This is a genomic window from Flavobacterium sp. (genome assembly GCF_036759525.1).
GTDB lineage: Bacteria > Bacteroidota > Bacteroidia > Flavobacteriales > Flavobacteriaceae > Flavobacterium.
Map to the genome: position 1 here is coordinate 86,708 of NZ_DAIOUN010000003.1, position 115,343 is coordinate 202,050.

87 protein-coding genes, 3 tRNA genes and 1 pseudogene (1 of these 91 cut by a window edge) are annotated in these 115,343 nt (G+C 37.2%); 52 read left to right on the plus strand and 39 right to left on the minus strand.

The annotated features are described in order from the left end of the window. Positions 1–18: 18 nt before the first annotated feature. Positions 19–411, minus strand: coding sequence for a 30S ribosome-binding factor RbfA (gene rbfA, locus V7M80_RS03570; protein WP_333694087.1), 393 nt, complete (start codon positions 409–411; stop codon positions 19–21). A gap of 134 nt (positions 412–545) precedes the next feature. On the opposite strand from rbfA, the gene V7M80_RS03575 reads away from it, so the two are divergent. Further along, positions 546–1,691 carry a cystathionine gamma-synthase gene (locus V7M80_RS03575; RefSeq protein ID WP_333694088.1) on the plus strand — a complete coding sequence of 382 codons (1,146 nt, stop codon included), beginning with the start codon at positions 546–548 and terminating at the stop codon, positions 1,689–1,691. Positions 1,692–1,751: 60 nt separating this feature from the next. On the opposite strand, the gene V7M80_RS03580 is transcribed toward V7M80_RS03575, so the two are convergent. Next, a complete protein-coding gene (locus V7M80_RS03580; RefSeq protein ID WP_333694341.1) occupies positions 1,752–2,546 on the minus strand; it encodes a THC0290_0291 family protein in 795 nt (264 codons plus the stop codon). A 258-nt stretch (positions 2,547–2,804) separates the two neighbouring features. Here V7M80_RS03580 and gdhA point away from each other — a divergent pair, with 258 nt between their 5' ends. Then, complete coding sequence (gene gdhA / locus V7M80_RS03585; RefSeq protein ID WP_333694089.1) at positions 2,805–4,148, plus strand: NADP-specific glutamate dehydrogenase; 1,344 nt, start codon at positions 2,805–2,807, stop codon at positions 4,146–4,148. Between the two features lie 116 nt (positions 4,149–4,264). Further along, a complete protein-coding gene (porZ, locus tag V7M80_RS03590; protein WP_333694090.1) occupies positions 4,265–6,565 on the plus strand; it encodes a type IX secretion system anionic LPS delivery protein PorZ in 2,301 nt (766 codons plus the stop codon). Between the two features lie 137 nt (positions 6,566–6,702). On the opposite strand, the gene V7M80_RS03595 is transcribed toward porZ, so the two are convergent. From V7M80_RS03595 to V7M80_RS03605, 3 genes are all read right to left on the minus strand, one after another. Then, a tRNA-Asn gene (locus V7M80_RS03595) sits at positions 6,703–6,776 on the minus strand. Positions 6,777–6,864: 88 nt separating this feature from the next. Further along, a complete protein-coding gene (rseP, locus tag V7M80_RS03600) occupies positions 6,865–8,187 on the minus strand; it encodes an RIP metalloprotease RseP (protein WP_333694091.1) in 1,323 nt (440 codons plus the stop codon). 77 nt (positions 8,188–8,264) lie between these two features. Then, positions 8,265–10,214, minus strand: coding sequence for a M1 family aminopeptidase (locus V7M80_RS03605; RefSeq protein WP_333694092.1), 1,950 nt, complete (start codon positions 10,212–10,214; stop codon positions 8,265–8,267). A 154-nt stretch (positions 10,215–10,368) separates the two neighbouring features. Between V7M80_RS03605 and serS the strand changes: the two genes are divergently transcribed. The 9 genes and pseudogenes from serS to V7M80_RS03650 all read left to right on the plus strand — a co-directional run bounded on the left by serS (position 10,369) and on the right by V7M80_RS03650 (position 18,739). After that, positions 10,369–11,640 (plus strand): serine--tRNA ligase, encoded by a 1,272-nt coding sequence (gene serS, locus V7M80_RS03610; protein ID WP_333694093.1) that lies wholly within the window; start codon positions 10,369–10,371, stop codon positions 11,638–11,640. 78 nt (positions 11,641–11,718) lie between these two features. After that, positions 11,719–13,497 carry a tetratricopeptide repeat protein gene (locus V7M80_RS03615; RefSeq protein WP_333694094.1) on the plus strand — a complete coding sequence of 593 codons (1,779 nt, stop codon included), beginning with the start codon at positions 11,719–11,721 and terminating at the stop codon, positions 13,495–13,497. 18 nt (positions 13,498–13,515) lie between these two features. Next, complete coding sequence (locus tag V7M80_RS03620) at positions 13,516–13,845, plus strand: DUF4286 family protein (protein WP_333694095.1); 330 nt, start codon at positions 13,516–13,518, stop codon at positions 13,843–13,845. A 39-nt stretch (positions 13,846–13,884) separates the two neighbouring features. Continuing rightward, positions 13,885–14,664: a 16S rRNA (adenine(1518)-N(6)/adenine(1519)-N(6))-dimethyltransferase RsmA gene (gene rsmA / locus V7M80_RS03625; RefSeq protein WP_333694096.1), complete on the plus strand. Its 780-nt coding sequence runs from the start codon at positions 13,885–13,887 to the stop codon at positions 14,662–14,664. Beyond that, the gene (mgtE, locus tag V7M80_RS03630; protein ID WP_333694097.1) at positions 14,654–16,006 is read left to right on the plus strand and encodes a magnesium transporter; all 1,353 of its coding nucleotides are present in this window, start codon (positions 14,654–14,656) and stop codon (positions 16,004–16,006) included. Before rsmA ends, mgtE begins: the two co-directional genes overlap by 11 nt. 213 nt (positions 16,007–16,219) lie before the next feature. Beyond that, positions 16,220–16,996: a pyrroline-5-carboxylate reductase gene (gene proC / locus V7M80_RS03635; RefSeq protein WP_333694098.1), complete on the plus strand. Its 777-nt coding sequence runs from the start codon at positions 16,220–16,222 to the stop codon at positions 16,994–16,996. Positions 16,997–17,011: 15 nt separating this feature from the next. Then, a pseudogene (locus tag V7M80_RS03640) lies at positions 17,012–17,956 on the plus strand (2-hydroxyacid dehydrogenase); the annotation flags it as partial. Positions 17,957–17,998: 42 nt separating this feature from the next. Next, positions 17,999–18,364 carry a VOC family protein gene (locus tag V7M80_RS03645; protein ID WP_333694343.1) on the plus strand — a complete coding sequence of 122 codons (366 nt, stop codon included), beginning with the start codon at positions 17,999–18,001 and terminating at the stop codon, positions 18,362–18,364. A 45-nt stretch (positions 18,365–18,409) separates the two neighbouring features. After that, positions 18,410–18,739: a TM2 domain-containing protein gene (locus V7M80_RS03650; RefSeq protein ID WP_333694099.1), complete on the plus strand. Its 330-nt coding sequence runs from the start codon at positions 18,410–18,412 to the stop codon at positions 18,737–18,739. A gap of 29 nt (positions 18,740–18,768) precedes the next feature. Here the strand turns inward: V7M80_RS03650 and V7M80_RS03655 are convergent, their stop codons facing one another. Then, positions 18,769–20,562 carry a GNAT family N-acyltransferase gene (locus V7M80_RS03655; RefSeq protein ID WP_333694100.1) on the minus strand — a complete coding sequence of 598 codons (1,794 nt, stop codon included), beginning with the start codon at positions 20,560–20,562 and terminating at the stop codon, positions 18,769–18,771. Positions 20,563–20,732: 170 nt separating this feature from the next. Here V7M80_RS03655 and V7M80_RS03660 point away from each other — a divergent pair, with 170 nt between their 5' ends. The 3 genes from V7M80_RS03660 (at position 20,733) to V7M80_RS03670 (ending at position 23,620) form a co-directional block, all read left to right on the plus strand. Then, positions 20,733–21,509: an exodeoxyribonuclease III gene (locus tag V7M80_RS03660; RefSeq protein ID WP_333694101.1), complete on the plus strand. Its 777-nt coding sequence runs from the start codon at positions 20,733–20,735 to the stop codon at positions 21,507–21,509. 19 nt (positions 21,510–21,528) lie between these two features. Continuing rightward, positions 21,529–22,494: an OmpA family protein gene (locus tag V7M80_RS03665; RefSeq protein ID WP_333694102.1), complete on the plus strand. Its 966-nt coding sequence runs from the start codon at positions 21,529–21,531 to the stop codon at positions 22,492–22,494. A 91-nt stretch (positions 22,495–22,585) separates the two neighbouring features. Continuing rightward, a complete protein-coding gene (locus V7M80_RS03670; RefSeq protein WP_333694103.1) occupies positions 22,586–23,620 on the plus strand; it encodes an NADP(H)-dependent aldo-keto reductase in 1,035 nt (344 codons plus the stop codon). A gap of 203 nt (positions 23,621–23,823) precedes the next feature. On the opposite strand, the gene V7M80_RS03675 is transcribed toward V7M80_RS03670, so the two are convergent. Then, positions 23,824–25,197, minus strand: coding sequence for a PQQ-dependent sugar dehydrogenase (locus tag V7M80_RS03675; protein ID WP_333694104.1), 1,374 nt, complete (start codon positions 25,195–25,197; stop codon positions 23,824–23,826). A 335-nt stretch (positions 25,198–25,532) separates the two neighbouring features. Here V7M80_RS03675 and V7M80_RS03680 point away from each other — a divergent pair, with 335 nt between their 5' ends. After that, a complete protein-coding gene (locus V7M80_RS03680; RefSeq protein ID WP_333694105.1) occupies positions 25,533–28,163 on the plus strand; it encodes a T9SS type A sorting domain-containing protein in 2,631 nt (876 codons plus the stop codon). Positions 28,164–28,269: 106 nt separating this feature from the next. Here the strand turns inward: V7M80_RS03680 and V7M80_RS03685 are convergent, their stop codons facing one another. Then, positions 28,270–29,445, minus strand: coding sequence for a vWA domain-containing protein (locus V7M80_RS03685; RefSeq protein ID WP_333694106.1), 1,176 nt, complete (start codon positions 29,443–29,445; stop codon positions 28,270–28,272). A 177-nt stretch (positions 29,446–29,622) separates the two neighbouring features. Between V7M80_RS03685 and V7M80_RS03690 the strand changes: the two genes are divergently transcribed. Together V7M80_RS03690 and V7M80_RS03695 are read left to right on the plus strand one after the other, a co-directional pair. After that, positions 29,623–31,389 (plus strand): tetratricopeptide repeat-containing sensor histidine kinase, encoded by a 1,767-nt coding sequence (locus tag V7M80_RS03690; RefSeq protein WP_333694107.1) that lies wholly within the window; start codon positions 29,623–29,625, stop codon positions 31,387–31,389. Further along, positions 31,386–32,141: a LytR/AlgR family response regulator transcription factor gene (locus V7M80_RS03695; protein ID WP_333694108.1), complete on the plus strand. Its 756-nt coding sequence runs from the start codon at positions 31,386–31,388 to the stop codon at positions 32,139–32,141. The genes V7M80_RS03690 and V7M80_RS03695 overlap by 4 nt, the downstream gene beginning before the upstream one ends. A gap of 1 nt (position 32,142) precedes the next feature. Here V7M80_RS03695 and radA read toward each other — a convergent pair whose 3' ends face one another. Genes radA through panC form a run of 5 tightly spaced genes read right to left on the minus strand, consistent with a single transcriptional unit; the run spans position 32,143 to position 36,895 of the window. Further along, complete coding sequence (gene radA, locus V7M80_RS03700; protein ID WP_333694109.1) at positions 32,143–33,501, minus strand: DNA repair protein RadA; 1,359 nt, start codon at positions 33,499–33,501, stop codon at positions 32,143–32,145. Beyond that, positions 33,501–34,652 carry an alpha/beta hydrolase gene (locus V7M80_RS03705; protein ID WP_333694110.1) on the minus strand — a complete coding sequence of 384 codons (1,152 nt, stop codon included), beginning with the start codon at positions 34,650–34,652 and terminating at the stop codon, positions 33,501–33,503. Before V7M80_RS03705 ends, radA begins: the two co-directional genes overlap by 1 nt. Positions 34,653–34,711: 59 nt before the next feature. Then, positions 34,712–35,674, minus strand: coding sequence for a lysylphosphatidylglycerol synthase transmembrane domain-containing protein (locus V7M80_RS03710; protein ID WP_333694111.1), 963 nt, complete (start codon positions 35,672–35,674; stop codon positions 34,712–34,714). 8 nt (positions 35,675–35,682) lie between these two features. Further along, positions 35,683–36,033 (minus strand): aspartate 1-decarboxylase, encoded by a 351-nt coding sequence (gene panD / locus V7M80_RS03715; protein ID WP_333694112.1) that lies wholly within the window; start codon positions 36,031–36,033, stop codon positions 35,683–35,685. 13 nt (positions 36,034–36,046) lie between these two features. After that, positions 36,047–36,895 (minus strand): pantoate--beta-alanine ligase, encoded by an 849-nt coding sequence (gene panC, locus V7M80_RS03720; RefSeq protein ID WP_333694113.1) that lies wholly within the window; start codon positions 36,893–36,895, stop codon positions 36,047–36,049. Between the two features lie 108 nt (positions 36,896–37,003). On the opposite strand from panC, the gene V7M80_RS03725 reads away from it, so the two are divergent. From V7M80_RS03725 to V7M80_RS03775, 11 genes are all read left to right on the plus strand, one after another. After that, entirely contained in the window at positions 37,004–37,810 is an 807-nt protein-coding gene (locus V7M80_RS03725; protein ID WP_333694114.1) for a glycogen/starch synthase, read from the plus strand. Positions 37,811–37,823: 13 nt separating this feature from the next. Then, on the plus strand, positions 37,824–39,458 hold the full coding sequence (locus tag V7M80_RS03730; protein WP_333694115.1) for a DUF4270 domain-containing protein: 1,635 nt from the start codon (positions 37,824–37,826) through the stop codon (positions 39,456–39,458). Between the two features lie 12 nt (positions 39,459–39,470). Beyond that, the gene (gene glmS / locus V7M80_RS03735) at positions 39,471–41,318 is read left to right on the plus strand and encodes a glutamine--fructose-6-phosphate transaminase (isomerizing) (RefSeq protein ID WP_333694116.1); all 1,848 of its coding nucleotides are present in this window, start codon (positions 39,471–39,473) and stop codon (positions 41,316–41,318) included. A 292-nt stretch (positions 41,319–41,610) separates the two neighbouring features. Further along, positions 41,611–44,439, plus strand: a complete 2,829-nt coding sequence (locus tag V7M80_RS03740) for a carboxypeptidase-like regulatory domain-containing protein (RefSeq protein WP_333694117.1) — start codon at positions 41,611–41,613, stop codon at positions 44,437–44,439. Between the two features lie 24 nt (positions 44,440–44,463). Continuing rightward, entirely contained in the window at positions 44,464–45,960 is a 1,497-nt protein-coding gene (locus tag V7M80_RS03745; RefSeq protein WP_333694118.1) for a G-D-S-L family lipolytic protein, read from the plus strand. A gap of 223 nt (positions 45,961–46,183) precedes the next feature. Further along, positions 46,184–47,695, plus strand: a complete 1,512-nt coding sequence (gene atpD, locus V7M80_RS03750) for a F0F1 ATP synthase subunit beta (protein ID WP_333694120.1) — start codon at positions 46,184–46,186, stop codon at positions 47,693–47,695. Between the two features lie 74 nt (positions 47,696–47,769). After that, complete coding sequence (locus tag V7M80_RS03755) at positions 47,770–48,051, plus strand: F0F1 ATP synthase subunit epsilon (RefSeq protein WP_333694122.1); 282 nt, start codon at positions 47,770–47,772, stop codon at positions 48,049–48,051. A gap of 167 nt (positions 48,052–48,218) precedes the next feature. After that, on the plus strand, positions 48,219–49,349 hold the full coding sequence (locus V7M80_RS03760; RefSeq protein WP_333694124.1) for an aminotransferase class I/II-fold pyridoxal phosphate-dependent enzyme: 1,131 nt from the start codon (positions 48,219–48,221) through the stop codon (positions 49,347–49,349). Between the two features lie 74 nt (positions 49,350–49,423). Further along, positions 49,424–50,044, plus strand: a complete 621-nt coding sequence (gene bioD / locus V7M80_RS03765) for a dethiobiotin synthase (RefSeq protein ID WP_333694125.1) — start codon at positions 49,424–49,426, stop codon at positions 50,042–50,044. Between the two features lie 7 nt (positions 50,045–50,051). Continuing rightward, positions 50,052–51,317, plus strand: a complete 1,266-nt coding sequence (gene bioA / locus V7M80_RS03770) for an adenosylmethionine--8-amino-7-oxononanoate transaminase (protein WP_333694127.1) — start codon at positions 50,052–50,054, stop codon at positions 51,315–51,317. Positions 51,318–51,344: 27 nt separating this feature from the next. After that, complete coding sequence (locus V7M80_RS03775) at positions 51,345–52,511, plus strand: beta-ketoacyl synthase N-terminal-like domain-containing protein (protein ID WP_333694129.1); 1,167 nt, start codon at positions 51,345–51,347, stop codon at positions 52,509–52,511. A gap of 64 nt (positions 52,512–52,575) precedes the next feature. Here the strand turns inward: V7M80_RS03775 and V7M80_RS03780 are convergent, their stop codons facing one another. Further along, positions 52,576–55,005: a T9SS sorting signal type C domain-containing protein gene (locus tag V7M80_RS03780; protein WP_333694131.1), complete on the minus strand. Its 2,430-nt coding sequence runs from the start codon at positions 55,003–55,005 to the stop codon at positions 52,576–52,578. Positions 55,006–55,765: 760 nt separating this feature from the next. Then, complete coding sequence (locus V7M80_RS03785) at positions 55,766–56,233, minus strand: regulatory protein RecX (RefSeq protein ID WP_333694133.1); 468 nt, start codon at positions 56,231–56,233, stop codon at positions 55,766–55,768. Positions 56,234–56,380: 147 nt separating this feature from the next. Between V7M80_RS03785 and V7M80_RS03790 the strand changes: the two genes are divergently transcribed. Continuing rightward, positions 56,381–61,099: a choice-of-anchor D domain-containing protein gene (locus V7M80_RS03790; protein ID WP_333694134.1), complete on the plus strand. Its 4,719-nt coding sequence runs from the start codon at positions 56,381–56,383 to the stop codon at positions 61,097–61,099. A gap of 77 nt (positions 61,100–61,176) precedes the next feature. Here the strand turns inward: V7M80_RS03790 and V7M80_RS03795 are convergent, their stop codons facing one another. From V7M80_RS03795 to V7M80_RS03810, 4 genes are all read right to left on the minus strand, one after another. Beyond that, positions 61,177–62,046: a cupin-like domain-containing protein gene (locus tag V7M80_RS03795; RefSeq protein ID WP_333694135.1), complete on the minus strand. Its 870-nt coding sequence runs from the start codon at positions 62,044–62,046 to the stop codon at positions 61,177–61,179. Positions 62,047–62,228: 182 nt separating this feature from the next. Then, on the minus strand, positions 62,229–63,311 hold the full coding sequence (bioB, locus tag V7M80_RS03800; protein WP_333694137.1) for a biotin synthase BioB: 1,083 nt from the start codon (positions 63,309–63,311) through the stop codon (positions 62,229–62,231). Positions 63,312–63,400: 89 nt separating this feature from the next. Further along, the gene (locus V7M80_RS03805) at positions 63,401–64,735 is read right to left on the minus strand and encodes an HTTM domain-containing protein (protein WP_333694139.1); all 1,335 of its coding nucleotides are present in this window, start codon (positions 64,733–64,735) and stop codon (positions 63,401–63,403) included. Continuing rightward, positions 64,735–65,667, minus strand: a complete 933-nt coding sequence (locus tag V7M80_RS03810) for a bifunctional riboflavin kinase/FAD synthetase (RefSeq protein ID WP_333694140.1) — start codon at positions 65,665–65,667, stop codon at positions 64,735–64,737. Before V7M80_RS03810 ends, V7M80_RS03805 begins: the two co-directional genes overlap by 1 nt. Positions 65,668–65,831: 164 nt before the next feature. On the opposite strand from V7M80_RS03810, the gene V7M80_RS03815 reads away from it, so the two are divergent. Further along, entirely contained in the window at positions 65,832–68,537 is a 2,706-nt protein-coding gene (locus V7M80_RS03815; RefSeq protein ID WP_333694141.1) for a reprolysin-like metallopeptidase, read from the plus strand. A gap of 172 nt (positions 68,538–68,709) precedes the next feature. Then, the gene (locus V7M80_RS03820; RefSeq protein WP_333694142.1) at positions 68,710–71,976 is read left to right on the plus strand and encodes a zinc-dependent metalloprotease; all 3,267 of its coding nucleotides are present in this window, start codon (positions 68,710–68,712) and stop codon (positions 71,974–71,976) included. Between the two features lie 49 nt (positions 71,977–72,025). Here the strand turns inward: V7M80_RS03820 and pth are convergent, their stop codons facing one another. The 3 genes from pth to V7M80_RS03835 form a co-directional block, all read right to left on the minus strand. Next, the gene (gene pth, locus V7M80_RS03825) at positions 72,026–72,649 is read right to left on the minus strand and encodes an aminoacyl-tRNA hydrolase (RefSeq protein ID WP_333694143.1); all 624 of its coding nucleotides are present in this window, start codon (positions 72,647–72,649) and stop codon (positions 72,026–72,028) included. A gap of 365 nt (positions 72,650–73,014) precedes the next feature. Further along, positions 73,015–73,620: a 50S ribosomal protein L25/general stress protein Ctc gene (locus tag V7M80_RS03830; protein ID WP_333694144.1), complete on the minus strand. Its 606-nt coding sequence runs from the start codon at positions 73,618–73,620 to the stop codon at positions 73,015–73,017. A 140-nt stretch (positions 73,621–73,760) separates the two neighbouring features. Continuing rightward, positions 73,761–74,702 carry a ribose-phosphate pyrophosphokinase gene (locus V7M80_RS03835; protein WP_333694146.1) on the minus strand — a complete coding sequence of 314 codons (942 nt, stop codon included), beginning with the start codon at positions 74,700–74,702 and terminating at the stop codon, positions 73,761–73,763. A gap of 224 nt (positions 74,703–74,926) precedes the next feature. Here V7M80_RS03835 and V7M80_RS03840 point away from each other — a divergent pair. Then, a tRNA-Leu gene (locus V7M80_RS03840) sits at positions 74,927–75,006 on the plus strand. Positions 75,007–75,170: 164 nt separating this feature from the next. Here the strand turns inward: V7M80_RS03840 and V7M80_RS03845 are convergent. The 6 genes from V7M80_RS03845 to aspS all read right to left on the minus strand — a co-directional run bounded on the left by V7M80_RS03845 (position 75,171) and on the right by aspS (position 80,331). Beyond that, positions 75,171–75,605: a LexA family protein gene (locus tag V7M80_RS03845; protein ID WP_333694147.1), complete on the minus strand. Its 435-nt coding sequence runs from the start codon at positions 75,603–75,605 to the stop codon at positions 75,171–75,173. A gap of 71 nt (positions 75,606–75,676) precedes the next feature. After that, positions 75,677–76,942, minus strand: a complete 1,266-nt coding sequence (locus V7M80_RS03850; RefSeq protein ID WP_333694148.1) for a Y-family DNA polymerase — start codon at positions 76,940–76,942, stop codon at positions 75,677–75,679. A gap of 145 nt (positions 76,943–77,087) precedes the next feature. After that, a complete protein-coding gene (locus V7M80_RS03855) occupies positions 77,088–77,591 on the minus strand; it encodes a GNAT family N-acetyltransferase (protein ID WP_333694149.1) in 504 nt (167 codons plus the stop codon). Positions 77,592–77,891: 300 nt separating this feature from the next. Continuing rightward, entirely contained in the window at positions 77,892–78,089 is a 198-nt protein-coding gene (locus tag V7M80_RS03860) for a cold-shock protein (RefSeq protein ID WP_333694150.1), read from the minus strand. An 86-nt stretch (positions 78,090–78,175) separates the two neighbouring features. Beyond that, positions 78,176–78,409: a hypothetical protein gene (locus tag V7M80_RS03865; protein ID WP_333694152.1), complete on the minus strand. Its 234-nt coding sequence runs from the start codon at positions 78,407–78,409 to the stop codon at positions 78,176–78,178. A gap of 170 nt (positions 78,410–78,579) precedes the next feature. Then, positions 78,580–80,331, minus strand: a complete 1,752-nt coding sequence (aspS, locus tag V7M80_RS03870; RefSeq protein WP_333694154.1) for an aspartate--tRNA ligase — start codon at positions 80,329–80,331, stop codon at positions 78,580–78,582. Between the two features lie 399 nt (positions 80,332–80,730). Between aspS and V7M80_RS03875 the strand changes: the two genes are divergently transcribed. Continuing rightward, positions 80,731–81,729 (plus strand): TlpA family protein disulfide reductase, encoded by a 999-nt coding sequence (locus V7M80_RS03875; RefSeq protein WP_333694156.1) that lies wholly within the window; start codon positions 80,731–80,733, stop codon positions 81,727–81,729. A gap of 178 nt (positions 81,730–81,907) precedes the next feature. Continuing rightward, positions 81,908–82,255, plus strand: coding sequence for a toxin-antitoxin system YwqK family antitoxin (locus V7M80_RS03880; protein WP_333694158.1), 348 nt, complete (start codon positions 81,908–81,910; stop codon positions 82,253–82,255). Between the two features lie 46 nt (positions 82,256–82,301). Here V7M80_RS03880 and V7M80_RS03885 read toward each other — a convergent pair whose 3' ends face one another. Genes V7M80_RS03885 through V7M80_RS03905 form a run of 5 tightly spaced genes read right to left on the minus strand, consistent with a single transcriptional unit; the run spans position 82,302 to position 89,691 of the window. Then, entirely contained in the window at positions 82,302–82,868 is a 567-nt protein-coding gene (locus tag V7M80_RS03885; RefSeq protein WP_333694159.1) for a hypothetical protein, read from the minus strand. Positions 82,869–82,919: 51 nt separating this feature from the next. After that, positions 82,920–86,393 carry an efflux RND transporter permease subunit gene (locus V7M80_RS03890; RefSeq protein WP_333694161.1) on the minus strand — a complete coding sequence of 1,158 codons (3,474 nt, stop codon included), beginning with the start codon at positions 86,391–86,393 and terminating at the stop codon, positions 82,920–82,922. Between the two features lie 23 nt (positions 86,394–86,416). After that, positions 86,417–87,583, minus strand: a complete 1,167-nt coding sequence (locus V7M80_RS03895) for an efflux RND transporter periplasmic adaptor subunit (protein WP_333694163.1) — start codon at positions 87,581–87,583, stop codon at positions 86,417–86,419. Positions 87,584–87,608: 25 nt separating this feature from the next. Then, on the minus strand, positions 87,609–88,949 hold the full coding sequence (locus tag V7M80_RS03900; protein WP_333694164.1) for a TolC family protein: 1,341 nt from the start codon (positions 88,947–88,949) through the stop codon (positions 87,609–87,611). A 4-nt stretch (positions 88,950–88,953) separates the two neighbouring features. Beyond that, the gene (locus V7M80_RS03905) at positions 88,954–89,691 is read right to left on the minus strand and encodes a TetR/AcrR family transcriptional regulator (protein ID WP_333694166.1); all 738 of its coding nucleotides are present in this window, start codon (positions 89,689–89,691) and stop codon (positions 88,954–88,956) included. A 67-nt stretch (positions 89,692–89,758) separates the two neighbouring features. Here V7M80_RS03905 and V7M80_RS03910 point away from each other — a divergent pair, with 67 nt between their 5' ends. Then, positions 89,759–90,733 (plus strand): polyprenyl synthetase family protein, encoded by a 975-nt coding sequence (locus V7M80_RS03910; protein WP_333694168.1) that lies wholly within the window; start codon positions 89,759–89,761, stop codon positions 90,731–90,733. Positions 90,734–90,970: 237 nt separating this feature from the next. Next, complete coding sequence (locus V7M80_RS03915; RefSeq protein WP_333694169.1) at positions 90,971–91,321, plus strand: hypothetical protein; 351 nt, start codon at positions 90,971–90,973, stop codon at positions 91,319–91,321. On the opposite strand, the gene V7M80_RS03920 is transcribed toward V7M80_RS03915, so the two are convergent. Continuing rightward, positions 91,305–91,844 (minus strand): hypothetical protein, encoded by a 540-nt coding sequence (locus tag V7M80_RS03920; RefSeq protein ID WP_333694171.1) that lies wholly within the window; start codon positions 91,842–91,844, stop codon positions 91,305–91,307. The two genes, V7M80_RS03915 and V7M80_RS03920, sit on opposite strands and share 17 nt — an antisense overlap. A gap of 118 nt (positions 91,845–91,962) precedes the next feature. On the opposite strand from V7M80_RS03920, the gene V7M80_RS03925 reads away from it, so the two are divergent. The 6 genes from V7M80_RS03925 (at position 91,963) to V7M80_RS03950 (ending at position 104,348) form a co-directional block, all read left to right on the plus strand. Further along, positions 91,963–94,734, plus strand: coding sequence for a 2-oxoglutarate dehydrogenase E1 component (locus V7M80_RS03925; protein WP_333694172.1), 2,772 nt, complete (start codon positions 91,963–91,965; stop codon positions 94,732–94,734). A gap of 80 nt (positions 94,735–94,814) precedes the next feature. Then, positions 94,815–96,038 carry a 2-oxoglutarate dehydrogenase complex dihydrolipoyllysine-residue succinyltransferase gene (odhB, locus tag V7M80_RS03930; RefSeq protein ID WP_333694345.1) on the plus strand — a complete coding sequence of 408 codons (1,224 nt, stop codon included), beginning with the start codon at positions 94,815–94,817 and terminating at the stop codon, positions 96,036–96,038. A gap of 181 nt (positions 96,039–96,219) precedes the next feature. Continuing rightward, positions 96,220–97,923, plus strand: a complete 1,704-nt coding sequence (locus V7M80_RS03935; protein ID WP_333694173.1) for a helix-turn-helix domain-containing protein — start codon at positions 96,220–96,222, stop codon at positions 97,921–97,923. A gap of 127 nt (positions 97,924–98,050) precedes the next feature. Next, positions 98,051–99,241 (plus strand): hypothetical protein, encoded by a 1,191-nt coding sequence (locus V7M80_RS03940; RefSeq protein ID WP_333694174.1) that lies wholly within the window; start codon positions 98,051–98,053, stop codon positions 99,239–99,241. Positions 99,242–99,260: 19 nt separating this feature from the next. Continuing rightward, positions 99,261–100,274 carry a T9SS type A sorting domain-containing protein gene (locus tag V7M80_RS03945; protein WP_333694175.1) on the plus strand — a complete coding sequence of 338 codons (1,014 nt, stop codon included), beginning with the start codon at positions 99,261–99,263 and terminating at the stop codon, positions 100,272–100,274. Between the two features lie 105 nt (positions 100,275–100,379). After that, positions 100,380–104,348: a fibronectin type III domain-containing protein gene (locus tag V7M80_RS03950; protein WP_333694176.1), complete on the plus strand. Its 3,969-nt coding sequence runs from the start codon at positions 100,380–100,382 to the stop codon at positions 104,346–104,348. A gap of 72 nt (positions 104,349–104,420) precedes the next feature. On the opposite strand, the gene V7M80_RS03955 is transcribed toward V7M80_RS03950, so the two are convergent. Beyond that, positions 104,421–105,392 carry a DUF4476 domain-containing protein gene (locus V7M80_RS03955; RefSeq protein ID WP_333694177.1) on the minus strand — a complete coding sequence of 324 codons (972 nt, stop codon included), beginning with the start codon at positions 105,390–105,392 and terminating at the stop codon, positions 104,421–104,423. Positions 105,393–105,481: 89 nt separating this feature from the next. After that, positions 105,482–105,922 (minus strand): retropepsin-like aspartic protease, encoded by a 441-nt coding sequence (locus V7M80_RS03960; RefSeq protein ID WP_333694178.1) that lies wholly within the window; start codon positions 105,920–105,922, stop codon positions 105,482–105,484. 84 nt (positions 105,923–106,006) lie between these two features. Between V7M80_RS03960 and V7M80_RS03965 the strand changes: the two genes are divergently transcribed. From V7M80_RS03965 to V7M80_RS04005, 9 genes are all read left to right on the plus strand, one after another. Further along, positions 106,007–106,774 carry a TatD family hydrolase gene (locus V7M80_RS03965; protein WP_333694180.1) on the plus strand — a complete coding sequence of 256 codons (768 nt, stop codon included), beginning with the start codon at positions 106,007–106,009 and terminating at the stop codon, positions 106,772–106,774. A 63-nt stretch (positions 106,775–106,837) separates the two neighbouring features. After that, on the plus strand, positions 106,838–107,971 hold the full coding sequence (locus V7M80_RS03970) for a 1-acyl-sn-glycerol-3-phosphate acyltransferase (protein WP_333694182.1): 1,134 nt from the start codon (positions 106,838–106,840) through the stop codon (positions 107,969–107,971). Next, positions 107,964–108,992, plus strand: coding sequence for an asparaginase (locus tag V7M80_RS03975; protein WP_333694184.1), 1,029 nt, complete (start codon positions 107,964–107,966; stop codon positions 108,990–108,992). Before V7M80_RS03970 ends, V7M80_RS03975 begins: the two co-directional genes overlap by 8 nt. Positions 108,993–109,068: 76 nt before the next feature. Continuing rightward, positions 109,069–109,156: transfer RNA gene (locus V7M80_RS03980), tRNA-Ser, on the plus strand. Between the two features lie 80 nt (positions 109,157–109,236). After that, the gene (locus V7M80_RS03985) at positions 109,237–110,040 is read left to right on the plus strand and encodes a MotA/TolQ/ExbB proton channel family protein (protein WP_333694185.1); all 804 of its coding nucleotides are present in this window, start codon (positions 109,237–109,239) and stop codon (positions 110,038–110,040) included. Positions 110,041–110,058: 18 nt separating this feature from the next. Continuing rightward, positions 110,059–110,472, plus strand: a complete 414-nt coding sequence (locus V7M80_RS03990) for a hypothetical protein (protein ID WP_333694186.1) — start codon at positions 110,059–110,061, stop codon at positions 110,470–110,472. Positions 110,473–110,475: 3 nt separating this feature from the next. Continuing rightward, entirely contained in the window at positions 110,476–111,090 is a 615-nt protein-coding gene (locus tag V7M80_RS03995; RefSeq protein WP_333694188.1) for an ExbD/TolR family protein, read from the plus strand. Positions 111,091–111,107: 17 nt separating this feature from the next. After that, positions 111,108–111,581, plus strand: a complete 474-nt coding sequence (locus V7M80_RS04000) for an ExbD/TolR family protein (RefSeq protein ID WP_333694190.1) — start codon at positions 111,108–111,110, stop codon at positions 111,579–111,581. A gap of 73 nt (positions 111,582–111,654) precedes the next feature. Continuing rightward, a complete protein-coding gene (locus tag V7M80_RS04005) occupies positions 111,655–112,341 on the plus strand; it encodes a porin family protein (RefSeq protein ID WP_333694191.1) in 687 nt (228 codons plus the stop codon). Here the strand turns inward: V7M80_RS04005 and V7M80_RS04010 are convergent. The 3 genes from V7M80_RS04010 to asnS all read right to left on the minus strand — a co-directional run. After that, complete coding sequence (locus V7M80_RS04010; RefSeq protein ID WP_333694193.1) at positions 112,336–112,941, minus strand: hypothetical protein; 606 nt, start codon at positions 112,939–112,941, stop codon at positions 112,336–112,338. The two genes, V7M80_RS04005 and V7M80_RS04010, sit on opposite strands and share 6 nt — an antisense overlap. Before the next feature lie 38 nt (positions 112,942–112,979). After that, complete coding sequence (rpoN, locus tag V7M80_RS04015) at positions 112,980–114,443, minus strand: RNA polymerase factor sigma-54 (protein ID WP_333694194.1); 1,464 nt, start codon at positions 114,441–114,443, stop codon at positions 112,980–112,982. Between the two features lie 85 nt (positions 114,444–114,528). Beyond that, on the minus strand, positions 114,529–115,343 hold part of the coding region annotated (asnS, locus tag V7M80_RS04020) for an asparagine--tRNA ligase (RefSeq protein WP_333694195.1) (this coding region is incomplete at its 5' end). 475 nt of the annotated region lie beyond the right edge of the window; 815 of 1,290 annotated nt are visible.

Here is a 115,343-nt window from a genome sequence, read left to right on the forward strand (position 1 = left end):
AAAAACGGAAATTTCACGCTAGGATTTTTTTCTTTTATCCAGAAGTTCGGGTCTTGCTATTGGATTTTCTTCTCCGGAAAGAGCTTTGTCAATTTTTTCGATATATTCTAAAGAATCATCTATGTAAAAGGATAAGTTGGGCACTTTTCGGAGTTGAAGTTTTACACGTTGCGATAAATCATGTTTGATTAAAGGCGTATTTGATTTGATAGCCGTCAAAATTTCCGGACCTTTTTCGGGTGGGAAAATACTCAAGTACACTTTTGCAATAGATAAATCGGTGGTTACAGATACTTTTGAAACGGAAATAATCAAGTTGGTAATTCCGTTTTTACGCACTTCTCCTTGCAAAATATCAACCAAGTCATTTTGCAAAACGGTTCCTATTTTCTTTTGTCTATTTGTTTCCATGTTGCAAAAGTACAGTTTTTTGTGCGAATTTGAATTGTAAATGATTTGCAAACAACTATTTTATCGAATCTTTAGGATTGCGTTCGAAAATTTATAAATGGTAACTTCTTATCTTTGCACAAATATTTTTAGTTATGAAATTCAACACCAAAGTGATACATGGTAATCAACACCATGACCCAAGTACGGGTGCGGTAATGCCTCCGGTTTACAATACCTCAACTTTTGCTCAAAAAAGTCCGGGCGTTCCTATCAATCATTACGAATACAGTAGAGCTGCCAATCCAACTCGTCAAGCATTAGAAGATGCCTTGGCCAGTATTGAAAATGGCGTTCGTGGATTAGCTTTTGCTTCCGGTTTGGCAGCTACAGATTCTGTTTTAAAATTATTAAAACCCGGCGATGAAGTGATTGCCATGGATGATTTGTATGGAGGAACATACAGAATGTTTTCGCGCATTTATCAGGATTTTGGCATCAAATTCCATTTTGTGGATATGAATAATTTGGATAAATTCCAATCTTTAATCAATGCCAATACCAAATTGGTTTGGGTAGAAACACCTACTAATCCGTTAATGAAATTGGCAGATATTGCTGCAATTGCCAAAATTACCAACGAAAGAAAAATTTTATTTGCGGTTGATAACACGTTTGCTACACCGTATCTTCAAAAACCGTTAGATTTAGGAGCAGATATTGTGATGCATTCTGCAACCAAATATTTAGGAGGCCATTCGGATGTGATAGCCGGTGCTTTGGTTGTAAAAGATGCCGAATTAGGAGAAAAATTACATTTTGCTCAATTTGCAACGGGTGGAACATTAGGGCCACAAGATAGTTATATGGTGTTGAGAGGAATCAAAACCTTGCACTTAAGAGTGCAAAGACATTGCGAAAACGGAATGAAAGTAGCCGAGTTTTTGAGCAATCATCCGGAAGTGGAGAACGTGTTTTATCCCGGTTTGCCGGATCATCCGTTTCATGAAATTGCAAAAAAACAAATGATTGGCGGTTTTGGCGGAATGGTTTCGTTTACCTTTAAATCGGGTAAAAAAGCAGATGCTATTGCTTTCTTAGAAAAAGTAAAAGTGTTCACATTAGCCGAATCATTAGGTGGGGTCGAATCGTTGGCCAATCATCCGGCTTTGATGACACACGCATCGATTCCGGAGGAAAAACGTAAAGAAATTGGAATTTCAGACGATTTGGTTCGTTTGAGTGTAGGGGTAGAAGACATTGATGATTTACTAGCCGACATTGAGCAAGCTTTCAGGTAAAATAAAAAATCCCGTCACACTTTTTAGTTTGACGGGATTTTTTTTAGATGCGAATAAATATTAATCTAGGTAGTAAATATAGCCTACATTTAACCAAACCAACCAATCATTGGCTCTGTTTTCTTTATATACGTCCGGATTGGGATTTAAACCGTCAACCCAATTTGAAAAATAATACTGCCAACGCAAATCAATCATTAAATCTGAAAGGATTGTAAGTTTGTAACGGGTTCCAATACTGCTAACTACAGACCACACGGTTCCGCTTTCATTGGTAACACCGTCAATATATTTGGTGGGTGTAACCTCTAGCAAATCACCAAGTCCGGGTCCTAAAGTAGAATAAGCTGTAGGTTTGTAGTAACTAAATTGGCCTCCTAAACTTATAAAAGGAGCCCATGCTCCGGGTGTTCCTGAGAATTGTCTGATACTTAAAGGGAAATATTCTAATTGCATACCAAGGTTGGTAACAGCCGTACTTCCTCTCATTCCTCTGAGTTGATCTGCAATAACCGAAGTTCTATCAGGATCGACCCATTTGCCAAAATGTTTTAATTCTGTTTTATTGTATGACAATTCACTTCGTAACTTAAAATGATCATTAAAATAGGTAGGTGTTGCATAACAATCACAATCGGCTCTATAGGAAAAGTTCATATAGTGAATAAGACCTATTCCAAAACCGGTATTTCCGGCATTAGTTTGAATGTCCCCACGTACTCCATAATCTGATTGAAATGCCACAGGTCCAATAATGGCACCAATTTCATGTGAAAAACCAAATTGAGCTTGCAATGAACTGGTAAAACCGAAACATGTCAAAAAGATGAATGTTAGATATTTGGGCGTTTGCATAGTTGTAAAAATCAATTCGTGACAAATATATAAAAACATAATTCAGTTGTAAAATAAAATGAAAAAATTACTTATATATATACGAAAAAACTAAAAGTTTGTTTTAAAATGTTGAATTAATGTTGAATTTATCAAGATTTGATAGAAAAAAAATAAATCTACTGAGAATTTAAAAAAAATAATGCCCATATTTTAATAAAATGTATATTTGTCTCAACAAACGAAAACGTTTTCCTTAACGTTATTAAACTCATTATCATGACAGAAAGTATTCGCTCTTTTGTTGAAACAGTAGCAAAAAAAAATCCAAATGAGCCTGAATTTTTACAGGCTGTTAAGGAGGTTGCCGAAACGGTAATACCTTTCATAGAAAACAATAAAAAATACCAAAACCAAATGCTTTTAGAGCGTATGGTAGAACCCGAAAGAGTCATAATCTTTAGAGTTACATGGATTGACGATTCCGGAAAAACCCAAGTAAACAGAGGATACAGAATTCAAATGAACTCTGCAATCGGACCTTACAAAGGAGGGATTCGTTTTCATCCTTCGGTAAATTTGAGTATTTTAAAATTCTTGGCTTTTGAACAAACATTCAAAAACAGCTTAACCACATTGCCTATGGGTGGTGGAAAAGGTGGTTCAGATTTTGATCCTAAAGGGAAGTCGGATGTAGAAATCATGCGTTTTTGCCAAAGTTTTATGACCGAATTAGCCAAACACATTGGTGCCGATACCGATGTGCCTGCAGGAGATATTGGTGTAGGCGGAAGAGAAGTAGGTTATATGTTTGGTCAATACAAAAGATTAAGAAACGAATTTACCGGAGTTTTAACCGGAAAAGGAATTTCTTTTGGAGGTTCTTTAATTCGTCCGGAAGCCACCGGTTATGGAAATGTATATTTCGCACAAAGTATGTTGCATACCAAAGGTGAAAGTTTTAACGGTAAAGTGGTAACCATCTCAGGATCTGGTAATGTTGCTCAATATGCAGCTGAAAAAGCAACTGAATTAGGAGGAAAAGTTGTTACTTTGTCAGATTCGTCAGGATATATTTATGATGCTGATGGTATTGATGCCGAAAAATTGGCTCATGTGATGCACATCAAAAATGAATTAAGAGCCAGAATCAGTGAGTACACCAAAAAATATCCAAATGCAAAATTTGTTGAGGGCAAACGTCCTTGGGAAGTAAAATGTGATATTGCCTTACCATGTGCAACTCAAAATGAGTTGAATGAAGAGGAAGCAAAAGCATTAGTGGCTAATGGTTGTATTTGTGTTTCTGAAGGAGCTAATATGCCTTCAACACCGGAAGCAATTGAAGTATTTACCAAAGCCAAAATTTTATTTGCACCAGGAAAGGCTTCAAATGCCGGAGGGGTAGCAACATCGGGTCTGGAAATGTCTCAAAACTCTCTGCGTTTAAGCTGGACTTCAGAGGAAGTAGATCAAAGATTAAAAGCTATTATGGCAAACATCCATGAATCTTGTGTGAAATTTGGTTCAGATGGTACCGGATATGTAGATTATGTTAAAGGAGCTAATATTGCCGGATTTGTTAAGGTAGCCGATGCTATGTTAGGACAAGGTGTAGTTTAATTAGTTACTTGCAATATAAAAGCTGTCTCCATTGAGGCAGCTTTTTTTTTAATATTACATATGAAACTTAGGGTAAAAACGTTTTAGTTATATTTGTACGACTTTTAACAAAGAGCATGAGATTATATTTCCAATTTTTTATTCTTCTCCTTGGATTTCATTTGGCAAATGGACAAAATTTTCTTTGGAAAGGTTATTTTTCATATAATGAGGTTCGTGATTTAAGCGAAGCCAATACTAGACTTTATGCTGCTTGTGAAACTGCCTTTTTTTCTAAAAATACGGTTACAAATGAACTAAAAACGGTAAATACCGTAGATGGATTATCCGGTCAAACTATTTCTGCAATTTACCATAGTAAAAATCTGAATCGAACTTTTTTAGGTCATGAGAACGGACTAGTTATCATGATTAATGAAATTACGGGCGAGTTTAGACTTCTGGTTGGTATTCGAGATCAAGGAGGCGGAATTCCGCCCAATAAAAAGAGAGTCAACCATTTTTATGAGTTCAATTCAAAATTGTATATTTCATGTGATTTTGGATTGGTAGAATTTAAGCTTACCGATTTTACTTTTGGAGATACTTTTTACATTAGTCCAACAGGTGCCCAAACAGAAGTACTGGAAACCACAGTTTTAAATAATGAAATTTATGCTGTAACGCGTAGTCAAGGTATTCGAAAGGCCGATTTATCCAACCCTAATTTGATTAATTTTTTAGCTTGGCAAACCTTTGATTCCGGATTTTGGTCTGGGATTGTAACTTTTAACAATGCTTTGGTTGCAATCAATACAGATACTAGAGTTTACAGGTTTAACGGGAGTAATCCCATACCAATTTTAAATTTATCGGGTCAAGGTAAAGATATTCGAAGTGTAGATTCATCGCTTATTGTGACTACAGAAAATACCGTTCAAATTTTGAATGAAACTTTTGCCTTAACTCAAACTTTTTCCAATAGTAGTTTCTCTGGATTAAGTTCAAAATTTTCATGTGCTACCCAAATTCAAAATACGTTATACATTGGCACGACCAATGATGGAGTGATTGAAGTTAACCTCTTAAATACCGGTAGTTTTTCAATTTTATTGCCTCAAGGCCCTTCCAGAAACAGTATTTTTTCTATTACCGTAACCCCTTCGGGAACATTGTGGGCCGCCTATGGAGATTACAGTCAGTTCAACAATCCGTATCCTTTAGATGAATATGGTTTGAGTAAACTTACGCAAGATACTTGGTTGAATATTCCGTATTCCGATTTATTAGGTGCCAAGTCTATTGTGCGAATTACGACAAACCCATCCAATGAAAACATAGTATATGCCAGTTCTTATTTTTCGGGATTACTCAAACTCGAAAATGATGTAGCAACTCAATTGTATACCAATTCAAATAGCGGGTTGGAAACTTTGGTCCTCCCTAGTGATCCAACATATGGTCCCGATATCCGAATTGAGCAATCTGTATTTGACAGATCGGGAAATTTATGGATGTCTAATGGATTAATTGCCAATATGATTAAGGTTTTAAGGGCTAATGGTCAGTGGCAGTCTTTTAGTTTAAGTTCGGTATTGAGCGGACTTACAAGTAACGGGCGAATGGTAATTGATAAGAACGGTACCAAATGGTTGTGTACTTTGGATGAAGGACTTATTGGCTTTAACGAAAATTTGAATAATAAAATTATCAAAATAACAGAAGGTTCAAACGATGGAAATTTACCTTCTCCTACAGTTCGTGCCGCCCAAATAGACAACAGGAATCAGCTTTGGATTGGTACACAAAAAGGATTGCGTGTTTTACCTACGGTTGATCGTTTTTTAAGTCAAGATGAATTAACCACCAATTCCATCATTATTGTAGAAGATGGTTTACCTCAAGAATTATTGTTTGAACAATATATTACAGATATTGCAATTGATGGGGCCAATAATAAGTGGATAGGAACAGCAGATGCAGGAGTTTTTCAATTGTCTCCAAATGGTCAGCAAACACTGCAACGCTTTACCATTTCAAATTCGCCTCTTCCCAGTAATACAATTAATGATATAGAAATTAACGGATCTACCGGTGAAGTTTATATTGCTACAGCCAAAGGTATGGTTTCTTTTAAAGGCTCTTCAACGGCACCAAGTAATAGTTTAAAAGATGTTTTTGTTTACCCTAATCCCGTTAGGCCAGGTTTTGATGGAACCGTAAAGATTTCCGGTTTAACCAACAGAGCCAATGTAAAAATAACAGATATTGAAGGAAATTTGGTTTTTGAAAAAATTGCAGAGGGAGGAACTGTTGAATGGGATACCAAAGCTTTTGGAAAATATAAAGTAGCTTCAGGAGTTTATATGATTTTTATAGCTTCTGACGACGCAACAGACACAACCGTTAAAAAAGTGATGATAATTCGCGGAAATTAAATCCTTTAGGGTTTTTCAACTGACTATCCTATTTTGAAAGAACTTCTTAACGCCCAAAAAAGAAATTTAATTTTCAAATCAGAAGAATAAGAACATTCAAATAAAAAAAGAGCAATACGAAAGTATTGCTCTTTTTGCTCCCCCTCTTGGGCTCGAACCAAGGACCCTCTGATTAACAGTCAGATGCTCTAACCAACTGAGCTAAGGAGGAAGGTGTATAACCTTTTTTGCGAGTGCAAATATAAAGCGAAAATTGATTTATCCAAATAAAAATCGCAAAAAAATGCACATTTTTTTCTTTATTTTCCGGTAATCAAATGCCAAATATCATTACCAAATACTAAAGCCATCAAAGTCAATAAGATAACTACGCCTATAGTTTGAGCAACTTCCAACGTTTTTTCAGTAGGTTTTTTACGCGTAATCATTTCTATTAAGATAAAAACGGCATGTCCTCCGTCTAATCCCGGAATAGGTAAAACATTTAAAAATGCTAACCATACCGAAAACATGGCAGTAAAAGACCAAAAGAAAGTCCAATCCCACTCAGGTTTAAAAATTTTGAACATTCTCAAAGGACCACTAACTTGTTTGTAAGCTTCCGTTTTGGTGTTAAAAATAATTTTAAATTGTTTGATTTGATTGGTTAAAATAGAAATGGTTTTAGAAAAACCGGCCGGAATGGCTTCTCCAACGGATAGCTCTTTAGAAACAGCTGCGTTTTCAACAATGGTTGCCTTGGGTAAAAAACCTAGTTTGCCTTCTTTGGTGGTTTTAGCTTTTAAAACTATATTTTCCTGTTTACGTAAAACATTCAGCGAAATACTGTCGTTTTTGTGTAAGCTTAATTCTGTTGAAAATTCATCAAAAAATCGAGTGGTTTTTCCATTAATGCCAATAATTTGGTCTCCTTTTATTAACCCCGAAACAAATGCCGGTGAGTTACCTACCACAGTGTCTACAATTACTTCATCACGAACGCCTAAAAAGTTTTTTCCGGCACGTTTGATTACATTTCTTTTGCCTTCATCTGTCAAATCAAAGGTCAATTCTTGCCCATCTCTCTCAATGGTAATATTATCTCCAAATAAAATTTCAAGCGGCAGTTGTTCAAATTTGGCTTGAGCAACTCCATCAACTTTTAATATTTTATCTCCGTTTTGTAATCCCAAAATTCTGCCTACAGAATCAACTGAAATACCATGTGTAATTTTAGAATTATCAATAAAGTTATCTCCATGATTGATAAGCAATAAGCTGTAAATAATCCAAGCTAGAAAAAAGTTAACAATAACTCCACCCATAATAATAATCAATCGTTGCCAGGCCGGTTTACTTCTATATTCCCACGGTTGAGGCTCTTGTTTCAATTGCTCTTTATCCATGCTTTCATCAATCATCCCGGCAATTTTAACATATCCTCCCATTGGAAGCCAACCAATTCCATATTCGGTTTCGCCTATTTTTTTCTTTACTAAAGAAAACCAAGGATTGAAAAACAAATAAAACTTTTCAATTTTTGTTTTGAAAAATTTAGCAGGCAAAAAATGCCCTAATTCGTGTAAGATTACTAAAAAGGATAAGCAGAGAATTAACTGAGCTATTTGAATTAATGTTTCCATTGATGTGTTTTAAAGTCAAAATCGTGCACAAAAGTAAGGTTTTCACTTTACAATTGAATTGATTTTGAAAAAGCGGGTTATTTTTTTATCAATTTTTTATGAAATGTTCCTTCTGTGGTATGCAGAATCACGAAATATACTCCGTTGGAAAGATTTTCCAATGAATGAGTGAGATTAGTACTTCTTAAAATAATTTGTCCTAAAGCATTGTGTAACTCTATGTAGTTTACATGAAGACTGTTTGGGATTTCAATAGAAAATTCATTAGAAGTAGGGTTTGGGTGAAGTACAATAGAGGCGTTTAGGTTCCATTTGTCAGTACTCAAAATAGCGGTATTATTTCGGGAAATAATATGTTTTTTCGGGTCAAACATCACTTGGCTAACTTCAAACGGTGCGTTTACCAAAAATTGTTGTCCGTTTGAAGTGTGTTCTAACACAACATCCCATACATTTCCGTTGGCATCAGAGAGACGAACTTCAATGGGCATTTCAAAAAAGGAAACACTTGAGTGAGATTGGGTTTGCGAAGCTGTAATCATTACCTGATTGTTACCAATATTTGAGGCTGTAATCGTATAGGATGGGTAACCTTGATTGAATAACCAATCATTGAAAAACTCATCTAAATTCATACCGGATACATTTTCAAGATGAAATTTCAATTGGGACGTACGAGCGTAATTGTAAGCTAAATTAGGATCTGAAAGATAATTTTTTAAAGCCTGATAAAAAAGAGCATCTCCTAGTTTCCAACGCAACATGTGAACCACCATAGCTCCCTTGTTGTAACTCAACCGGCTACTAAAAATCCGATTCACATTTGTCGCTTCTGCATCTGTTAAGTATACCGCTCCGGTAGCAAATGAGGTAATATTGGTAATCAAACTGTTTTTCCAAGACACAAAGTTTTCCGGCCCATCCAAGTGTTCAACTACCAAGCCAGAGAGGTAGGTAGCAAATCCTTCGTTAAGCCAAATATCTTTCCAGGTCCCACACGTAATTTTATTTCCAAACCATTGATGAGCCAATTCATGAGCAATTAAATTTCTGCCAAAACTACCCATAAATGATACGGTAGTGTGTTCCATACCACCTCCCCAGCCAAATTGGGCATGACCATATTTTTCATTTGCAAATGGGTAGGTTTCAAATAAATCTTCAAAAAGATTCATGATAGGAAGCGTTACGGCTAAACTGTTTTGGGCCGAATTCAAATTTTCGGGATAAATGTAATTAACTATCGGAAATTCGTTTGGAGCTGTTCCGGCTTGTTGGGTAAAAATGGAATAATTGGTCACGGCAATAGCAACCAAATATGCGGGAATAGGATAATTGTGACTAAAATGAGTGGTACTTGTTCCGTTTCCGTTGTCTATTCTACTCAATTGTACCCCATTGGAAACACTAGTATACTGTGAAGGTGCTGTAATTAATACTTCCAAATTTTCTATTTTATCATTCAAATCTTGTTTACAAGGCCACCAATCGCGTGCTCCAAAGGGTTCAGAAAGGGTCCATATAACAGGAACTCCGCTATGCGAACTTTGTGTAAAACCTTGTTCTGCGGTATCTGGAGCTCCGGCATAACTAATGGCTACCTGTGCGGTTTGTCCGGCTAAAAGTGTTTCGGGTAATGTAATAATCAATTCTTTACTTGCTACATCATGAACAAATGTCAAAGAATTTTCATTTTGCATCACAGAACCCACAATGATTCTGTTATTGTAGTACGGATTTGCAGGGTTGGTAATGCTGCTCAAATCAAAAACTACAGTATTCATATCGGTTAAAGCCCTAAAAGTTGATGATACGGTTCCGCTTATAAAATAAACTGCAGGGTCAAGCGTGAGTTCCAATCGTTGAGCTAGTAAATCGTAGTTGGCAGTATTGGGATTGGCTTGAAAACTCATCAATTGAGAAGCCGATTTCATTTCAGATTCTGCAATAGCTGCCGTCTCGTTTTCTTGATTTTGAGAAAAACATAGTTGAGTTAGTACCAGAAAGCTAAGTAATAATGGTTTCATGAATAGGTGTTTGAATTTCAAAGGTATAAAAAATACTGGTTTTTAAAAGTTTATAGAATTTATAGTACTATATTTTTGATTTCGATTTTTATCTGGAGCTCCAAGGCATTACCAAAACAAATTCATACATTTGCCACTGAAAAATTTGCAAATTATGTTACAAATAGCAGTTATTCGAGAGAATAGAGATAAAGTTATCAAAGCATTGGCCAAACGCAATATTGAGGCTCAAAATTTGGTAGATACCGTATTGCAGTTGGATGAAAAACGAAGAGCTACTCAAGTGGAGTTGGACACAGTCTTAGCAGAATCCAACAAATTATCCAAAGAGATTGGCGAAATGATGAAGGCTGGCGAAAAAGCGAAAGCTGAAATTGTCAAACAAAAAACAGCTTTGTTAAAAGAAAAAAGTAAAGAATTATCAGATTTATTAGATGCTGTAACGCTTTCTCTTAGCGAAGAGTTGTATAAAATACCCAATACACCGGCAGATATTGTTCCCGAAGGAAAAACTCCCGAAGATAATCTTACGGTACATCAAGAAGGCGAAATTCCGGTTTTACACGACGGAGCTATGCCTCATTGGGATTTGGTAAAAAAATACGATATAATCGATTTCGAATTAGGGGTTAAAATTACAGGAGCCGGATTTCCGGTTTACAAAGGAAAAGGAGCCAAATTACAACGGGCTTTAATTTCGTACTTCTTGGATAAAAATACAGAAGCGGGATATCAAGAGTTTCAAGTGCCACATTTGGTTAATGAAGCTTCCGGATTTGGTACAGGTCAGTTACCTGATAAAGAAGGCCAAATGTACCATGTTGGTGTAGACGATTTGTATTTAATACCAACCGCCGAAGTACCGGTAACCAATTTGTTTAGAGATGTCATTTTGAATGAAAATGAACTACCTATAAAATGTACCGGGTATACACCCTGTTTTAGAAGAGAAGCCGGTTCATACGGGGCTCATGTACGAGGATTGAACCGTTTGCATCAATTTGATAAAGTAGAAATCGTGCGAATAGAACATCCCGATCATTCGTATGCGGCTCTAGACGGTATGGTAGAACATGTAAAAACGTTATTGCAAGAACTGAAATTACCCTACCGAATTTTGCGTTTGTGTGGAGGAGACATGGGCTTCACTTCTTCATTAACCTACGATTTTGAGGTGTTTTCTACAGCTCAAGACCGTTGGTTGGAAATAAGTTCGGTTTCCAATTTTGAAACGTTCCAAGCCAATAGGTTGAAATTACGATTTAAAGACAAAGAGGGGAAAAATCAATTGGTTCATACTTTAAACGGAAGTTCTTTGGCTTTGCCCAGAGTAATGGCCGGAATTTTAGAAAATTACCAAACTCCCGAAGGAATTGTGATACCGGAAGTTTTAAGACCTTATACCGGTTTTGATATTATAAACTAAATATAAAGTTAATCTTTTCTATCTATGTACTAAATTGGCCAAAAAAAAGCTATTTTAGTACATTGATTTTTATAGGCTATGCGGTTAATTGGGCAAGTTGTATTTTTATTTTTTTCGGTATTCGCTTTTTCTCAAAATGAGCAATTAGCTCAAAATTATTATGAAAAAGGCGAGTTTGAAAAAGCTGTACTCAGTTATGAAGAATTGATATCCAAACAACCCGGGAACAGTATTTATTATTCCCGATTAATTGATTGTTACCAGCAATTATCGCAATTTGAAAAAGCAGATAAAATTATCAACGAGCGAATCAAAACCACCCACATGGCCCATTGGTTTGTAGAATTAGGATATAATTTTCAACTCCAAAAGAAGTCAGAAAAAGCCACACAAAATTACCAATTGGCCATCCAAAAAATTCAAGAAAATATTTCCAATGTTTATGGTGTTGCAAATGCTTTTGAACGAAAAGTTCTGTTGGATTATGCCTTACAATCCTATGAGTTGGCCATTTCATTAGACCCGAAATACCGTTTTAACTATCAAATGGCATTAATCTACGGGCAACTAGGGAAACCCGAGATGATGATTGAAAAGTTTTTAGAAGAAATGTATCTGAATCCTCAAAATTCGGTTATGGTTCAAAACCAACTTACTCGATTTATGAACGATGATGTCGATACGAATTTTAATTCGCTTCTTAGAAAAAGTTTGTTGCTGAAAGTTCAAAAAAATCAGGATTTGTTTTGGAATCAAGTTTTAAGTTGGTTTTTTGTTCAACAAAAAGAGTATGGAAAAGCGTTCGTTCAAGAAAAAGCTATTTTTAAAAGAGATCCCGATACTTTTTCCAATATTGTGAACTTGGCTCAATTGGCAATAGATGATGGTGAAGACGAAACCGCACAAGAAATCCTAACTTTTGTTTTGGAAAATACCCAAGATTTGGACTTACAAATTTTTGCACACCATTATTTGATTCAACTTAAAATTGAAAAAGCAATTCCGGCTTCTTATCCTAAAATTGAACAGGAATTCGACTTGCTTCTAAAACAGTATGGCATTAGCCCCTATACTTTGAGTTTGCAAAAAACCCAAGCCGAATTTTATGCATTTACTTTGGGTGATTCGGAAAAGGGAAAACAAATTTTAAACCAAGCAATGTCGTTGCCACTCAATAAATTTCAAATGAATGAAGCCAAAATGGAATTGGCCGAAATTTTATTGTATGAAGAAAAATTTAACCAAGCCTTACTCTACTTTTCTCAGATAGAAGAGGAAATGAAAAACGATGCGTTAGGTCATCAAGCCAGTTTGAAAGCAGCACAAACCAGTTATTTTAAAGCCGATTTTGAATGGGCTTTAATTCAACTCAAAGTTTTAAAATCAGCCTCCACACAACTCATAGCAAATGACGCTCTGGAGTTGTTTTTATTGGTTAATGACAATACCGTAGCCGATTCAACTCAAACGGCATTAAAGAAATTTTCCAAAGGTGATTTTCTGCTTTACAAAAACAAAAACAGAGAGGCATTGGCTATTTTTCAACAAATTTTAAAAGAACACAAAGGAGAAGAAATTGAAGACGAAACTTTACTTAGGTTGGGACAAACTTTCGAAAAATTGAAAGATTATAACCTTGCTCTCAATCACTATCAACTCCTAATAGACAATCATCCGGAAAGTATTTACAGAGACGAAGCCTTGTTTTTTTCTGCAGAAATTTATACTAAATTTTTAAATCAACCCGAAAAAGCCAAACCTCTATATGAAGCGGTCCTTTTTAATCATCAAGATAGTATTCATTTTGTTGAGGCTCGTAAAAAATTCCGACAACTACGCGGGGATTCAAACCTTTAATTTATTTAAAATCAGCCTATGATTGTTTATAACGTAACCTTAAATATAGACCTAAGTATTCACGACCAATGGATGAGATGGATGCAAACCAAACACATTAATGATGTTTTGGCAACCGGAAAATTTTCTTCAGCTCGCATGATTAAAGTACTTATCGAAGAAGAAGGAAGTGTTACCTATTCGGTTCAGTATACTACAGACAGTAAAGAAAAGTTGGAAAAATATTATACAGATGACGCACCTCGTTTAAGACAAGAAGGACTCTCTATGTTTGGAGATAAAATGTTGGCTTTTAGGACAGAACTTCAGGTTATTAGTGAACATTTTCCGGAATCTGCACTCCAATAATACTGAGATTCTCAGTACAACCCCATAATTCAAAACAAAATGGAAAAAGTAAGAGCCAAAAAACATCTGGGACAACATTTTTTGAACGATGAAACCATAGCCCAAAAAATTGCAGATGCCCTTACCTTAAATGGCTACCAAAAAGTACTCGAAATTGGACCGGGTATGGGAGTGCTCACCAAGTATCTTTTAGAAAAGCCCATTGAAACATTTGTCATAGAAATAGATACCGAATCGGTAGCTTATTTGCATAAACATTATCCCAAGTTGGATGGAAAAATCATTTCAAAAGATTTTTTAAAATACCCTATGACAGAGGCCATGGGAACAGAACCTTATGCTATTATCGGAAATTTTCCCTACAACATATCGTCTCAAATTGTTTTTAAAACGTTGGAATTGCGAGATCAAATACCCGAATTTTCCGGCATGTTTCAAAAAGAAGTGGCCGAACGCATTTGTGAGAAAAAAGGGAGCAAAACCTATGGCATTTTATCAGTATTAACCCAAGCTTTTTACGAAGCCGAATACCTTTTTACGGTTTCTGAAGAGGTGTTTACTCCACCGCCCAAAGTGAAATCGGGCGTCTTGCGATTGATTCGAAAAGAGAAATATCATTTGCCATGCGATGAAAAATTGTTTTTTACAGTAGTAAAAACAGCCTTCAACCAGCGAAGAAAAACACTTCGTAACAGTTTAAAAACATACCAATTGTCCGATATTTTAAAAGAAGATAGTATCTTTGACCTCAGGCCGGAACAACTTTCGGTAGAACAGTTTATTGAACTCACTCAAAAAATAGCAGCCGATGGAGTTTAAAATCAGCAGAGAATTTCTCACTCAAATTGAACAATTAATTAAAGAAAACAAGGAGCAGGAATTAAACGACTTGCTTCATGAAATTCATTATGCTGATATAGCCGAAATCATGGAAGAACTCGATGAGTTTGAGGCTATTTATATTTTTAACAGTTTAGATTCCGAAAAAACTTCCGAGATTCTATTAGAATTAGACGAAGAAGTTCGCGAAAAAATTCTTCGTAAACTTACGCCAAAAGAAATTGCCGAAGAGCTAGACGAACTTTCAACCGATGATGCAGCCGACATTATTGCCGAACTTCCCCAAGAAAAGAAAGAACAAGTAATCTCTGAATTGGAAGACGTTGAACACGCCAAAGACATTGTAGATTTGTTGCGTTATGACGAAGACTCAGCCGGAGGTTTGATGGGAAAAGAGTTGGTAAAAGTCAATGAAAATTGGAACGTACTCACCTGTGTGAAAGAAATGCGAATTCAAGCCGAAAACGTTTCCCGAGTACATTCTATTTATGTAGTAGATGACGAAAATCGTCTCAAAGGACGCTTGTCTCTCAAAGATTTATTAACGACTTCTACGAAAACGCCAATTAGCCAAGTATACATTCCCAAAGTTGATTATGTAAAAGTAGATACCAAAGATGTAGAAGTGGCTCGAATCATGCAAAAATACGACTTAGAAGCCATCCCGGTTGTGGATGAATTAGGCCGTTTAGTTGGCAGAATTACCATTGACGATATCATCGATGTAATAAAAGAAGAAGCCGATAAAGATTACCAATTAGCCGCCGGTATCTCGCAAGATGTGGAAGCCGATGATACGATTATCGAACTTACCAAAGCTCGATTACCTTGGTTGGTTTTGGCTCTATTGGGAGGATTTATTGCGGTAAAAGTATCCGGACAATTTGAAGGAGCTATGGATGAATTTGGGGTTTTATTCTTTTTCACACCACTCATAGCAGCAATGGCTGGGAATGTTGGTGTGCAATCTTCGGCTATTATTGTGCAAGGTTTGGCCAATAATACATTGAGTGGAACCATTTGGCAACGATTATTTAAAGAAGTAAAATTAAGCTTGTTTAACGGGTTAATTTTAGCGGTTATATTACTATTAGGAAGTCATTTTCTTTTGGGAGTAGAATATATAATTGGAATAACCGTGGCTACCGCTTTAATTTCGGTTATCATTATTGCCTCATTAATAGGAACTTTTGTACCTATTACCCTAAACAAATACGGCATCGATCCCGCACTGGCAACCGGTCCGTTTATAACAACCAGTAACGATATTTTCGGGATTTTAATTTATTTCTCTATTGCCAAACTTATTTTAGGATTCTAAAATTACGGCCATTATATAAAAAAATGTTTATTTTTAGGGTGCCAATGCCCATTGTCTGCAACACTCTTTTTGGGTCAGGCTGTTTTTTGTAAAGCCAAAATTCCGATAGCTATCTGGACTTCTTGGTCACTTTTTTTGAGTAACAAAAACAAAGCCCGCCTTTCAAAAAGATTTTCGCTACCATCAAGGGTACAACTCGTAAAATCATAAGCCATGAACATTCACATTATCGGAGGAGGAAATTTAGGTGTAGCAATCGCTCTAGGTTTAACTCAATTTACAAAAGGTAATCAAATCACAGTTACCCGAAGAAATTTGGCCCCAATTCAATATCTTACTCAACTTGGAGTTACGGTTTCAACTCATAATATTGAAAATATAGAAAAGGCAGATGTTATCATTCTTACTGTAAAACCGTATCAAATTGATACGGTTTTAAACGAAATTTTACCTCATATTTCCAATAAAATCATAGCCTCGGCAGTTAGTGGTGTTTCGTTAGAGGCTTTGCAACAAAAAACAAAAGGAGCACTCCCCATCGTTCGGATTATGCCCAACATTGCGGCACAATTTGGCGAAAGTGCTACATGTATTTCGTTTTCAGATTCTAATAAAGAAGCTGGTGAACAAATGGTAACTCTCTTTAATTACTTAGGTACAGCGGTTGTCATAGAAGAAAAACTCATGGATGCCGCTACCGTTCTTGGTGCGTGTGGTACCGCGTATGCCTTACGTTACATACGTGCTTCTATGCAAGCCGGAATCGAAATAGGATTTGATGCTCATACCGCTTTAGCCATTGCATCGCAAACCGCTAAAGGTGCAGCTAAAATGGCTTTGGAAGAAAAAATTCACCCCGAGCAATTGATAGACAGAGTAACCACCCCGCAAGGGTGTACCATTGTTGGTCTTAATGAAATGGAGCATCAAGGATTTAGTTCGGCATTGATACGGGGTATAAAAACGTCGTTGAATAAAATAAGAGAGTAATTTAATAGTTAAAAATTGAACACAAACAAAATAAAAATCCTTCATCTTGATTCCAATCATCCACTTTTATGGGAACAATTGGAAGCGTTAGGTTTTGAAAACCATCAAGATTTTACATCGTCCAAAGAAGAAGTAGAAGCTCAAATTCACGAGTATCAAGGCATCGTCATTCGCAGTCGATTTAAAATTGACAAAACATTTTTAGACAAAGCAACCCACTTACAATTTATTGCAAGAGTTGGAGCTGGGTTGGAAAGCATCGATTGTGAGTATGCAGCTTCAAAAAATGTTCACTTGATTGCGGCTCCCGAAGGAAACCGAAATGCCGTGGGCGAACACGCTCTTGGCATGTTGCTTTCGCTCATGAATAAATTAAACCAAGCCAATCAATCGGTAAAAAAGGGCAATTGGATTCGCGAAGGACATCGCGGTTATGAATTAGAAGGAAAAACTGTAGGCATAATCGGTTATGGTAACATGGGAAAATCATTCGCCAAAAAATTACGCGGATTTGATGTTGAGGTAGTGTGCTATGACATTCTTCCTAATGTAGGAGACCAAAATGCAAAACAGGTTTCCTTAGAAGAATTGCAACAAAAAGCCGATGTGCTTTCGCTTCACACACCTTGGACACCCGAAACCGATAAAATGGTAAATGAGCCATTCATCAATGCGTTTGTCAAACCATTTTGGTTTATCAATACCGCCAGAGGGAAATCGGTTGTAACTTCCGATTTAGTTAAGGGGTTACAAAACGGAAAAATTCTCGGTGCAGGGTTAGATGTTTTGGAATATGAAAAGCTATCTTTTGAAAAATTATTTGAAGGCGAAAAGCCGGAAGCTTTTACCTATTTGTTATCTGCCGATAACGTTTTGCTTTCCCCGCACATTGCCGGTTGGACGTATGAAAGTCATGAAAAATTGGCTCAAGTAATCGTAGATAAAATTAAAGCTATCTATTTTTCATTTCCCGAAAAAGAAGAATTTAAAAGAGTTACCGGAATTGGAGGTTTTTTCTTTAAATCTAAAGATTCCCAAAAATTAGTAGAATGGTACGGTAAGTATTTAGGTTTAAAAACCGACTCATACGGTTCTACTTTTTGGTGGAAAGACAATGAAGGTAAGGATTGTTCTACCCAATGGTCCCCTTTTGGAGAAGAAACAACTTATTTTGCCCCATCCGAAAAACCTTTTATGCAAAATTTCAGAGTTTATAATTTAGAAATTCTTTTAGAAAAATTAAAGGAGGAAGGTGTAACAATTATAGGGGACATGCAGACATATGATTACGGTAAATTTGGATGGATTTTAGACCCGGAAGGAAATAAGATTGAACTTTGGGAGCCTATTGACCGTGCTTTTTTATAATTTTTTTTACTTTTATAGCATCTAACCAAACTTTATAACATAAATATGGAAACATCAAGACCCAGAGAAGATTGGAATAATCCACAACCCCAAAACGGACCGGTTTACAGAGATAACAAGAAAATTGCTGCCGGCGTTACGGCACTTTTGTTGGGAGGATTAGGCGTGCATAAGTTTATTTTAGGATACAACAATGAAGGAATTATTATGCTATTAGTATCTATTGCGGGTATTGCCTTGTCGTGTTTTGTTTTTCCTATTTTTGGAACTATTGCTATTGGAATTATTAGCTTTATCGAAGGTATTATATATTTGACTAAGTCAGATGAAGACTTTTACCAAACGTATCAAGTCAATAAACGACCATGGTTTTAAAAAAAAGTCCCTTTTGGGGACTTTTTTGTTTAATTTTTCTCTTTTTTCTCCAGTTCCGCTTGGAATTCTTCCATAACCGGCTTTACTGTACTTTCAGGTAAATCAGCTATCCGAATGTACATCAATCCATCAACGGCATTATTGAAAAGTGGGTCAACATTAAAAGCGACCACTCGAGCATTTTGTTTGATGTATTTTTTGATTAAGACCGGTAATCTCAAATTTCCGGGTTCTACTTCATCAATAATTTTATCAAATTTATTCAAATCGGCTTCGGTTTCATTGAAAACAAAATCTTTGTCGGCATCTTTTAATTTTACCTTGTATTCTTTTTTGGGATGAATGTATTGAGCCACATAAGGATCATAATAGTGAGACTTCATAAATTCAATCATTAGCGATTTTGAAAAATCAGAAAACTGATTGCTAATGCTTACCCCACCAATCAGGTATTTGTGTTCCGGATAACGCAAAGTGGTATGCACAATTCCTTTCCATAACAAAAATAAAGGCATTGGTTTTTGTTGGTATTCTTTAATAATGAAGGCCCTACCCATTTCTATAGATTTACTCATCATGTCATAAAGTTCCGGTTCAAATCGGAACAAATCGTGCAAATAAAAGCCGTCAATGCCGTGTTGTGCATAAATTTGAGAGCCCAATCCCATTCGATAGGCACCGGCTATTAGTTGAGCATCATCGTCCCACAAAAACATATGGTGGTAGTATTTGTCGTATTGGTCCAAATCTAAAGATTCATTTGTTCCTTCGCCAACTTCTCTAAAAGTTATTTCTCGTAATCTACCTATTTCGTGTAATATGTTAGGTATTTTATCCGCAGTAATTAAATAAACTTCGTAGTTTTTGCTTTGTAATAATCGGCAATCACTTTCTTTTAGTATTGCCATTTCTTCTAAAATTTTGTCGTGATTGGCCGGTTTGGCAATCTCTTTTGGACTTTTTTGAATTTTTAAATTGGGAGTGGCTAAAAGTCTGTTTCCTTTTTCAAAAGCATTGGCCAGCATGTAGGTTTTTTTTCGAAGAAATTCAGAATAACTCTCTAATGTTTCGTATTCGTTTTGTTCTGAAACCGAAATGGGCTTGCCTATTCTAACTTTGATGACTCTCTTTTTTTGAGTTAATAATTCAGAAGGTAATTTGGCTGTTCTGAGCGTATCGTTCAACCGCGATAAAAAGTAAAATAAACGGCTGTTTTTAGCGTGAAAATAAATAGGAACAACGGGAACTTGTGCTTTGCGAATGACTTTTATGGCTCCTTCTTCCCAGGGTTTATCTACTACCAAAACTCCGTCTTTATAGGTAGAAACTTCTCCTGCAGGAAACATCCCCAAAGGTTTACCGTCACTCAAATGCCTCAATGTCTCTTTAATTCCAATAACACTTGATTTGGCATCTTTGTGGTTTTCAAAAGGATTAACCGGCATGATATACGGTTTCATCGGCTCAATACGATGAAGTAAAAAGTTGGCTATGATTTTAAAATTAGGCTCGCGTTCCAACATTAATTTTAAAAGTAAAATACCGTCTATTCCACCCAAAGGGTGATTGGAAACCGTAATATAAGGGCCCTCCTTAGGGAGTCTTTTTAAATCTTCTTCCGGTATTTCAAATTTGATTTCAAATTCGTCTAAAATGGCGTTCAAAAAAGGAACATCAGACAAGTGTTTGTTTCGGTTGTAAATAGCATTTAAGGTAGATATTTTAAGGACTTTCATAAGAATCCATCCTATAAATGTTCCAATAAATCCGTATCGATCTACATTAATTGCTTTGGCAACTTCTTTGGCAGTTACTAACCCCATTTTTGAAATTTTAGTTAAATAATGAGCAAGAAACAAATATAGTAATTCTAATTGAAACCCAATTCGAAAAAAAAGAAACAAAATAGGCTTTGTTAAACATTTATTATAATTCTAAACTGCTTTCTATTACTGCATTCTTTTATGTATTTTTGACAACATAAATCAGAATTATGCGAATTATTTCTTATAATGTAAACGGTATACGAGCCGCAATTACGAAAGGATTTTTAGATTGGTTGCAACACGCAAATCCGGATATAATTTGTCTTCAAGAAATTAAAGCTACAGAAGATCAAATCCCTACAACGGATATTTCGGCTGCAGGTTATCCGTATCAGTATTACTTTTCGGCTCAAAAAAAAGGATATAGCGGCGTTGCTATTTTATCAAAAATTGAACCTAAAAATGTCGTTTTCGGCACAGGAATTGATTATATGGATGCCGAAGGAAGAAATTTAAGACTTGATTTTGATGATTTTTCAGTAATGAGTTTGTATTTGCCTTCCGGAACCAATAGCGATCGTTTAGACCATAAGTTCAAATATATGGATGATTTTAAAGTTTACATAGATCATTTGAAAGTTGAAATTCCAAAACTCATTATAGGAGGTGATTACAATATTTGTCATCAAGCTATAGATATTCACGATCCCATCCGAAATGCTACGGTATCTGGTTTTTTACCGGAAGAACGGGCTTGGCTTGATGCTTTTATCAAGAGCGGTTTTGTAGATAGTTTTAGACATTTTAATAAAGAGCCTCACAATTATTCCTGGTGGAGTTATCGAGCCAATGCCAGAAACAACAATAAAGGCTGGAGAATTGATTACAACTTAGTGAGTGAATCCTTATCCAACCAACTTACCAGAGCTTTTATTTTACCCGAAGCAAAACATTCCGATCATTGTCCTGTTGGAATAGAAATAACCACTAAAACCCATAATTAACCTCTAAATAACTGAATTTATGACTAAGAAAATTTTTCTTTTAGCAACAGTGACCTTGTTGATTTCCTCTTGTGTATCAAAAAAAGTGTACAACGAATTAGAAAGCAAATATGCTGCACTCAAAAAAGAACAACGTGATTTAGAAGATCAAAATGATGCTTTGGCTAAAGCGAAATCGAAATTGGAAACCGATTTAAAATCCAATCAGGATGAATTAGCCCGAATCAAATCGGAACGCGACAAATTGCAAAGTGATTTAGCCGCTGCGTCAAATAATTTAAAGACGCTTCAAGCTTCGTATGCCGCTCTAGAAAAAAATTCAGACGATGCTTTGCAAGCAAATATGAAGAAAAATAGAGAATTATTGGCTCAATTGGATGCCAAAGAAAAAGCTTTGGCCGCAGAGCAAGAACGATTAAATAAATTGCAAGCCGATTTAAGAGATCGTTCGCAAAGAGTAAATGAATTGGAGAGTATGATTGCCGCCAAAGAGGAAAGCATGCGAAAACTTAAAGAAACTCTTTCAAAAGCCCTGAATAGCTTTGAAGGCAAAGGACTAACCGTATATCAAAAAAATGGAAAAGTTTATGTTTCTATGGAGAACAAATTACTTTTTCAAACGGGTAGCTGGGCGGTTGGCTCAGAAGGACGTAGAGCCGTAGTAGAAGTGGGTAAAGTATTGGCTCAAAATCCGGATATTTCTGTTTTGATTGAAGGACACACCGATAACGATAAAATTTTAGGTTCAATTGGTGGCGGTGTCGAAAACAACTGGGATTTGTCTACCAAAAGAGCTACAGCTATAGTGACGATTTTATCTGAAAACAAAGGGATAAATAAAGAGAACTTAACAGCTGCCGGAAGAGGCGAATTTGCTCCAATTGCGTCTAACGAAACCGCAGAAGGAAAAGCCAAAAACCGACGTATCGAAATTATTTTGACACCAAAATTAGATGAAATTTCTAAAATGTTGAATGAATTATAAAAACAGGTTCTGAGTCATTATGAGGCTAGGTTAGCAAGGTTTTTCAATGGTAACTTAGCCTCTTTAACGCTAAGTCCCTTAATCCCTCAAAATGAAATACACAACCCTTTCCCACACCAACATTAAAATCAGTAAAATCTGTTTGGGAACCATGACTTTTGGTGAACAAAATACCGAAAGTGAAGCCCATGAACAATTGGATTATGCCGTTTCTCGGGGAATTAATTTTATTGATACCGCCGAAATGTACCCCATAGCTGCCCGAAAAGAAACCCTAGGAAGTACCGAGCGATTTATCGGAAGTTGGTTAAAAAATAGAGGAAAGCGAGACGATTTGGTCATTGCTACCAAAATTGCCGGGCCCAATCGAGGTATGGAATACATTCGTCAACCCTTAGATTTTTCTGCCAAAAGTATTAAGGAGGCCGTAGATTTAAGTTTGAAAAACCTTCAAACCGATTATATAGATTTATACCAAATGCATTGGCCGGAACGGGTAATGAATATGTTTGGTAAAAGAGGTTTGACCGAAATTGACACCAACTGGAAAGAAAATTTTGCCGAAGTTTTAGCGGTTTATGATGAAATCATCAAGTCGGGAAAGATTAGACACATCGGTGTTTCTAATGAAGCTCCATGGGCGGTTATGAAATTTATCAGCGAAAGCGAAAAACACAATTTACCCCGTATTGCCACCATTCAAAATCCGTATTCGTTGTTAAATCGGTTGTTTGAAGTTGGTTTAACCGAAGTCTGCATGCGAGAGAATATAGGTTTATTGGCCTATTCTCCGTTAGGTTTTGGGATTTTATCGGGCAAACACTTAAACGGAACGCAACCCAATTCCCGTATAGGTTTGTTTCCACAATTTACACGTTACACTTCCGAAAACGCTACAAGAGCAACTAAATTATACCAAGAATTGGCTCACAGTTACGGCTTAACTTTAACGCAAATGGCTTTGGCTTTTGTACAGCAACAACCATTTGTAATGAGTACAATTATAGGGGCAACCTCTTTGGAACAATTAAAAGAAAATATAGATTCACACGAAATTTTACTTTCACCTGAAATTGTAAAAGAAATCGAAAAAATTCATGAAATGATTCCCAATCCGGCTCCATGAGTTTTTAGTCGCAGTTTTCACAATATTGTCATTCCGACAAAGGAGGAATCTCAATCGCTGTTTTCACACAATATGAAAAAAGGAATCAAAAACGTTTTAGTACAAAAAGAAAAACAATTCCTCCATAAAATGGTCATTCCGTAACAATCTTTTATAATTCAGATTCCTACGGAATGAAAACGTTGAGGTAAAGCAATTACGGTTTACTTCACCATCAATTTACTTGTAAAATGAGCTCCGTTAACCTCTTGTACAGAAACAAAATACAATCCGGGAGTAAGCTGGGCTACTGAAATTTCGTTTAATTCGGTGCCATGTATCATTTGAGATAGTACTTTTTTTCCCGTGCTATCAAAAACATGCAACTCATTCAATTCTAAAAGATTTGAGTTTTTCAAAGTAAACGAATGTTGTGTGGGATTTGGAAATAAACTCAATCCCTTTTTTTGAAATTCATCGGTAGCTAACGATAAATCGACTAGTTTGGAAATAATTCCATTTGAAATTCCGGCTACATACAACTCTCCGTTAATATCTTCTCCAAACGAAACAATATTTCCGCCAAATGAGTTGGGCGTCCAAACGATGGTGCCATTTTGTATGTAACCAATTCTATTATTGCAATAATCGGAAAATAAATATTTTCCAAACAAATTGGGATATTGTAAACCACGATATACATAACCACCGGTTAACGAGCAACCACCGGACTCTGTGTGGGTATATTGGGCTACCGGAAATGTATAGTTTCCAATTGGACCACATCCTGAACTATTGTAAACAGCATTGCCTTCATAACAACGCCATCCGTAATTCAATCCTGCGGCTGTTAGTGGAGCTTGGTTAATTTCTTCAATGGCATTCTGACCCACATCGGCAATCCATAAATCACCATTCAATCGGTCAAATGAAAATTTCCAGGGATTTCGCATGCCCACCGCCCAAATTTCATCGGCTCCGGGTGTTGCTCCGGCAAAAGGATTTCCGGCCGGAATGGCATAAGGTGATCCGCCATCTACATCTATTCGCAACATTTTACCTAATAACGAATTAATGTTTTGACCGTAATTACTAGGATCACCACCACTACCGCCATCTCCCATTCCAATATACAAATAGCCATCAGGGCCAAAAGCTAAAGATCCACCATTATGATTGCTAAAAGGCTGAGCAATAGTCAATAAAACCAATCCGCTGTTGGCATCAGCCACATCGGGATTGGCACTTACGCTGTATCGAGCAATGACGGTAGCTCCATCGCTGGCACGAGTATAATTTACATAAAAATAACCATTTGTAGCATAATTGGGGTGAAAAGCCAAACCCAGCAAACCTCTTTCACCACCAAATACAATGGTGGAAGTTGTCAAAGTTAAAAAGTTGGTTGCATTAATACTTCCATTCGAATTTAATATTCGAATCGCACCGCCACGTTGCACCACAAACAAACGAGAATCCCCGGCATTGACTATCGCTACCGGACTCGAAAAACCCGACGCAAAGGTTTGTAACCCGATGGTTTGAGCAAAAGAAGCAAAGGAAAATGTGAGAATACTTAGGAGTAAAAGTTTTTTCATGGTATTTTGGTTTTGGATGAGTAAAGTTAGTAAAAAAATATAAATAGTGTTAATTAAGAATGGGTTAGCATTAGTTGTTACATCATGCAAGATTTAAGTGTTTTTTAGAAAATGTTTTTCTGTTTATTTTGTGAATATCGACCTACTATTCGAAAACTATTTTCTTCGTACTAAAATAGACCCAAAAAAGACAACTATGGGGGTCAAAGATTTCATATACTGAGTTAGAAAAATCAATATATAATATTATAATATAAAATGTAAGAAAATTTTTTTAATTTTACAACAGTATTTTACAAAATATTAATTATTATAACACAAACATAATTTGTTCAATGAAGGCATTATTTATAAATTTCTATTGTATTTTATTTATGAAAATCAAAAATTTTGTTTTTTTAGTAGTTTTTTTATCAGTAAACTTTTCTCATAGTCAATGCGGTAATTATTCAGAAATTATTTCACAAAGTATTGAAAAAGTAAATTTTTGGGATGATAATTTTGGTTACGGAATTGGTGGAGCTAAACTAATGATGACTCAAGATGGAGGAAATACTTGGTCAGATTATAGATTACCAGATTTCAGAACGATATTTAACTTTCCTCTATTGGATACCAAGATTATTGATAATAATTCTGCAATAATAGTTGGTTTTAACGGACATATTCTTCTGACAAATGATAAGGGAGTAACATGGCAAGAAAGAAGTGTTGAATATGATGGCAGAGAGAGTTTAACTTCAGTAGATTTTATTAGCAACACAACTGGATTTTTAGTTGGGTTTAATTTTGGTGAAACAAATTTATTATTTTACAAGACTACAGATGGCGGAAATACTTGGATAAATGTTCAGACATCTTTAACTTTTAGTAATTTGAACTTTGGTTCAAATGAAATAAAAATTTGTAAAATACATTTTATAAATGAAAGCATAGGTTTTTTATGGAAAAGGAATAGTTTATTTAAAACAACTAATGGAGGAATAAATTGGGTACAAATACAATATCCTCAAAATGATGGAATTATAATCAATATTAAAAGTATTGATAACGAAGTTTATATGACTCTCGATGATTTTGCAAGTTCAGCACAATTATACAAATCAAATAATTTTGGAGATGATTGGATTTATGTAAGTGAATTTGATTGTTTAACGGAAAATAGTTATTGTTTGGCAACAGGTGAATTTGAAATTCGAAACAATTACTTATACGCACAAATTAAAAATGGAGATTTTAGCACTTCTAAACTAGTTAAATTTGATGTAGTTAGTAATACTATTACACATACTGATTTGGAAGAAGATTTAGGGTTTTTAAATGATATTTGCTTTTATGAAGACAATAAGGCCGTATTGGTAGGCGGTGGCTTTTATAGAGGCGATTACGGTAGAAAAATTGTTAAAACAATTAATTCAGGGATTAGTTATCAAACTTTAGATTCATTCAATGCTAAAAGTTTAGAGGGTGTTTCAAATAATGGTTTAACAATAATGAGAAATAATCCTAATATACTCACAGCAAGTATTGTAGATAATTTTAAAAGTTATGATTGGGATTCGTTTGGTTTATTTGTACACATTTCATTTGATAATGGTAATTCTTGGAGTCAAATAGCTGAAGAACAAACAAAAACAGGAAAAATCTTATATGTAGAAGACTCTTATATATCATATTTAACTCAGGTTAACGGGATTAACCCTCAGGAAGGATTAAAACTCGTTGAATCATTTGATTATGGTTTAACTTGGTCAGAAAGCATAGTTGTAATTCCGGATAATGCTCAGCCAGATTATCAGTCTATAAGTAGCTTAGATGAAACAACATTTATCTTTTATGATTACGGAAGTTTATTATATTACTATTCCATAAATAAGGGTCAGACGTGGACACCCTTTAATCTGCCAATTCATAATAACGGGACATTTTATAATTATAAATTTAAATCTCTTGAAGAAATATATGCTTGGGGTCAAATGGACAATTGGCCCACGGAATATGATTACTTTTTATATAAGTCTTTAGATTCAGGACAAACATGGACTCAAATTGTTAATATTCCTGATAATAACGGCGTTGATCTTGGGGCTTTTGCTATAAATACATTTTTTGGGAGTGACTTTGCAATAGTTTCAACAGGAGGAAATAGTTATTTTAAAATCGATCTTAATGAAAATACATATTCAGTATTTCCTTTTACTCACCCAAATGGAAGCGTTTACATAAATGAAAATGAACTAATGATTTTAGATGATAATAATTGGGTTCTGCATGTTTCAGATTTCTTTCCTTATCTCATCACAACAAATAATCAAGGTCAATCATGGCAAGAAAAATTTTGTCAAATTTGTGGTAAAAACTGGCTGTACAATGAAATGGATAATGAATTGATTTTATACAGTAAGGACCACCTAAAAATAGAAAGATTGATTTCGTACACCCCTAAAATACCAATTATTTTTGGCAATAGAAATCCTGTTGTAGAAAGCACAGAAGATTATTTTATACCAGTTGATTTTTTTTCTGAAACTACTTGGGAGTTATTATCAGGGGGAGTTTTAATTACTCAGCCAAACACATCATTCTATACAGCAACTATAAATTGGACTGAGGAGGGACAGCATGTCTTAAGAGCAAAAAGAGTTAATGCATGTGGTGAATCAGAATATAATTCAATAATAGTAAATATTGAAAATCTCGATTTAGAGAAAGATAAAATTAGTACAACGACGGTTTATCCTAATCCATTTATTAATGAAATTTATATCAATTTGTCAAATGAAATTGAAGATTTGAATATTGAAGTATATAATTCTATTGGATCTCAAATAAAAAACTATACCATAGTTTCTAACGGTAAAACTATAAAGTTAGATAATTTAGAGCATTTGTCTACTGGGGTATATTTTTTAAGCATTACAGATAATAACAATAAAAGTAATAGAGTTTTCAAAATGATTAAATGATTACAAGGACATCAGTAAAATATGTGAGGGTATTTTAATTTAAAAACCTTAACTAAAAAAACCGTCTCAAATCGCTTCGAGACGGTTTTATGACATATTTACACCATTAGTTTACTACAACATATCCTTTGGCTTTGGCAAAACTATAGATAGAAGTTGTTATGGCATTACCCAAATCGTCTTGTGACTTGGTTTTTTTGGACTCTTCGTCTATAAAAGCTTGGCGTTTTTTGGACAGTTCATCCATTTCTTTTTGAATGGTTTCACGCTCTTTAGTTTTTTGAGCAATAATGGTTTTAATTTCTTCTTTCGATTTGTTCTTTAATTCAGCCGGGAGCTCTTCGTTTTTTAAATTCTCTAAAGCTTTGCTGTCAGTTTTTGCTTTGTCTACCAAATCCCAACTTTCATTTTTATACACGGCTTTAGATTTACTCACGGCTCGTTCGGTATAATTGGCTCCCGAAATGGATTGAGCATTGGCATCTTGCACCTCTTGAGCCCTTTTTTTCTCGGTGCCCATAGAACCGTAACCTATATACGTTTTGTTTAACCGCACATTGCATTGCGAAATCTGGTCGTCATAGGGCGTCACGATATAGCGAACTTTGGCATTAGAATCAATGTTAAAATATTTGCCTTGTCCCACATCGGCTCCGTCTTTCCAAAAGCCACGAATGCCTTCTTCATAACCACCACAATGAATGGTGTTGATATAAATGCCTTTTTTCAACGCATCAGAAATGGCTTCTTTGTAGTTTATGCTACCTTGTGTAAACGGTTCATTTCCGGCAATGTAAATGAGTTTCATGTTTTCTAGTCCGTCTTTCCAAGTGAGTTTTTGAGTAGCATCTTGAATTACTGCTCCGCAATATTCGTTACCCCCATTGGTTCGCAAAGCAAAAAGTTTTTCTGAAATCAAATCCAGGTCTGTACTTAAAGGAATTACTTGACGGATGTAATTTGATTCCAGGCTTAGACCACTGTTGCCGTATTCATACAATGCAATTTCAATATCGGGGGTTTTACCCTCAAATTTCAATGTGGTTAAGGTATTTACAATATTCCACAAACGGGATTTGGCTTGTTCAATCAGTCCGTCCATGCTGTTGGACGTATCTAACAGTAAAGCTACTTGAATGGTTCCTTTGGCAGTGGTCTCTTCCGGATTTTGAATGGTTTTTCCGCTTGTGTTGGCATCAATAGTAACCGTATTGATTTTCTTTTCGCAACTAAACATCACCATCGAAGTGAGTAAAGTAAGGGAGAAAACTAATTTTTTCATAAGATTGTGGTTTTAAATTTTGGATAAAATTAATTTCTAAGGTTGTTCAACTTTAGACCACTTGGTGAAAACCATTTCTCACTTGGTGAAATCGTTTTTTAAACCCAAATTAATTTTCGTACTTTACACTGTAATACAAATGAGATGGTTATCCGATTTAAAATAGTACTACTAGCCATGTTTTTTCCTTTGGTCATGATGGCTCAAGACAGCATCAAAACCAAAGTGAATAAATCTTCTGTGAGCAAAAAAGCCAAGGAAGTGGAGCAAACATTGTCTAAAAGTAATCCGGAAAGTACAGCGGATAAATATGTAGAACTTGCCCAAATTTTAGATAAAAAAGGAGATTTCGCTAAGGCGGAAGACTATCTAAAAAGAGCATTGCCAATTTATCAAAAACAAAAAAACAAAGATAAAATAGCCAGTACTATTCGGTTTATTGCTCAAGTTCAAGAAAAACAAAATAAAGTTCCGGACGCCATCAAAAACTACCAATCGGCAAGTGAAGAAGCGGTAGATGTGGGATATTCACGAATGAACTTGAATGACGCAAGTAGATTGCAAAACACAAGTCCGAAAGTGCAAGCCGATTATTTGGATTCAAACATTAAAATTTTAGAAAAGGAAGGTAAAAAGGAAGAGGCAGCCGAAGCTTACAAACAAAAAGCGGTAGTCGATTTAAAATCGGAAAACAAAGGAAGGGCTATTGAAAATTATGAAAAAGCCATTGCTGTTTCCAAAGATAAACCGGAAGAAGTTCTGAAAATAAAAAGTGAGATTTCGAAAGTCTATGCTTCGGAAAACAACTTGGATAAAGCGATTGAAATTACCAAAAACACCATTTCGGAAGCGGAAAAAATAGGAAGTGTTTCGCAACAAATTGAACAACAGCAAACGTTGGCCAATTTGTATTTTAAAAATGAAAACCAAGACGAGGCCATACGATTATTAAAAGAAACCTATAATCTGGCGTTAAAAAACGGACGCACATTGGATGCCAAAAAAGCGATGCTCGCTCTCTCGGATTATTATCGAGAAAAAGGCAATCAAGCCAAAGCGATTGAATTGTATGACCAATTTTTGAATGATTTTGATCGTATGATTCAAGCGGATAGCTCACTTGTAGACGCAAAAATTTTTCAAGTAACGGAAGAAAAAATCAAACAGCTGGAGAAAGAACGTGCGTTGAAAGATGAGTTGATTACGAAGAAAAATAAATTCAATTATGTCTTGATTGGCTCCGTGATTTTGATGTTAATTTTATTGGGATTAATTGCAAAAGCGTTGTTTTCTATCAAAACCAAAAACAAAAAAATTGCGTTGCAATCGTTGCGAAGAGAGATGAATCCGCATTTCATTTTCAATAGTTTGAATAGCGTGAATCAGTTTATTGCACAAAACAATGAGTTGGAAGCCAATAAATATTTGACTTCGTATTCCAATTTGATGCGAAATATGATGGAAACATCGAATAAAGATTTTATCACGTTAACCAATGAATTAGAGCAAATTAAGAAGTATTTGGATTTGGAACATTTGCGTTTTCAGGACAAATTTAACTATGAAATGGCAATAGATGAAAAGTTGGATGCCGATGCGATTTGGGTTCCAAATATGTTGATTCAGCCCCATTTGGAAAACGCCATTTGGCACGGTTTGCGTTACCGAGAAACCAAAGGAAAATTGAAAGTGACTTTTACAGAAGACAATCAGTTGATTAAAGTTTTGATTGAAGATGACGGAATTGGTGTTGAAAAAAGCAAAGAGTTGAAAACCCAAAACCAAAAAGTGCACGAATCGAGAGGCTTGAACAATGTAGAAGAACGGATTAATTTGTTGAACGATTTATATCAGCAACAAATTTCCTATTCCATTTCTTCAGGAACCGATGGAAACGGAACGGTAGTCACACTTTATTTTTCTAAAACCACTAAAGGAGCATGAACGATTTTCAAAAAATAAAAAGTGTCATTGTCGAAGATGAATCGGCGGCTCGCGAAGCGTTGAAAAACTACTTGGCAAAATATTGTCCGCAAATTGAAATCATTGGCGAAGCACAAAACAGTCGAGAAGCGATTCCGTTGTTGCACGAACTGCAACCGCAATTGGTTTTTTTGGATGTAGAAATGCCTTTTGGTAATGCGTTTGATGTGTTGGAGGGATGTAAAGATTTGCATTTTGAAACCATTTTTGTTACCGCTTTTTCCGAATATTCGTTGAAAGCATTAAACCAAAGTGCCGCGTATTATTTGCTAAAACCCATCAGCATTGAAGAATTGATTTTGGCCGTAAACAAAGTGCAACAACAATTGATGAAGCAGGAATTATTCAATCGAAATCAAATCATTGTACAAAACTTCCGCGAACCCAAAATCGAGAAGCAACAAGTTATTTTACCTACTGTAGAAGGTTTTGAAGTGGTGAAAATGCAAGAAATTGTTCGTTTGCGAGGCAATGGCAACTTTACCGATATTCATTTGGCCGACGGAACCAAAAAAATGGTCTGCCGTTTTTTAAAACATTTTGATGAGTTGTTGGAATTTCCGTTTATGCGTGTACATAAATCGCACATCATCAATTTGAATTTTGTGAAATCGTATCACAAATCGTTAGGCGGTTATGTCACTCTTTTTGATGAAACGGAGATTGAAATTTCGGGAGGTTATAAAGAGGACTTTTTGAAAAAATTCAAGTAGTTTACCCAAACAATTCCCCCACTACATCCTCAATCTTTGCTACTAATTTCACTTGAATCAGGGTTTCTTTCAGCGAAATTTTATTGTATTTCGAAACAAAAATCGTCGAAAAACCTAATTTTTCGGCTTCCAATATGCGTTGCTCTACACGGTTTACAGGACGAATTTCGCCTGCCAAACCAACTTCTCCGGCAAAACAAAAATCTTTCCCAACCGGAATATCTTCGTTGGAGGATAGAATGGCAGCCACTACGGCCAAATCAATAGCCGGATCATCCACCGAAATGCCACCCGTAACATTTAAAAAAACGTCTTTGGCTCCCAAACGGAAACCGGCACGTTTTTCTAAAACCGCCAAAATCATATTCAATCGTTTCGCATTGTAACCCGTCGTGCTGCGTTGTGGTGTTCCGTAAACGGCGGTGCTGACTAAAGCTTGAATTTCTATCATCAAGGGTCGCATGCCTTCTAAAGTGGAAGCAATTGCCGTTCCGGAAAGTTCTTCGTCTTTATGCGATATTAATATTTCTGATGGATTGGCTACTTCTCGCAAACCCGAACCTTGCATTTCATAAATGCCAATTTCTGCCGTTGAACCAAAACGGTTTTTAAGCGAACGCAGGATTCGGTAAACATGATTGCGATCACCTTCAAATTGCAAAACGGTATCCACCATGTGTTCCAGAATTTTGGGTCCGGCAATGGTTCCGTCTTTCGTAATATGTCCAATCAACAAAACAGGTACATTGGTTTCTTTGGCAAATTTGATAAGTTCTGCGGTACATTCGCGAATTTGCGAAATACTTCCGGCAGTCGATTCGATATAATCGGTGTGTAAGGTTTGAATGGAATCGATGATTACAATCTCCGGTTCCATTTCTTGAATTTGTTTGAAGATGTTTTGCGTTTTGGTTTCGGTGAGAATGAAGCAGTTTTCATATCTGTTTTCAATCCGTTCGGCACGCATTTTTATTTGTTTTTGGCTTTCTTCACCGGAAACATATAGAGTTTTATAAGGTAATTTTAAAGCAATTTGCAACAAAAGCGTACTTTTTCCAATACCGGGTTCACCACCTAAAAGCGTTAAAGAACCGGGTACTAATCCGCCACCTAGCACTCGATTTAATTCGCCATCGGAAGTATCCAAACGAATTTCTTGAGTCGAATCAATATCTTTAATTCGTAGGGGTTTGGGAGCTTTTTTTATTTCAGAGGTGGGTTTCCAAGCCGTTTTTTCTTCTTTTTGAATCACTTCTTCCACAATAGTATTCCATTCGTTGCAAGCATGACATTGGCCTTGCCATTTGGAATATTGGGTACCGCAATTTTGACAAAAGAAAGAAGTTTTGATTTTTGCCATTACTTCATTTGTTGTTTCATTTCTTCCGATTTGTCAAACATCATGTCTTTATTTAAGTCACCAATAGGTTCTTTTTGGAAAGCACTGATGTAATATTTTTGAGCTCTTTTAAAATCTTCTTTCTTCTCATACATTAAAGCTAAATGGTAGTCGGCCAACATGGATTTCGGATAATGTTTACGAGCTAAAATAGAGAGTTCGTCAAACTCATTGTAGGCTTTGTTTTTTAAAATTGCCGCTTCAATAGCTTTGAAATCATTCAAACGAATAGGCATTTTAATAGTTAATGATTTTTCCAAAGTTTCGTATTTCTTCGATAAATATTCTACATAGCCGTACTCTAATTTTACAATTTTCTCATTAAATTCGGTCGTTGTAATAGGTTGGTACACCGAGAAAAAATGATACAAAGCATTGGGTATAGCATGTAATACCAAGGAATAATGCGAGGCACCTATAAAAGAATCAAATTTATACGATAAACTTTCTTTTTTTATATTCTTAATATTGGCATCTAAAGCATTTATTCGATCTTGCATTTTTTTCAAATCTCCATCTGCAGTGGCCAAATAGTAGTAAATATTTTTTGGAATAGTATTGAGACGATCGGCAATTCGTGTTTCCATATCGGGTGCCAATTCCGGACTCAAAATGATGTAGGCGTCAAATAAAGGATTGTCTTTGTAGAGATAAAAATTGGCAAAACCGGCCGTAGTGTCATGACCTACAACTATTTTGAAAGGAGCTATACGGTAATTTTTTTCCAAATAGGGGACCAATTCGGTTCCTAAAAACTCAAAAAAAGCGGCACCGGTTTCATGAGGCACACCGTTTTCTTCATCATATTCACTATCCGCATAGCGTTCTTCGTTTTTGTTTTGATTGATTCCAACTATAATAACTTCAGGCAAATCATCCCAATAATTGCCAAATTTGAGAGCCCCTTGAATGGGTTCAAACAAATATTCGCCGTCTAAAATAATCATTAAAGGGAATTTTTGGTTTTTGTCTTTGCCATAAGAAGCGGGAAGTTTCACATAAAATTCGCGGTCTACGCCTAATTTTTTTGAAGAGAAAACTTCAGTTTGCGGTTGAGCATATAAATTTAGGGCAAGAAAAGCCAAAACGAGTTTTAAGTAAATTTTCATCATGTGCCTATTTTAAAATTAGTCCAAAGTCTAGCAGTTGCAATGTGTAGCAATATACTAATTTATTTGTTTTTGTTTAAAATTGGCAGCAATAAAAATGAGAGTGTACCCAAAATAACAACCATTAGGGTTTGTGATGTCCAAACCATCCATCCAAACGCGGTTCCTGCGGTTTCAGGGATTTGATACAAGAGAAGAATTTCAGACATTAAGAAAGGATAGGCTCCAAATCCCGAATTGGTTAGGGTAATGGCAAGGCCTCCCACAATAAAGGCAATGATTACCGTACTCAAAGCAAGGTTGCTGGTTTCCGGTAAAGCAAAAATAGTAATATAAAACATGAAGAAATAACACGCCCAAATTAAAAATGAGTGTACTATAAAAGCCCATTTGTTTTCCATATTCCAGATACTCAATACGCCGTCTAAGAGTCCTGCTATTTTTTCTTTGAAAAGGATAACCCAACGAAATTTTGAATACTTCAAAATGTAAAAACTCAATATTAGTCCTAAAATTCCAAGAATACCAATAAGAGAAAGGGTTTGTAAGGAAACTTTATCTAAAACAAATTGTTGAAGCACGTCAAATTCCAAAAAGAAGGCCAGAATTATGAACGAAAGTAGAAAAATGGAGTCAACTATGCGTTCTGCTATAATAGTTCCAAAGGCTTTATCAAAAGGAACATCTTCGTATTTTTTGAGGAGAAGAGCACGAGAAACTTCGCCAGACCGGGGAACCGACATATTGACAAAGTACCCAATGCACACAGCCATTACGTTGGTGGAAATTTTGGGAGTATAACCCAAATGAGCCAACGAATACTTCCAGCGGTATCCGCGAGACCAAAGACTTATAGCACTAATGAGTAATGAAATGTAGATGTAAATATAATTGGCATTTTGAAACTGAATTTTGATTTCCTCTAATTGTTCTGGGGTAAATTTAAAGTAGGTGTATAAAACCAAACCCAATCCCAAAACAATGGGCAACAAAATGGAAAGCCATTTGCCAATTTTTGCTTTCAATTCTCGATTTAAGTTAAAGAATTGTCTGTTTCATTCGGGAATACCAATGAAGGTTTGAAGGATTTAGCCTCTTCAAAATCCATAATTCCGTATGAAATAATGATGATAATATCCCCTTTTTGAACCTTGCGTGCTGCGGGGCCATTTAGAGTAATTTCACCGCTATTGCGATTTCCTTTGATAACATAAGTCTCCAAACGTTCTCCATTGTTGATATTAACAATAGACACTTTTTCACCTTCAATTAAGTTTGAAGCTTCCATTAATGCTTCATCAATGGTAATACTTCCTATGTAATTTAAATCTGCTCCAGTCACCTTTACGCGGTGAATCTTGGATTTAACAACTTGAACTTGCATGGCACAAAGGTAATTAATTTAATGAAATGGTGTCAATTAATCTAATGTTGTTGACAAAAACAGCAATGAAAGCTCTGTATTTGACGTTTTTGTGTTTACGTTTTGAGGTTTTTAACGTGTCTTCTCTTGCGATTTCAAAATAATCTAAAGTGAACGTTGGATGGTTGGAGAAAGTTTGATGTACAAACTTACGTACTTCAGTTATGCTTTTTTGGGCAAATAATTGTTTTGCGTTTTGAAGGGTTTTAAAAAGGAGTGCAGCATCACTTCTCTCTGTTGAGGTCAATCTCTCATTCCGTGAACTCATTGCCAATCCGTTTGATTCTCTAAAAATAGGACATCCTATGATTTGAATGGGATATTTTTGCTTCTCTACCAGTTTTTTCACAATTTGAAGTTGTTGAAAATCTTTTTCACCAAAATAGGCTTTGGTAGGCTTTATAATTTCAAATAGGCGACTTACAATGGTGCCAACTCCATCAAAATGTCCGGGTCTGAATTTTCCCTCCATTTCATGTTCCAAACCATCAAAAGAAAACGATTCCGATTTGGTTTCACTTCCGTAAATATCATCTACCTCGGGAGCATAAATTAAAATTTGAGAATTGACAGACTCCACTTTTTTTATATCCCTTTCCCAAGTACGCGGGTAATTTTTTAAATCCTCCGGGTTGTTAAATTGAGTGGGATTTACGAAAATGCTGATTATTGTAATTTCATTCTCCAAAACAGATTGAGCCAATAGCGACAGATGTCCCTCGTGTAAAGCCCCCATGGTAGGAACAAAACCTATCGTTTTTCGGGTGTCCCAAATGGGCATTAAATGCTCCTTTAGCGTGCTTTGTTTCTTGAAAATGAGCATATCTTTTTCTTGGTTTAAGGTGCAAACTTACTATTTTACTTAAATATCTGCATAATATTTTGTAATTTTGCCTGTTTTTATAAATTAAAAGATAAAGTTCGAATCAATATGGAGGATAAGAGGATATTGTACGTATCATCTGAGGTAGTACCTTATTTAGCAGAAAATGAAGTTTCAATTATGTCGTATGATGTTCCGAAAATGATTAATGATCAAGGAGGGCAGATTCGAATTTTTATGCCAAGATACGGGAATATTAATGAGAGAAGACATCAATTGCATGAGGTAATTCGGCTTTCGGGAATGAACTTGGTGGTGAATGATTTGGATATGCCTTTGATTATTAAAGTGGCTTCTATACCCAAAGAAAGAATTCAAGTTTATTTTATTGATAACGATGAGTACTTCAAACGTAAAGCTACCTTTACAGACGAAGACGGAACACTTTATCCAGACAATGATGAACGAGCAATATTTTTTGCCAAAGGGGTTGTAGAAACCGTAAAAAAATTAAATTGGGTTCCCGATATTATACACGTTCATGGCTGGTTGGCTTCTTTGTTGCCTATTTACATGAAACACTATTACAAAGACGAAGCCTTATTCTCGGAAACTAAAATTATAACTTCGGTTTATGCACAATCTTTCGATGGAAATTTAGATTCAGAATTATTGTCTAAAGTTAAATTTGACGGTGTGCCGCAAGAGGCTGTTTCTGAACTGGAAGTGCCTAATTATGAAAACCTCATCATGTCGGCTGTAAAGCATTCAGATGGTGTAATAATTGCTTCAGATAAAGTGTCTTCAAGTTTAACAAAATTTATAGAATCATCCGGAAAACCTTTTTTACCTTTCATCCCAAAAGAAGAGTATTCCCTTCATTACACGAATTTCTATAAAAAGACTCTGCTATAAATTAGATTATCACATGACTTTACACAAAAGAATACACCTTGTTTTAGTTGCATTGGGTTTAACCCTTTTTGTCTCTTGCGACAAAGATTTTAATTCAATTGGTGCAAATATTATTGGAGACGGACATTACACCTTTGGCACACCGGACCACGAGGCTACTGTTTTGGCTTACAATCACGATATCAGTTCGGTTCAATCCAATAACCTTCCGGTGAACCCACTAGGGATTTACCACAATACCACTTTTGGAAAATATACCGCTCATTTTGTTACCCAACTGTCTTTGCCTACAGCTATTCCTACCTTTACTACCATTACTCAACCTCCTTTGGTAGAAGATGTAGTGTTGTATATTCCCTATTTCAGTGTAAAAGGGACAACTACAAACGAAGTTACCTCGTATACATTGGATTCCATTTATGGAAATTCCAAATTGAAGCTTAGTGTGTATGAGAACGGATTTTTATTGCGAGATTTTGATCCGGAAACAGGTTCGGTAAATGCTCAAAAATACTACACAGATCAGGTTTTAGATTTTGAAAATAACAAAAGAGGTGCAGCAGCCGACGGAAGTTCGGTGGCCAATGGAGAAAGATTAAATAATAGCACCAATACGGCTCAAAATGACGAGTTCTTTTTTGATGCTACCGAGATTTCAGTGGTTTCTACCAATGATGCCGGAGACGAAACAACAACCAAATTGGCTCCCGGTATCTATTTGAAACTCAATTCAACATTTTTTCAAAAGAAAATTATAGAAGGTTCGGCTCAAGGGCAGTTAGCCAACAACAACGTATTTAAAAATTATTTCAGAGGTCTTTATTTCAAAGTAGAACAAGCCGCTTCTGCACCAAACGGCAGTAGTCTGGCTATGTTGAATTTTGCCAATGGTAAGATAACTATCAAATATAAAGAAGATAAAGCCGTTGAAAATCAGACCAATCCGGACAGGGTAACCAAAACTCTAGAGCTTAATTTGAGTGGTAACACCGTGAGTTTGGTTGACCAAAATAGAAATACAGACTATGCCAATGCTTTAGCGGGAGCTTCAGAAACTACAGGCGACGATCGTCTTTATGTAAATGGAGGTCCGGGCTCTATGGCCGTTATTGAGCTTTTTGGCAGAGATGCCAACGGGCTTTCGGCTGAACTCGAAGCTTACAGAGCTAAGGGTTGGTTGATTAATGAGGCCAACTTGACTTTTACCATAGATCGTGATGCTTTGGGAACTAATCCGGAGCCCAATCGTTTGTATTTGTATGATTTAAACAACAATAGACCGTTAATAGATTATACCGCAGACCAAACGACCAATACAGCCAAACCAAAGTTAGGAAAACGGGTTTATGGTGGAATAATCGTTAAGCAAAACAATAGGGGCGTAACCTACAAATTTAAAATTACCAATCATATTTCAAACCTATTGCGTAATCCGGATTCTACCAATGTTAGATTAGGTCTTGTTACAACTGAAGCTATTGGTACGGTTGCCAATTACAGCAAAAAAAATCCGGGGAGTAGTTTTATTAAAAGAGTTCCTACTGCCTCAGTAATGAATCCTTTAGGTACTGTTTTGTTTGGAAGCAAATCTTCTATACCTTTGGACAAAAGATTGCGTTTGGAAATTTATTATACCAAACCGGATTAAATCTCATTTATTATGTGTGGAATAGTAGGATATATAGGTAAACAAGACGCCTATTCAATAGTTATAAAAGGGTTAAAAAGACTGGAATACCGTGGGTATGACAGTGCCGGAATCATGTTACATGACGGTAAAAATCTCAAAATTTCAAAAACAAAAGGTAAGGTTACCGATTTGGAAGAAGTGTCTTCAAAAGATAATAATTTCTTTGGCACTATAGGAATGGGTCATACCCGATGGGCAACTCACGGAGTTCCTAATGATGTCAACTCACATCCCCATTTGTCAAATTCTGGAAACTTAGCTATAATTCACAACGGAATTATTGAAAATTACGAACCTCTAAAGAAAGAGTTAATTAAAAGAGGGTATGTGTTTCATTCGGATACCGATACAGAAGTATTGGTTAATCTCATAGAAGACGTTCAAAAAAACGAAAATATAAAGTTAGGCAAAGCGGTTCAAATTGCACTCAATCAAGTGGTTGGAGCTTATGCTATTGCCGTGTTCGACAAGAACAAACCCGATGAAATTGTTGTAGCTCGTTTGGGTAGTCCTTTGGCTATCGGAATAGGAGATGGCGAATTTTTTATAGCCTCAGATGCCTCTCCGTTTATTGAGTATACTACAAACGCCATTTATTTAGAAGATGAAGAAATGGCTATTGTTAGATTGCACAAGCCTATCAAAGTTCGTAAAATCAAAGACGATGCTCTAGTAGATCCCTACGTGCAAGAATTGAAAATGAATTTAGAGCAAATAGAAAAAGGGGGATACGACCATTTCATGCTCAAAGAAATTTACGAACAGCCCAATGTAATAAAGGATACCTATCGCGGAAGATTACTTTCTAATAAAGGGATAATCCAAATGGCTGGGGTAGAAGACAATTTGGAAAAATTTGTCAATGCCCAACGTATCTTAATTGTAGCCTGCGGTACGTCTTGGCATGCCGGATTGGTAGCCGAGTATATTTTTGAAGAGTTTGCTCGCATTCCGGTTGAGGTTGAATATGCCTCAGAATTCCGTTACCGTAATCCCATTATTCATTCTAATGATATTGTAATTGCTATTTCTCAATCAGGTGAAACGGCAGATACCTTAGCTGCAATAAAATTAGCCAAAGAAAACGGAGCTTTTGTCTTTGGAGTTTGCAACGTAGTTGGGTCCTCTATATCCAGAGAAACTCATGCCGGAGCCTACACTCATGCCGGACCCGAAATTGGGGTGGCCTCAACTAAAGCCTTTACCACACAAATTACAGTGCTCACCTTAATGGCTTTGCGTTTGGCAAAAGCCAAAGGGACTATGTCCAATTCCGATTACCACCGATACTTATTAGAGTTGGAAATGATACCGGAAAAAGTAGCAGAAGCACTTGAAACAAATGATATTGCGAAAGAAATTGCTCAAATTTATAAGGATTCTTCTAATTGTTTGTACTTAGGTAGAGGGTATAATTTCCCGGTAGCTTTAGAAGGAGCTTTAAAGTTAAAGGAAATTTCTTATATCCACGCCGAAGGTTATCCGGCAGCCGAAATGAAACACGGTCCAATTGCTCTCATAGACGAGTCTATGCCTGTAGTGGTAATTGCGCCCAAAATGGGTCATTACGATAAAGTGGTAAGTAATATTCAGGAAATCAAATCCAGAAGCGGAAAAATTATCGCCGTTGTAACCAAAGGAGATGTTCAGGTTAAAGAATTGGCAGACCATGTTATCGAAATTCCCGAAACTTCCGATGCTTTATCTCCGCTTTTAACTACCATTCCACTTCAATTATTGTCGTATCACATTGCTGTGATGCGTGGTTGTAATGTAGACCAACCCCGTAATTTAGCCAAATCGGTTACTGTAGAATAATTTTTTAAATCATAACGACTTTAAAGCAAACCTAATCGGTTTGCTTTTTTTATTTTTTTTATTTTTTCATAAAAGTTGCCAAAAAACAAATGAAAGTTTATTTTTTTATATGAATGCATACAAAAAAATTGACATTTTATTAAAATCTTGTCAAATCTTCAATAAAAACCATTGAGAATAATTGAAAAATGCAATTATAAAAATGATAATTAGCACAAAATTGTTCACTTTTTTTATAGATATGAAAAATATTTGTACTTTGGTATCGTAAACTAACAAAAACTCTAACTTTATGAAAGTGTATTCATTTATTATGACATTGTTCTTTTGTGCTGTTTCTATGGCTCAAACAACAATATCAGGTACTGTGGTAGACAACACCAAGCAACCCATTCCCGGTGCGAATATTAAAATCTCGGGTGAGGCGATTGGTACAGTGTCTGATTTTGATGGTAATTTTACCCTTACAACTCAAAAGAAACCTCCGTTCACTATTGAAATTTCGTCTATTGGATTTTCAACTCAAAAAGTTGAAATTAAATCGGCAACTCAAAAGGTTAATGCGGTGTTGAACGAAGAAGAAACAAAATTGAATGAAATTGTTGTTTCTGCTTCTCGAACTCCGGAACGTATTTTAGAGTCTCCCGTAACGGTGGAAAGAATGGGGATTAAGGAAGTAAAAAACACCTCTTCAGCCTCTTTTTATGACGGTTTAGAAAACTTAAAAGAGGTGCATTTCAACACCAGTAGTCTTTCTTTCAAATCGATCAACACCAGAGGTTTTGCAACGGTTGCCAATACACGTTTCATGCAGTTGGTGGATGGTATGGACAACTCCTCTCCGGCATTGAACTTTGTGTTAGGTAACTTAATCGGATTATCAGACATTGATGTTCATAGTGTTGAATTACTACCCGGAGCCTCTTCTGCACTTTATGGGGCAAATGCTTTCAATGGAATTTTATTCATGAACAGTAAAAATCCATTCGATTTTCAAGGGATTAGTGCCTATGTAAAAGGCGGTTTCACCAATCACGAAATAGCCGGTACCAATGAATATTGGGATGTTGGATTTCGTGCAGCTCACAAATTCTCAGACGTATTAGCGGCTAAATGGAATATCAATTTCTTAAGAGCTACCGAGTGGGTGGCCGGTGACCGTAGAGATTTGGCGGTTAATAATTCAGGTTTTGGAGTAAATCCAAACTATGATGGATTAAATATTTATGGTGATGAAGTTTCTACAAATATCAAAGATGTGGGTAGATCATTGGCCAATTTGGGTTTAATCCCGGGTGCTGCAGTGAATTTGTTGCCTAATTACAATGTGAGTCGTACCGGTTACGCCGAGCAAGACTTAAATGATAATTCAATAGAAAGTGTAAAAACGGATCTTTCTTTGCACTTACGTCCTTGGAAAAATGATTTCGAAATTGTATTGCAACACAAAGTAGGTTTAGGTAATACCATTTACCAAGGTGCTAACAGATACCGTTTGGAAAATTTTATCATGCAACAAAGTAAAGTTGAATTCAGAAACCGAAATTTCTTTGTTAGAGCTTATTTAACAACAGAAAATGCTGGGGATTCTTATGATATGCGTTTTGCAGCTTGGAACGTAAACCGAGCATGGAAAGACGATGCTACGTGGTTTGGTCAATATGCCGGAGCATTCATTCAATCTACTTTAGCCGGTCAATCCGCCGAAGCTTCTCATGCTATTGCAAGACAAACTGCAGATACGGGTAGATTTTTACCGGGTTCTCCAGAATTTCAAACCGCTTTATCTAGCGTAATTTTAGATCCGGATTTAAGAACCGGAGCTAAGTTTAAAGACAATTCTAAAATTTACCATTCCGATGTAAATTACAATTTCAAAGAATTAATAAAATTTGCCGAAATTCAATTAGGAGGTTCTTTCAGACAATATGAAATGAATTCAGATGGAACCATTTTTACCGATTTTGACGGACCTATTCGTTACGATGAATACGGTGCCTACATGCAACTTCAGAAAAAATTCATGGAAGATCGTTTGAAATTTACAGGGTCTATCCGTTATGACAAATCTCAAAATTTTGACGGTCAATTTTCGCCACGTGTTTCTTTTGTTTATTCAGCCGGGGAGCGTAAAAACCACAACTTTAGAGCTTCTTTCCAAACCGGTTTCCGCAACCCAACTACACAAGATCAGTACATCGGATTGGATTTAGGTCCGTTTGCTTTGATTGGTTCAGCACCGGATAACTTGACTCGTTTTTCTGAAACCTTAAATGTGAGTACTTCGGGTCAGGCTTTGCCAGGCGTTGGAGCTACAGCTACTCTTAACGGTTTGAATGCATACCAAAACTCATACACCATTCCATCGGTACAAGCCTTTGGAGCGGCATTGCAAGCCGGTCAATCTATTCAAGATGCTTCTCAATTGTTAGAAGTGGCTCGCATTGGATTGGTTAAACCGGAGTTTGTAAAGGCTTTTGAAGTAGGTTACAAATCGGTTCTTGAAAACGGTTTAGCCATAGACCTTAATGCTTACTACAATATGTACAATGATTTCATGAGTACATCAAGAGTTATCACACCTTATTATGGTACTGTGGGTACAGATCCTTCAAATCCGGCTAATGCTGCTTCTCATGCCGCACTTGCTTTTGGAGATCGTAGAGTATACCAAGTATATTCAAACTCAAGTACAGATATCAACTCTCTTGGATTTGGTGTAGGTTTAAGTAAAAAAATCTACAAAGATTTCGAGTTTGGAGTTAATTACAACCACGCTCAGTTTGAATTTGATCAAGCTAAAGACCCAACATTCATTGCCGGATTTAATACACCAAAACACAGAGTTAAAGCTTCTTTAGGAAATACAAACTTGTTCAAAAATTTTGGATTTAATTTGAATGCCAGATGGAGCAGTGAATACTTATGGCAATCCTCTTTTGCAGACGGTATGATTCCGGAAGTTACGGTATTTGACGCACAAGCTTCTTATGCTATTCCAAGTTTGAAATCTTCTATCAAAATTAGTGCTTCTAACTTATTTGGTAACGACTACCTTCAAGTTATTGGTGCCGGTAGAATTGGACAACAATATTTGATTTCTTGGACAGTTAATCCTTAATTTTAAACGAAAATTTCTAAGAATATGATTAAAAATATAAAATGGCTTTGTTTAGTTTCATTAACTTTCATAGCATGTAACAATGATGATGATTTAACCGATAATCAAGTAGTTTATACCTCAGGGACAGCCGATTTTTCTAAGTTTGTTGCGGTTGGTAACTCCTTGACAGCCGGTTATACAGATGGGGCTCTTTTTATTAAGGGTCAAGAAAATGCCTATCCCAATATTTTAGCTCAGCAATTTTCGTTAGCCGGAGGAGGTACTTTTACCACACCCTACATGGCTGATAATCTAGGTGGAATGGTAGTGGGAAGTACACAAGTAGTTGAAAATCGCTTGTTTTTTAATGGTTCCGGGCCACAACGTTTACCGGGAACTCCTTCTACAAGTGCTACTACAGTACTTACAGGGCCTTTTAACAATATGGGTGTGCCCGGAGCTAAAAGTTTCCACTTAAATCTTGCCGGGTATGGTGCTTTGAATGTATATTATGGAAGATTTGCATCTAGCCCAACGGCTAAAATTATTGACGATGCCGTAGCCCAAAATCCAACATTCTTTTCTTTGTGGATAGGAAACAACGATGTGTTGTCTTTTGCAACTAGCGGAGGCGACGGAGTAAATCAAACCGGGAATTTAAATCCGGCTACATACGGGCCAAACGATATAACCGACCCAACTGTTTTTGCTTCTGTTTACAGTAATTTGGTAAATCAACTTACTGCAAATGGAGCGGGTGGTGTTTTGGCTAATATTCCCAATGTAACTACTATCCCGTATTTTAAAACCGTTCCAACGGCACCTTTAACCCCAACTGCACTTGGAGGAGCCACAAATATTGCTACACTTAATGCTCAATTGTATGGTCCGTTAAATCAAGTATTCACCGCTTTTGGCGAGCCTGATCGGGTGAAGTTGTTATCGGCTACAGCGGCTAATCCTATTTTAATTTACGATGAAGATGCTGCCGATCGTTCTGCTCAAATTACCGGTGCGTTAACTCCTATTTTAGGGTTGCCAACGGCTACCGCATTCGGAATGGTCTTTGGTAAAGCAAGACAATCTACTCCAAACGACTTAGTAGTATTGCCGGCATCTACTGTAATTGGTACGCCAAATTCGGCTTCGCCTTCTCCACTAATCAACTTAAACGGTGTAACTTATCCAATGGCTGACCGTTGGGTATTAACGCCGCAAGAGCAAACTATGGTGGCCAATGCGACAACAGCTTATAACAATACTATTGCTGCAATTGCCGCTTCTAAGAATTTGGCTTTTGTTGATGCCAATGCTTTATTAAATACTATTGCTACAACCGGAATTCAAAGCAATGGCTTTACTTTAACGGGGGCTTTAGTTTTTGGAAATGCCTTTTCTTTAGATGGGGTTCACCCAACCAGCAGAGGGTACGCTTTTATGGCTAATAAATTTATTGAAGCCATTAATGCCACTTACGGCTCAAATTTACCGCCGGTAAATATTGGAAATTACAACAATTTATATCCTGCGGCTTTGTAATAAGTTCAAAAATAGATTACATAAACCACCTCAATTTGGGGTGGTTTTTTTATTTTCCTACATTTTTATTAGGGCATTTGCAGCTTCACTTTCAATACTTCAAAAAAAGCTAAAAAAAACATCGTTTTAGTATTGATTTTATATTTTTAAAAATTATCTTTGCACTCTGAAAAAAGACGTGTTTGAAACAAACATAAATAGCTATTAAATAAATACATAAGCAATGTCAAAAGTAATAGGAAAAGTTGCCCAAATCATCGGACCGGTTGTAGACGTAGTGTTCGATTCTAAAATTGCAGAATTACCCAAAATTTATGATTCTTTGGAAATCACCAAAAAAGATGGGACAAAATTAGTATTGGAAGTACAGTCTCACATTGGTGAGGATACAGTTAGAACCATTTCGATGGATTCCACAGATGGTTTGAGCAGAGGTACAGATGTTTTGGCTACCGGAGCTCCTATCCAAATGCCAATTGGAGCGGATGTATACGGAAGACTTTTCAATGTAATTGGCGATGCTATTGATGGTTTAGGAGATTTACCTAAAGATGGAAATAATGGTATTTCTATTCACAGATCAGCTCCAAGTTTTGACCAATTATCAACTTCTACCGAAGTTTTATTTACCGGAATTAAAGTAATCGACCTTATTGAGCCTTACGCAAAAGGTGGAAAAATTGGTTTGTTCGGAGGTGCCGGTGTAGGTAAAACCGTTTTGATTCAGGAATTAATCAACAATATTGCAAAAGGTCACGGGGGTCTTTCTGTATTCGCTGGAGTAGGTGAAAGAACACGTGAAGGAAATGACTTACTTCGTGAGATGTTGGAGTCTGGAATTATAAAATACGGTGAAGATTTCATGCACTCTATGGAAAATGGAGGATGGGATTTATCCAAAGTAGATAAAATGGGAATGCGTGAGTCTAAAGCTACTTTCGTATTTGGTCAAATGAACGAGCCACCGGGAGCACGTGCACGTGTAGCTTTATCCGGTCTTTCAATTGCCGAATATTTCCGTGATGGTGCCGGTTCTGACCAAGGAAAAGACGTTCTTTTCTTCGTAGACAACATTTTCCGGTTTACACAAGCAGGTTCTGAGGTTTCGGCTCTTTTAGGTCGTATGCCTTCTGCGGTAGGTTACCAACCTACTTTAGCAACCGAAATGGGAGCTATGCAAGAGCGTATTACATCAACCAAAAAAGGATCTATTACATCGGTACAAGCGGTTTACGTTCCTGCGGATGACTTAACCGACCCTGCACCGGCTACAACTTTTGCCCACTTAGATGCTACAACCGTATTGTCTCGTAAAATTGCCGAGTTAGGAATTTACCCTGCTGTAGACCCATTAGATTCTACTTCACGTATCTTAACACCTGAAATTTTAGGTAAAGAACATTACGAGTGTGCTCAACGCGTTAAAGAAATTTTACAAAAATACAAACAACTTCAAGATATTATCGCCATCTTAGGTATGGAAGAATTGTCTGAAGAAGATAAATTGGCCGTATCTCGTGCTCGTCGTGTACAACGTTTCTTGTCTCAGCCGTTCCACGTAGCCGAGCAATTTACTGGTATCCCTGGAGTATTGGTTGACATTAAAGAAACCATCAAAGGATTCAACATGATTATGGATGGAGAATTGGATCATCTTCCCGAAGCTGCTTTCAACTTGAAAGGAACTATCGAAGATGCCATCGAAGCCGGTCAAAAAATGTTAGCAGAAGCCTAATAGAATTATGAATTACAAATTACGAATTTTTAAATTTCGTAATTCGTAATTTCAAATTCGTAATTAATTAAATTATGATTTTAGAAATAGTATCTCCGGAAGCCACTTTATTTAAAGGCGAAATTACAGCCGTTACCTTACCCGGTATGGACGGTTCTTTCCAAATTTTAAATAATCACGCCCCTATTGTTTCTATTTTAAAACAAGGAACTGTGAAAATTACAGCTCCCCATTTTAAAATCAACAAGGAAGTAGCCGGAAAATTTACCAAGCTTAACGACCAAAATTATACTTTGGAAATTGCTTCGGGAACCATAGAAATGAAAGACAACAAAGTAATTGTTTTAGCCGACTAATTACTTGTATTCTAAAAATAAAAAAGTCATACAGCAATGTGTGACTTTTTTTATTTTTGGCAATAGGCCTCTATTTTTGTCGCTTTTTACAAGGATAATTTCCGGGCTTTACAAAAATCCAACGACCTATTTTTTTTATTCCTTATTTTCTTGATTATCTTTGGTAAATGGTTCGATTACCCAATAATTTAGTTCAAAAATTACAGCAAAGAGAGCAAAATAATGCCCTCCGAATCTTGCCATCTCCTCCACAAAATATCGATTTTTCATCCAACGATTATTTGGGTTTGGCTCAAAACGAACTCCTTTTTCACGAAGTCCACCAAGTATTGCTCACTCAACAAAAGAAATACAATGGGGCTACCGGATCGAGATTGCTCACGGGAAACCATGCTCTTTACACCGAAACCGAAACCTTTTTAGCTCAATTTCATCAAGCCGAAGCAGCTCTCATTTTTAATTCGGGATACGATGCCAATATCGGATTTTTTAGTTCGGTACTGCAACGCAATGATGTAGTTCTTTATGACGAATTTTGCCATGCCTCCATACGTGATGGAATTCAAATGAGTAGAGCCAAGTCGTATAAATTCAAACACAACGATTTAAAGGACCTCGAAAAACTGTTGCAAAAAGAGTCAGCTTCTCCGGGATCTACCGTTTATGTAGTTACCGAAACCGTTTTTTCTATGGATGGCGATACACCCAATCTAACAGAAATGTCGCGTCTGATTCAAAAACACAAGGCCTTTTTTGTTGTAGATGAAGCTCATGCATTGGGAGTTTTTGGTCAAAATGGGGAAGGTTTGATACAACATTTGAATTTACAAGACTTGGTTTTTGCCCGAATCGTAACTTTTGGCAAAGCTTTGGGTTGCCATGGAGCGGCTATCTTAGGAAGTCAAGCCTTACAATCGTATTTGGTGAATTTTGCCCGAAGCTTTATTTATACAACCGGATTGGCTCCACATGCAGTGGCTTCTATTTTAATAGGGTATAAATTCATGCAAAATGCCCAGAATGAAAGAGACCAACTTTTTAAAAACATTCTATGCTTTAAAGAAAATTTTCCAAAATCACTTCAACGAATAGATTCCAATTCCAGTATTCAATCCATTGTTTTTCCGGGGAATTCCAATGTTAAAGCCGCATCCCGTAGGCTATCGGAAAACGGATTTGACGTGAAACCTATTTTGTACCCTACCGTCCCCGAAGGTCAAGAACGTTTGCGATTTTGTTTGCACAGTTTTAATACTGAAAATCAAATCAAAGAGGCTTTAGTGTTACTATCCCGGTAGTTCTAAACTTTAATTTCTAAAATTCCTTATGAATTTTGCCGATTGTTTGCGACCTTTGCCGTTAAATTCATGCTATGAAATTATTTATAACCGGAATCGGTACAGATGTAGGCAAAACTATAGCTTCGGCTATCGTTACCGAAGCTTTAGAGGCTGATTACTGGAAGCCCATACAAGCCGGTGACTTGGATAATTCCGACAGTCATAAAATCAAACAATTAATCCGAAATACCCAAACGCAAATTTGGCCCAACAGCTATGCGTTGCACACTCCGGCAAGTCCGCATTATGCAGCTCAAGTGGATGGGATTCATCTGGATATCCATCAGATTAAAGAACCTCAAACAGCCAATCACCTGGTTATTGAAGGTGCCGGCGGTCTTTTGGTTCCGTTAAACGATACAGATACCATTGCCAGTTTAATCCAACCCGCCTACAAAGTTATTGTGGTTTCCCGGCATTACTTGGGGAGCATCAATCATACGTTGCTTACTTTTGAAGCTTTGGCCCAAAGAAAAATTAAAGTTTCCGGTATTCTTTTCTCAGGCAACGAAAATCCGGCTACCGAATCGGTTATTTTAACCAAAACCGGAGTTCAGATGCTGGGAAGAATAGACGATGAGCCCTATTTTGACTCCAATGTAATTGCCTATTATGCCGATAAGTTCAGAGAAAAACTTTTAACTTTAGCTTAAATCCAACATGAACCTTTCGCAAAAAGATCAGTTATACAATTGGCATCCGTATACCCAACACCAAACTACCGGATTGTTACCGGCTATTGTCAAAGGAGAAGGCGTTTGTTTGTGGGATGAAAACGGGAAGATGTATTTAGACGCGATTTCCAGTTGGTGGGTCAATCCTTTTGGCCATTCCAATCCGGTTATTGCTCAAGCTATTTTCAACCAATTAACCACATTAGAACACGTTTTGTTTGGCGGATTTACGCACAAACCCGCGGTTGATTTGGCCGAAAAGTTACTCGCCTTATTGCCCGATAATCAAAAAAAACTCTTTTTTTCGGATAACGGCTCTACTGCGGTTGAAGTGGCTCTGAAAGCCGCACTTCAGTTTTTTTACAACAAAGGGGAAAAACGCACCCAAATTATAGCGTTTGACAATGCTTTTCACGGTGATACATTTGGAGCTATGGCTGCCAGTGGAATCACTTTTTTTACCGAAGCTTTTCAAGGTTCGTTGTTGGAGGTGATTCGGATACCGGTTCCCACGCCCCAAAACGACAGCTTGGGAGTAATGGAAAAGTTATTGCAAAACCAGTCGTGTGCGGCTTTTATTTTTGAACCTCTGGTTCAAGGGGCGGCCGGTATGGTTATGTACGAAGCCCATCAGTTGGATGCTTTAATTGAATTGTGTCGCAAATACGGCGTTTTTACCATAGCCGATGAAGTAATGACCGGATTTGGGAAAACCGGAAAAACATTTGCCTCTGATTATCTTACCCAAAAACCCGATATGATGTGCCTGTCTAAAGCCTTAACGGGCGGAACTATTCCTATGGCCGTTACTACTTTTTCACAAGACATTTTTGATGGGTTTTTGTCTGACGATGTCAATAAAGCTTTGTTTCACGGACATACCTTTACCGGAAATCCAACCGGATGTGCAGCGGCCCTGGCGGCTATCGATTTGCTGCTCTCTCCCGAGTATCAAAATCACATCCAACGCCTTAACCAAAACCATCATGCGTTTGCAGAAAAGTTGAAACGGTATCCCCAAGTTCAAAACGTTCGGGTTTTAGGAACCATTTTGGCTTTTGAAATCAAAACAGATGAAACCACCAGTTATTACGGCTCATTCCGAAATAAATGGTATGCCTTTTTTATCGAAAACGGAATCATTTTACGTCCCGTAGGAAATACAGTCTATATCATGCCTCCTTATGTTACTTCGGATAGCCAATTGGAAATAATTTACCAAACCATTGAAAAAGGGCTTCAGATACTGTAATTTTGCTTTTATTTCTAATTCAATTCTGTGGTCACACCAATTGCCATAACTGCCGTAGCTTCTGTATCGCCTTTGGGAAATTCGTTTTCCGAAGTCAAACAGGCTTATGCTCAACCTCAAACTGCGATTCAACAGGTTACCCTTGAAGGGAAAACCCATTGGGCTGCTCCTTTAGCTCTTTCGGCTCGGGAAGAGGTAGAAAGGGTTATGCAGTCGCAATCGGCCTACCGAAAATTGGATCCTTCGGTTCTGTATGCATTGGCTGCCGCTCGTAAAGCGGTTTACAATGCCGGAGGTTTAGCGGGAGTAAACTTAGGAGTAAACTTTGGTTCATCTCGAGGAGCCACCCAGCTTTTTGAAAAGTACCACCAAGAATTTTTAGCAACCGGATTGGCCCCTACACTCACATCGCCTACTACCACTTTAGGGAATATTTCGAGTTGGGTGGCACACGATTTGCAAATTCAAGGGCCGGCTTTATCGCACTCCATAACCTGTTCTACCTCATTGCATGCCCTGCTTAACGGTGTGGCTTGGATGCGTGCGGGCATGGCCGAAGCTTTTTTGGTGGGAGGAAGTGAAGCTCCTTTAACGGCATTTACTATGGCTCAAATGAAGGCTATGAAAATTCCGTCGCAATTGCCCGCAGATTCGGTTTATCCTTGCTTGAGTCTCGATTTACATAAAACAGCAAATACTATGGTTTTAGGCGAAGGAGCCGTAGCCGTTGTTCTGGAAAAAGGAATCCGGAATAATGCTCTCGCTTATCTTACCGGTTTGGGGTATGCTACCGAAATTTTAGAACACAACAGTTCCATTTCTGCCGAAGCCGATTGTTTTCAAAAATCCATGCGTATGGCTTTGGGGTCATTACCTCCCGAAGCAGTAGATGTTGTGGTAACGCACACACCGGGAACACTTAAAGGGGATGCTAGCGAATTCAGAGCCATTCAAAAAGTATTTGGTGCAAATCTTCCGGCTCTAACAACCAACAAATGGAAAATAGGTCACACCTTTGGAGCTTCAGGATTATTTAGTCTTGAAATGGCGTTGCTTGTATTGGAAACCCAATCGTTTATACCGGTTCCTTTTTTGCCGCAAGCCCAACTTTCCAAACCCATTCAAAACGTTTTAATCAATGCCGTTGGATTTGGCGGAAATGCCGTAAGTGTATTGGTTTCTAAAAATCCGTAACAAGTTTTTAAACATAAAAAAAGCCACTGTTTGCAGTGGCTTTTTTTAGTTTATAGTAAAACGCTTAGTTTAAAATTACTTTTTTGGTAAACGTTTGGTCGTTGTCTAAAGTTACTTTTACAATCAAAACCGAATGAGATACATGCAATGCAGGGCTCACATAGTTTTGCGAAGCGATATCTTGTGAAGCAAACAATCTTTTTCCTAATATGTCATACACTTCGATAGCTTGAACAGAAGCCATTCCCGAATATACCGAAACCGATTTGTCTTTTCCAAAGATAATTACACTTTCTGCATCAACTACCGGATTGTCTATACTCAAGGTTTGGTTTGCAAAACGCAATTCTAAACGCGAATTGTTAACTCCTGCAGCAGCAGTAAAAGTATAAGCACTTTCTTTTAAGTTGTGGTACGTTTGGGTTAAGTGATCGTACACATAAATGGCTTGATTTCCGGCAAATAAACCTTCAACTTGGTCTAAAGTAATCGTGTATGTACCGGCTGTCCCGATTTTGATACCCAAAGGCAATACATCTTGATCGGCAAAAGGTAAAGCTCTTCCTTGGATGGTCAAATTTTTATCTCCAACGATAGTGTAAATATCGGTACTGTTGCTAGAAAAACTGGTTCCGTCGTAGTTGCTCTCGTATTCATTGGTGGCACCGTCTATATAACCTACCAACATTTGACGGAAAGATCCGGCTTCGCTGGTTAAGTTCAACCAAAAACGATCTACAGTTGTAGTAGGTGCACTTTCTACTTGATTGTTTTCTGTAGCAGAAGTACGGAAGAAAATGCTACTAGCCGTTGCTTGGTCTAACACACGCATAGAGTTGTCAAACTGTACATTTCCGCTTTGAAACACTTGAGCAAAGAAACCTTGTCCCGATACAATTTTACCGTTTGGAGCTAATGTTCCGGTGCCTGTAGTGGTTCCTCCGGTTAAATTCCAAGACGCATAATCGGTTTGGTTGTAAGATCCGGTTCCTAAATACAACGTATTGGCAGTCCAGAAATATAAGGTTCCTACTTTTACATTGATGTTGCTGGCGTTTCTCACAAAACGAGAAGCATCTATAGCACTCGGGTAAGGATTAGCCAATAAAACGGTATTTCCGGTTACGTTGGCAGTTCCGCCAAACGGTGTAACAGGTACATTGATGGTTCCGTTATTCGGAATTCCATTAAAGTTTACAGTTATAGGAGTGTTAGTGGTATTAAAAGGTGCCGAATTTCTAACTCGAGCAATAAATCCTCTTCCTACTTCAGGTGTAGCAGTTGAGATCGCTACCCAGGCTCCATTCATCGCTCCGGTAGCATTGAAACGGTATTTGCGGTCAAACTGTGAAGGAATGTTTGCCATAACATTTCCTTGCATAGGCGAACCAAAATACACATAATCCAATCCTCTCATGGGGCGTGTAATGCGTTGTGACGTGATTGGGTTTCCGCTAAAAGTTCCGTCTGCAGCAATTTGAACCAAACTTCCACCGTTTTCCAATACGATAGTTCCTAGGTTGTTGATATCATGACGTACATTAATGTGATTTCCATTTTTTACAGTTAAAGAAAAACCGGCATTTACTTTTACATTACATGCACTAAAACTTGGACCATTGTAATTCCCGTTAATTACAACCGATTTAGCCAAAGTTGGCGTACCCCCATTCCAAGAACTTCCGTTCCACTCGGTAATCAAATAGCTGGATGACGAACAATCGCCAAAAACTTCTGAGTAAATTTGAGTAAAATTGGCAGGGTATCCCGGAGGCAAACCTAAAGCAATCGTTGGGTTTTGGTTTCCTTGTACAATATCGATGTCTACTATAGCATTAGGGTCTTGGTAGTAAAATTGAGAACCGTTACCGCTCACAATAAATACTCCAATGATATTTCCTCCTACAAAAATGTTCCCGTTGTTTTGAACAGTAGAACTGGTGTTTGACATCAAATTACCTAAGATAAACACTTCGGCTTTCCAGAAATTGGTTGTACCGTTATTTGTATAATTACCATATACGGTTAATACCGAATCATCGCCGGGGTTAAATTCGGCTGTACCTCCAGTATTTACCACCACATCACCAAAAACGTTCAATCGTTTCCCATTAGCTAAAAACAATCTTCCATTGTTATTAATAGTAATACTCCCGGTGTTTAATGTGTTGGATATGCTAAATAATGGGTTTACGGTAGTTCCCGGGTCTACGTTTAAAGTACCGTTTATAACAATTCGTGCCGGAGCTAAATTCCCGGGTACACCATTACATCTAACCGTATGATTGATGTTAATAGTATTGGCAGAAGTTAAAACAGCATCTGCATGAAATGGATGAATGTTAGTTTGAACCCAAGCACTTCCATTATATCTGTCCCAACCTGAAGTAGAAACAATATTTGTATTCCCTCTAGAACGGTAATCTCCGGTAACTTGTGCTTGTGTAGCCCATGATAGAATCAAGGTAACTACGATGAGTAATTTTGTACGCATATTTTTTTCGGTTTAAGTTCTTACTTATTGCTAATTAAAAACCTCGGGGTTAAATTTGGTGTTGTAAAAGTACTCTGAGTGCCAAGTTTTAGGGAAAAAAATTGTTCAACTACGCATTTCGTCGATGAAATGCAATTTTTATTCCATTCAAACGGCAAAAAATGCACTTTATCGACCGGTTTATCAACAATATAGCAACTAAAGATGTAGTTCGTCGGGTTTTGTTGAATATTTTTAGTAAAATCGACTTTTTTGTTGATTATTTTCATTTTTTGACTTCTTTTTTGAATTTTCAGCAATAAATTAGCTAAAACACTGATTTACAGTTTTAAATTTTATTTTTCTTATGCTTTTCTAAACGTTCCGTTTTCTGAATAATTAGAAAGGTTCTTTCGGATTTGTAGACCCATTTCAAAAAAAGTTTCGCTTCATTCCTACAACCGCATGTGCAAAGTTGTAAAAGACCTATTTTTTACTTTTTTTAAATTTATTTTGAGGTCGCAAACCTATAATTTAAAAAACAATCTACCAAATAAAAAATCGATAAAATGCATAAAAAATACGATAAAATGCAATAATTAAGTAGTTCTGTACGAATATTCATTTTAAAAAGAGTTTTGGATTCTTTCTATATACGAAGCTCAAACCTCTTTGGATTTCTTTTTTTTAAATCTTTTAAAAAAAACAAAGCTTCGCCCAACGCCTTCCGGAAAAGCAGTCTTCCTAAGCTAAAAAACGGAAAGTCAAAAAAAAGAAAATGTTATTCAGATTCCCGCTCCAGTTCCTGATAACGGGCATATACCTGCGAAGCCTCCCAACCTTTGCGAAGCAAGTGGTTGCAAAATTTGGTTTTCTTTTTCAAAGGCGATTCGCGGTGCAGTTGTTCCCAGATTTTGAGACTCAATTGCTCAAAAGTGGTGTCGTATTCGGTAGTGTCCAAATCTTTCAAAGCATGCTCTATGAGGTAGGTCCCAATTTGCCGCTGCTGCAACTCTTGGGCAATGCGTTTTTTGCCCCACTTTTTTTGGTGAAATTTACTCTGAGCAAATACCTTGGCAAAACGCTCTTCGTTTAAGAAATTTCGCGTAATCAAATGCACCAAAACGGCATCGTGTTCACCCGAAGGCACCTGCAATTGGTAGAGTTTTTGCACCACTTCGGCGTGGCAACGCTCTTGGTAAACACAAAAATATTCGAGTTTGGCAACAATTTCGGCGTGGGATAGCATTGGTTATGAACAATTTAAAGATTTGGTAATGTAAAATTGTTTAAAAATTAATGCTACAAATCTATTGAAATTCTGTAAATTAGCTCTACATTTGTCCGCCCCAAATCTTTATTGAATTCGTTTCCAAAAACAGATTTTGTAAAAACAATGAAAATAAAGATTGCATTACTCGCCCTATTATGCACAGCTGCCTCTGCGGTAGCTCAATTCTCCATAACTGCCGGAGCTACCAATTACACTCAGAATTTTAATACACTAGTTAATACTGGAACAGGTACTTGGTCAAACAATTCTACGCTATCCGGATGGTATGCTCAAACGTTTAATAATTCGGCTATTACAACTTGCAATGCAAATACAGGTACAACAACTGCAGCTGCTTTGTATTCATATGGAACTAATTTAAATTCAGATAGATCATTAGGATTTTCAGCTTCTAATGCTTTTTTTGGAAATACACCATCTGGTGAAGCCTATTTAGGATGGCGTTTGCGAAACGATACCGGTACCGATATCGTAGCAGTCACTGTGACTTTTACTGGTGAACAATGGAGAAAAGAAAATGTTACAGTTTCACAAAAGTTAACCTTTCAATATCAGACAGGAGCAACAATGACGAGTTTGAGTACAGGGACATGGACTGACGTTCCTAGCTTAGAGTTTGTAAGCCCTACATTTGATGGTGTGGGAGCAAGTTTAGATGGAAATGCTGCCGCTAATCGCGTAGCCAATATCACCGCTACTATTGTGGTTACCATTCCGGCCGGTGAAGAAATCATGTTGCGTTGGACAGATAAAAATGATACAGGAAACGACCATCATTTAACCATAGACGATGTAACCGTAAATGCTACCTTATCGGGTTCGTGTTTTGATCCGGTAAATCAGGCTTCGGGTATAACCGTAACGGCTTCTACCACTACATCTTTAACGTTCAACTGGACCAATGCGACCTTGGCATCGGGTGCGGTGGTAGTGGTGCGTCCGCTAGCCTCGGCAGCTGTAGCTCCCACCGATGGCGTAGATTATACCGGAAATGCGGCCTACAATCTAGCCACCGATTTGGGTTCAAACAACCGCGTGGTGTACCGCGGCACCGGAAACAGTGTCACCGTAACCGGATTGGCCGTTGGAAATCCCTATGTTATTACCGTGTATGCCTATAATTCGCCCAATTGTTACAATACCGTAAGTCCGGCTGCACTCACCCGCTACACGCTGGCTTCCGAGCCGGGTGCTCATCCCGCTTCGGGAACGTGTGGTATGCCTATGCTCAACGATGTAACCATCAATTTCCCTATTCGAACTTCAATTGCCAACTGTACCGGTTACCTCATTTTGATGCGTGCCGGAGCAGCTCCTACCTATACGGTTACCGATGCCACCTATTATACACCCGGAACAACCAACGGAACATCTACGGTAGTAACCTATATCACCAACAACGATACCTCTTATAACGTAACCGGATTGACACCGGGAACAACCTACTTTTTTACTTTAATTCCCTTTGGAGGAAGTACAGTACTTATAGACAATTTAAATTACCGAACCAGCGGTACTCCGCTCACGTTTTCGTGTGCTACCGTTGCCGTTCCGGAAATCAATATCACCGGAGGCGGAACATCAATTGTTTCCGGTGCTACCGGGATTAACGATCCCTTCGGGTTAAACAACACCCTTTTTGCCACTATCGCTATTGGTGCATCACAAACCAAAGATTATGTGATTGCCAATACAGGTAATGCCCCGCTTAACCTTACAGGAATTGCTCCTTATGTGGCGTTAAGCGGCGACCATGCCTCTGATTTTGCAGTAACCGTGGTGCCGAGTAATCTTATCAATGGAGGAACCGACACGACCTTTCAAATTACGTTTTCTCCTTCGGCTCCGGGCGTTCGCACCGCTATTGTAACCATAGCCAATGACGATGCCGACGAAGGAACTTACGAATTTCGCATCAAAGGAACCGGAGCTTGTCCGACTTTGTCTTACACAGTTTCGCCTTTAAGCGGTCCGGTAGGAACGCAAGTAACGCTTACAGCAGCTTCGCCATTAACCGGAAGTACGGTCACTTTTGGGGGCGTTCCGGCTACCACCATCACAGCGGTTTCGGCTACCCAATGGGTGGTAACAATTCCGGCCGGTGCCATTACCGGAAATGTAGCTCTGACAACTCCTTCAGGTTGTAATTATCCTTCACCGTTTACCTTGATTGACGAAGTAACCAATTCTTGCGAAGGCGGAAACACGGTTTCCAATTTGTTTATTAGCCAAGTAACAGATGCCACCTATGGCGATTTAACGTATGTAGAGATTTACAACGGAACGGGTGCAGCGGTTAATTTAACCGGATACCAAGTTTTGTTTTACAATAACGGAAGTGCCACCGTTTCGGGAACGATTAACCTATCGGGAACTTTAGCCAACAATGCAACGCATGTGGTACGTACCAGTGTAGGTTTATCTTGTGGTGTTGCGGGTGGCGATGGGACTTTGGCCAATCAAACGAGTGCCGTATCCGGAATCAATTTCTTCTCCGGAACCGATAATACGCTAGGACACGACCATATTCGTTTGGTTCAAAGTGGCACGCTCATCGATTCTTGGGGCGTGTATTTAAACCAATCGTGGGCTACATCTTTAAATTTAGACGGTCGCGGTGTTGATTTCAGACGTTTGAATACGGCTACGGTGCCTTCACCTACGTTCAGTTTTGCCGATTGGAATATCATCGATTGGCCGGGATCGGGTTCGGAGTCTTGTAGTTCAAACGATTATTCCGACATTGGCGTGTACAGTTTCTTAGCCGGAAATCCACCGGTAATTACCCAAGAACCGCAAATTACCCAATCCTGTATTGAAACCGTAATTGATGTTACGGCAGAAGAAGGTTTTGTAGGGGGCGATGGTTTGGTTTACCAATGGTTTGCTGTGGCTCCGGGTGGAACTACCTGGACAGCCATTTCCGATTCGGCAATTTATTCGGGAACTCAAAGTCCGATACTTACCGTAACCAATACCACCGGATTGAACGGTTACCAATACTACTGCCAAGTGCGTGAAAACGACAGTTTGTGCTACAAAGCCAGTCAGGCCATTACATTAGCCGAGCCTTTGCAAACCGCATGGGATGGCGACAACTGGACCAATGGAATTCCGGATGCCAATACTGTAGTCGTTTTGACCGAAGATTACAATACCGCTACCGACGGCAGCTTTACCGCGTGTACCGTTACCGTAGCTCAAAATAAAACATTGACCATTTCGGCCAATCAATACGTGACCATTCAGTACCATTTAACCACCGAAACCGGAGCTTTAGTTCGCGTTTTAGACGACGGTTCTTTGGTTATGGTTGAAAATGACGGTGTAGTAACCAACAACGGAACCATGGAAATGGAACGTCAAACTACGCCTTTCAAACGCTACGATTACGTGTATTGGTCGTCGCCTTTGAGCAACGCTACTTTGAATCCGAATTTCCCGGGATGGCGTTGGGATTATGCATTTCAATTTGCAACAGCCAATTTCATCGATTTGCTTACCATAAACAGCAGTGGTACTATTTTGGCCAACGTTCCCGATACTTTTGACGATTATGCTCCTTGGGCCTGGCAAAATATTACGGCTACCACACCTTTGGTTCCCGGAAAAGGCTATGCCGTGATGGCTTCTACATCGGGTACTTTCCCCAGAACAGCAACAGTAACGTTTAGAGGGGTGGGCAATGCCAATAAGTTTAATAACGGCGAGGTTCCTATGACCATTGCTTTAAGCGGCAATGATGCCGATGCCAATGACGATTACAACTTGGTGGGTAATCCGTATCCTTCGCCGGTTTCTGCGGATGATTTTATCTTGCGAAACTTGCCTTTAATTTCCGGAAGTTTGTATTTCTGGACCCACAATACCGAAATCAGTACAGCCAATCCGGGGGCGTTTGTGTCCAATCATACCACCAACGACTATGCGATGTACAATTTAACCGGAGGGGTAGCTACGTCTTATGCGTGTGCCAATTGTCCGGCCGGAACAGGACCCAACGGATTTATTGCTTCCGGACAAGGTTTTATGGTAGAAGCTCAACAAAACGGAACCGTTTATTTTGATAACTCCATGCGAGGAACGGGCACCTACAACAACACCAATTTTTACCGTACGGCACCAACGGTACAAAATGCACCTCAAGCCGTGAAAGACCGTTTGTGGTTGAATTTAACCCACGAAAACGGATTTTTCAGTCAGCAATTGATTGGTTATTTTGAAAATGCGACCAATGGTATCGACTTGGGTTACGACGGAATTCACACCAGCCGAACCAATGCCGTTCATTTTTATTCTTTGATAGACCAATTGACCTATCGCATTCAGGGTAGAGCTCCATTTACTACCGAAGATGTTGTGCCTTTGGGTTACCACACCAATGTGGCCGGTACGTTTACCATTGCTTTGCACCAAACCGAAGGTATTTTATCGGAAGTTCCGGTTTATTTGGAAGACCTTACAACGGGTATGGTTTACAATTTGAAAGAAGCTCCGGTGAGTTTTACAACGGCGGTAGGAACTTTCAATTCGCGATTTGTCTTGAAATATGTCAATCAAACTTTAGGGCTAGACAATCCGAGTTTATGGGATAGTTCGGTTGTATTTGCAGTAAAAGATCACCAATTGTCTATTCGTTCCTCAGAAGAAGATATAGCACAAGTTGCGGTATATGATATGTTGGGAAGAATAATTTATTTGGAAAAGTCAAATAATAGTCGCAACTTTGTTTCTCCGGTGTTCGACAGAACGACTCAAGCGGTACTGGTAAAAGTAACGTTGCAAAATGGAGTCGAGGTCACCCGAAAATTAGTGCTGTAATTACAGTACTTAAAGTCGTATCCAATCAACTAAATACGAGAATTCCGGTGAGTTAGGTAAACTACTCACCGGTTTTTTTATGCTTTTTTCAAATGCAAATGCGTACGGCGAACGGCTTCGTTGTTCTTGTAGTCAATCCATTTCTGACCTTTCCATTTACGCATCATATTGTCAAAATACCGCATGATAAATACGTTATAAGCGGCTTTCGCCAAATGGGGAATGCGTCTGGGGAATGCCCGTAAACTCATAGAAAATCCGGGAGTAATGTATTTCATGTAGTGCCAATAGCCTTCGGGCATATACAACATTTCACCGTGGTTCAGTTCGGCTACCAAACCTTGAGCCTGAGCCAATGCCGGCCATTTTTCAAAATCGGGTTGGTCAAAATCAATATCTTCTCTCGAAATCAACGCATGCGGCACTTTGTACAAATACGGAGTTTGATCGGGAGCAAAAAGCACACAACGTTTTTTTCCGTGAAAATGAAAATGCAAGATGTTGGAGTAATCAATGTCGTAATGCATAAAAACCCGAGAGTTTTCGCCCCCAAAGAACAACATGGGCAATTGTTTCACCAATCGCAATCCGATATCAGGCCATTTGAAATCGTTTTTCAAAATCGGAACTTCGCTCATCAAATTGTAAAGAAAAATTCGATAATTGGTAGGTTCACGCAAAAGTAAATCTACATAATCGGCCATTTTCATTTGAGCATGAGCTTCGTTAAAGCCGTCTTTATAGGAAACCGGACGGTCATCATAAAGCGGAACCGTCTTTTCTCCGGCAATTTCTTTAATGTAGTGAAGATTCCATTTTTCGTAAGCCGGCCAATCAGAAGTGAGTTGTTCGATTACAACAGGCTTTTGTTTTTGAACGTAATTTGTAATAAAATCCGCTTTAGATAGGGTTTTTACACGTTCTATTTCGGTCAATCGTAGCGACATACACAAACAAATTAAAAGTCAGTTTTTCGTTTTTTTGAGATTGAATGTTTAAACAAATGTACTAAAGCTTGGTCATACGTTAACCAATTGTTATGCCAAAATTAAATTAAAAAGGCTCAATTTTTTTAAATCAGCCGTAATTTTAAATAAAAAAAATCCTTTCACAAGGAAAGGATTTGAAATTATTTGTTTTTAAGTGATGCTTTTTCGTTGCGTTCAATAACATGACCCGGACGCGACCATTTGGGTTTTTCACCTAAAGGTTGGTATTGCGAGTCTTTGGCTTCTACCGTTTGCGGTTGCATGATTTTAATGAACGGTTTTTGCGGTTGTAAGCCCAAAAGTTCAAACATTTTCAGGTCTTCGTTAACATCCGGATTGGGTGTGGTAAGCAATTTATCTCCGGCAAAAATAGAATTGGCTCCCGCCAAGAAACACAAAGCTTGACCTTCGCGTGACATTTCGGTTCTTCCGGCAGACAATCGCACTTGGGTTTCGGGCATTACAATTCGGGTTGTAGCAACCATTCGAATCATTTCCCAAATTTCAACCGGTTTTTGATCTTCTAATGGCGTGCCTTCTACCGCTACCAATGCATTAATGGGCACCGACTCCGGTTGGGGGTTCAAAGTAGCCAAAGCTACCAACATTCCGGCCCTATCGGCTACCGTTTCACCCATCCCGATAATACCTCCGCTACACACGGTAACATTGGTTTTTCGAACATTTTCGATGGTTTTCAGACGGTCTTCAAAACCGCGAGTGGAAATTACTTCTTTATAATAATCTTCCGACGTGTCTAAGTTATGGTTGTAAGCATACAATCCGGCTTCGGCTAATCGTTTGGCTTGGTTTTCGGTTAGCATTCCCAAAGTACAACAAACCTCCATGTCAAGTTTGTTAATGGTTCGAACCATTTCGAGTACTTGATCAAATTCGGGTCCGTCTTTTACATTTCGCCAAGCGGCTCCCATGCACACGCGTGAAGAACCACTCGATTTGGCTCTCAGAGCCTGTGCTTTTACTTGCTGTACGCTCATGAGGTCGTTGCCTTCTAAATGGGTGTGGTAACGTGCCGCTTGAGGGCAATAACCACAATCTTCGGGGCAACCTCCGGTTTTGATAGATAATAAAGTAGAAACCTGAACCACATTGGGGTCGTGGTGTTGGCGGTGTACGGTTGCAGCCTGATAGAGTAAATCCATCATAGGCGTATGGTAAAGGGCAATAATTTCGTCTTGGGTCCAATTGTGTCTTGTGCTCATTCGTCCTAAAAATTTGAGTCAAAAATACTCATTTTGTTTGAGGATTTTTACCAAACCTTTGGGAGATTTAAAAAAAGTAATCAACAATACTAACGGGAAAGGGGTCGTTTTTCCAATTCCGAATCGTAAGGAAGTATCCACGGATTAGCCGTAAAGTAGTTCCAGGGTACCGCGGCTAAGTCGGTATGAGGGTCAATAAAACGTTGGTAATTTTTTCGGTTTACCGAAACAAAAGAGTCAACATAAACGTGAACGGGTTTGCCTTTTTGGGCAAAATGCGTTTTGATGTATTGGGCCATTTGCCATATACCATCGGGTTTTGAAGTAACAAAAACCAGTTGTTTAGGGGTAGCGTATTGGGCAATAGGAAAATCGAGTGCTTCTTGCGTTTGAGCATCAACAACCCGAAAATGGGTTATGCCTTTTTTCTCACGAAGCATCATTCGCCAACTCAACCTATGACCTTCTTCGGTCCATAAAACATCACCGGGAATAAACCAATGGCGTAAGGGTAAAGCTATTTGAAGAGCAAAAAAGAAAATAAAAAACGCAATCAGTAAACGGCTGGGACGAGCCGGCGGTATAGCCTCCAAATGGAAGGCGGGTTTCTTTTTAAAAAAGAATTTACGCAGGGTTTCGGGAGGATAGAAAAAGACCACAAAACTGAGAGCAAAAAAGGGGAAAATCCCAATTTGTAACGTAATGGCATTGAAGAGATGAAAAATTAAACTGGCCAGTAAAGCCCAGTTTCGGGTTTTTCGAAATAAAAATGCCGGGATAACCAAGGCATCAAAAAGGATTCCGGCATAGGCAATAAACAAGTGGAATTCTCTTTTTACAAACAGGGAACCCAAGACCGGGAAATCTTTTAAATCGGCAAATAAATTTCCGGTAAAAGTACCGTTGAGCCAATCGGGATAAAACTTGGAAGCCGTTGCAAAAAAATACACGATAGCCATTTGAAACATCAGTATCCAAGCATTCCACCGCGGCATGTAAAGTTGCTCAGATTGTCTCTTGAAAGTAACATCAAGCGAAGCATACCGGTTGGCCGGAAGAAAACCCATGAGTAACGTTATAATCCAAAGCAAATAGTAATGGTTGTTGTAGGATGTTTTTTGCATGATAAAAGCACCAAACCAAAGAATCGTAAACGACCAAATGCTCACTTTGTAGTGGTAACCCAGCATAATGGCAATGCCCAAACATCCCATTAAAACAAAATACCCATACATCAAGGGGCCTGCCAAAGGTTCGAGCCACTCAAAACCGATATGGGGTAAAAAAATTTTAGGTTCTACCAAATTATGCCTAACCCAACCGGTTGCCAAAGCACCCCAACATTCGGCTGCAATCAGAAAACCCAAGGCTATCCGAAACCAAATTAAAGGAGCGTTGTCTATGGGCTGAAAGGCTTTTTGCATTAGGGTTGGTTTTCAAAAAAAGCAAGTGTAGTTTGTTGGTCCAACTCCAATTGTTTTTGAAGCTCGGAAACCGAGTCAAATTTAATTTCATCCCGAATGCGATGTAAAATTTGAAGGGTTAAGTTTTTATGGTACAACGATGCGTTAAAATCTAAGAAATGCACTTCAATAGATTGCTGAGTTCCATCTACTGTTGGGTTTATGCCAATATTCATCATGCCGTGGAGCATTTGACCATCCAATAAACACTGTACGATGTACACTCCGTTTTGTGGGATAAGTTTGTAATCGGCATCCAGTTTGAGGTTGGCGGTAGGAAAACGAAGGGTTTTACCCAATCCTTTACCGGTAATTACAATTCCGTTTAGGGTATAGGGGTACCCCAAGTAAGCATTTGCGGTTTCAATATTTCCCTCATGCAAAGCGGTTCTGATTTTGGTAGAACTTACCGATACGGTATTGATTTCTTGTGCCGATATTTCTTCTACCTCAAAACCAAACTTTTCTCCAAAAACTTTTAAGTCGTCAATATTGGCGGTTCGGTTTCTCCCAAAACGGTGGTCGTGACCAATGATGATTTTTTGAATGTTGAAATGTTGAACTAATACCTTCTCTACAAATTCTTCGGCAGTTAAACGCGAAAATTCCTGATCAAACGGATGAACCACCACATGGTCTATCCCAAGAGCCTCTAGTTTTTGGATGCGTTCGTCTATAGTAGAAAGTAATTTGATTTCATTTTGGTCTTGCAAAACCATTCGCGGATGCGGAAAAAAAGTGAGTACCAAGCTTTCACACGAACATTGTTCAGCACTTTGGACTAATCTTTCAATGATTTTTTGATGACCCTTATGAACACCGTCAAAAGTACCCAAAGTAACAACGGTTTTTTGTGCCGAATGGTATCGATAAATAGAAGTATAGGTATTCAAGATTTTTTTTTACAAATTTATAAATAAAATACGAGAGATGAAGTTTAAAAAGAAATAAGAATATTCCATATAATTTTGATTTTTTTATGGAGAAGTAGTTAAAAAATAAACCAATTTAGTATCAATACCGTATATTTGTTGACAACTAATCGAAACTATCAAAGATGAAGAAAAAATACTCTTTTTTTGTGAGTTTGTTGTTTTTGAGCACCCTTGCATTGGCTCAAAAGACAAACCATTGGAAATCGACTACCCAATCGGTTTCAGATGTAGCCAAAACGGCACAACGCTCAAATTTTCCGGAATCCTTTTTGTTATTTGAATTAAATAAAGAGGCATTTAAACAACAAATTTCCGCTGCTGCCGATCGCTTTTCGGGAGAAGCCGGAATTGTAATTACGATGCCTAATGCCAAAGGGAATTTTGAGCAGTTTACGCTTTTTGAGGCCTCCAATTTTGAACCCGAATTGCAAGCTCAATATCCCGAAATTCGTTCCTACATTGGAATCGGAATTGACGATCCAACGGCACAATTGCGAATGAGTATAGACCCTACAGGTATACAAACCATGGTGTTTAGAGCCGGAAGCAAAACCGAGTTTATGGAGCCCTATGGTGCTGATGGAGGAGTTTATGCTATTTTCGAATCCAATCGAAGCAAAGGAAAACTACCGTTTACCTGTTTTACACCCGAAGACCAGGCTATGGCTCAACGTTTACCCAGCTCGGAGGAATTAAATGCCATTCAGGCTTCTAATGGACTTTACAAAACTATGCGTTTGGCTATTTCATGTACCGGAGAGTATGCTCAATATTACGGAGGAACCGTTGCCGGTGCATTGGGAGGAATGAATGCTACCATGACTCGCGTTAATGGGGTTTTTGAACGTGATTTTGCTGTAAAATTATTGCTCATTGCTACCAATAATTTGGTTATCTATTTGAATCCGGCTACCGATCCCTACTCAGATGCTGCTACCGGTACAAGTAATGCCAATACCAATAATACAAACGGATGGAATCTTCAAGTACAAAATACATTGACCTCAGTATTAGGAAATGCTGCTTACGATATCGGACATTTGTTTGGAGCTTCAGGCGGTGGTGGAAACGCCGGTTGTATTGGTTGTGTTTGTGTAGACGATACCCCAAGTTTATTGGATAAAAACAAAGGAAGTGCCTATACATCACCTTCTAATGGAGTGCCCGGTGGCGATTCGTTTGATATTGATTTTGTGGCACACGAAATGGGACATCAACTGGGTGCCACGCATACATTTTCTCATGCTGTAGAAGGTGCTGGAGTGAATGTAGAACCCGGAAGCGGTTCTACCATCATGGCCTATGCCGGAGTTACCGGAACCTATGACATGCAAAACAATAGCGATGCTTATTTTACCTATCGCAGTATCTTGCAAGTACAAACCAATTTGTTGAGTAAATCGTGCCCCGTAACCACTAATTTGTCCAATCCTACGCTATCAATTACGGGCGGTGGAAATTGGACGATCCCTCGCGGAACCGCTTTTATTTTGACAGGGACCAATCCTACCAATAATTCAGGAGCAACTTTTACTTGGGAGCAAAATGACAATGCCAATTCCAGTGTAACTGCCGAAAACAGTTTTTGTTTTCCAACAAAATTGGTGGGTCCCAATTTCCGATCGGTTACTCCAACCAGTACCCCGGTGCGATACATGCCCTCGTTGACAAATGTGTTAAACAATGCATTAAGTACCAATTGGGAATCGGTATCAACCGTTGGAAGAACTTTGAATTTCACATTAACTGCACGGGATAACAGACCCAATGGAGGTCAAACGGCTACCGCTGCGGCTGCCATTACGGTTAATGCTTCTGTAGGGCCTTTTGAAGTAACTTCACAAAATACGGCAGGGATTTCTTGGAATCAGGGTACAACCCAAACCATCACTTGGGCGGTAAACGGAACTACGGCTTTGGTGGGTTCTGCCAATGTAGATATTCTACTTTCTACAGATGGAGGTCAAACTTTTGGAACTGTTTTAGCAGCCAACACGCCCAATGATGGCAATCAAACCATTACAGTGCCCAATGTTGCAGCACCTTTTTGTAGAATTATGATAAAACCAACCGGAAATATTTATTATGCGGTAAATAGTGCTCCGTTTGCTATTGGATTTACAGTGGTAAATTCGTGTACAAACTATACCTTCAATACGCCTTTTGCCATTCCGGACAATACCACAACCTTTCTAACTCGTACTATAAATGTTCCCGCAGGGGTAACCATTACCGATGTAAATGTAGGAATTAATTTAACCCATACTTGGCTGGCCGATTTGAGAATCGCAATGTTGAGTCCCGGAGGTACGCAAGTTGATTTGTTTAACAGACAATGTGGTAATAACGATAACTTAAATGTTACATTTGATGATGCTGCCGGAGCAATTGTATGTGCGACACCTACACAAGGTACCTATGCTCCTTTTCAGGCTTTGAGTGCATACAACGGACAAAATTCGGCCGGAAATTGGGTTTTTGGATTCAATGATAATGCAAATGGAGATACCGGGACCGTGAATTCCATAACCTTGCAAATTTGTACACAACAGATTACATTAGCAACATCAAACTTTGGAATTGCGGATCTGACGGTATACCCCAATCCCAACCAAGGAGAGTTTACCCTTCAGTTTTCCAACCCTTCTTCAGATCCCGTTGCCGTGGCTATGTATGATATGCGAGGGCGTTTGGTTTTTGAAAGAAAATACGAAAGCACTACAGTATTTGAGCAGCCCATCCAATCCGGAGTAATTGAATCGGGAGTTTATGTGGTGAGCGTAACTTCGGGTGAACGTAAAGAGGTAAGACGAATTGTAATTCAATAATATAAAATCACGCATTATTTTTGAAAAGACTTCTTTAAGAAGTCTTTTCTTTTTTGGGTTGATTTGAGTTTATTTTTAACATTTTTTCAATTTTTATTGAAAATACAGTTATTTTTTTTCAAAAAAAACAGAAAAAGTATATATTTGACAATCCAACAAATTTATCACTATCATGTTTAAAAAATTACTTATCCTATTAGCCTTATTCCCTGTTGTTTTAGGGTATGCACAAACCCAAGATTATTGGAGCTCTTATAGTCGCAAAAATTCAGATGAACGCACCGTAGCGGTGCAACGTGAAAACTTTCCGGATGATTTTCAGGTTTATTCTTTACAAAAAGAGGCGTTTTCAAATTATTTGCGTACCGCGTCAGATCGTTTTTCCAAACAAAAAGGAGTTGTAGTTCTGATGCCTTCGTTATCCGGAACAATGGAGCGTTTTGAAGTGCATGAAGCATCAAACTTTGAACCTGAATTACAAGCTCAATTTCCTGAAATCCGTTCTTATATTGGAGTAGGATTAGACGATCCAACAGCTCAAATCCGCATAAGTTTAGACCCAAGAGGAATTCAAACGATGACGTTTCGAGCCGGTAGTCGCACTGAGTTTATGGAGCCATACACTACAGACGGAACCGTTTATGCGTTGTATGTATCTTCCCGAACCAAAGGGAAATTGCCTTTTACCTGTGCTACTGTAGATCACAAAATGACACTTGAGCTTAATGCCAATAGAGAAAGTTTGGGTACTCAGTCCAGTTCGGGTGAATTGTTGATTTTCCGTTTGGCATTGTCATGTAATGGCGAGTATGCTCAATATTTTGGAGGAACTGTAAATGCGGCATTAGCAGGTATGAATGCTACAATGACAAGAGTAAACGGTGTTTTTGAGCGTGATTTTGCTATCCGAATGAATTTAATTGCCAATAATGCTACCATAGTATACACCAATCCGGCTACCGACCCTTATACTACTATGGGAAGTTGGAGTAACCAATTGCAAACTACACTAACCAATGTTATAGGTGAAGCCAATTATGATGTGGGTCACTTATTTGGGGGCTCTGGAGGAGGAGGAAGTGCCGGTTGTATTGGTTGCGTGTGTGTTAATGGTTCAAAAGGAAGAGCCTACACCTCTCCGGCCAATGCCATACCCGTTGGAGATACTTTTGATATAGATTATGTAGCTCACGAGTTTGGCCATCAATTTGGAGCCAATCATACCTTTTCACACAGTTTAGAAGGTTCCGGTGTAAATGTTGAACCCGGTAGTGGCTCAACGATTATGGGATATGCCGGAATTACTACCAGAGATGTTCAACCCAATTCGGATGATTATTTCATTTATGCCAGTATCAAGCAAGTACAAGATAACATGGAGACCAAAACGTGTCCCACTCGTATTCCTTTGGCCAATGGAGCTCCGGTGGTTAATGCCGGTCCGGATTATATCATTCCGGCTTCAACGCCATTTGTATTAACCGGTAGTGCGGTAGACCCCAACGGTAATCCTATGACTTATTGTTGGGAACAAAACGATACCGCTACAGCTTCTACGGGAGCCAGTAGTGGTGCTTTTGCTACTAAAACCGACGGACCTAACTTTAGATCTTACAATCCAACCCTTTCTCCCAGTCGCTATTTTCCAAGATTGCAAAGTGTGATTGCCAATCAATCCACAACTCAAGGATCCGAGATTGCTGTAGAATCGTTAAGTAGTGTAGATCGCACGATGAATTTTGTTTTAACAGCCAGGGATAATGTCCTCAATGGCGGTCAAACCGGTTCTGATGCGATGCAAATTACGGTTACTACTGCTGCTGGACCCTTTTTGGTAACTTCACCAAATACAGCTTTAACTTGGCAAGCGGGTACCAATCAAAGTGTTACTTGGGATGTAGCAGGTACAACGGCCAATGGAGTAAACGCTCCTTATGTAGACATATTTTTATCTACCAATGGAGGGTTGAGTTATCCACATCTTTTGGCAAGTCAGGTTCCCAATGACGGTTCCGAAACGATAACTGTACCCAATTTACCGGGAGCTAATAACCGAATTATGGTAAAAGGGAATCAGCATGTGTTTTATGATATTTCGAATGCCAATTTTACTATTTCGGCTCCGGCATCAACTTTTGCCGTAGCTTTTAACGGGGTAGCCGGTGAGCAAAATAAAGCATCTTGTACTGGTAATGTGGTAACCTATACATTTCCTTATGTGGCGTATGCGGGATTCTCAGATGCGGTAAGTTTTACAGCTACAGGAGCTCCGGCGGGTACAACCGTGGCGTTTTCACCGCAGACGCTTTCTGCAAACGGTACGGTTACCATGACGGTTACCAGTACAGGTTCTACTCCAACTGGATTTTATCCCATAACGGTGGTGGCAACTTCGGGGGCTACGGTAAAAAATATTCCTTTTTACTTGCAATTATTTGATTCCAATTTTGCTCCAATCAGTTTTGTAACTCCGGTTACCAATGCGGTGGGTCAGTCTACCAATTTGACGTTAACTTGGAATGCCTTACCCAATGCTACTTTATACGATATTCAAATAGCTACAGACAGTTCGTTTTCAAATATTGTCGCTTCTGCAACAGTTTCTGGAGCAAGTTATACGGCAAGTAATTTGGCAGAAGTAACCAATTATTTTTGGCGAGTAATGCCCAAAAATGCGGCTTGTATGGGGGCGTTTTCAACAACGTTTACTTTCGCTACAGGGCAAGTCATTTGTTCAAATTTTAATTCGACCAATGTGCCTATTGCTATTCCCACAACAGCCAATGTTACCGTAAGTTCTGTATTAAATGTACCTACATCAACGGTTTTATCTGATGTGAATGTAACCGTAAATATTACGCATACTTGGGTAAACGATATGATTATAACATTAATAAGTCCTTCGGGAACCGAAGTACAATTGGTTTCCAATCCTTGTACCAGTTCAAACCGTCAAAATATTACTGCCACATTTGACGATTCGGGTTCTGCCGTAGTTTGTGCAACCAATCCGGCAATTTCCGGAACGGTTCGTCCGGTTCAGCCTTTATCGGCTTTCAATGGTGAAAATGCACAAGGAACCTGGACTTTACGTGTTTTGGATGTGTTTAATTTAGATGGTGGGGCCATCAATTCATGGAGTTTAAACTTGTGTAGTACTCAAGCTCCATTATCTGTTGCAGATGCAGTTATACAGAATTTAGTGGTTTATCCAAATCCCAATACAGGTACTTTTACAGTTAGTTACGATTCGGCTTCTGTAGAGCCGGTACTGCTTGAAGTTTTTGATATTCAAGGTAGAAAAGTATATACCGAAACGGTTGAAAATACCGGAACTATTTTACATCCGGTTCAACTTTCCAGAGTTCAATCTGGGGTTTATCTTTTAAGTATTACAGATTCGGGAGCTAAAACAGTAAAACGAATTATAGTAGAATAATTTTAAACCAATTTAAAAACCAAAAAACCTTTCGAAAGAAAGGTTTTTTTTATTTTCCATTAAATGTGTTCATGGTATTGCTCAATCCGGCTAGGGCAAAAGATTGAATAATTTCGCAGGCGGTGTCTAATCGTTCCGGAAGTTGTTTTTTTTCTTCTTCATTCCAAACTCCGAGAACATAATCTACCTGTTGACCTTTTTTAAATTGGTCGCTTATTCCAAATCGAAAGCGTGGGTATTCGGTGGTGTTCAAAAGGCTTTGAATGTTTTTTAAGCCATTATGTCCTCCGTCACTACCTTTACTTTTAATGCGAAGGGTACCAAAACTCAGGTTTAAGTCGTCTGTGATAATTAAAATATTGTCTTTTTCGATGTTTTCTTTTTCCATCCAATATTTTACGGCTTTCCCGCTAAGATTCATATAGGTGTTGGGTTTTAGTAAAATTAGGGTTCGGCCTTTAATTTTATATTCGGCAATGTCACCTAATTTGGCAGTTTGAAAACTGAAATTTTCTTTTTTAGCCAAGTGATCAAGTATTTTAAACCCAATGTTATGACGGGTATTGACATATTCGGCTCCGATATTTCCGAGTCCGACGATAAGAAATTTTTTCATATCCGGTGGTAGGGCTGTTTTTTGATTTTTAAAAAGAGCGGTTATCCATTTTAGCATTTGGCAAAAGTACGAAAGTTTCTCATTTTACCCGATTTTGATTTGGAGAGCGTTTTACCCCTGATGGTAACGGAAAGCCTGGTGCAGCCTAAACCCTTTTTTTCTTGACAGCCCAAAGCGACTTTAGAAGCTCTTGGGGTGGTTTAGAAAAAACGGTTGAGGCAAACCCGCTTGAAGGGAACAGCAGGAATAGGTTCTTGAAAAAGGAGGCAGTTTTCAGTCTCAGTATCCGCCAATCTTGTCATCCTGACGAAGGAAGGATCTCAACGTCAAAGTGTTCAGTCTTGGTTTAGTAGTGAATGGCAGTAAAAATAAAAAAAAAGCACCGGCGAAAACCGATGCTTTTGGGTATAAAGAAAATAAAATTATTTTTTCTTTTTTGCTCCTTTTTCTGCTTTGGCAGCTTCTTGAGCCGCTTTCATAGCTGCACGAGAAATTCTTACTTGAGCTACAACCGTATTGTCTGGGTGCATCAATTTGAAATTGTTAGTTTCAATTTTGGTAACATACAATTTGTTACCCATTTGAAGTTCAGAAATATTAGCTTCTACAAAATCCGGAAGGTTTTTAGGAAGAGCTTTTACTTTCAAACGACGTTGGTTTAAACGTAAAACACCACCACCCAATACACCTGGAGAAGTTCCTGTAATTTTTACCGGAATTTCCATCATGATTTCTTTATCGTCTTTCAACTGATAGAAGTCAATGTGTAAAATTTTATCTGAAACGGGGTCAAACTGGATGTCTTGTAAGATAACATCAGCTTTTTTACCGTTTTCTAATTCAATTACAACAGTGTGTGCGTTTGGAGTGTAAACCAAGCCTTTGAACGCTTTTTCTTCTGCTGCAAAATGAACTGGTTGATCTCCTCCGTAAATAACGCAAGGAACCATTCCAGCATCACGTAAGGCTTTTGTTGCTTTTTTGCCTACGCTTTCTCTTTCTGATCCTTTAATCGTAATCGATTTCATTGTAAAATATATATAATTAATAAATAAAAATTCGTTTTCTGTTGTCGGTTGTTGGCAATCTGATTTCTGTTTTGTAAGTTCTAAAACCTATTAGCTTTAACCTATTACCTTTCACCAATTTCCCATCACCATTCAAAAATCTACATCAAAAATTTTCCACTAATGGAATTGTTGTGTTGCACCATGTGCATAACTTCAGCAAAAAGCGGTGCACAACTCACCACTCTGATTTTGTTGGATTCTTTCTTTAACGGAATAGAATCGGTTACTATTAATTCGCTCAGTTTAGACTTTTCGATTTTTTCGTACGCATCACCGGATAAAATGGCGTGTGTACAAATGGCTCGAACGCTAAGAGCTCCTTTTTCTATCATTAAATCGGCGGCCTTTGCTAAAGTTCCACCGGTATCAATCATGTCATCCACTAAAACGACGTTTCTTCCTTTTACTTCCCCAATGAGTTCCATGGTGTCAATAACATTGGCCATTTTGCGTTGTTTGTAACAAATTACAACATCCGATTCTAAAAATTTAGAATAGGCATAGGCTCTTTTGGATCCCCCCATATCCGGAGAAGCAATGGTCAAGTTTTCCAAGTTCAAGCTTCTTAAATAGGGCAAGAATATGGTAGAAGCAAACAAATGGTCTACCGGTTTCTCGAAGAAACCTTGAATCTGATCGGCGTGTAAATCCATGGTCATGATTCGGGTTGCTCCGGCCGTTTCCAGTAGTTTGGCAACGAGTTTAGCTCCTATGGGCACTCTTGGTTTGTCTTTTCGGTCTTGTCGAGCCCATCCAAAATAGGGGATTACAGGTGTGATGTGTCGTGCTGAGGCTCTTTTGGCTGCATCTATCATGAGTAAAAGTTCCATCAAGTTGTCTGCACTGGGAAAAGTGGAGCACACGATGAACACCCGCAAACCGCGAATGGATTCTTCAAAAGACGGTTGAAACTCACCGTCACTATATTCAGAGAACGTTACTTTACCTAGCGGAATTCCATAGTTTTGAGCTATTTTTTCTGCTAAGTAGACACTTTTTGAACAAGCAAAAATTTTTGCTTCGGGTTCGTGGTGTGACATTTTAATCGGTTGTTTTAGGCCGATACGCTTATCCCTTTTTTGGCTTGGACTGTAGTCCAAACAAGCAAAGTGTAAACGTCTCGGTTGTAGTTAGTTAGTTGTGTGTTGCCGAAACGAGGTGCAAATTTAGAAATAAAAATCAACTTCTAAAGCAATTTTTCCACATTTTTCTTGAAAATATGTCAAAAAATTATTTACATTTGCACCCACAAATAAGTATCCATGCCCGGATGGCGGAATTGGTAGACGCGCACGACTCAAACTCGTGTTCTTAGGAGTGTGGGTTCGATTCCCACTCCGGGTACAAAACCTCTCAGAAATGGGAGGTTTTTTTGTTTTCTAAAACTCCTCCTCAACAATGTTTTCAGAATAAATTTCCTATAAAAGATTCGCAACCCTAGAACTCTCCTTACCCGGTATTACCGAATTTTAAGGGCGTTTTAGGGTTTACATAAGTAATTCCTATATTTAATACACTTTCTTAATCACATATGTCACAATCCCCCAAATAATCAATTGGTTTTCTTCCGTGATTTTGATGGGTTCAAAGAGTTTGTTTTCAGGCATTAAATAGACTTCTTCTTGGGTTACTTTAATGCGTTTTACGGTAAATTCTCCATCTAAAAAGCAAACAGCAATTTTATTGTTTTTGGGTTCCAAACTGCGGTCAATGACCATAATGTCGCCATCGTCAATGCCTGCTCCAATCATAGAGGTACCGGAAGCTTTGGCATAAAAAGTGGTTTCCCGATGCTTCACCAACACGGCGTCCAAACTGATTTTACTTTCATCAAAATCGGCCGCCGGCGAAGGAAATCCGGCCTTAATCCCCGCTTTAATAAACGGAAGTTCGATGGGATTGTCTAAATCCGGTATAAAAAAGGTAAGTTTCGTTTTTGTCATACACTAATTTTCAAATTTTCAAATTGACACATTCCCGAATTGACACATTCCCGAATTGCCGAATTGCCACATTAACCCACCTTCACCCTAAACACATCCCGAATATCCGTTGTATATTTTGGTGAAAGCAAGTTTTGACGCATCTTCCAGGTGCGTTGCAAATCTTGATTGCCCAATCGAATTTTTCGTTCGCCGGTTTTCAGGTGAAAAGCATCCATCACTTCCATGATTTTTTGGTGCTTCGGATTTTCTTCTTCAAACAAGTGAAATTGCTTTTGGTCTTGCGGAATAATTTGTGTCACAATAATCCCTGCTTTTTTATAAATTTCGCCTTCTTCAAACAGCTCTTTCAACATTTTTATGGCCAAATTGCTTATCGTGATAGAAGAGTTACTGGCAAACGGCAGGGTTTCCATGCGGTAAAAGTTATACCGTTCGCGTTCTACTTTGTGCTTGTCTTTTCTGAGGTATAAAATGACGCCGTAACAACACGATTGTTGCTTGCGAAGCTTTTCTGCACAAACGGTAGCAAAAGTAGAAACGCGTTCTTTCATCTCGTCAAAAGAGGAAATCGTGCCGTCAAAACTGCGGGTTACGGCAATATTTTTCTTGTCTTTCGGTTCTTCTAATTCCAATACCGATTGGCCCAATAATTCCAAACGCAAGCGATTGCCTACCACACCCATTTCTTTTTTAATAAAAGCTTCGTGTTGTGGTAGTGTAAAATCATAAGCGGTATGAATATTTTGAGCCTTCATTTTTTTGGTCAACCGAAAACCGATGCCCCAAACGTCTTCAATTTTAGTCCATTTTAAGCCTTTAATGCGTTTTTCTTCCGTATCCATTACATAACTGCCCAAGGTTTCTTTCGGAAATTTACGGGCAATTTTATTGGCTACTTTGGCCAAGGCTTTGGTAGGAGCAAAGCCTACAGAAACGGGAATACTCAACCATTTCAACGTTCGCCTTTTCATTTCCAAACCGTATTGCTGGTAATCCGGTAGGGTCATGCCGTCAAAGTTGAGAAAAGCTTCGTCGATACTGTATACTTCTATGTTTGGAGTAAATTGTCCTAAAACGGCCATCACGCGACTGCTCATGTCGCCATACAACGCATAATTGGAGGAGAAAACCGTAACGTTGTGTTGTTTCAACACCTGTCGCATTTGAAACTCAGGGGCTCCCATTGCAATACCCAGTGCTTTGGCTTCATCGCTACGGGAAATGATGCATCCGTCGTTGTTGGACAATACGACTACCGGTTTTCCGTTGAGTTGCGGTTGAAACACCCGCTCGCAGGAAACATAAAAGTTATTACAATCTACTAATGCATACATGGTATAAAGGTAGGAGATTGTTCTTTTTTTTGGAAACGAACGAATGTTAATGTTGATAAGAAATCGGAGTAAGGAGTAAGGAGTAAGGAGTTTTCAGTCGCAGTCACAACCACCAACCACCAACCGACAACCGACAACCGACAACTCACAACACCTTTTCATACGCCCGTCTCGGACTACCTCTAAAATGCACAATGCCACAAAACACAAATCCGGCTTTTTCAAAGATTTTCATCATGGCAAAATTATCGTGGTTGGTGTCGGCTTTCAAGCTGTGAATGTTATTAGCCAAGGCAAAAGCTTCAATAAAGTCAATGATTTTTTTAGACAAATTTTGACCCGTATAGCCTTCGGCAATGGCTACCCGATGAAAAACGACAAAATCACCGTGGGTTAACCATTCGCCTTGCAAGTTATCGTATTCGGGTTCGTCATTGATTAACACGGCACTGTAACCCACAATTGTTTCGTTATCGGTTAGCACATAACCAATTCCTTTTTCAATATCTTGTGCAACGATTTCCGGGTTGGGATAACCGTCTTGCCATTGATTGCTACCATCGGCTTTTCTGCGAAGAATAGCATTTTGTAGAATGGTCCAGATGTGTGGGGCATCAGCGGGAGTGGCTTTTCGAAAGTGGTGGTTCATGGGAGTAGAGACTTTATAAAAAAATAGAGTATTACAAAGTTAGCACATTTTTGTATTGAAGCACAGACTGCGTGAGTGATTGAGCCATTGTTTGAGCTCTTTGGGTTGCAGCCCGAAGGGAGGAAACCCAAAAGCGAGTGGCGAAAGCACGACCCTTGGGGGCACGCCCCAATAATTTTTTATAAGTATTCCCATTTTTTTAACGGGTATGCGACAAACGGATCTGTGTTTTTACTAATAAAAAAACGTCCCGATTGCTCGAGACGTTAACCATTCATTCGGTAATCTAAATAATATCTATTATTCGATCACAGCTACTTGAGCTGCTACTTTACCTTTTCTTCCTTCTTCTTCTTCGTAAGAAACACGGTCACCTTCTTTAAGCTCTTCAGCTTTAATTCCGGTTGCGTGAACGAAGATGTCTTTTCCAGTTTCTTCATCTGTGATGAATCCGTAACCTTTAGACTCATTGAAAAATTTTACTTTACCTGTACGCATTGTGTAATCAAAAAATAATTAATAATTGCCAAAGGTAGTCTTTAAATGATTACAAATGTTAAAACAAGGTTACTTTTTTGTGAAAATTATTGATTTTCAGTATTTTCGGTGGTTTTGTTGTTGTTTTTTAAAACGAAGTCGGTTAATTTCTTGTTTTTATAACGATGCCACAAAAAAAGCGGCATCCAAACCAAGGCTATAATTAAAACGCCTATTCCAACCCATTTATCCCCTTCGGTTCCTCGAGTGTTTTTAATAAAATAGCCATAGGCAACAAAGGCTAATGCAGCGAAAAAGAGTAGGCGAAGGACGTTTTTCATGGTTTATTTTGTTTGTGATAAATTTAGTAACAAAAACCACATAGAAACATAGAATGAAATAGTTAGAGGGTCGTTTTACTCTAAGTAGTAAAACATAGCTATGCGAAATCAAGTATTGATCTATGGTTTATAGACTCGTTAAAACTAGGTTTCTATGTGGTTAAATGGTTTTATTTTAGGTCTAATTTAATATGCAATTCGTTCAATTGTGCTTCATCAATAGCAGACGGTGCATCAATCATCACATCGCGACCGCTATTGTTTTTGGGGAATGCAATAAAATCGCGAATGGTTTCTTGTCCGCCTAAAATGGCTACCAAACGATCAAGTCCAAAGGCCAAACCTCCGTGTGGCGGTGCACCAAATTGGAAGGCATTCATTAAGAATCCGAATTGGTTTTCGGCTTGTTCCGGGGTGAATCCTAATAAGGAGAACATGCGGCTTTGCAAATCACGGTCGTGAATACGAATGGAACCACCACCAATTTCGTTTCCGTTTAACACCATATCATAGGCATTGGCACGCACTTTTCCGGGATCGGTTTCAATGAGTTGCATGTCTTCCGGTTTGGGTGAAGTGAACGGATGGTGCATCGCATGGTAGCGTTGCGAGTCTTCGTCCCATTCTAATAATGGGAAATCAACAACCCAAAGAGGAGCAAATTCGTCTGGTTTTCGCAAGCCTAAACGAGTGGCCAATTCCATACGAAGTGCCGATAATTGGGTTCGGGTTTTATCCGCTTTTCCGGAAAGAATTAAAATTAAATCCCCCGGTTTGGCGTTGGTAATTTCAGCCCATTTTTTCAAATCGGCTTCGTCATAAAATTTATCTACAGACGATTTGAGACTTCCGTCTAATTCATATTTCACGTATACCATTCCGGTAGCCCCTATTTGCGGACGTTTGATCCAATCAATCAATGCATCAATTTCTTTTCGGGAATACGATGCACAACCGGGAACGGCAATACCAACTACCAATTCGGCGGCATTAAAAACCGGAAAATCTTTGTGCTGAGCTACGGCATTTAACTCCCCAAATTTCATGTCAAAACGAATGTCCGGTTTGTCGTTACCATACGTTTTCATGGCATAATCGTAGGTAATTCTTGGGAATTTATCTACTTCAACGCCTTTGATTTCTTTTAATAAATGACGGGTTAGGCCTTCAAATACATTCAAAATGTCTTCTTGTTCCACAAACGCCATTTCGCAATCGATTTGGGTGAATTCCGGTTGACGGTCGGCACGCAAATCTTCGTCTCTAAAACATTTTACAATTTGAAAATATTTATCCATGCCGCCCACCATCAACAATTGTTTGAAGGTTTGTGGCGATTGCGGTAAGGCATAAAATTGGCCTTCGTTCATTCTACTTGGCACAACAAAATCACGAGCTCCTTCGGGAGTAGATTTTATCAAATACGGAGTTTCAATTTCGCAAAAGCCTTGTTGAGACAAATAATTACGTACTTCCATCGAAACCTTATGACGGAAAAGCAACGAGTTTTTCACCGGATTTCTTCGGATATCCAAGTAACGGTATTTCATGCGAATGTCTTCACCGCCATCGGTTTCGTCTTCTATAGTGAATGGTGGGAGTTGAGCGGCATTCAAAATCGTCAATTCTGAAACCAAAATTTCAATGTCTCCGGTGGGAATATTTTTGTTTTTGGCTTCACGTTCAATAACGGTTCCTTTTACTTGAATCACGAATTCGCGACCCAGAGTTTTAGAAGCTTCAAAAACCGATTTTTCAGTTCTACTTTCATCAAAAATCAATTGTGTAATGCCGTAACGATCGCGTAAATCTACCCAATTCATAAATCCTTTATCACGTGATTTTTGCACCCAACCGGCTAAGGTAACCTCACTATTGACATGAGAAAGATTCAATTCCCCACAAGTATGACTTCTATACATCTTAATTCGATATTTTTTGAGTTGCAAAAGTAGTATTTTGTTTGAAGAAATTTTATTTTTTGAGGTAAAAGGTGATGGGTGCAAAATAAATGATTTTTGACAATCCGCATTAACAGTCAACAGACAACCGTAAAAGTGAGAGTAGGATTAAAATTATAGTTGTATAACTGCAATAGGATTTATTTATTAATCTGTATAGTTATTTTAGGACAGGTCTTAGTGTAGGGATAATGTAGGGATAGTAAAGGGATAATGTAGGGATAGTGTAGGGGTGAGACTTTTTTTATATCATTTTTGGTTCATTTTAACAGGTGTTATGAAACAAATGCTCGTAAGAAATAGAGATTGTCAGAATTTTGAAAAAAAACAAGTATATTTGATTTACTTAAATGATACATGATGAAAAATAAGTACCAATTCATTGGAATTTCTCTTTCCATAATTTTTATGTCGTTGAGTTCTTTGGCTCAAATGACTTTTACCGCAAAAATTGACAATCGGGTAAGTGATACAATTACCCTTCGCGGTCCTCAGAAGTTTGTAAAAAAAATTGCGATAAATCAAAAAGGAATTTTTACAGATACTTTTGAGGTGGCAACCGGATTTTATCAGTTTTTTGACGGAAGTGAATACACCCAATTGTATTTGAAAAACGGATATGATTTAGTAATGACTTTAAATGCCAAAGAGTTTGACGAGTCGATTTCATACCAAGGTAACGGTTCGTTAGAAAATAATGTTTTGGCAAAAAAAGCATTAGACGATGAACAATTTGAACTACTACATTTTACGGTTGATGACGAAGCCGCTTTTGAGAAAGCATTTGAAGCCAAAAAAGCCAGTGATGCCAAACTTTTCAATGAAGCTCAATTAGATGAGAACTTTAGAACGGTAATGACCAAAAGAGCCAATCAAGAATATGGAATGATCAAACAAATGCGTGCGAGTGCTATGGCAGCCAAAAAAATGGTTGGAAAACCTTCTCCCGCATTTAGCTATGAAAACCACAAAGGCGGTACGAGTTCATTGTCAGATTATAAAGGAAAGTACGTTTATATAGATGTTTGGGCAACTTGGTGCGGCCCTTGCTTGGCTGAAATTCCGCATTTGAAAAAAGTAGAAGCGGACTATCATGACAAGAATGTGGTGTTTATCAGTATTTCTATTGATGCTAAAAAAGATTATGAGAAATGGAAAAATATGGTGAATCAAAAAGAACTAGGCGGTGTACAACTTTTTGCCGATAACGATTGGAATTCCCAATTTGTAAAAGATTATGGTATTCAAGGTATTCCGAGGTTTATTTTGATTGATCCGTCTGGAAATGTACTGGAAGCAGATGCGTCTAGACCTTCAAATCCGGATTTAAGAAAAAAATTGGATGCTTTGTTAAAATGATTTTTCTTATGTAAGTATTTAAAAAACAATGCTTTAGCATTGTTTTTTTGTTTTGTGCTTTTTCTCCAATGTTAAGTTTTTCTCTAATGTTACCAAATTGTTACCAAATTATGTATTTAATGTAAATAAATGTTTATATTTGTAATGTAATTGTTAACCTACTTAAAAAATAGAGAATATGAAAAAGTTATTAATCGCAGCAATGCTAGTAGTTTCGGGAGTTGTATTGGCTCAAGAAAATAATGTGAAACATGAAGTGGTTGATCAAATGGTGAAATCTACTTTTTACCATGACAATGGTCAAGTGCAACAAGAAGGTTATTACAAAGATGGAAAAGTTCACGGACAGTGGGTATCTTATGATGTAAACGGAAAAAAAGTTTCTATGGGACAATATGACAATGGTGTTCGTGTTGGGAAATGGTTTTTTTGGACCGGAGGCGATTTGACAGAGGTAGATTATTCTCAAAGCAAAATAGCTCAAGTTCGAAAATGGTCACAAGAAGCTGTGGTTCAAAATAAATAATACCAAGTAAAAAAGTATAAAAGGCTGTCTGTTTAGACAGCCTTTTTTAATTGGTTTTCTTTTTTTTATGCAACTCTCTAAAAGAAGCTATAATTTTTTCCATATCAGAGGCATGGTTTTCTTTTCGCTTTAATTCGGTCCAATTCACAATTTGATAATAAGTGCTGCGTCCTTTGATAAAAGCAAATTGATAATAGATTTCCGAGCCTTCCACGGTGCCTTCCACATCAAGAAGTAGAGCTTCATTACCGTTTAGTGTTGTTTTTTTTAATTCGGAGAAAACAGCATTTTCTATTCCGGCATCCAAATTGTCTTTTAAAAGATTGGCATATCCCATTAAATTAGGGGTATAATATTCGGCCAAACTGTAATCCTCTGCTATCATCTTATCAAATTCTTTTGAAGGTTCATCAATAACAATAGTATAAAATTCGGTAAATAAATTTTGGTATTGCAACGAAGCATCTTCATGAAGGTAATCTACTGGAGATAGAGATTTGGGTAAGCTTAAAGCATATTGATTGTTAATTTTTACTTCTTGAAAGGCAGAATCTTTTTGACATCCGACAGCAAAAATGAATAGGGTAAAAAAAATAAAGTTGTGAATTTTCATGGTTTTTGAGTGCAAGATATAAAAAACCACGCTTTCACGTGGTTTTTGGAATTAATTTGTTTCTGTATTGAGGGATAGTTTTTTCTTCTTTTTCTTTTTCACTTTGATTTTCCCTTTGTGAAGTAAAAAGAACATCACCGGTACAATTACCAACGTAAGGAATGTAGCAAAAATTAATCCGTAGATAACCGTTTTGGCTAAGGGTCCCCAGAAGATAACGTTGTCACCTCCCATATAAATATTAGGATTGTAATTTATAAATAAACCAAAGAAATCAATATTCAATCCAATAGCCAGAGGAATTAAACCTAAAACTGTGGTAATGGCAGTTAGCAAAACCGGTCTTAAACGCGAGCGACCACCTTCTACAATTACATCTAAATATTCTGCTTTGGATAATAAACCTTTTTCGTCTAATCCTTTTTCATGCAATTTTCTATCAATTAGCAATTGGGTGTAGTCTATCAATACGATGGCATTGTTTACTACAATTCCCGCTAGGGAAATAATACCCATCATGGTCATGATAATTACAAAATCATCTCCCAAAAAGGCCATACCAAAAAACACGCCACCAAAACTCAACAATACCGAAACCATGATGATAATCGGTTTGGATACCGAGTTAAATTGAGCCACTAAGATTAAAATAATTCCGCCCAATGCAATCAACAAAGCATTCACTAAGAATCCCATATTTTTAGATTGTTCTTCTTGCTCACCGGTAAATGAGAATTGAATGGAATCGTTTATTTTATAATCTTCCAGTTCTTTTTTGATTTTTTCTACAATTTCATTACCGTTATAACCGGTCACTACATTAGAATAAACCGTAATGACCCGTTTCAGATTTTTACGTTTTATGGTGTTGAACGTAGAAGAGTCTTCACTGTTTGTAATGGCAGAAATAGGCACTTGAACCAATTTTCCGGTGGCTTGATCTCTAAACGTGATGGGTTGATTGTAAATCAAATTGTTATCGTTGCGTTGTGCTTCTGGCAAACGCACGTTGATTTCAAAATCATCTTTTCCATCTTTGTAGGTAGAGATTTTTTCACCAAAAATGGCTCGTCGCAAAGTTTGTCCCACTTGACCGGAAGTAATTCCCAATTGTCCGGCTTTGTCTAAATCTACTTTTACATCAACGCCCGGTTTAGCTTTGTTGACATCGATTTTCAATTCTTCAATTCCGGCTATGTTTTTCGAATCGATAAAATCTTTCATTTTTTGAGCTTCCAACAACATGGCGTTGTAATCTTCACCCGAAATTTCAATATTTACCGGATAACCCGCCGGCGGGCCGTTTTGTTCTTTTTCAACAATAACCGAAACTCCCGCATAACCTTGAACGGCCGACCGGATTTCTTCCATTACTTCTAGACTGTTCTTGCCTTTTCGGTATTTGAATTCCCGCATAGTTAAGGTTACTTTCCCCCGATGCGGCATGTCGTTTTGAGAACCGCCGTCGGTTTGCGGATTTCCGGAACCATTACCCACTTGACCAATGGCACTTTCTACCATATAATTTTCACCATCTTCTACATATTTGTTGGCAATGGCATATACTTTTTCTTCAATTTGTTTTACAAACGCATTGGTCTTTTTAATATCGGTTCCTTCCGGAAATTCGATATACACCATGATTTGATTGGGTTGGTTTTCCGGGAAGAAAAGCACATTGGGTTTGGCAATTCCCACCGCAACAAAAGACAGAATCAATAATCCGAAAGTTCCGAAGAAAAAGACTAAAGGTTTCTTTCCGCTTAAAGCAAATTGTAAAAAGTTACGGTATTTATTTTCCATCCATACCAATATGATGCGTTGGAAGAAATCTTGAGCTCCAACCAAATAGTATTTATAAATCCAAAGCATGATGGCAAAGAACAACATCAAATTTCCTAAACCTCTCAAACCGCCTGATTTTGTAATAAAGCCCATAATCAGTACTGCTAATCCAATTCCACCTACAAAACTGCTAAGTTTAACAAGTGCTTTTTTAGATAGTTCTTCTTCCTTTAATTTCATGAAATCGGATGTCAACATCGCATTGATAATCAACGCAACAAAAAGAGATGAGAAAAGTACCACCGAGAGTGTCATGGGGAAGTAAATCATAAATTTACCCATCGTTCCGGGCCACAATCCGAGCGGGAAAAAGGCGGCAAGAGTTGTTGCGGTCGAGGCTATAATAGGCCATGCAATTTCGCCAATTCCCTCTATAGCAGCTTGTTTTCTGGATTTTCCTTCACTCATCAAGGTGTAAACATTTTCTACCACCACAATTCCGTTATCCACCAACATTCCCAGTCCCATTACAAGGGCAAAAAGCACCATCGTATTTAAAGTAATACCAAAAGAAGCCAAAATCATATACGACATAAACATCGATAGTGGAATGGCAAATCCGACAAAAAGAGCGTTTCTAAATCCTAAAAAGAACATTAATACGCCAATAACCAGAATGACCCCAAAAATGATGTTGTTTACCAAGTCGTCTACTTGAGCTATAGTTCTTTCCGATTGATCATTGGCATAGGAAATGGTTAATCCTTCCGGCAAATAATTTTCTTGAGCTTTTTCAATAATTTCTTTTACACCCTCAACCGCTTCCACCATGTTTTTTCCGCTACGCTTTTTGATATCTAGCATAACAACCGGTTTGCCATAATCACGAGCATAAGTGGTTCGCTCTTTTTCTTTGAATGTGATAGTGGCAATATCTCGCAAATACACATTTCCGTTTTGATGTTTAACGATAATATTTTCTAGGTCGGATGGCTTTTTGATTTCACCAATTACGCGAATATTCTTTTTGACACCATTGTTTGAAACACTACCACCGGAAACGGTTTTGTTTTCAAATCGAACATTATTTATGATGTCGTCAAAACTTACTTGAGCGGCAGACATTTTATACATATCCACTGCAATTTCTACTTCTTTATCCTCGGCACCCCGAATGGCGGCCTCTTTAATTTGAGGTAATCGCTCAATGCGTTCTTCTAAATATTCGGCGAATTCTTTTAGTTTCTCGGAAGTAAAATCTCCGGTTAAATTGATGTTTAAAATTGGAACTTCTTCGGCAATATTTAAATCAAAAACATTGGGTTCCACTTTTCCACCCCCGTCAAGCGTTGGCCATTCGGTATCCGATTTAACTCGGTCTACTTTATCTTTGACCTTTTGTTTGGCATCTTCAACCGAAATGTCTTCGTCAAATTCTACCAAAATCATCGAATAATCCTCAAGGGTATTTGAGGTAATTTTGGTAACCCCCGAAATATTATTGAATTCTTCCTCCAAGGGTTTGGTTATCAATTTTTCTACATCTTCTGCGGAGTTTCCGGGATTGATGGAACTTACATAAATTTTGGTTTCAATGATTTCCGGGAAACTTTCTCTCGGCATTGAATAATAGGAGATCAAACCGCCAATTAGAAGAATGGCAGTAATGACATAAACCGTCATTTTATTGTTAATTGCCCAAGTTGAAATGGCAAATTCTTTTTGTATCTTGTTACTCATTGGAGATTTGATTATGAGTTTGATTATTGAATTACTTCAACGGTGATTCCGTCTTTTAAGGATTTAGCACCCTCTGTTACCAGAGTTTCGCCAACACCCAATCCGGATTTTACTTCTACATAAGCCCCAGAGGTGTAACCTAATTCGATTTTCTTTTGGGTAACTTTTGTGGTGTTGTCTTTTCCTATGTTGCCGGTTGTATAGATTACTTTGCTACCATCGGCTGTTTCTTGTACTATGTTTTCGGGGATTAAAATAGCTTTCGGGTTTTTGTAATCTTCAATTTTCAATACAGCTACTTGGTTGGGGCGTAACAAATTATCCGGATTTGGAAGAGCAATTTCAATGCTGAATGTTCGGTTATTTGGGTTGATGTAATTACCCACCTGACGTACTTTTCCTTGATACGATTTACCCAAAGCATTTAAAAACACTTCTACATTGGCTCCTAATTTTAATTGTGGGATGTAGTTTTCGGGAACATTAGCGGTAACATACATATTACTTAAATTCACAATTCTAAATAAGTTCATACCGGGAGCTACCACTTTTCCGCGTTCGGTCATTACTTCATCAATGGTTCCGGAGAACGGAGCAACCACGTTGGTTTTGTTTAATTGCGATTTGATTTGTGCTACTGCTTTTTGTTGACTCTCCAGAGATGTTTTAGCTTGTAAAAACTGAATTTCAGAACCTATTTTTTGATCCCAAAGATTTTTTTGACGTTCAAAAGTGGTTTTAGCTAATGCCAATTGCGTTTCGGCTTGAGCCAAAGAGGAACTTAATCCGCCATCGTCTATACGGGCTAAAACTTGACCTTTTGATACCTTTTGACCGGCTTTAACAAAAACTTGAGTAAGGATTCCTGAGAATTCCGGACTTATCACAATGTTTTCTTTGGTATCTACATTTCCTTGAATTTCGATATAATGGGTAAACAAAGTATCTTTTAAAGTTAAAGTTTTAACTAAAGGATTTTTTTTGTTCGGGTCCAATTCGGCTATGGCTTTGTCCAATTTGGCCAAATCGGCTACCCATTTTTCATATTCTTTGTGAACCAATTCACGTGATGCTTTTATGTTTTTTAAGTCTTTAGATTTTATGACTTCGTCTACATTGATATCTTTATTTCCGCCGGAGCAAGAAATTAATACTAAAGCTAGTATACCTAAGTTAATTATTTTTTTCATAAAGTAGAGATTGATTTTGATTGATTTATTTGGTTTGTCCTATAGCTTTTTCTAAGGCTGCTTTTTTATTGATAACATCAACCATAGATTGTAAATAATTTTGTTGAGCAGTGTACAATTGACGTTGAGCATCTGTAAAATCGAAACTTGAAGAGAGACCTTCGGTGAACTTAATTTTTTGTTTGCGTTCAATGCGTTCTGCTAAATTCAAATTTTCTTTATTACTCAAATATTGTTCTATGCTAAATTCGTAATCACTTTTGGCATTTTGGTATTGTAATTTTAATTTTTGTTCCGTCTCTTTTTGTTGGTTTTTAGCTTGTTCCAGAGCAATTTTAGCTTGTTGAACTTTGGCTGTTTTTCCAAAACTGCTAAAAATGGGGACATTCAAACTAATACCTAAGTTGGAGTAGTTTAACCATCTTTGATTGGGAGTAAAAAATTGAAATTGATCGCCAAAAGCATTGTACCCAAAATTAACATTGGCAGAAAGAGATGGTAAATATTTGCTTTTTTCCAATTTCATTTCCAAGTTTCTTTGTTCTACAAAAATGCTAGACAATTTATAATCAATATTGTTTTGAATTTCAAATTGCGTTCCGGTCAAAGCAGTTGCCAAGTTAGCATCGGTTAGGTCTTCCAGTTTGTCACTCAAGATAAGTTGGTCTTCCAGTTCCATCCCTAGATTAATTTTGAGCATTTTATAGGCAATTTCTTTTAATCTTCGGGTATAGTTTAAACTACTTTTGATACTTGCCAGTGTTATTTTTAATTGCTCTACATTTTCCTCTTCAATCAAACCATTGGCAAAAGTTTGTTCGGTATCAAAAAGGGTTTTTTCTAAAGTAGCTTTGTTTTTTTCTAAAATAAGGGTGTTTTCTTCTGCTAGTAGAACACTGCCATAAGAGTTAATTATCATTTCACGCACTTCCAAGTCGGTTTTCTTTTTCGAATTTTCGTAAAAACTTAAATAGGTTTTTGAAGCTTGGAGAGCTACAATATAAGAACCGTCGAAAATAAGTTGACTCAGCGTTGAACGAGCCAGCATAGTGTGTTTGGTTCCAAAAGCAACTTCGGCAAATTCTCCGGGTTGACCTCCAAAAAATTCTGCCGGGATTAAAGATTTTTGAAGTTCAAAATTGTTTTGGTAATCCAATCCCGCATTTATTTGTGGCAATCCGGTTGCGGTAGTTTCCCATTTTTTCTTTTTGGCGGCTTCAATGTCTAAGCCCGAGTTTTTTGCAGAATAGTTGTATTGAAGAGCGTGTTCAATAGCTTGTTCCAAAGAAAGCGAGTATTTTTTTGGAGTTTCTTGTGCTTGCATAAACAGGCAAGCCAAGAGAAAGATTAAGATTGATTTTTGCATTTTGTTATGATTGATGATTAATTTGATTTCGAGTTAATTTTTCTAAAATATGCAATCCTTTTTCGGTTACAATGGCTCTCAAGTGGTAGTCCAGGTAAAGTTCCTCCAGCATACGAAAGTTGTAATTTTCACTTGAAAAAACAGTTTTGTCTTTAAGGGCATGAACACAGGAATAATATATTAAACTTATAAATTCAATGTCTATTTCCGGACGGTACAATCCGGATGCAACTCCTTTTTTTAAATTGGTTACTACACATTCCTTCATTTTACAGTATTCTTTTCCATGTAGTGTTTTGTAAATCTTAGGGAAATACTTCTGCAATTGAAAAATAGGTGAGGCTTTTTCGTCTTTTAATTTGTGTAATACAAAATCTTTAATTTCAAATAATTCTTCAATGGCATTTTTTTCGGGTTGACAAATTTGGTCTATACCACACGAAATGGTTTCAAACATATTCAGGGTCACCGCTTCAACCAAATCGTTTTTATTGGTAAAATGTTGGTAAATTGTCTTCTTGGAAATCCCCATTTCATTAGCAATGTCATCCATAGTAACACTTTTAAAACCCAGTGTTAAATACATTTCAGTTGCTTTCTCTATGATTTGTTCTTGCATGCTTTTATAATTACAGTAGATTTTTACTACTAAATTTCGGGCAAATGTATAACGGAAACTTTTAACACCAAAATAGTTTCCAAAGTATTTGCATTTATTTAACATTTGTTTTGGTTTTGTCATTTCGGATATATTTCGGGGTTACGCTTTTTTTGATTTTCTTTGTGCTTTATTATTTAAAACCCATCTTATGCATTCCATTGCAACGTATCAAGAATGTTTTTTGCAGTATTTAAAAGAGCAAAATTTTTTGAGAGAACCAAAAAACCTCTATGAACCTATAGATTACATTATGAATCTGGGTGGAAAGCGAATGCGTCCGATTTTAACTTTAATGGCAACAGAAGTTTTTGATGTAGATTTCAAAAAAGCACTTGCAGCAGCCACAGCTGTTGAGGTTTTTCATAATTTTTCGTTGGTACATGACGATATTATGGATGATGCTCCTTTGCGAAGAGGAAAAGAAACGGTGCATGAAAAGTGGAATCTCAACACCGGAATTTTGTCTGGTGATGCCATGTTGATTTTAGCCTATCAATTTTTTGAAAATTATGACCCTTCAACTTTTAGAGCTTTGGCCAAATTGTTCAGCAAAACAGCTTTGGAAGTTTGTGAAGGTCAACAATATGACGTTGATTTTGAAACACGCGATGATGTTACGATTTCGGAATACCTCAAAATGATACAATATAAAACGGCTGTTTTGGTTGGTGCAGCTATGAAAATGGGAGCCATAATTGCCGAAACAACCGAGGAAAATGCCAATTTAATTTATGATTTCGGATTGAATTTGGGAATAGCTTTCCAATTACAAGATGACTATTTAGATTGTTTTGGCAATCCGGAAACCTTTGGCAAGCAAGTAGGTGGCGATATTATAGAAAATAAAAAAACGTATCTTTACCTCAAAGCGATGCAATTTGCAAAGGCAGAAGAACGAGAGCAATTGTTGCATTTATATTCCATTCAACCCAATGACAATACTGAAAAAATTGAATCGGTTAAAGATTTTTTCAACCAAACCGGAGCTTCCAAAGCGACCCAGAATGCGATTGAAGAATTTACTTTGAAAGCCTTTTCAACATTGGATCAAATGCAAATTGGCGATGACAAGAAAATGGTTTTGAGAGCGTTTGGAGAGAAGTTGATGAAGCGAGAGGTATAGTTTTCAGTCGCAGTCTCAGTTTTTTTTATTACATTTAAAGAATACTGATTTTATATTTTAAGAAATGAAAAATATAATTTTTGTAAATTAAATTTTATCCATTTCTTTAGTCTGTGTTCAAAAAAATACAATTATACACCTCAGAAATTTGAAAAATTAAATTTCATCACATCTTTTATTTGCAAATCTCTCAAAAAATCAAAAATCAGCAATCAAAATTCTTCAATCGTTAATCAAATGTATCCCATTCCATTATCAACCGACCATCTTTTAACTGAAGCTGAAAAAGAAAATTTGTACTCCAAACTTATTGAACAGCTCAATAAAGATTTCAATTTTGCCAATGAGCCGGTAGATTTTCCGCTAAGCACTTCACCAAACGAATTGAAAATTCAATTGCATGAAAAAATATACCGACTCATTCAATACAAATTTGCAGAATATTTGAATTTGCTATATATCATTGATGTTTCTGAAGAAGAAGTCAAAAAACTCAATGGCGATGATATTTCCGAATTAGCGGCTGAAGTGGCTTTTTTAATTTTAAAACGAGAATGGCAGAAAGTTTGGTTTAGAAATAAACTCTAACAAACGGCATCCATGCTTCCGAATACACATTGCGTTCTGCTTTATGCAACACATTATAGCGAATGCCAATCGTAACGTTTTCATTCACATAGCCTATTCCAAAAAATAAGGCTGTATTCCAAAAATTTTCGGAAAAGCCCAAGTTGCTGTATGAAGTGTTTACTCGAAGTTGTTCAACTTCAGTAGACAATTGAAGTTCCGGAATTGGGTTAATTAATAGTAGGGTATTGGCACCATAGAGATAGGTTTCAAAAGCATTTTTTTGTCTGATATAGCTCCCTTGTAAACCAAATCCCAAACTTACATAAGAATTGAAGTCATAAATAGCTCCCGGAGCCAGTGTAATATCGGTAAAATTACCTCCAAAAGCCAGCCCCATACCACCACCAAATCTAACTTTAGACCAAAATGGACTGGGTGTACTCTGAACAGGGGTATTAAGATTCTGACTTTGAGCTATTTGAGAAGAATATAAAAAGATGGAAATCAATAGAAAAAAAGGGGTTTTAAGGGCAATTTTCATATCTATATCTTTTTAGCAATTTAAAACATAAAAGTATGTAAAAATAAATGAAAGATTATACCATTTATTGTACTTTTGCAAAACTATTTTTAACAAATAAGGTTTATTACTACTAATTATGGATAGGTTTTCCTTTTTAAACGCAGCACACACCCAATTTTTTGCCGATTTATATGATCAATATACCCAAAATCCCGATTCGGTAGAACCGAGTTGGAGAGCCTTTTTTCAAGGTTTTGATTTTGGATTAGAGTCGGCTTCAGATGTTGACCCTGTTACTCAATTGGCCGATTTTTCGGCAAACAACCAAGATTGCAGCTTGGTTTCAGATAAACTACAAAAAGAATTCAATGTTCTCAGATTGATTGACGGATATAGAACCCGAGGGCATTTATTTACCAAAACCAATCCGGTTCGAGAAAGAAGAACTTATACCCCGAATTTAGAAATTGAAAATTTTGGGTTATCAAATGCAGATCTAGATACTGTTTTTGATGCGGCTAAAGTAATTGGGAAACAACCTACTACTTTACGTCAAATTTTGACACATCTTCAAAATATGTATTGCCAACATATTGGAATTGAGTATATGCACATGGAAAACCCGATTTTTGTGAATTGGGTACAAGAACGCATCAATGCCAATGACAATCAGCCTAATTTTACGGCAGACCAGAAAAAACATATACTTGGCAAATTGAATGAGGCGGTTTCTTTTGAAAACTTTCTTCATACCAAATATGTGGGTCAAAAACGTTTTTCTTTAGAAGGAGGAGAGAGTTTGATTCCGGCTTTAGATGCCGTGATTGAATCGGCTGCCGAAAAAGGAGTAGAACATTTTGTAATGGGAATGGCACACCGCGGCCGTTTAAATACACTTGCCAATATTTTTGGTAAACCTACACAAGATATTTTCTCAGAATTTGATGGAAAAGATTACGATAAAGAATATTTTGACGGTGACGTAAAATACCATTTGGGCTTAACTTCAGAAAGAAAAACAAGTTCCGGTAAAAAAATCAATATCAATTTAGCTCCCAATCCTTCGCATTTGGAAACCGTTGGTGCCGTAATTGAAGGAATTGCCAGAGCCAAACAAGATAAATATTTCCCGGAAGATTTTTCCAAAGTACTTCCAATTGCCGTTCATGGTGATGCAGCAGTTGCCGGACAAGGTATTGTGTATGAAATCATTCAAATGTCACAACTAGACGGTTACAAAACCGGGGGAACCATTCACATTGTCATCAATAACCAAGTTGGTTTTACAACCAATTATTTAGATGCTCGTTCGTCTACCTATTGTACCGATATTGCCAAAGTAACATTGTCGCCGGTTCTTCATGTTAATGCTGATAATAGCGAAGCAGTGGTTCACGCCATGCTATTTGCTTTGGATTTCAGAATGACTTTTGGTCGCGATGTATTTATTGATCTATTAGGATATAGAAAATACGGTCATAACGAAGGGGATGAGCCTCGTTTTACACAGCCGGTTTTGTACAAAATTATTGCACGTCACAAGAACCCAAGAGATATTTATGCTGAAAAATTGATTTCAGATGGTATTGTAGATGCAGCTTACATTACTCAAATTGAAAATGAATACAAAGCCAAATTAGACGAAAATTTGCAAGCTTCTCGTAAAAAAGATTTAACCATCATTAAGCCTTTTATGCAAGATGAATGGGATGGTTTTGTTCAGGTTTCAGATGATGAAATGTTGAAAAAAGTAGATACCAAATACGATAAAAAGAAATTGGACGCCATTTTGGACACCATTTCAACATTGCCATCAGATAAAAAGTTTATCAATAAAATTACCAAGATTGTTTCCGATCGGAAAACAATGTATGAAAACGACACTATAGATTGGGGAACTGCAGAAGCATTGGCTTACGGAACATTGTTGACCGAAGGTTATGATGTGCGTTTGTCCGGTCAAGATGTAGAAAGAGGTACTTTCTCTCATCGTCATGCCGTGGTAAAAGTAGAAGACAGTGAAGAAGAAGTAGTATTGTTGAATACGCTGAAAGATAAAAAAGGAAAATTCAACGTGTTCAATTCATTCCTTTCGGAATATGGTGTATTAGGATTTGATTATGGTTATGCTTTGGCCAATCCGAATGCGTTAACCATTTGGGAAGCTCAGTTTGGAGATTTCTCTAACGGGGCCCAAATTATGATTGACCAATATATTTCGTGTGGAGAAGATAAATGGAATAACCAAAATGGTATCGTTATGTTGTTACCTCACGGTTATGAAGGTCAGGGAGCAGAACATTCTTCTGCCAGAATGGAGCGTTATTTACAACTTTGTGCCCGTCATAATATGTACGTAGCTGATTGTACAACGCCTGCCAACTTCTTCCATTTGCTAAGAAGACAAATGAAAACGAAGTTCAGAAAACCATTAGTTGTCTTTTCACCCAAAAGTTTGTTGCGTCATCCGCTATGTGTATCAACCAGAGAAGAATTGTACAACGGACAGTTTCAGGAAACCATTGACGACCATTCAGTAGATAAGAAAAAAGTAAAAACGGTAGTTTTCTGTACCGGAAAATTCTATTATGATATTTTAGCCGAAAGAGAAAACTTAGGTAGAAATGATGTAGCTTTGGTTCGAATTGAGCAATTGTTCCCTTTACCGGTTGAACAATTAAAAGCAATTATTGCTTCGTATCCGAATGCAGATGATTATGTTTGGGCACAAGAAGAACCCAAAAACATGGGAGCTTACAGCTTTATGTTGATGAATTTTGACTTGGTGCCTTGGCGATTGGCTTCGTTAAAAGCCTATGCGGCTCCCGCTGCCGGTAGTCATACTCGTGATAGAAGACGTCATGCAGATGCAATACGTATGGTATTTGATAAGAATTTATTTAGATAAAAAAAATGTTTCAAGTTTCAGGTTTCAAGTTGAAAAAAACCTGATACTTGAAACCTGAAACTTTTAAACCACTATTAGACATGATTTTAGAAATGAAAGTTCCCTCTCCGGGAGAATCAATAAAAGAAGTTGAAATTGCAACTTGGTTAGTAAAAAATGGCGATTATGTTGAAAAAGACCAAGCTATTGCTGAGGTTGATTCTGACAAAGCTACCCTAGAACTACCCGCAGAAGCCAGTGGAATCATTACACTTAAAGCAGAAGAAGGCGATGCTGTTGCCGTTGGAGCAGTTGTTTGTTTGATTGATACCTCTGCTGCAAAACCAAGTGGAGATGCACCAAAAGTAGAAGTTAAAGTAGAAGCACCAAAAGTAGAGGAAAAGAAAGTCGAAGCACCGAAAGCAGCTCCAGCTCCTGAAAAAACGTATGCTGCACAAGCTCCTTCTCCTGCGGCTCGTAAAATTTTAGACGAAAAAAACATCCAACCATCTGATATTGTTGGCACTGGAAAAGGAGGAAGAATTACCAAAGAAGATGCTATGAATGCTGTTCCTTCTATGGGAACACCAACCGGTGGAAACCGTGGTTCAGAAAGAACTAAATTATCGATGTTGCGTCGTAAAGTAGCAGAACGATTGGTTTCGGCCAAAAATGAAACGGCAATGTTAACCACGTTCAATGAGGTGGATATGACAAATATTTACGCTTTACGTGATCAATATAAAGAAGAATTCAAGGCAAAACACGGTTTAGGTTTGGGCTTTATGTCTTTCTTCACCAAAGCGGTTACTAGAGCTTTACAATTGTATCCGGATGTAAATTCAATGATAGACGGTCAAGAAAAAATTTCGTATGATTTTTGTGACATTTCTGTTGCCGTATCCGGTCCAAAAGGATTGATGGTTCCGGTAATGCGAAATGCAGAAACGTTGTCGTTTAGGGGTGTAGAGGCAGAAATCAAACGATTGGCTTTGCGTGCTCGTGACGGACAAATTACAGTTGATGAAATGACAGGTGGAACATTCACTATATCTAATGGTGGCGTTTTCGGAAGTATGTTGTCTACTCCAATTATCAATCCACCACAATCCGGAATTCTAGGAATGCACAATGTAGTAGAAAGAGCAATCGTTAGAAATGGTCAAATTGTGATTGCTCCGGTAATGTATGTAGCTTTATCTTACGATCACAGAATTATTGACGGACGTGAGTCTGTTGGGTTCTTGGTAGCGGTAAAAGAAGCCTTAGAAAACCCGGTAGAAATTTTGATGGGCGGAAATGCAAAGAAGGCTTTAGAATTGTAAAATTTAAATCCACATTTTTATACTATCCCACTCATTTGAGTGGGATTTTTTGTATGTTACAATGTGTTTACAAAAGAGATGTAAATTTGAATTACTCTTTATAACAATTTTGTATTACCATTGGATTTATTCTTTACTTTAGCACACAAAATTTTCAAAAAGAGCTTACCCTTTTTTCAAGATGCACCAGTTTACCTTTTTTTTAATATTATTTTCTTTTTTTTCGGCATTTTCTCAAGATTTAAGTGAGTCTGAAATCTTAAAAACCCGGACTATTCAAGAGTTACTCATTTCAAATCCGGATCAAGCCTACAAAGAAGCTCTGCAAATCAGTACATCTAAAAACGAATTGTTTGGTTTTTTTGGACAGTATTACGTGGCAAATTATTTTTATAATAAGTCTGAGTTTACGCATTCAAAACAACTTCTGATTGCACTTATTGAAAACATTTTAGAGAGTAAATATTCCAAATCAAGTAAAGTTTATCATGATTTGATTGGAATGTGTGTAAATAAACTTTTTTACATCCATAAAAATTTGGGAGAGTATGACTTGGCCTTATATTACCTTGATAAATATAAAGAAAGTGTACCGAATACTCCTTTTAATGAGCAATATGGATTGATAAAAGTGGCAATGGGTGATTATGCAGATGGAATTACATTATTAAAAAAAGAGTTGAAGACATCTCCACATTTAAAATTGGGTGTTGGTGAGAAAAAAGCAATGAACAAAAAGCTTTTTGCTGATAAATACAATATAATTGGAGAGGCTTATCAAATGTATTTCCTCCAATCACGAAAAAGCACTTGTTTAGATTCGGCAAACTATTATTTCAATACGGCAGCAAAAATGTTGTTACAAGATAATTTTTATCCCGAATATACTCAAGCACTACTAAATATGCGTTTGGCAAAAAGTGCTGCCTTACAGGGAAATTATGTTAAATCGTTGCACTTATACAAGAGTAGAACAAAATTTCCGATAATTCAGGATAATATAAGAACTGTTCAGCTATTTGATTTAGGAATGGCTGATTGTTATTTCCATTTGAATCAGATGGATTCGGCACTAATTTATTCAAAAAAATATGTAGAGAATTACCAAATTACAAAGGTTTCAAAAGAAAATTTACTCATGGCTTACAATATTATGGCCCAAGCATACAGTAGACAAAACGACACTAAAAAGGCCTATGTATTCGCACAAAAAAGCTTAGAATTGATTCAATCGATAGAAACTATTAAAAACAAATCCTTGAATTTTTTACATAACTATGATTTAAAAAAAATCAAGGAAGAATCCAACCAAATCATCGCGACGAAGAATTATTTTAAAATATTTCTCTTTGGTGTTTTAATGGTATTGACTTTTTTAGCCCTTAGTTTTTATTACTATTACAAAAATCAAAAGGAAAAGCATTATCGATTTTTGAAAATCATTCAAGATTTGAAAGATTCAAAATCCAATCGAAATCAAAACCTACCCATAGCTAAAATGGATGTTCATTCCAAGCAAATTAGAGACGCTGAATTTGTAGAGAAGTTGGCCTTAGGGTTAAAAAAATTAGAACAAAAAGAACTCTTCTTGGATCCAAACTTCAAATTGAATTTTGTTGCCAAAAAACTCAATACAAATACAGCTTATTTATCACAGTATTTCAATCAGGTAATGCAAAAAACCTTTTCAGAGTACACACAGGAATTAAGAATACAATACGTTCTCCAAAAACTCATTGATGTTCCTCATTTTCGAAAATATACACTGCAAGCCATTGCTGAAGAGGTGGGTTATAAAGACGCTAATACCTTTGTTCGTGTTTTTAAAAAACAAACCGGACTTTCTCCAAATTATTACATAGAAAAACTAGAAAATACAAATTAAGTAGTTATTATTCAAGCAAATAACGCTAGTTAAATCTTCTGATTATTTATAAATAGTCCAATACACTAATTGGTCTGACACTTCATATCTCATAGATTTGGTGAGAATTTAATCAAATCAAAAAACAATGAAAAAACAATTACTTTTTATTGCAATTGCAAGTTTATTTACCTCAATGGCTTCAGCTGCCGATTTATATGTGAGAGATTTAGGTGCTGGTGGTTCTTACTCGACAATTAGTGCAGCTATAACAGCGGCTAATGATGGCGATCGTATAATCATTAGACCAAAGGCAGGAAGTCTTCCTTTTATTGAAAATTTGACAATTGACAAATCATTATCATTTGTCTCTGAAATCAATTTCTCAAAATATATTTTGCAAGGAACAATAACCGTTACACCAGCTGCAGGAAGAGTTGTAACAATTAACAATTTACAAATATCTGGAACTAATGCTATAACCGTTTCAGGAGATACAACCGGAGGAAGAACCACACTTAATGTGTTTAATTCGACAACTGCAGGTGTAAATGCAGGTGTAGCTAATACCACTTTAAATATGTCTGGATGTATTGGTACAGCGATAACAATGACTCATGGAAGAATTACCGGAAATAAAATAACTTCTGTTACAATCAACACACCAACAATTGATACTAATCCTTCTACAGATGATATCGAAATAATTGCTAATGCTTTTTCAGCAAATGGTACTGCAATTAGTATGAATCAAAAGAATTACAATTTTAGGATATTGAATAATTTTGCCGGAACTGGTATTGTAACGATTAGTGCCGTGAAAAGTAATAGTACCAATGAAATTATTAATAATGTGATTTCTTCTACAAATACTTCGAATGCTAATAATAGTATTCAAGTAAGCTCACCTGCAGGATTTACGGGTCTTATTTCAATATTAAACAATGTCTTTTATTATGTAGGACCAACTTTTGGTACATTCTATCCAGTAACTGCAAGTGGCGTGAGCTGTTATGTGTATTACAACATATCTAATTATTCGGTTACAATGCCTACTATTACTAATTCAGGCAACAACATTACTGCCTCAATTTCATTAAATACTACCACTTATACTGTAAATGGATTAGCTCCAAATACAGGAAGCCCAGAAGATGATTTTGCTGATATTGACTTAAGCAGAAATGATCGTGGTAACTTTGGTGGCTCTGATTCTTGGGCAAACTATTGGCCAACAAATGTTGGAAACAAACCGCAAGTGAACTACCTTAAAACACCAAGAAGGATTTATACCGGTACTACAGAGATGAATGCAACGGGTTCGGGTTATTCTAAATAATATAATACCTGAGTCTAAGATGAAAAAATATATGTATAGTCTATTGGCTGTTATGACAATGAGCTTATCTTCTGCCCAATTGTCATCGTTAAGCCAAGCCGAATATTTTTGGGATACCGATCCAGGTGAAGGAAACGGAACCGCCATTACCGCAGTAGATGGAAATTTTAATAGCATTTTTGAGAAAATAGCGGTGAGTGGATTAAATGCTCCCAGTGTTGGTTTACACAAGTTTAGTGTAAGAGTAAAAGACAATCAAGGAGTTTGGAGCCCCGTTTTTACTAATATCATAATTGTGGAGTCTACTACTACTCCAAACCCTATGACACTTACGCAAGCAGAATACTTCTGGGATACCGATCCGGGTGAAGGAAGTGCAACACCGCTTCAAGCTGTAGATGGCAATTTTAACAGTGCATTAGAAAAGGTAGCTGTTGCAGGTTTAGGAGCACCTAGCGTTGGACTGCATAATTTCTCCATCCGTGTGAAAGACAACCAAGGAGTTTGGGGACCAGTATTTACTAATACTATTACTGTTGAAAGCACTACTACTCCATTGCCTGTAAGTCTTACCCAAGCAGAGTATTTCTGGGATGTCGATCCAGGAGAAGGAAGTGCTACACCACTTTTGGCTTTTGACGGGAATTTTAATGCTTCTTTTGAAAATTTTATCGGTGATGCTATTCCAATTGTAAATCCAATCGGATTACATAAATTCTGTGTTCGTATCAAAGACAGCCAAGGAGTTTGGGGACCAATCTTTACGAATGTAATTTACATTGAATCCGTTTTGAGTGTAAATCCTCATGAAATGGCAGACAATTATTATTTTATTCCCAATCCGGCAACTTCAGTTATTCGTTTTAATAAAGACATAGAAAGTATAACAATAGTTGATTTGAATGGAAGACAAATAGCGGCTTCTATATCAAATAATGAGGTAAATATTGAAGGATTGGCTAAAGGAACCTATATACTAAAAATAACTACACCAGAAGGTCAAACCTTTAATAAAAAAATGATTAAAAGATAATTTTAGTTTTACTTCTTAAAAATCCCAAACTCCATCATTTTGGAGTTTGGGATTTGATTTGCAATTAAAATAAATATTCAAAATCAATCAATTAATAATAAACAAATGAAAAAAAGAATTACTTTATTTTGCCTTTTGGCATTATTGTACTTCATTCCTGATGCAGTTGCCCAATGTACTTCTGCAGTAAATGGATTGTTTCCCAATACTACCTTTACACCAAATTGTAGTGGAAACTATGAAACAATAACCAACCAAAGTTGGACAGGTGAATACAGCAATGTGAATGTAATTGCCAACAAACAATATTCGTTTTCGAGCTCAGTGACAACGGATTTTGTCACAATTACAAATGCAACAGGAACGGTCACCTATGCTAGCGGTATACAACCTGTTATATGGGATTCCGGGAACATTACAGGGGTTGTCCGTTATTACATGCATTCTAATTCTAGTTGTATTAGTGAGCAAGTGAATAGGCTTCGTTATGTTCGTTGTGCAGATGCATCAAACTGCACACCTCCTTCAAATCTGGTTGTTTCTAATATAACATCCAATTCTTGTAAATTAACTTGGACTGCAGCATCACCAGTGCCTTCTTCCAATTATGATATTTATATCGTTACAACCAACACCGCACCCAATGCAAATTCTACTCCTACTTTATTCAGTACAACAAATTTAACTACTTCGCTATCTTTAAATCTTGCAGCGGGTACTACCTATTACTATTGGATACGTTCTAACTGTGGAGCCACAATAGGAGCTTGGATTTCTGGAGGTAGTTTTACTACACCACCGGCATTAATTTGCAATGGTGCCATTTATGGATTATATCCTGATGCCACTTTTACTCCAGCTTGTACTGGAAGTACAGAACAAATTGTTACAAATGCTTATGCTGGAGAATATTCTAATGTGAAAGTGGTGTCAAATAAACAATATACATTTACGAGTTCAGTTTCCACTGATTTTGTTACAATTACTAATGCCACAGGAACAGCTGTTTTAGCTAGTGGTTTGACACCATTAACATGGTTGTCTGGCACAAACTCCGGAGTAATTAGATACCATTTGAATACGAATTCTAATTGTGGAACCCAAAATACTAATAGGATCAAATCGATTCGATGTACAACTCCTGTAATTTGTGGATTGCCTTCAGGTTTATTCTTCGATCCTGAATCGGCAACAACTGTAAATATTGCATGGTCAGCCCCAACGCCAGCACCAAGCAATGGTTATGTGTATTGTTACAGTACTGTGAACGATCCGTTTTCTGCCAATGCAATCACAGGAAACACGACAAATACCTTTGCTGTTTTAACTAATTTATCACCCAATACCACTTATTATTTTTGGGTAAAATCTAATTGTGGATCTACGCAATCCAATTGGGCTTCTGGGGGTTCGTTTACAACGGCTCCTGCTTCAGGTTGCAATGAACCAATGCAGTTGTTCTTCGATCCAGAATCACCAACAACTGTAAATATTGCTTGGTTAGCCCCAACACCCGTTCCGAGTAATGGATATGTGTACAGTTACAGTACGGTTAACGACCCATTTTCTGCCAATGCAATAACAGGAACTACAACGGAAACTTTTGCAGTTTTAAATAATTTAACACCTAGTACCACGTATTATTTTTGGGTAAAATCAAATTGCGGAAATACTCAAACTAATTGGGTTTCGGGGGGTTCGTTTACCACATATTCAGCATCTGGATGTAACGCTCCTACACAGTTTTGGAGTGAGAATGTAGCCTCTACAACCGCAACACTCAATTGGATTCCTGCGGTTCCTGCACCTGATAGTTATGTAATTCGCTACAATACGGTCAATCAATTTGGAGGAATTCAAGATGCTACTTTTACAACTTCATTGTCATTAGACAATTTAAATCCGGATACAGATTACTATTGGTGGATAGCTTCTGTATGTGGTGAAGAGCAATCCCAATGGGTTTTTGGAGGATTTTTTCATACACTTCAAAGTACTACATCGTGTAATACTCCAACCAATACAACCGTTTACAACTTGGGAACTACTTCTTGTATAATTGGGTGGTCTGCACCTTTGCCCGCACCTAGCTCAGGTTATGAAGTGTATTTGTCTACAAACAATACAACTCCCAATGCAAATACTACACCAACCTATGTGTCGACTTCAACAAATGTAAACATAGCAGGTGGTTTAATACCTGCAACTTCCTATTATTGCTGGGTTCGTTCAAATTGTGGTGCTCAGAAGAGCAATTGGTCTTTAGTGCTTAATTTTGTAACTAATGGTTTGTCTGGCTGTAATGCAGCAACTTACGGACTTTTCCCTGCGGCTACTTTTACTCCGGTTTGTTCGGGTTCGATTGAAACCATTACTTCAACGGCTTGGGCCGGCGAATATTCAAATGTTAGTATAACTGCAAATCAACAGTATACTTTTTCAAGCTCCAATACCAATGATTTTATAACAATTACTAACGATTCCAATAGTATTTTAGCCAGTGGATTAACACCTTTGAGTTGGTCTTCGGGTTCAACCTCAGGAATAATTCGATATTACTTACATACCAATTCTAATTGTGGTTCGCAAAACACGAATAGAATTAAATATATGCAATGTACTATTACAGCCAATTGTGGCTTGCCATCCAATTTAACGGTTTCTAATATAACTTCAAACTCATGTAGATTATTTTGGAACGCACCTTCACCTGTTGCCAATTCTTACGATATTTACGTAAGTACAAATAACACATCACCTTTATCAACAACCAATCCCACCTATACTAGTTTAGCAAATCTTTTGGGATATGCAAACGGATTGTTGGCTTCTACGACCTATTATTATTGGGTAAGATCCAATTGTAATGGATTATATAGTGCTTGGGTTTCCGGTGGTAGTTTTACTACTAACGCTGCTTTAAGTTGTAATGGGGCCAACTTTGGATTGTATCCAGATACGACATTTACGCCTACATGTTCAGGTAATTTTGAACAAATTACTTCATTAGCATGGGCCGGAGAATACAGTAATGTTAATGTGCTTTCAAACAAACAATATACTTTTACGAGTTCTGTTCCTACAGACTATATAACCATTACCAATGCGTCAGGAACAACCGTTTTAGCCAGTGGAATTACGCCCTTAGTTTGGAACTCAACTACTACAACCGGAGTAGTAAGGTATTTTTTTCATACTAATTCCAATTGTGGTTCACAAAATACCAATCGCATACGTTCTATTAAATGCGAAAACAGTACTTCTTGTAATACTCCAACTCAATTTGGAAGCGAAGTTTTATCCTCTACATCTGCTGTAATTAGCTGGATACCCTCTACATCTGCACCAAACGGGGGTTATTTGTTTGTTTACAATACGAATCCAACTATTGGCGGTATGGATGGTAGCACATTTTCTACCTCTGCAGACTTAACTGATTTATTACCCAATACAACCTATTATTGGTGGGTAGCTTCAAATTGTGTGACAAGTCAAAGTGATTGGGCATATGGTGGTTCGTTTACAACGGCTTCAGAGTGTAACGTTCCAACACAGTTATTTACTGATCCAGAATCGGCAACAGTGGTAAATATTGCCTGGGTTGCTCCAACCCCTGAACCAAGTAACGGGTATATGTATGCCTACAGCACTGTCAATGATCCGTTTTCTGCCAATGCAATTACAGGAACCACAATAGATACTTTTGCGGTTTTAAATAATTTAACACCCAATACTACTTATTATTTTTGGGTAAAATCTATTTGTGGAAACACCCAAACGGATTGGGTCTCTGGAGGTTCGTTTACAACCCAATTTCTAACTGCAGAATCATTTTCCATAAAAAATTTGAAGCTTTATCCCAATCCGGTAAACGATATTGTAAACCTTTCATTTGAACCTGGGATTTCTTCAGTAACAATATACAATGTGTTAGGACAAATTGTAATTTCAAAATCTATCCCTATCCAAGCAAATGAAACTTCAATAGATGTAGCTGCTTTAACATCGGGCACTTATATTGTAAAAGTTTATACCATGAACGATTCGAAAACCATAAAGATTATAAAACAATAACATTAACAAACCCAATAAAAAAACCCCAAATCATACTAAGATTTGGGGTTTTTATTTTGGTTTAAAAAAACGTTATTTTCTTGAAATGTAATCATTCAATTCATCTGCACTGGAAGAGAATGAGAAAATATCATTCAATTTAAAATAGTTTCTAGGCTCAACACACGAATCAAAAGCAAATTTGGCAAAGCTTAATTTGGTTTCTTCAAATCCGAATATTTTACAAATTTCAATGATTTGATTGGTATTCAAACAATTGTTTTGAGCCACTTGTTGTGCGGTTTTTAGTCTGGATTCGTCAAATCCTTGATTTCGAATCGTTTGTAAAGCTGCATTAAAATCATTAGGATTCATAGGTCTTCTATTTACACAACTTGGGTTGTTGTCTACTACAACTACTTCTCTAGGCTGTCTGGGTTGAGCAACTACTGTTCCACCGGTAGTAACAGTGGTTGTTTCTGTAATAGTAGTACTTCCCGTAATTACCGGTTCATTAATTGAAATATTAACACCAACTCCGCCAATATTTACTCCGGCATTAACACCTCCGGTAGTAGTAGTGGTAGTAGTAGTTTGTTGCACAACAGCAGTAGGAACGGTTTGTTGTACCACAACTTGCGGTGGAGGTGCAGGCTGACCCCATCTTCTCACATGAACATTGGCAGGTGGAATAAAACCATCTACCACCGGAATCATAGAGAAAAAGTTCATCTTCATTTTTTTGGGATTGTTTTTATCTCTTCTGATTTTGTAGGTTACATCCATAAAAATACCGTCAGCATCTGCAATTTGAAGGAAATTTTTTGAAATCTCAGCTCTGGTGTTGTCCTCAAAAATGATTTTTGCATTGTAATAAGGTTGAACCAATTCTTCAACTCTCAAATTCGTTTGGGGCTCATCATTAATGCGTTCGCCGTTTAAAATCAGAAAAAACTTATCTCCATCTTCAGAGAAAATAGTTAAATGTCCAAATGGTTGTACTTGTGCAAATGACAAGCTGGACAACAAAAGCATAAATGCTAATAAAGTAGTGTTTCTTTTCATTTTTTGTTTTGTATTTAGTTAAAAAATAGTGGGTTTCAAAATTTTTTCAAATATAGTGCCAAAATTGAAATTGCAATACAACTTTCCCATTATTTCAACAAATACAAATAATGATTGTAATAATCAATGATGGCTTTTCCTTGTAGTAATACATCAGCACCTATAATTCCATGAACCGGTTTGGCTTTGTATTGGGTCAAGGCTTCATTTACATGAGATAAATCAAAAATTACCAAATGCAGTTTATCAGATTCCCACCGACCTAGTTTTAAATGGTTGTTTTTACCAATTAGTGTGTCCATTCCTGTTGCACCGGCACCTGCAGCTTTGGTATTGGTGGCTTTGGCTTTTACATTAAAATAGGCTACATTTTCAAATCCAATACAACTGTTTGAAGCACCGGTATCTAAGATAAAGTTTCCTTTTATTCCGTTAATACTAGCCTTTAGTAGAAGATGTTGTGTTTTGGATACTTTAAAAGGAATTTTTTTATAACCGGATTTTTTTAATATTTCGTGTAAGTTTTTCATGTTTTTTTTGAGTATCAAAAGTAAGCTTATTTTTTTGCTTTGAAACATTAGAAAACACACCTTTTCTTTTTTTACTTTTGTCTCATGATTTTGACAGATACCCATACCCATTTGTATGCCGATGAGTTTAATGCAGATCGTGATGAGATGATGCAAAGAGCTTTTTCAAAAGGGGTTACTCGTTTTTTTGTACCGGCTATAGATTCTTCTTGTACACAAGCTATGTATGAATTGGAAAACAATTACCCCAATCAAGTTCACTTGATGATGGGGCTTCATCCGTGTTATGTAAAAGAAAATTATGTAGAAGAACTTCGTCATGTAGAAAATGAACTAGCCCAGCGTAAGTTTGCGGCAGTTGGTGAAATTGGAATCGACCTATATTGGGATAAATCCACATTAGAAATCCAAAAGAAAGCTTTTAAACATCAAATTCAATTGGCTAAAAAATACCTATTACCTATAGTAATACATTGCAGAGATTCTTTTGATGAGATTTTTGATGTTTTGGAATCAGAAAAGGACAAGCATCTAAGAGGAATATTTCATTGTTTTACCGGCGATTACAATCAAGCCCAACGAGCGATTTCCTATCAAATGAAGTTAGGTATCGGGGGTGTTTCTACGTTTAAGAAGGGTCAAATTGATGGGTTTTTAAATCAAATTGACCTTAAGCATTTGGTTCTGGAAACCGATTCACCCTATTTGGCTCCAGTGCCCTATCGCGGAAAACGAAATGAAAGTAGTTATTTGGAAATAATAGCCCATAAATTAGGTCAGTTGTATCAATTACCTGTTGAGGAAATTGCACGAATTACCACAGAAAACTCAATAGAGGTATTTGGCATTTAAACCAATTTTCTCTTGAGTATTCATAAAATTTTTGTTCATTTGTGTATCTAAAATAACAGATAGATGTCAAAATTTGATGCCATAAGGCCTTTTTATGATAGTGAAGTTAACGACGGAATAAAATCGGTGATTCATCATCCCATGATGAAAGCTTTAATGCATTTCACTTTTCCGGAAATGGAAGAGTCGACTTGGGTAGAGCAGTTGTTAAAAACCCATTCCATTAGAGATTTTCAAGTTAATTTCATTTACCAATCGGTTCAAAAAGTACTTCAACGCAGTTCAGAAGGGTTAACTACTTCCGGTTTTGAAAAATTAGAAAAAAACACTTCCTATCTGTTTATATCCAATCATCGCGATATTATTTTGGATACTTCATTACTTAATGTTTCCTTGTTTGATCACGGATTTGTCATGACCGCTTCGGCAATTGGAGATAATTTGGTAAAAAAAGATTTTTTATTGAAATTGTCCAAACTCAATCGAAATTTTTTGGTACAAAGGGGTTTGCCTCCAAGAGAGTTGTTGCAAAGCTCTAAACTTATGGCCGAATACATTGCTCAGTTGCTTTTGAGGGAAAATCGCTCGGTATGGATTGCCCAACGCGAAGGAAGAACGAAAGACGGAAATGATGCAACTCATCAAGGCGTTTTAAAAATGTTGGCCATGGGTTCTGATGAGACGCAGGTAATGGATTATTTTAAGAAAATAAAAATTGTTCCGGTTTCTATTTCCTATGAATATGACCCAACAGATGCACTAAAAATGCCGCAGTTAATGGCCGAAGCAAACAATGAGGTGTATATTAAAGAAAAAAACGAAGACTTTATTACGCTTTTGAGTGGTATAATGGGACAAAAAAAGAGAATACATATACATGTAGGTTCGGTTTTGGATACTGAAATTGAAGCCATAAAAGCAAAAGAAGACAATTCGAATAAACAAATTCAATGTTTGGCTCAAGCTATAGACGATTCTATTTTGAATTCTTATAAACTTTGGCCAACCAATTACATAGCTTTTGATATTTTAAATCAAACTAACCAATTTTCTTCGGAGTATACCGAAAATGAAAAGCAACTTTTTGAAAGAAGATTGGAACTAAAAATAGATGTGACAAATGCAACTATGGTAGAAAGTTTTTTGGCTATGTATGCCAATCCGGTAGTTAATAAATTGAAATATGGGAATGCATAATAACCCTAAAATATTGTTGCTTTACACCGGAGGTACCATTGGTATGATGAAAGATTTCGAAACCGGTGCACTTAAAGCGTTTAATTTCAAAAAGCTATTACAACGCATTCCCGAGTTAAAACAATTGGATTGTAGTATAGATACACTTTCGTTTGAAAAACCAATTGATTCTTCAAATATGAATCCCGAAAGGTGGGTAGAAATGGCTGAAATAATTGAGCAAAATTATTCCAACTTTGATGGTTTTGTAATTTTACACGGTTCGGATACTATGTCATATTCGGCATCGGCTTTGAGTTTTATGTTTGAAAATTTGAATAAGCCTATTGTACTTACAGGATCGCAATTACCAATAGGAGATTTGCGTACCGATGCCAAAGAGAATTTGATTACCGCGATACAAATAGCCTCTTTACAACAAAAAGGGAAACCGGTTTTTAGAGAAGTTTGTCTGTATTTTGAATACAAATTGTATAGGGGTAACCGAACAACAAAGATAAATGCCGAACATTTTAATGCGTTTTCTTCTCCCAATTTTCCACCACTAGCCGAGTCTGGGGTGCATTTGAAAGTAAATTCGGAAGCATTAAGTGCTGTTAGGGTGGCCAAAAAATTACAAGTACATAAAGAATTAAGCTCAGATGTGGCCATTTTGAAAATGTTTCCCGGTTTGAATGAGTCTATATTGACAGCTTGGTTAAGTATACCCAATTTGAAAGGGATAATCTTAGAAACCTATGGTTCGGGCAATGCTCCCACAGAGCTTTGGTTTATAAATGCACTTAAAAAGGCAATAAAAAGTGGAATTTACGTTATAAATGTAACGCAATGTTCTGGGGGAAGTGTTAATATGGGGCAATATGAGACCAGTACAACTCTAAAAAAAATAGGAGTAATCTCAGGGAAAGACATAACAACAGAGGCTGCGATAGCCAAATTAATGTATCTGCTGGGACAAAAAATTTCACCTAAAGTGTTCAAAACCATTTTTGAAACTTCTTTGCGTGGAGAATTGTCATAAAAATAACAAATTAAATTTTTTCAAGTGAGTTTTTTTTTGTTATTTGGCACTCTTGAAATACATTCGATAGAATGCTGGAGAGGTGTCCGAGTGGTCGAAGGAGCACGCCTGGAAAGTGTGTATACTCCAAAAGGGTATCAAGGGTTCGAATCCCTTTCTCTCCGCTCATTTTAATATTGTGTATTTTTAAAAATAAATTTATACCTTTAACCTGATTAACTAATTAAAATTAAGAACAAAAGCAATGAAAAGATTATTTTCTATTTTAGCAATCACAGGTCTTATGACGTTTGGTACTATTCAAGCTCAAGACTCTACACAAACAGCAGAACCAGCCGTTGAAGCTCAGGCAGAAGCTACATCAGAAGAAGCTACAGTTGTAGCCGGGGATGATGAAACTGCAGCCGTTGAGCGTTCTTTTACTCAAGAATTAAAAGAAAGATTTATTCAAGGGGGTCCTGGTTTTATGGGAATTGTATTGTTGTGTTTGATTTTAGGTTTGGCTATCGCCATTGAAAGAATCATTTACCTAAATCTTTCTACTACCAATTCTAAAAAATTAATTAAAAATGTTGAGGATGCTTTACAATCAGGTGGTGTAAATGCTGCTAAAGAAGTTTGTAGAAACACAGCCGGTCCTGTAGCTTCAATTTTCTACCAAGGTTTGGATCGTATTGATCATGGTGTAGAATCTGCAGAAAAAGCAGTTGTATCTTACGGTGGTGTTCAAATGGGTCAATTAGAGAAAAATGTTTCTTGGATTTCATTGTTTATCGCTCTTGCTCCAATGTTAGGATTCATGGGTACTGTAATCGGGATGATTCAGGCTTTTGATAAAATTGAAGCAGCGGGTAACATGGATGCTTCTTTGGTTGCCGGTGGTATTAAAGTAGCGTTATTAACTACAGTATTCGGTCTTATTGTAGCAATGGTTCTACAAGTTTTTTATAACTATATTATTGCAAAAATTGACTCTATTGTAAACGATATGGAAGATGCTTCTATCAGCTTGGTAGATATTCTTGTAGATTACAAAAACAAAAAATAATTTTTAATAACTCTTAGTATGAACTTAAATAAGTTATCCAGATTAATAGTTATTATCCTAAGTATAATTTCTATTGTGTTTCTGGCAACTATAATGGCTTCAGATACACCCGAAGGTGGTATGATTGGTCCTTTTATATATGTTGCCTATTTAACACTTTTTATAGCAATTTTATTGGTAGTAGTATATACATTAAAAAATTTAGCATCAAAAGACCTTAAGAAAACTCTAATTAGTGTTGGTGCTTTTCTAGGTGTAATTTTAGTTGCTTTTATATTAGCAGACGGTACTCCTGTACCATTAAAGGATGGAGGTGAGGTTTCCTCATTTGCCTCTAAAATGGTGAGTACAGGTTTAAATGCATTTTATATTTTAGCGTTGATTGCTATATCATTAATGTTATTTACAGGATATAATCGAATAAAAAAATAAAAAATGGCTAGAAAACACAGAGATGCACCGCCAGAAGTTAATGCGGGGTCGATGGCTGATATTGCCTTTTTGCTCTTGATTTTCTTTTTGGTGACTACAACTATTCAAACCGATCAAGGTATTAGTAGAAAGTTACCTCCTATAGATGAGACTAACCAAGAACCACCGCCGGTTAAAGAAAAAAATATTTTTACGGTTTTGATTAATCGTAATGACCAGCTATTGGTTGAAGACAAATTGATGGATTTAAGAGAGTTACGTCAAGCAGCAATAGATTTCTTGGATAATGGTGGAGATGGTTCCTGTACTTATTGTAAAGGAGCTCGTGATGTTGCTTCGTCTGACAATCCGGACAAAGCCATTATCTCTCTTCAAAATGACGCAGAGACTTCTTATGAGGCGTATGTAGCTGTTCAAAACGAATTAGTAGCAGCTTATTATTTTCTTAGAGATAGAGAGTGTTTGGCTCGATACGGAAAAACTTTTAGAGAACTTGAAGCTATGTTTGACGATCCAAAAACTAAAGAAGCTCAACGTGCTAGAATTGAGCCTTTGATTAAAGATATTCAAACTTTGTTTCCACAAAAGTTATCAGAAGCTGAACCTAAACGTAATTAACCCTAAACCAAAAAAAAATGTCTAAATTTAAAAAGAAAAAAGGTGGTGATGTACCAGCGATTTCTACAGCATCCTTACCGGATATTGTATTTATGCTTTTATTCTTTTTCATGGTGGCTACTGTTTTAAGAGATAATGACTTGTTAATTCAAAACTCTTTACCCAAAGCAGACCAGGTGACCAAATTGGAAAAGAAAGATAGGGTTATGTTTATTTTTGCCGGAAAACCGCACGAAAGATACCGCAGTAAGTATGGTGAAGGGGCTCGTATACAGTTAAACGACAGACTTTCTGATGTTTCTGAAATTAGAAACTTTGTATTAGCAGAAAGAGCTGCCCGTAATCCTGAATTAGAGAAAGTATTAACTACTTCACTAAAGGTTGATAAAGAAGTGAAAATGGGTCTTGTAGGCGAAATTAAACAAGAGCTTAGAAAAATTGATGCTTTAAAAATTAACTATACGACAACCAAAGGTAGTGTCGTAGATTAATATGTCAATTTAAATACACAAAGCCACGCATTGCGTGGCTTTTTTTGTAATTTTATGTTTTAATTGAACTTCTATGAGAATCCTGTTATTGTTTCTTGTTTTTTCATCAGCACTTTTGGCTCAAGATTCTTTATATTATAAAAAGGAACGCGATACTTTATACCGTGAAGATCAATTTTATGTGGGTATTAGCTACAATATATTGCAAAATAAACCGAGTGGGTTATCTCCAAATTCTTTTTCTTCGGGAATAACTTTTGGATTTTTACGAGATATGCCTATAAATGCAAATAGAACTTTCGCTATTGCTCCAGGATTGGGGATTTCGTATCAAACGTACCATCAAAATTTATTAATTCAAGAAATCAATGGGCAAACTAATTATGAATTAATCCCTAATGACATTTCTTTTGATAAAAACAATTTTTCCCAACTTTTAGTTGAACTTCCAATTGAGTTAAGGTGGCGAACTTCAACACCTGATAGTCATCGTTTTTTTAGGTTGTACACCGGAGTTAAATTGGGCTACCTTCTTACCAGCACTTCCCGTTTTGTATCCAATGGAGGAAATACGAAAATTAGAAACAATTCGGATTTTAATTCTTTTCAATATGGGGTATATTTAGCAACAGGGTATAACACTTGGAATTTTTATGCCTATTACGGTTTAAATCCGTTGTTTAAAAATTCGGTTCAGTTAAATGAAAAAAGACTTGAGTTGTCTGTACTCCATTTGGGTCTACAATTTTACATTCTATAATTGCCAAAAAAACAGAGCGATTTGAGGTAAAACCCCGGCAAGGAATCCCCAAATCAATTCAGAAATAGAGTGAGCACGCATAGACAATCTGGACGAAGCCACAAATCCTATCGAAGCTAAAAAGAAGGCCACAATTTCAATTCCTAAGTTTTGACTTAATAAGCTTAAAAAGAACAGAAAAACACTAAGTGCACTTATACCAATCATATGCAAACTTATTTTTTTCTTAAGCAATAATCCTATAAAAGCTAATAGCGTACTTAATAAAGCTCCAAAGTAGAAATAAAATAATTCGGGAGCTCTATCCAAAGTAATAGATTTTTCAGTTAGAAGATACAGTAAGATACAATTAACCAATAAGGGGATTCTTCTCTGTTGCAAATTAGGAATCATAAACGAATCAACTTTGCCCAAAGTAATCAGAAGATAAAATAAAGAAATGGGAATTAATAAGGTTAGTATAGTAACTTGAATAAGAGTAACATATATTTCGGTTGCATTATAAAAATCTTGAAAGCTCCAAAAATAGAATACGGCCGCATATAAGGATATAAATAGCGGATGAAAAATATAGGAAAAAAGCGGAAGTATTTTTTTCAACTTTTTTGGGTTATTATAGGGTTTCCAATACGAATTGGTTATATTTTTTTACGCATTCTAGCTACCGGGATATCCAATTGTTCTCTGTATTTTGCTACGGTTCTTCGAGCTATAGGATATCCTTTTTCTTTTAAAATTTCGGCTAATTGATCGTCTGGTAAAGGTTTTCTTTTATCTTCTTCTTCAATTACATTTTGAAGTATTTTTTTTATTTCAATTGTAGATACATCTTCGCCTTGATCGTTTTTCATTGCTTCAGAAAAAAATTCTTTGATGAGTTTTGTTCCGTAAGGTGTTTCCACATATTTACTGTTGGCTACTCTAGAAACAGTAGATATATCAAGACCAATCATATCGGCAATGTCTTTTAATATCATCGGTTTTAGTCGTGTTTCGTCACCTTCTAAAAAATAATCTCTTTGGTAATGCATAATAGCATTCATGGTTACAAATAAGGTTTCCTGACGCTGCCTAATTGCATCTATAAACCATTTGGCTGAATCGAGCTTTTGTTTGATAAACTGTACGGCATCTTTTTGGGCATTCGATTTATCTTTAGAATCCTTGTAGGTTTGCAACATATCTTGGTAATCCTTAGAAACGTGAAGTTCCGGTGCATTTCTTCCATTTAAAGACAGCTCCAATTCACCCTCTACAATACGAATGGTAAAATCGGGGACAACATGTTCTACAACTTTACTGTTTCCAGTGAAAGCACCACCGGGTTTAGGATTTAGTTTTTCAATTTCTTCAATTGCTTTTTTAAGCTGTTCTTGGGAAACCCCATATTTTTGTAAAAGTTTCTCGTAATGTTTTTTTGTAAATTGCTCAAATTGATTGGCAATTATATCTAGGGCCAATTCTACAGATTCTGTTGGTGTTTTGTGTTTGAGTTGCAAAAGCAAACATTCTTGTAAATCTCGTGCACCAACTCCCGAAGGTTCAAGTTCGTGAACGATATGTAAAATCTTTTCTACACTTGATTCATCGGTATAAATACCTTGCGTAAAAGCTAAATCATCAACGATATCTGATACAGAACGTCTGATGTAACCCATGTCATCAATACTACCAACTAAAAATTCGGCAATTTCTCTTTCTTCATCCGAAAGAATAAATGTGTTCAGTTGATTGATTAAATCTTGATGAAAGGTAACAGGTGCAGCAAAGGGAACCTCTCGATCTTCATCATCATCACTGTAGTTATTGGATTGAAGTTTGTAATCCGGTGTTTCGTCGTTGCTTAAGTATTCATCAATGTTAATGTCTTCCGCATCAATGTGTTCGTAATCATCATCTTCGTAATCATCAAACTCGTCTTTGCCAAAATCTTCTTCATAATTATCCTCCTCTTTCCCGCCTTCTAATGCGGGATTTTCATTCATTTCCTCTTTCAAACGTTGTTCAAAGGCTTGTGTAGGCAATTGAATAAGTTTCATCAACTGAATTTGTTGAGGAGATAATTTTTGAGATAATTTAAATTGTAGATTTTGTTTTAACATTATAAAAATTGGTTTAAAAGTTTAAGGTTTTTAGTTTCAAGTTGCCGAAACTTCAATAACTCGAATCTTTAAACTTGAAACAAATTTAGAATTCTGCATTTTGAGGAGTTCTTGGAAACGGAATAACATCTCGAATATTGGTCATTCCGGTTACAAACAGCACCAAACGTTCAAATCCGAGTCCAAATCCGGAGTGAACCGCTGTTCCAAATCTTCTCGTGTCCAAATACCACCAAAGTTCTTTTTCGTCTATTCCTAAAGCTTTCATTTTTTCAATCAAAACCTCATGACGTTCTTCACGTTGAGACCCACCCACAATTTCACCAATTCCCGGGAATAAAATATCCATAGCTCTTACGGTTTTTCCGTCTTCATTTAAACGCATATAGAAAGCTTTTATTTTGGCGGGATAATCAAACAAAATTACCGGACATTTGAAATGTTTTTCAACCAAAAAGCGTTCGTGCTCACTTTGCAAATCGGCTCCCCATTCGTCAATTAAATATTGAAACTTTTTCTTTTTATTAGGTGTTGAATCCCGTAAAATTTCAATGGCTTCTGTATATGAAACTCTCTTGAAATTATTTTCTAAAACAAAATTTAATTTTTCAAGGAGAGTCATTTCACTGCGTTCTGCCTGAGGTTTGTTTTTTTCTTCATCAAGCAAGCGTTGTTCCAAAAATTTTAAATCGTCTTGGTGTTTATTTAAGGTGTATTTGATGACGTATTTAATAAAATCTTCAGCCAAATCCATATTGGCAGCTAAATCATTAAAAGCTACTTCCGGTTCAATCATCCAAAATTCAGCCAAATGGCGTGAAGTATTAGAGTTTTCGGCTCTAAATGTAGGTCCAAATGTGTAAACTTGTCCTAATGCCATGGCATACGTTTCGGCTTCTA

What these genes read in the sequence shown, in the direction of transcription:
- rsmA (WP_333694096.1), top strand. Translation starts at nt 13,885, where the DNA reads ATGGAAAAAGTAAGAGCCAAAAAACATCTGGGACAACATTTTTTGAAC.
- mgtE (WP_333694097.1), top strand. Translation starts at nt 14,654, where the DNA reads ATGGAGTTTAAAATCAGCAGAGAATTTCTCACTCAAATTGAACAATTA.
- V7M80_RS03785 (WP_333694133.1), bottom strand. Translation starts at nt 56,233, where the DNA reads ATGCTATCCCACGCCGAAATTGTTGCCAAACTCGAATATTTTTGTGTT.
- V7M80_RS03945 (WP_333694175.1), top strand. Translation starts at nt 99,261, where the DNA reads ATGAAAAAATATATGTATAGTCTATTGGCTGTTATGACAATGAGCTTA.
- V7M80_RS03940 (WP_333694174.1), top strand. Translation starts at nt 98,051, where the DNA reads ATGAAAAAACAATTACTTTTTATTGCAATTGCAAGTTTATTTACCTCA.
- V7M80_RS03935 (WP_333694173.1), top strand. Translation starts at nt 96,220, where the DNA reads ATGCACCAGTTTACCTTTTTTTTAATATTATTTTCTTTTTTTTCGGCA.
- radA (WP_333694109.1), bottom strand. Translation starts at nt 33,501, where the DNA reads ATGGCAAAAATCAAAACTTCTTTCTTTTGTCAAAATTGCGGTACCCAA.
- rpoN (WP_333694194.1), bottom strand. Translation starts at nt 114,443, where the DNA reads ATGTTAAAACAAAATCTACAATTTAAATTATCTCAAAAATTATCTCCT.
- porZ (WP_333694090.1), top strand. Translation starts at nt 4,265, where the DNA reads ATGAGATTATATTTCCAATTTTTTATTCTTCTCCTTGGATTTCATTTG.
- V7M80_RS03950 (WP_333694176.1), top strand. Translation starts at nt 100,380, where the DNA reads ATGAAAAAAAGAATTACTTTATTTTGCCTTTTGGCATTATTGTACTTC.
- aspS (WP_333694154.1), bottom strand. Translation starts at nt 80,331, where the DNA reads ATGTATAGAAGTCATACTTGTGGGGAATTGAATCTTTCTCATGTCAAT.
- V7M80_RS03745 (WP_333694118.1), top strand. Translation starts at nt 44,464, where the DNA reads ATGATTAAAAATATAAAATGGCTTTGTTTAGTTTCATTAACTTTCATA.
- V7M80_RS03835 (WP_333694146.1), bottom strand. Translation starts at nt 74,702, where the DNA reads ATGTCACACCACGAACCCGAAGCAAAAATTTTTGCTTGTTCAAAAAGT.
- V7M80_RS03815 (WP_333694141.1), top strand. Translation starts at nt 65,832, where the DNA reads ATGAAGAAAAAATACTCTTTTTTTGTGAGTTTGTTGTTTTTGAGCACC.
- V7M80_RS03685 (WP_333694106.1), bottom strand. Translation starts at nt 29,445, where the DNA reads ATGAAAAAATTAGTTTTCTCCCTTACTTTACTCACTTCGATGGTGATG.
- glmS (WP_333694116.1), top strand. Translation starts at nt 39,471, where the DNA reads ATGTGTGGAATAGTAGGATATATAGGTAAACAAGACGCCTATTCAATA.
- V7M80_RS03695 (WP_333694108.1), top strand. Translation starts at nt 31,386, where the DNA reads ATGAACGATTTTCAAAAAATAAAAAGTGTCATTGTCGAAGATGAATCG.
- bioA (WP_333694127.1), top strand. Translation starts at nt 50,052, where the DNA reads ATGAACCTTTCGCAAAAAGATCAGTTATACAATTGGCATCCGTATACC.
- V7M80_RS03905 (WP_333694166.1), bottom strand. Translation starts at nt 89,691, where the DNA reads ATGACAAAACCAAAACAAATGTTAAATAAATGCAAATACTTTGGAAAC.
- V7M80_RS03615 (WP_333694094.1), top strand. Translation starts at nt 11,719, where the DNA reads ATGCGGTTAATTGGGCAAGTTGTATTTTTATTTTTTTCGGTATTCGCT.
- V7M80_RS03965 (WP_333694180.1), top strand. Translation starts at nt 106,007, where the DNA reads ATGATTTTGACAGATACCCATACCCATTTGTATGCCGATGAGTTTAAT.
- V7M80_RS03995 (WP_333694188.1), top strand. Translation starts at nt 110,476, where the DNA reads ATGGCTAGAAAACACAGAGATGCACCGCCAGAAGTTAATGCGGGGTCG.
- V7M80_RS03605 (WP_333694092.1), bottom strand. Translation starts at nt 10,214, where the DNA reads ATGAAACCATTATTACTTAGCTTTCTGGTACTAACTCAACTATGTTTT.
- V7M80_RS03805 (WP_333694139.1), bottom strand. Translation starts at nt 64,735, where the DNA reads ATGCAAAAAGCCTTTCAGCCCATAGACAACGCTCCTTTAATTTGGTTT.
- V7M80_RS04000 (WP_333694190.1), top strand. Translation starts at nt 111,108, where the DNA reads ATGTCTAAATTTAAAAAGAAAAAAGGTGGTGATGTACCAGCGATTTCT.
- V7M80_RS03970 (WP_333694182.1), top strand. Translation starts at nt 106,838, where the DNA reads ATGTCAAAATTTGATGCCATAAGGCCTTTTTATGATAGTGAAGTTAAC.
- V7M80_RS03760 (WP_333694124.1), top strand. Translation starts at nt 48,219, where the DNA reads ATGGTTCGATTACCCAATAATTTAGTTCAAAAATTACAGCAAAGAGAG.
- serS (WP_333694093.1), top strand. Translation starts at nt 10,369, where the DNA reads ATGTTACAAATAGCAGTTATTCGAGAGAATAGAGATAAAGTTATCAAA.
- pth (WP_333694143.1), bottom strand. Translation starts at nt 72,649, where the DNA reads ATGCTAAAATGGATAACCGCTCTTTTTAAAAATCAAAAAACAGCCCTA.
- V7M80_RS03900 (WP_333694164.1), bottom strand. Translation starts at nt 88,949, where the DNA reads ATGCAAAAATCAATCTTAATCTTTCTCTTGGCTTGCCTGTTTATGCAA.
- V7M80_RS03670 (WP_333694103.1), top strand. Translation starts at nt 22,586, where the DNA reads ATGAAATACACAACCCTTTCCCACACCAACATTAAAATCAGTAAAATC.
- V7M80_RS03910 (WP_333694168.1), top strand. Translation starts at nt 89,759, where the DNA reads ATGCATTCCATTGCAACGTATCAAGAATGTTTTTTGCAGTATTTAAAA.
- V7M80_RS03675 (WP_333694104.1), bottom strand. Translation starts at nt 25,197, where the DNA reads ATGAAAAAACTTTTACTCCTAAGTATTCTCACATTTTCCTTTGCTTCT.
- V7M80_RS03920 (WP_333694171.1), bottom strand. Translation starts at nt 91,844, where the DNA reads ATGAAAATTGCCCTTAAAACCCCTTTTTTTCTATTGATTTCCATCTTT.
- V7M80_RS03790 (WP_333694134.1), top strand. Translation starts at nt 56,381, where the DNA reads ATGAAAATAAAGATTGCATTACTCGCCCTATTATGCACAGCTGCCTCT.
- V7M80_RS03880 (WP_333694158.1), top strand. Translation starts at nt 81,908, where the DNA reads ATGAAAAAGTTATTAATCGCAGCAATGCTAGTAGTTTCGGGAGTTGTA.
- V7M80_RS03985 (WP_333694185.1), top strand. Translation starts at nt 109,237, where the DNA reads ATGAAAAGATTATTTTCTATTTTAGCAATCACAGGTCTTATGACGTTT.
- V7M80_RS03960 (WP_333694178.1), bottom strand. Translation starts at nt 105,922, where the DNA reads ATGAAAAACTTACACGAAATATTAAAAAAATCCGGTTATAAAAAAATT.
- V7M80_RS03660 (WP_333694101.1), top strand. Translation starts at nt 20,733, where the DNA reads ATGCGAATTATTTCTTATAATGTAAACGGTATACGAGCCGCAATTACG.
- V7M80_RS03865 (WP_333694152.1), bottom strand. Translation starts at nt 78,409, where the DNA reads ATGAAAAACGTCCTTCGCCTACTCTTTTTCGCTGCATTAGCCTTTGTT.
- V7M80_RS03875 (WP_333694156.1), top strand. Translation starts at nt 80,731, where the DNA reads ATGAAAAATAAGTACCAATTCATTGGAATTTCTCTTTCCATAATTTTT.
- V7M80_RS03755 (WP_333694122.1), top strand. Translation starts at nt 47,770, where the DNA reads ATGATTTTAGAAATAGTATCTCCGGAAGCCACTTTATTTAAAGGCGAA.
- proC (WP_333694098.1), top strand. Translation starts at nt 16,220, where the DNA reads ATGAACATTCACATTATCGGAGGAGGAAATTTAGGTGTAGCAATCGCT.
- odhB (WP_333694345.1), top strand. Translation starts at nt 94,815, where the DNA reads ATGATTTTAGAAATGAAAGTTCCCTCTCCGGGAGAATCAATAAAAGAA.
- V7M80_RS03725 (WP_333694114.1), top strand. Translation starts at nt 37,004, where the DNA reads ATGGAGGATAAGAGGATATTGTACGTATCATCTGAGGTAGTACCTTAT.
- V7M80_RS03850 (WP_333694148.1), bottom strand. Translation starts at nt 76,942, where the DNA reads ATGTATGCATTAGTAGATTGTAATAACTTTTATGTTTCCTGCGAGCGG.
- V7M80_RS03915 (WP_333694169.1), top strand. Translation starts at nt 90,971, where the DNA reads ATGTATCCCATTCCATTATCAACCGACCATCTTTTAACTGAAGCTGAA.
- V7M80_RS03895 (WP_333694163.1), bottom strand. Translation starts at nt 87,583, where the DNA reads ATGAAAAAAATAATTAACTTAGGTATACTAGCTTTAGTATTAATTTCT.
- V7M80_RS03885 (WP_333694159.1), bottom strand. Translation starts at nt 82,868, where the DNA reads ATGAAAATTCACAACTTTATTTTTTTTACCCTATTCATTTTTGCTGTC.
- panC (WP_333694113.1), bottom strand. Translation starts at nt 36,895, where the DNA reads ATGCTCATTTTCAAGAAACAAAGCACGCTAAAGGAGCATTTAATGCCC.
- V7M80_RS03620 (WP_333694095.1), top strand. Translation starts at nt 13,516, where the DNA reads ATGATTGTTTATAACGTAACCTTAAATATAGACCTAAGTATTCACGAC.
- V7M80_RS04005 (WP_333694191.1), top strand. Translation starts at nt 111,655, where the DNA reads ATGAGAATCCTGTTATTGTTTCTTGTTTTTTCATCAGCACTTTTGGCT.
- V7M80_RS03680 (WP_333694105.1), top strand. Translation starts at nt 25,533, where the DNA reads ATGAAGGCATTATTTATAAATTTCTATTGTATTTTATTTATGAAAATC.
- V7M80_RS03830 (WP_333694144.1), bottom strand. Translation starts at nt 73,620, where the DNA reads ATGAAATCGATTACGATTAAAGGATCAGAAAGAGAAAGCGTAGGCAAA.
- panD (WP_333694112.1), bottom strand. Translation starts at nt 36,033, where the DNA reads ATGCAAGTTCAAGTTGTTAAATCCAAGATTCACCGCGTAAAGGTGACT.
- V7M80_RS03795 (WP_333694135.1), bottom strand. Translation starts at nt 62,046, where the DNA reads ATGTCGCTACGATTGACCGAAATAGAACGTGTAAAAACCCTATCTAAA.
- rbfA (WP_333694087.1), bottom strand. Translation starts at nt 411, where the DNA reads ATGGAAACAAATAGACAAAAGAAAATAGGAACCGTTTTGCAAAATGAC.
- V7M80_RS03580 (WP_333694341.1), bottom strand. Translation starts at nt 2,546, where the DNA reads ATGCAAACGCCCAAATATCTAACATTCATCTTTTTGACATGTTTCGGT.
- V7M80_RS03690 (WP_333694107.1), top strand. Translation starts at nt 29,623, where the DNA reads ATGTTTTTTCCTTTGGTCATGATGGCTCAAGACAGCATCAAAACCAAA.
- V7M80_RS03890 (WP_333694161.1), bottom strand. Translation starts at nt 86,393, where the DNA reads ATGAGTAACAAGATACAAAAAGAATTTGCCATTTCAACTTGGGCAATT.
- V7M80_RS03780 (WP_333694131.1), bottom strand. Translation starts at nt 55,005, where the DNA reads ATGCGTACAAAATTACTCATCGTAGTTACCTTGATTCTATCATGGGCT.
- V7M80_RS03740 (WP_333694117.1), top strand. Translation starts at nt 41,611, where the DNA reads ATGAAAGTGTATTCATTTATTATGACATTGTTCTTTTGTGCTGTTTCT.
- rseP (WP_333694091.1), bottom strand. Translation starts at nt 8,187, where the DNA reads ATGGAAACATTAATTCAAATAGCTCAGTTAATTCTCTGCTTATCCTTT.
- V7M80_RS03575 (WP_333694088.1), top strand. Translation starts at nt 546, where the DNA reads ATGAAATTCAACACCAAAGTGATACATGGTAATCAACACCATGACCCA.
- V7M80_RS03655 (WP_333694100.1), bottom strand. Translation starts at nt 20,562, where the DNA reads ATGGGGTTAGTAACTGCCAAAGAAGTTGCCAAAGCAATTAATGTAGAT.
- bioD (WP_333694125.1), top strand. Translation starts at nt 49,424, where the DNA reads ATGAAATTATTTATAACCGGAATCGGTACAGATGTAGGCAAAACTATA.
- V7M80_RS03820 (WP_333694142.1), top strand. Translation starts at nt 68,710, where the DNA reads ATGTTTAAAAAATTACTTATCCTATTAGCCTTATTCCCTGTTGTTTTA.
- V7M80_RS03955 (WP_333694177.1), bottom strand. Translation starts at nt 105,392, where the DNA reads ATGAAAAGAAACACTACTTTATTAGCATTTATGCTTTTGTTGTCCAGC.
- atpD (WP_333694120.1), top strand. Translation starts at nt 46,184, where the DNA reads ATGTCAAAAGTAATAGGAAAAGTTGCCCAAATCATCGGACCGGTTGTA.
- V7M80_RS03925 (WP_333694172.1), top strand. Translation starts at nt 91,963, where the DNA reads ATGGATAGGTTTTCCTTTTTAAACGCAGCACACACCCAATTTTTTGCC.
- bioB (WP_333694137.1), bottom strand. Translation starts at nt 63,311, where the DNA reads ATGAGCACAAGACACAATTGGACCCAAGACGAAATTATTGCCCTTTAC.
- V7M80_RS03990 (WP_333694186.1), top strand. Translation starts at nt 110,059, where the DNA reads ATGAACTTAAATAAGTTATCCAGATTAATAGTTATTATCCTAAGTATA.
- V7M80_RS03730 (WP_333694115.1), top strand. Translation starts at nt 37,824, where the DNA reads ATGACTTTACACAAAAGAATACACCTTGTTTTAGTTGCATTGGGTTTA.
- V7M80_RS03650 (WP_333694099.1), top strand. Translation starts at nt 18,410, where the DNA reads ATGGAAACATCAAGACCCAGAGAAGATTGGAATAATCCACAACCCCAA.
- V7M80_RS03975 (WP_333694184.1), top strand. Translation starts at nt 107,964, where the DNA reads ATGCATAATAACCCTAAAATATTGTTGCTTTACACCGGAGGTACCATT.
- V7M80_RS03860 (WP_333694150.1), bottom strand. Translation starts at nt 78,089, where the DNA reads ATGCGTACAGGTAAAGTAAAATTTTTCAATGAGTCTAAAGGTTACGGA.
- V7M80_RS03665 (WP_333694102.1), top strand. Translation starts at nt 21,529, where the DNA reads ATGACTAAGAAAATTTTTCTTTTAGCAACAGTGACCTTGTTGATTTCC.
- V7M80_RS03845 (WP_333694147.1), bottom strand. Translation starts at nt 75,605, where the DNA reads ATGACAAAAACGAAACTTACCTTTTTTATACCGGATTTAGACAATCCC.
- V7M80_RS03705 (WP_333694110.1), bottom strand. Translation starts at nt 34,652, where the DNA reads ATGATGAAAATTTACTTAAAACTCGTTTTGGCTTTTCTTGCCCTAAAT.
- gdhA (WP_333694089.1), top strand. Translation starts at nt 2,805, where the DNA reads ATGACAGAAAGTATTCGCTCTTTTGTTGAAACAGTAGCAAAAAAAAAT.
- V7M80_RS03855 (WP_333694149.1), bottom strand. Translation starts at nt 77,591, where the DNA reads ATGAACCACCACTTTCGAAAAGCCACTCCCGCTGATGCCCCACACATC.